The 113,183-nt window shown below is 71.0% G+C and carries 101 protein-coding genes, 3 tRNA genes and 1 pseudogene (1 of these 105 only partly in view); 46 read left to right on the top strand and 59 right to left on the bottom strand.

Annotation, left to right across the window (positions count from 1 at the left end; translation table 11 throughout):
* The 4 genes from ACIP5O_RS01600 to pdhA form a co-directional block, all read right to left on the bottom strand.
* Positions 1-113: the beginning of an NTP transferase domain-containing protein gene (locus ACIP5O_RS01600; RefSeq protein ID WP_401287199.1), read on the bottom strand. 739 nt of this gene lie to the left of the window's left edge; 113 of the gene's 852 nt are visible here — the first part of the coding sequence; its start codon is at positions 111-113; the stop codon falls past the left edge of the window.
* A gap of 252 nt (positions 114-365) precedes the next feature.
* Positions 366-1,751 (bottom strand): dihydrolipoamide acetyltransferase family protein, encoded by a 1,386-nt coding sequence (locus tag ACIP5O_RS01595; RefSeq protein WP_401287196.1) that lies wholly within the window; start codon positions 1,749-1,751, stop codon positions 366-368.
* Complete coding sequence (locus ACIP5O_RS01590; RefSeq protein ID WP_401287194.1) at positions 1,751-2,797, bottom strand: alpha-ketoacid dehydrogenase subunit beta; 1,047 nt, start codon at positions 2,795-2,797, stop codon at positions 1,751-1,753. Before ACIP5O_RS01590 ends, ACIP5O_RS01595 begins: the two co-directional genes overlap by 1 nt.
* Entirely contained in the window at positions 2,797-3,954 is a 1,158-nt protein-coding gene (gene pdhA / locus ACIP5O_RS01585) for a pyruvate dehydrogenase (acetyl-transferring) E1 component subunit alpha (protein ID WP_401288102.1), read from the bottom strand. Before pdhA ends, ACIP5O_RS01590 begins: the two co-directional genes overlap by 1 nt.
* Before the next feature lie 192 nt (positions 3,955-4,146).
* Here pdhA and ACIP5O_RS01580 point away from each other — a divergent pair, with 192 nt between their 5' ends.
* The gene (locus ACIP5O_RS01580; RefSeq protein WP_401288100.1) at positions 4,147-4,656 is read left to right on the top strand and encodes an Lrp/AsnC family transcriptional regulator; all 510 of its coding nucleotides are present in this window, start codon (positions 4,147-4,149) and stop codon (positions 4,654-4,656) included.
* A 165-nt stretch (positions 4,657-4,821) separates the two neighbouring features.
* Here ACIP5O_RS01580 and ACIP5O_RS01575 read toward each other — a convergent pair whose 3' ends face one another.
* Together ACIP5O_RS01575 and ACIP5O_RS01570 are read right to left on the bottom strand one after the other, a co-directional pair.
* Positions 4,822-5,415 carry a TetR/AcrR family transcriptional regulator gene (locus ACIP5O_RS01575; protein ID WP_356539547.1) on the bottom strand — a complete coding sequence of 198 codons (594 nt, stop codon included), beginning with the start codon at positions 5,413-5,415 and terminating at the stop codon, positions 4,822-4,824.
* Complete coding sequence (locus ACIP5O_RS01570) at positions 5,412-7,037, bottom strand: 3-hydroxyacyl-CoA dehydrogenase (RefSeq protein ID WP_401287191.1); 1,626 nt, start codon at positions 7,035-7,037, stop codon at positions 5,412-5,414. Before ACIP5O_RS01570 ends, ACIP5O_RS01575 begins: the two co-directional genes overlap by 4 nt.
* A gap of 124 nt (positions 7,038-7,161) precedes the next feature.
* On the opposite strand from ACIP5O_RS01570, the gene paaN reads away from it, so the two are divergent.
* Positions 7,162-8,859, top strand: coding sequence for a phenylacetic acid degradation protein PaaN (gene paaN, locus ACIP5O_RS01565; RefSeq protein ID WP_401287188.1), 1,698 nt, complete (start codon positions 7,162-7,164; stop codon positions 8,857-8,859).
* A 49-nt stretch (positions 8,860-8,908) separates the two neighbouring features.
* Here the strand turns inward: paaN and ACIP5O_RS01560 are convergent, their stop codons facing one another.
* Genes ACIP5O_RS01560 through ACIP5O_RS01550 form a run of 3 tightly spaced genes read right to left on the bottom strand, consistent with a single transcriptional unit; the run spans position 8,909 to position 11,663 of the window.
* On the bottom strand, positions 8,909-9,604 hold the full coding sequence (locus ACIP5O_RS01560; protein ID WP_356539553.1) for a TrmH family RNA methyltransferase: 696 nt from the start codon (positions 9,602-9,604) through the stop codon (positions 8,909-8,911).
* A complete protein-coding gene (locus tag ACIP5O_RS01555) occupies positions 9,601-10,878 on the bottom strand; it encodes an HTTM domain-containing protein (protein ID WP_401287185.1) in 1,278 nt (425 codons plus the stop codon). Before ACIP5O_RS01555 ends, ACIP5O_RS01560 begins: the two co-directional genes overlap by 4 nt.
* Entirely contained in the window at positions 10,875-11,663 is a 789-nt protein-coding gene (locus ACIP5O_RS01550) for a DUF5819 family protein (RefSeq protein ID WP_401287183.1), read from the bottom strand. The genes ACIP5O_RS01555 and ACIP5O_RS01550 overlap by 4 nt, the downstream gene beginning before the upstream one ends.
* A gap of 114 nt (positions 11,664-11,777) precedes the next feature.
* On the opposite strand from ACIP5O_RS01550, the gene paaA reads away from it, so the two are divergent.
* Genes paaA through ACIP5O_RS01525 form a run of 5 tightly spaced genes read left to right on the top strand, consistent with a single transcriptional unit; the run spans position 11,778 to position 15,425 of the window.
* Positions 11,778-12,809 (top strand): 1,2-phenylacetyl-CoA epoxidase subunit PaaA, encoded by a 1,032-nt coding sequence (gene paaA, locus ACIP5O_RS01545; protein WP_401287180.1) that lies wholly within the window; start codon positions 11,778-11,780, stop codon positions 12,807-12,809.
* Positions 12,806-13,093, top strand: coding sequence for a 1,2-phenylacetyl-CoA epoxidase subunit PaaB (paaB, locus tag ACIP5O_RS01540; protein WP_062753816.1), 288 nt, complete (start codon positions 12,806-12,808; stop codon positions 13,091-13,093). Before paaA ends, paaB begins: the two co-directional genes overlap by 4 nt.
* Entirely contained in the window at positions 13,090-13,845 is a 756-nt protein-coding gene (paaC, locus tag ACIP5O_RS01535; RefSeq protein WP_401287176.1) for a 1,2-phenylacetyl-CoA epoxidase subunit PaaC, read from the top strand. Before paaB ends, paaC begins: the two co-directional genes overlap by 4 nt.
* Positions 13,839-14,336, top strand: coding sequence for a 1,2-phenylacetyl-CoA epoxidase subunit PaaD (paaD, locus tag ACIP5O_RS01530; RefSeq protein WP_356539563.1), 498 nt, complete (start codon positions 13,839-13,841; stop codon positions 14,334-14,336). Before paaC ends, paaD begins: the two co-directional genes overlap by 7 nt.
* Positions 14,337-15,425, top strand: coding sequence for a 2Fe-2S iron-sulfur cluster-binding protein (locus ACIP5O_RS01525; protein WP_401287173.1), 1,089 nt, complete (start codon positions 14,337-14,339; stop codon positions 15,423-15,425).
* Positions 15,426-15,552: 127 nt separating this feature from the next.
* On the opposite strand, the gene ACIP5O_RS01520 is transcribed toward ACIP5O_RS01525, so the two are convergent.
* The 4 genes from ACIP5O_RS01520 to ACIP5O_RS01505 form a co-directional block, all read right to left on the bottom strand.
* Positions 15,553-15,897, bottom strand: a complete 345-nt coding sequence (locus ACIP5O_RS01520) for a rhodanese-like domain-containing protein (protein WP_356539567.1) — start codon at positions 15,895-15,897, stop codon at positions 15,553-15,555.
* 54 nt (positions 15,898-15,951) lie between these two features.
* Positions 15,952-16,794: a hypothetical protein gene (locus ACIP5O_RS01515; protein WP_401287170.1), complete on the bottom strand. Its 843-nt coding sequence runs from the start codon at positions 16,792-16,794 to the stop codon at positions 15,952-15,954.
* A gap of 41 nt (positions 16,795-16,835) precedes the next feature.
* Positions 16,836-18,296 carry a DUF2252 domain-containing protein gene (locus ACIP5O_RS01510; protein WP_401287167.1) on the bottom strand — a complete coding sequence of 487 codons (1,461 nt, stop codon included), beginning with the start codon at positions 18,294-18,296 and terminating at the stop codon, positions 16,836-16,838.
* 152 nt (positions 18,297-18,448) lie between these two features.
* Positions 18,449-19,540: a hypothetical protein gene (locus ACIP5O_RS01505; protein ID WP_401287164.1), complete on the bottom strand. Its 1,092-nt coding sequence runs from the start codon at positions 19,538-19,540 to the stop codon at positions 18,449-18,451.
* A 90-nt stretch (positions 19,541-19,630) separates the two neighbouring features.
* On the opposite strand from ACIP5O_RS01505, the gene ACIP5O_RS01500 reads away from it, so the two are divergent.
* Complete coding sequence (locus tag ACIP5O_RS01500) at positions 19,631-20,098, top strand: MarR family winged helix-turn-helix transcriptional regulator (RefSeq protein ID WP_401287162.1); 468 nt, start codon at positions 19,631-19,633, stop codon at positions 20,096-20,098.
* 55 nt (positions 20,099-20,153) lie between these two features.
* On the opposite strand, the gene ACIP5O_RS01495 is transcribed toward ACIP5O_RS01500, so the two are convergent.
* The 3 genes from ACIP5O_RS01495 to ACIP5O_RS01485 all read right to left on the bottom strand — a co-directional run bounded on the left by ACIP5O_RS01495 (position 20,154) and on the right by ACIP5O_RS01485 (position 22,923).
* A complete protein-coding gene (locus tag ACIP5O_RS01495) occupies positions 20,154-20,813 on the bottom strand; it encodes a response regulator transcription factor (protein ID WP_356539575.1) in 660 nt (219 codons plus the stop codon).
* 36 nt (positions 20,814-20,849) lie between these two features.
* Positions 20,850-22,622 (bottom strand): sensor histidine kinase, encoded by a 1,773-nt coding sequence (locus ACIP5O_RS01490; protein WP_401288098.1) that lies wholly within the window; start codon positions 22,620-22,622, stop codon positions 20,850-20,852.
* A gap of 214 nt (positions 22,623-22,836) precedes the next feature.
* Positions 22,837-22,923, bottom strand: a tRNA-Leu gene (locus tag ACIP5O_RS01485).
* A 486-nt stretch (positions 22,924-23,409) separates the two neighbouring features.
* On the opposite strand from ACIP5O_RS01485, the gene ACIP5O_RS01480 reads away from it, so the two are divergent.
* The 6 genes from ACIP5O_RS01480 to pknB all read left to right on the top strand — a co-directional run bounded on the left by ACIP5O_RS01480 (position 23,410) and on the right by pknB (position 31,624).
* Positions 23,410-24,249 (top strand): FhaA domain-containing protein, encoded by an 840-nt coding sequence (locus ACIP5O_RS01480; RefSeq protein WP_401287159.1) that lies wholly within the window; start codon positions 23,410-23,412, stop codon positions 24,247-24,249.
* A 10-nt stretch (positions 24,250-24,259) separates the two neighbouring features.
* A complete protein-coding gene (locus ACIP5O_RS01475; RefSeq protein ID WP_351969798.1) occupies positions 24,260-24,781 on the top strand; it encodes an FHA domain-containing protein in 522 nt (173 codons plus the stop codon).
* 180 nt (positions 24,782-24,961) lie between these two features.
* A complete protein-coding gene (locus tag ACIP5O_RS01470) occupies positions 24,962-26,452 on the top strand; it encodes a Stp1/IreP family PP2C-type Ser/Thr phosphatase (RefSeq protein ID WP_401287156.1) in 1,491 nt (496 codons plus the stop codon).
* A gap of 27 nt (positions 26,453-26,479) precedes the next feature.
* On the top strand, positions 26,480-27,922 hold the full coding sequence (locus ACIP5O_RS01465) for an FtsW/RodA/SpoVE family cell cycle protein (RefSeq protein WP_356539583.1): 1,443 nt from the start codon (positions 26,480-26,482) through the stop codon (positions 27,920-27,922).
* Entirely contained in the window at positions 27,919-29,385 is a 1,467-nt protein-coding gene (locus tag ACIP5O_RS01460; RefSeq protein ID WP_401287153.1) for a peptidoglycan D,D-transpeptidase FtsI family protein, read from the top strand. The genes ACIP5O_RS01465 and ACIP5O_RS01460 overlap by 4 nt, the downstream gene beginning before the upstream one ends.
* A 178-nt stretch (positions 29,386-29,563) precedes the next feature.
* Positions 29,564-31,624: a Stk1 family PASTA domain-containing Ser/Thr kinase gene (gene pknB, locus ACIP5O_RS01455; RefSeq protein ID WP_401287150.1), complete on the top strand. Its 2,061-nt coding sequence runs from the start codon at positions 29,564-29,566 to the stop codon at positions 31,622-31,624.
* 84 nt (positions 31,625-31,708) lie between these two features.
* Here pknB and ACIP5O_RS01450 read toward each other — a convergent pair whose 3' ends face one another.
* The 5 genes from ACIP5O_RS01450 to ACIP5O_RS01430 form a co-directional block, all read right to left on the bottom strand.
* Positions 31,709-32,386: a class E sortase gene (locus ACIP5O_RS01450; protein ID WP_401287147.1), complete on the bottom strand. Its 678-nt coding sequence runs from the start codon at positions 32,384-32,386 to the stop codon at positions 31,709-31,711.
* Between the two features lie 38 nt (positions 32,387-32,424).
* A complete protein-coding gene (locus tag ACIP5O_RS01445; RefSeq protein ID WP_401287144.1) occupies positions 32,425-33,774 on the bottom strand; it encodes a class E sortase in 1,350 nt (449 codons plus the stop codon).
* A complete protein-coding gene (locus ACIP5O_RS01440) occupies positions 33,771-34,409 on the bottom strand; it encodes an aminodeoxychorismate/anthranilate synthase component II (protein ID WP_401287141.1) in 639 nt (212 codons plus the stop codon). The genes ACIP5O_RS01445 and ACIP5O_RS01440 overlap by 4 nt, the downstream gene beginning before the upstream one ends.
* Complete coding sequence (locus tag ACIP5O_RS01435) at positions 34,406-34,567, bottom strand: hypothetical protein (protein ID WP_185893351.1); 162 nt, start codon at positions 34,565-34,567, stop codon at positions 34,406-34,408. Before ACIP5O_RS01435 ends, ACIP5O_RS01440 begins: the two co-directional genes overlap by 4 nt.
* A gap of 123 nt (positions 34,568-34,690) precedes the next feature.
* Positions 34,691-35,458 (bottom strand): DUF881 domain-containing protein, encoded by a 768-nt coding sequence (locus ACIP5O_RS01430; RefSeq protein WP_401287138.1) that lies wholly within the window; start codon positions 35,456-35,458, stop codon positions 34,691-34,693.
* Between the two features lie 140 nt (positions 35,459-35,598).
* On the opposite strand from ACIP5O_RS01430, the gene crgA reads away from it, so the two are divergent.
* The gene (gene crgA / locus ACIP5O_RS01425) at positions 35,599-35,853 is read left to right on the top strand and encodes a cell division protein CrgA (protein WP_030206706.1); all 255 of its coding nucleotides are present in this window, start codon (positions 35,599-35,601) and stop codon (positions 35,851-35,853) included.
* 314 nt (positions 35,854-36,167) lie between these two features.
* On the opposite strand, the gene ACIP5O_RS01420 is transcribed toward crgA, so the two are convergent.
* Complete coding sequence (locus ACIP5O_RS01420; protein WP_401287135.1) at positions 36,168-37,031, bottom strand: rhomboid family intramembrane serine protease; 864 nt, start codon at positions 37,029-37,031, stop codon at positions 36,168-36,170.
* A gap of 22 nt (positions 37,032-37,053) precedes the next feature.
* Complete coding sequence (locus ACIP5O_RS01415) at positions 37,054-37,581, bottom strand: peptidylprolyl isomerase (RefSeq protein WP_401287132.1); 528 nt, start codon at positions 37,579-37,581, stop codon at positions 37,054-37,056.
* A gap of 172 nt (positions 37,582-37,753) precedes the next feature.
* On the opposite strand from ACIP5O_RS01415, the gene ACIP5O_RS01410 reads away from it, so the two are divergent.
* Positions 37,754-38,476, top strand: a complete 723-nt coding sequence (locus tag ACIP5O_RS01410) for a DUF5324 family protein (protein ID WP_401287129.1) — start codon at positions 37,754-37,756, stop codon at positions 38,474-38,476.
* A gap of 210 nt (positions 38,477-38,686) precedes the next feature.
* Here ACIP5O_RS01410 and ACIP5O_RS01405 read toward each other — a convergent pair whose 3' ends face one another.
* The 3 genes from ACIP5O_RS01405 to ACIP5O_RS01395 all read right to left on the bottom strand — a co-directional run bounded on the left by ACIP5O_RS01405 (position 38,687) and on the right by ACIP5O_RS01395 (position 41,709).
* Positions 38,687-39,061 (bottom strand): DUF6344 domain-containing protein, encoded by a 375-nt coding sequence (locus ACIP5O_RS01405; RefSeq protein WP_401287127.1) that lies wholly within the window; start codon positions 39,059-39,061, stop codon positions 38,687-38,689.
* Positions 39,062-39,206: 145 nt separating this feature from the next.
* A complete protein-coding gene (locus ACIP5O_RS01400) occupies positions 39,207-40,493 on the bottom strand; it encodes an MFS transporter (RefSeq protein WP_401287124.1) in 1,287 nt (428 codons plus the stop codon).
* A 271-nt stretch (positions 40,494-40,764) separates the two neighbouring features.
* Positions 40,765-41,709 (bottom strand): ScbA/BarX family gamma-butyrolactone biosynthesis protein, encoded by a 945-nt coding sequence (locus ACIP5O_RS01395; RefSeq protein ID WP_401287121.1) that lies wholly within the window; start codon positions 41,707-41,709, stop codon positions 40,765-40,767.
* A gap of 132 nt (positions 41,710-41,841) precedes the next feature.
* Here ACIP5O_RS01395 and ACIP5O_RS01390 point away from each other — a divergent pair, with 132 nt between their 5' ends.
* Positions 41,842-42,471, top strand: coding sequence for a ScbR family autoregulator-binding transcription factor (locus tag ACIP5O_RS01390; protein WP_356539608.1), 630 nt, complete (start codon positions 41,842-41,844; stop codon positions 42,469-42,471).
* Between the two features lie 75 nt (positions 42,472-42,546).
* Complete coding sequence (locus ACIP5O_RS01385) at positions 42,547-43,332, top strand: SDR family NAD(P)-dependent oxidoreductase (protein WP_401287117.1); 786 nt, start codon at positions 42,547-42,549, stop codon at positions 43,330-43,332.
* A 24-nt stretch (positions 43,333-43,356) separates the two neighbouring features.
* Here the strand turns inward: ACIP5O_RS01385 and ACIP5O_RS01380 are convergent, their stop codons facing one another.
* Positions 43,357-43,971, bottom strand: coding sequence for a TetR family transcriptional regulator (locus ACIP5O_RS01380; RefSeq protein WP_401287114.1), 615 nt, complete (start codon positions 43,969-43,971; stop codon positions 43,357-43,359).
* Positions 43,972-44,659: 688 nt separating this feature from the next.
* Here ACIP5O_RS01380 and ACIP5O_RS01375 point away from each other — a divergent pair.
* Positions 44,660-45,307, top strand: coding sequence for a response regulator transcription factor (locus tag ACIP5O_RS01375; RefSeq protein ID WP_401287112.1), 648 nt, complete (start codon positions 44,660-44,662; stop codon positions 45,305-45,307).
* A 102-nt stretch (positions 45,308-45,409) separates the two neighbouring features.
* On the opposite strand, the gene ACIP5O_RS01370 is transcribed toward ACIP5O_RS01375, so the two are convergent.
* Positions 45,410-45,736, bottom strand: coding sequence for a metalloregulator ArsR/SmtB family transcription factor (locus ACIP5O_RS01370; protein ID WP_356539616.1), 327 nt, complete (start codon positions 45,734-45,736; stop codon positions 45,410-45,412).
* 216 nt (positions 45,737-45,952) lie between these two features.
* Here ACIP5O_RS01370 and ACIP5O_RS01365 point away from each other — a divergent pair, with 216 nt between their 5' ends.
* The 3 genes from ACIP5O_RS01365 (at position 45,953) to ACIP5O_RS01355 (ending at position 52,846) form a co-directional block, all read left to right on the top strand.
* Complete coding sequence (locus ACIP5O_RS01365) at positions 45,953-47,158, top strand: MFS transporter (RefSeq protein ID WP_401287109.1); 1,206 nt, start codon at positions 45,953-45,955, stop codon at positions 47,156-47,158.
* A 438-nt stretch (positions 47,159-47,596) separates the two neighbouring features.
* A complete protein-coding gene (locus ACIP5O_RS01360; protein WP_401287106.1) occupies positions 47,597-51,322 on the top strand; it encodes an ACP S-malonyltransferase in 3,726 nt (1,241 codons plus the stop codon).
* 57 nt (positions 51,323-51,379) lie between these two features.
* A complete protein-coding gene (locus tag ACIP5O_RS01355) occupies positions 51,380-52,846 on the top strand; it encodes a hypothetical protein (RefSeq protein ID WP_401287103.1) in 1,467 nt (488 codons plus the stop codon).
* Positions 52,847-52,947: 101 nt separating this feature from the next.
* On the opposite strand, the gene ACIP5O_RS01350 is transcribed toward ACIP5O_RS01355, so the two are convergent.
* Positions 52,948-53,020 (bottom strand) — tRNA-Ala (locus ACIP5O_RS01350).
* Positions 53,021-53,149: 129 nt separating this feature from the next.
* Between ACIP5O_RS01350 and ACIP5O_RS01345 the strand changes: the two genes are divergently transcribed.
* Positions 53,150-53,698, top strand: a complete 549-nt coding sequence (locus ACIP5O_RS01345; RefSeq protein WP_399612092.1) for a helix-turn-helix domain-containing protein — start codon at positions 53,150-53,152, stop codon at positions 53,696-53,698.
* A 53-nt stretch (positions 53,699-53,751) separates the two neighbouring features.
* Positions 53,752-55,164, top strand: coding sequence for a serine/threonine-protein kinase (locus ACIP5O_RS01340; RefSeq protein ID WP_401287100.1), 1,413 nt, complete (start codon positions 53,752-53,754; stop codon positions 55,162-55,164).
* A gap of 4 nt (positions 55,165-55,168) precedes the next feature.
* On the opposite strand, the gene ACIP5O_RS01335 is transcribed toward ACIP5O_RS01340, so the two are convergent.
* The 11 genes from ACIP5O_RS01335 to dnaA form a co-directional block, all read right to left on the bottom strand.
* On the bottom strand, positions 55,169-56,482 hold the full coding sequence (locus tag ACIP5O_RS01335) for a hypothetical protein (RefSeq protein ID WP_401287097.1): 1,314 nt from the start codon (positions 56,480-56,482) through the stop codon (positions 55,169-55,171).
* A 160-nt stretch (positions 56,483-56,642) separates the two neighbouring features.
* Entirely contained in the window at positions 56,643-56,777 is a 135-nt protein-coding gene (locus tag ACIP5O_RS01330) for a DLW-39 family protein (RefSeq protein WP_003958712.1), read from the bottom strand.
* A 169-nt stretch (positions 56,778-56,946) separates the two neighbouring features.
* A tRNA-Ile gene (locus ACIP5O_RS01325) sits at positions 56,947-57,020 on the bottom strand.
* Between the two features lie 99 nt (positions 57,021-57,119).
* Complete coding sequence (locus ACIP5O_RS01320; protein WP_356539629.1) at positions 57,120-57,683, bottom strand: DUF3566 domain-containing protein; 564 nt, start codon at positions 57,681-57,683, stop codon at positions 57,120-57,122.
* A 109-nt stretch (positions 57,684-57,792) separates the two neighbouring features.
* Positions 57,793-60,414 (bottom strand): DNA gyrase subunit A, encoded by a 2,622-nt coding sequence (gene gyrA, locus ACIP5O_RS01315; protein WP_401287095.1) that lies wholly within the window; start codon positions 60,412-60,414, stop codon positions 57,793-57,795.
* A 41-nt stretch (positions 60,415-60,455) separates the two neighbouring features.
* Positions 60,456-62,486: a DNA topoisomerase (ATP-hydrolyzing) subunit B gene (gyrB, locus tag ACIP5O_RS01310; RefSeq protein WP_401288096.1), complete on the bottom strand. Its 2,031-nt coding sequence runs from the start codon at positions 62,484-62,486 to the stop codon at positions 60,456-60,458.
* A gap of 496 nt (positions 62,487-62,982) precedes the next feature.
* A complete protein-coding gene (locus tag ACIP5O_RS01305; RefSeq protein WP_401287092.1) occupies positions 62,983-63,552 on the bottom strand; it encodes a DUF721 domain-containing protein in 570 nt (189 codons plus the stop codon).
* On the bottom strand, positions 63,549-64,670 hold the full coding sequence (gene recF / locus ACIP5O_RS01300; protein WP_401287089.1) for a DNA replication/repair protein RecF: 1,122 nt from the start codon (positions 64,668-64,670) through the stop codon (positions 63,549-63,551). Before recF ends, ACIP5O_RS01305 begins: the two co-directional genes overlap by 4 nt.
* Positions 64,671-64,726: 56 nt before the next feature.
* Positions 64,727-65,605: a phosphogluconate dehydrogenase (NAD(+)-dependent, decarboxylating) gene (gnd, locus tag ACIP5O_RS01295; RefSeq protein ID WP_401287086.1), complete on the bottom strand. Its 879-nt coding sequence runs from the start codon at positions 65,603-65,605 to the stop codon at positions 64,727-64,729.
* 202 nt (positions 65,606-65,807) lie between these two features.
* Positions 65,808-66,938, bottom strand: a complete 1,131-nt coding sequence (gene dnaN / locus ACIP5O_RS01290; protein WP_125664301.1) for a DNA polymerase III subunit beta — start codon at positions 66,936-66,938, stop codon at positions 65,808-65,810.
* A gap of 900 nt (positions 66,939-67,838) precedes the next feature.
* A complete protein-coding gene (gene dnaA / locus ACIP5O_RS01285; RefSeq protein WP_401287083.1) occupies positions 67,839-69,623 on the bottom strand; it encodes a chromosomal replication initiator protein DnaA in 1,785 nt (594 codons plus the stop codon).
* A gap of 396 nt (positions 69,624-70,019) precedes the next feature.
* Here dnaA and rpmH point away from each other — a divergent pair, with 396 nt between their 5' ends.
* The 9 genes from rpmH (at position 70,020) to ACIP5O_RS01240 (ending at position 76,695) form a co-directional block, all read left to right on the top strand.
* Positions 70,020-70,157, top strand: a complete 138-nt coding sequence (gene rpmH, locus ACIP5O_RS01280) for a 50S ribosomal protein L34 (RefSeq protein WP_015659252.1) — start codon at positions 70,020-70,022, stop codon at positions 70,155-70,157.
* A gap of 21 nt (positions 70,158-70,178) precedes the next feature.
* Positions 70,179-70,550, top strand: a complete 372-nt coding sequence (rnpA, locus tag ACIP5O_RS01275; RefSeq protein WP_401287080.1) for a ribonuclease P protein component — start codon at positions 70,179-70,181, stop codon at positions 70,548-70,550.
* Entirely contained in the window at positions 70,547-70,873 is a 327-nt protein-coding gene (yidD, locus tag ACIP5O_RS01270) for a membrane protein insertion efficiency factor YidD (protein ID WP_401287077.1), read from the top strand. The genes rnpA and yidD overlap by 4 nt, the downstream gene beginning before the upstream one ends.
* Before the next feature lie 3 nt (positions 70,874-70,876).
* The gene (yidC, locus tag ACIP5O_RS01265; RefSeq protein WP_401287075.1) at positions 70,877-72,211 is read left to right on the top strand and encodes a membrane protein insertase YidC; all 1,335 of its coding nucleotides are present in this window, start codon (positions 70,877-70,879) and stop codon (positions 72,209-72,211) included.
* 30 nt (positions 72,212-72,241) lie between these two features.
* Entirely contained in the window at positions 72,242-72,754 is a 513-nt protein-coding gene (locus ACIP5O_RS01260) for a R3H domain-containing nucleic acid-binding protein (RefSeq protein WP_121829134.1), read from the top strand.
* Positions 72,755-72,851: 97 nt separating this feature from the next.
* A complete protein-coding gene (gene rsmG, locus ACIP5O_RS01255; RefSeq protein ID WP_401287072.1) occupies positions 72,852-73,592 on the top strand; it encodes a 16S rRNA (guanine(527)-N(7))-methyltransferase RsmG in 741 nt (246 codons plus the stop codon).
* 245 nt (positions 73,593-73,837) lie between these two features.
* The gene (locus tag ACIP5O_RS01250; RefSeq protein ID WP_401287070.1) at positions 73,838-74,932 is read left to right on the top strand and encodes a ParA family protein; all 1,095 of its coding nucleotides are present in this window, start codon (positions 73,838-73,840) and stop codon (positions 74,930-74,932) included.
* Positions 74,929-75,909 carry a ParB/RepB/Spo0J family partition protein gene (locus ACIP5O_RS01245; RefSeq protein WP_401287067.1) on the top strand — a complete coding sequence of 327 codons (981 nt, stop codon included), beginning with the start codon at positions 74,929-74,931 and terminating at the stop codon, positions 75,907-75,909. Before ACIP5O_RS01250 ends, ACIP5O_RS01245 begins: the two co-directional genes overlap by 4 nt.
* A 168-nt stretch (positions 75,910-76,077) precedes the next feature.
* Positions 76,078-76,695: a GNAT family N-acetyltransferase gene (locus ACIP5O_RS01240; protein WP_401287064.1), complete on the top strand. Its 618-nt coding sequence runs from the start codon at positions 76,078-76,080 to the stop codon at positions 76,693-76,695.
* An 88-nt stretch (positions 76,696-76,783) separates the two neighbouring features.
* Here the strand turns inward: ACIP5O_RS01240 and trxA are convergent, their stop codons facing one another.
* The 7 genes from trxA to ACIP5O_RS01205 form a co-directional block, all read right to left on the bottom strand.
* The gene (trxA, locus tag ACIP5O_RS01235; protein WP_121829139.1) at positions 76,784-77,116 is read right to left on the bottom strand and encodes a thioredoxin; all 333 of its coding nucleotides are present in this window, start codon (positions 77,114-77,116) and stop codon (positions 76,784-76,786) included.
* A 47-nt stretch (positions 77,117-77,163) separates the two neighbouring features.
* Positions 77,164-78,147: a thioredoxin-disulfide reductase gene (gene trxB, locus ACIP5O_RS01230; RefSeq protein WP_030206776.1), complete on the bottom strand. Its 984-nt coding sequence runs from the start codon at positions 78,145-78,147 to the stop codon at positions 77,164-77,166.
* A 137-nt stretch (positions 78,148-78,284) separates the two neighbouring features.
* Positions 78,285-79,232, bottom strand: coding sequence for a hypothetical protein (locus ACIP5O_RS01225; protein WP_401287059.1), 948 nt, complete (start codon positions 79,230-79,232; stop codon positions 78,285-78,287).
* Positions 79,229-79,936 carry an RNA polymerase sigma factor SigM gene (gene sigM, locus ACIP5O_RS01220; RefSeq protein ID WP_401287057.1) on the bottom strand — a complete coding sequence of 236 codons (708 nt, stop codon included), beginning with the start codon at positions 79,934-79,936 and terminating at the stop codon, positions 79,229-79,231. The genes ACIP5O_RS01225 and sigM overlap by 4 nt, the downstream gene beginning before the upstream one ends.
* A gap of 108 nt (positions 79,937-80,044) precedes the next feature.
* The gene (locus ACIP5O_RS01215) at positions 80,045-81,772 is read right to left on the bottom strand and encodes a protein kinase family protein (RefSeq protein ID WP_401287054.1); all 1,728 of its coding nucleotides are present in this window, start codon (positions 81,770-81,772) and stop codon (positions 80,045-80,047) included.
* Positions 81,773-81,889: 117 nt separating this feature from the next.
* Positions 81,890-84,151 (bottom strand): murein biosynthesis integral membrane protein MurJ, encoded by a 2,262-nt coding sequence (gene murJ / locus ACIP5O_RS01210; protein WP_401287052.1) that lies wholly within the window; start codon positions 84,149-84,151, stop codon positions 81,890-81,892.
* Positions 84,152-84,196: 45 nt separating this feature from the next.
* A complete protein-coding gene (locus tag ACIP5O_RS01205; RefSeq protein ID WP_401287049.1) occupies positions 84,197-86,599 on the bottom strand; it encodes a DUF6049 family protein in 2,403 nt (800 codons plus the stop codon).
* 235 nt (positions 86,600-86,834) lie between these two features.
* Between ACIP5O_RS01205 and ACIP5O_RS01200 the strand changes: the two genes are divergently transcribed.
* Positions 86,835-88,301 (top strand): CCA tRNA nucleotidyltransferase, encoded by a 1,467-nt coding sequence (locus tag ACIP5O_RS01200; protein WP_401287046.1) that lies wholly within the window; start codon positions 86,835-86,837, stop codon positions 88,299-88,301.
* 89 nt (positions 88,302-88,390) lie between these two features.
* On the opposite strand, the gene ACIP5O_RS01195 is transcribed toward ACIP5O_RS01200, so the two are convergent.
* The 3 genes from ACIP5O_RS01195 to ACIP5O_RS01185 form a co-directional block, all read right to left on the bottom strand.
* Positions 88,391-89,650, bottom strand: a complete 1,260-nt coding sequence (locus tag ACIP5O_RS01195) for an MFS transporter (protein ID WP_401287043.1) — start codon at positions 89,648-89,650, stop codon at positions 88,391-88,393.
* Between the two features lie 96 nt (positions 89,651-89,746).
* Complete coding sequence (locus ACIP5O_RS01190; RefSeq protein ID WP_356539670.1) at positions 89,747-90,829, bottom strand: inositol-3-phosphate synthase; 1,083 nt, start codon at positions 90,827-90,829, stop codon at positions 89,747-89,749.
* Positions 90,830-90,878: 49 nt separating this feature from the next.
* Positions 90,879-91,559 (bottom strand): helix-turn-helix transcriptional regulator, encoded by a 681-nt coding sequence (locus ACIP5O_RS01185; protein WP_401287039.1) that lies wholly within the window; start codon positions 91,557-91,559, stop codon positions 90,879-90,881.
* A 367-nt stretch (positions 91,560-91,926) separates the two neighbouring features.
* Here ACIP5O_RS01185 and ACIP5O_RS01180 point away from each other — a divergent pair, with 367 nt between their 5' ends.
* Both ACIP5O_RS01180 and ACIP5O_RS01175 read left to right on the top strand, forming a co-directional pair.
* On the top strand, positions 91,927-94,707 hold the full coding sequence (locus ACIP5O_RS01180; protein ID WP_401287036.1) for a transglycosylase domain-containing protein: 2,781 nt from the start codon (positions 91,927-91,929) through the stop codon (positions 94,705-94,707).
* A gap of 113 nt (positions 94,708-94,820) precedes the next feature.
* The gene (locus ACIP5O_RS01175) at positions 94,821-96,287 is read left to right on the top strand and encodes a glycosyltransferase family 87 protein (RefSeq protein WP_401287033.1); all 1,467 of its coding nucleotides are present in this window, start codon (positions 94,821-94,823) and stop codon (positions 96,285-96,287) included.
* A 57-nt stretch (positions 96,288-96,344) separates the two neighbouring features.
* Here the strand turns inward: ACIP5O_RS01175 and ACIP5O_RS01170 are convergent, their stop codons facing one another.
* From ACIP5O_RS01170 to ACIP5O_RS01160, 3 genes are all read right to left on the bottom strand, one after another.
* Positions 96,345-97,376 carry an alanine racemase gene (locus ACIP5O_RS01170; RefSeq protein WP_356539678.1) on the bottom strand — a complete coding sequence of 344 codons (1,032 nt, stop codon included), beginning with the start codon at positions 97,374-97,376 and terminating at the stop codon, positions 96,345-96,347.
* A 142-nt stretch (positions 97,377-97,518) separates the two neighbouring features.
* Positions 97,519-98,637, bottom strand: a complete 1,119-nt coding sequence (locus ACIP5O_RS01165) for a peptidoglycan bridge formation glycyltransferase FemA/FemB family protein (protein WP_356539680.1) — start codon at positions 98,635-98,637, stop codon at positions 97,519-97,521.
* A 257-nt stretch (positions 98,638-98,894) separates the two neighbouring features.
* Positions 98,895-99,197 carry a hypothetical protein gene (locus ACIP5O_RS01160; RefSeq protein WP_356539682.1) on the bottom strand — a complete coding sequence of 101 codons (303 nt, stop codon included), beginning with the start codon at positions 99,195-99,197 and terminating at the stop codon, positions 98,895-98,897.
* 295 nt (positions 99,198-99,492) lie between these two features.
* On the opposite strand from ACIP5O_RS01160, the gene rpsF reads away from it, so the two are divergent.
* The 4 genes from rpsF (at position 99,493) to rplI (ending at position 101,223) form a co-directional block, all read left to right on the top strand.
* Positions 99,493-99,783, top strand: a complete 291-nt coding sequence (rpsF, locus tag ACIP5O_RS01155; RefSeq protein WP_015034882.1) for a 30S ribosomal protein S6 — start codon at positions 99,493-99,495, stop codon at positions 99,781-99,783.
* 74 nt (positions 99,784-99,857) lie between these two features.
* Positions 99,858-100,451, top strand: a complete 594-nt coding sequence (locus tag ACIP5O_RS01150) for a single-stranded DNA-binding protein (protein WP_401287029.1) — start codon at positions 99,858-99,860, stop codon at positions 100,449-100,451.
* A 70-nt stretch (positions 100,452-100,521) separates the two neighbouring features.
* On the top strand, positions 100,522-100,758 hold the full coding sequence (gene rpsR, locus ACIP5O_RS01145; RefSeq protein WP_005315025.1) for a 30S ribosomal protein S18: 237 nt from the start codon (positions 100,522-100,524) through the stop codon (positions 100,756-100,758).
* An 18-nt stretch (positions 100,759-100,776) separates the two neighbouring features.
* Complete coding sequence (rplI, locus tag ACIP5O_RS01140; protein WP_053640001.1) at positions 100,777-101,223, top strand: 50S ribosomal protein L9; 447 nt, start codon at positions 100,777-100,779, stop codon at positions 101,221-101,223.
* Positions 101,224-101,347: 124 nt separating this feature from the next.
* On the opposite strand, the gene ACIP5O_RS01135 is transcribed toward rplI, so the two are convergent.
* Positions 101,348-102,685: an MATE family efflux transporter gene (locus tag ACIP5O_RS01135; protein WP_401287026.1), complete on the bottom strand. Its 1,338-nt coding sequence runs from the start codon at positions 102,683-102,685 to the stop codon at positions 101,348-101,350.
* 439 nt (positions 102,686-103,124) lie between these two features.
* Between ACIP5O_RS01135 and dnaB the strand changes: the two genes are divergently transcribed.
* From dnaB to ACIP5O_RS01110, 5 genes and pseudogenes are all read left to right on the top strand, one after another.
* Complete coding sequence (dnaB, locus tag ACIP5O_RS01130) at positions 103,125-104,585, top strand: replicative DNA helicase (RefSeq protein WP_063885203.1); 1,461 nt, start codon at positions 103,125-103,127, stop codon at positions 104,583-104,585.
* A 155-nt stretch (positions 104,586-104,740) separates the two neighbouring features.
* A pseudogene (locus ACIP5O_RS01125) lies at positions 104,741-105,163 on the top strand (MerR family transcriptional regulator); the annotation flags it as partial.
* 26 nt (positions 105,164-105,189) lie between these two features.
* Positions 105,190-105,783 (top strand): TetR/AcrR family transcriptional regulator, encoded by a 594-nt coding sequence (locus ACIP5O_RS01120; RefSeq protein WP_401287022.1) that lies wholly within the window; start codon positions 105,190-105,192, stop codon positions 105,781-105,783.
* Positions 105,780-106,628: an alpha/beta fold hydrolase gene (locus tag ACIP5O_RS01115; protein WP_401287019.1), complete on the top strand. Its 849-nt coding sequence runs from the start codon at positions 105,780-105,782 to the stop codon at positions 106,626-106,628. Before ACIP5O_RS01120 ends, ACIP5O_RS01115 begins: the two co-directional genes overlap by 4 nt.
* Before the next feature lie 75 nt (positions 106,629-106,703).
* Complete coding sequence (locus ACIP5O_RS01110) at positions 106,704-108,086, top strand: serine hydrolase domain-containing protein (RefSeq protein ID WP_401287016.1); 1,383 nt, start codon at positions 106,704-106,706, stop codon at positions 108,084-108,086.
* Positions 108,087-108,163: 77 nt separating this feature from the next.
* On the opposite strand, the gene ACIP5O_RS01105 is transcribed toward ACIP5O_RS01110, so the two are convergent.
* From ACIP5O_RS01105 to ACIP5O_RS01095, 3 genes are all read right to left on the bottom strand, one after another.
* Entirely contained in the window at positions 108,164-108,616 is a 453-nt protein-coding gene (locus ACIP5O_RS01105; protein WP_356539695.1) for a GNAT family N-acetyltransferase, read from the bottom strand.
* Positions 108,617-108,653: 37 nt separating this feature from the next.
* Positions 108,654-109,112: a MarR family transcriptional regulator gene (locus ACIP5O_RS01100; protein WP_356539697.1), complete on the bottom strand. Its 459-nt coding sequence runs from the start codon at positions 109,110-109,112 to the stop codon at positions 108,654-108,656.
* Positions 109,113-109,218: 106 nt separating this feature from the next.
* Complete coding sequence (locus ACIP5O_RS01095; RefSeq protein WP_401287012.1) at positions 109,219-110,082, bottom strand: GNAT family N-acetyltransferase; 864 nt, start codon at positions 110,080-110,082, stop codon at positions 109,219-109,221.
* 197 nt (positions 110,083-110,279) lie between these two features.
* On the opposite strand from ACIP5O_RS01095, the gene ACIP5O_RS01090 reads away from it, so the two are divergent.
* The gene (locus ACIP5O_RS01090) at positions 110,280-111,578 is read left to right on the top strand and encodes a globin domain-containing protein (RefSeq protein ID WP_401287009.1); all 1,299 of its coding nucleotides are present in this window, start codon (positions 110,280-110,282) and stop codon (positions 111,576-111,578) included.
* A gap of 55 nt (positions 111,579-111,633) precedes the next feature.
* On the opposite strand, the gene ACIP5O_RS01085 is transcribed toward ACIP5O_RS01090, so the two are convergent.
* Together ACIP5O_RS01085 and ACIP5O_RS01080 are read right to left on the bottom strand one after the other, a co-directional pair.
* Positions 111,634-112,113 (bottom strand): NUDIX domain-containing protein, encoded by a 480-nt coding sequence (locus ACIP5O_RS01085; RefSeq protein ID WP_401287006.1) that lies wholly within the window; start codon positions 112,111-112,113, stop codon positions 111,634-111,636.
* 86 nt (positions 112,114-112,199) lie between these two features.
* Positions 112,200-113,096 (bottom strand): LysR family transcriptional regulator, encoded by an 897-nt coding sequence (locus ACIP5O_RS01080; protein ID WP_401287003.1) that lies wholly within the window; start codon positions 113,094-113,096, stop codon positions 112,200-112,202.
* Between the last annotated feature and the right edge of the window lie 87 nt (positions 113,097-113,183).

Raw genomic sequence — 113,183 nt, 5'->3', positions numbered from 1 at the left:
AGCACCCGGTCGAGGAGGGTCCGGCCCCCGATCCGTACCCCGGGCTTGTCCGTGCCGCCGAGGCGCCGGGCGGCGCCCCCGGCGAGCACGACGGCGTCGTATGCGGTGGTCACCCCAGCAGTATGGGCCGCCGGGGGCCACGGGCGCCCGGCCCGTCCCACGGGGAGGGACGGGCCGGGCGACGGCAAGAGACGGGCCGGGCGACGGCGGGTGCCGCAGACCGTACGGCGACGGGTGGCGCAGGACCTTGCGGTGGCGGGTGGCGCAGGACCTTGCGGCGACGGGTGGCGCAGGACCTTGCGGCGACGGGTCTCGTCGGACCTTGCGGCGACGGGTCTCGTCGGACCGGACGTCAGCAGGGGCCGTCAGACCGTGCGCAGCAGCACCGCCGGCTGTTCGACGCAGTCCGCCACGTACCGCAGGAAGCCGCCCGCCGTGCCGCCGTCGCAGACCCGGTGGTCGAAGGTGAGCGAGAGCTGCACCACCTGACGGATGGCCAGTTCGCCCTGGTGCACCCAGGGTTTGGGGATGATCCGGCCGACGCCGAGCATGGCTGCCTCGGGGTGGTTGATGATCGGCGTGGAGCCGTCGACCCCGAACACCCCGTAGTTGTTGAGGGTGAACGTGCCGCCCGTCAGGTCGGCCGGGGTGAGCGCGGACTGCCGGGCGGCCTCGGTCAGGCGCCCGAACTCCTCCGTCAGCGACTCGGCCGTCCGCCTCCCCGCGTCCTTGACCACGGGGACGACCAGGCCGCGCGGGGTCTGGGCGGCGAACCCGAGGTGCACGTCCGGCAGCCGGACGATCTCCCGTGCGGCGGTGTCGACCGTGGAGTTGAGCTCGGGGAACCGGGCCAGGGCGTGGACGCAGATCCGGGCGAGGAGCGCGAGGAGCGAGATCTTCGGCCCGCCCGCCGCGTTCATCGCCGCCCGGGCGGTCATCAGCCCGGTCGCGTCGGCGTCGACCCAGCAGGTCGCGTCCGGGATCTCCGTACGGCTGCGGGACAGCTTGTCCGCGACCGCTCCGCGGACCCCGCGCAGCGGAACCCGCTCGCCCACCGGCGCGACGGAGGGGGCGGAGGGAACGGACGCCGGCGCGGGCGCCCGGTGGTCCCGGGCCGTCGTGAGGGCCAGTTCCACGTCGGCCCGCAGGATCAGCCCCTCGGGCCCGGACCCGCGCACCTGCCGCAGATCGAGCCCCCCGTCCCTGGCCAGCTTCCGCACGAGCGGCGAGATGACGGGCACGGGGCCCTGGTGCGCGGAAGCGGAAGCGGAAGCGAGAGCAAGAGCGGGAACGGATGCGGGGGCAGTGACCGGAGCCGGAACCGGAACCGGAGCGGGAGCGGCCGTCGGGCTCGTCTGCCGGACCCGGCGGCGCCGGGCGGCGGGCCCTGCGGTGCCGTAGCCGACGAGGACGTTGCCGGAGTACTCGGAGGAGACGGCCGACTCGGCGTCCCCGGTGCCCTTCTCCGGGGCGGCGGGAACGGACGCGGGCTCCGCCTCCCCCGTGCCGCCCACGGCGACCGTCAGGAGCGGTGCGCCGACGGGCAGTTCGGTGCCCTCCTCGCCGTACCGGGCGGTGATGACGCCGCCGTACGGGCAGGGCACCTCGACCATGGCCTTGGCCGTCTCGACCTCGACGACCGGCTGGTCGACGGCGACGACGTCGCCCACGGCGACCAGCCAGCGCACGATCTCGGCCTCGGTGAGTCCCTCGCCGAGGTCGGGGAGCTTGAATTCGAGGACCTGGGCCATCAGTTGTCCGCCTCCCACTGGAGCCGCGCCACCGCGTCCAGGACCCGGTCCACGCCGGGCAGGTGGTGCCGCTCCAGCATCGGCGGCGGGTACGGGATGTCGAAGCCCGCGACCCGCAGCACCGGCGCCTCCAGGTGGTGGAAGCAGCGCTCGGTCACCCGGGCGGCGATCTCCGCGCCGGGGCCGCCGAAGCCGGTCGACTCGTGGACCACGACGGCGCGTCCGGTGCGCCGCACCGAGGCGCAGACGGTCTCGTCGTCGAACGGCACGAGCGAGCGCAGGTCGACGACTTCGAGGTCCCAGCCCTCCGCCTGCGCGGCCTCGGCGGCCTCCAGGCAGACCGGCACCGAGGGTCCGTAGGTGATCAGGGTGGCGCCGGTGCCCCGGCGCCGCACGACGGCCCTGCCGATGGGCTCGACGCGCGCGGGCGCCTCGGGGGACCAGTCGGACTTGGACCAGTAGAGCCGCTTGGGCTCCAGGAAGACCACCGGGTCGTCGGAGGCGATGGCCGCGCGCAGCAGGCCGTAGGCGTCCTCGACGGTGGCCGGGGTGACGACGTGGAGGCCCGGGGTGGCCGTGTAGTAGGCCTCGGAGGAGTCGCTGTGGTGCTCGACGCCGCCGATCCCGCCGCCGTACGGCACCCGGATGACGATCGGCATCGGCATCGCGCCGCGCGTGCGGTTGCGCATGCGCGCCACGTGGGAGATCAGCTGCTCGAACGCCGGGTACGCGAAGGCGTCGAACTGCATCTCCACGACCGGCCGCAGGCCGTACATGGCCATGCCGACGGCCGCGCCGAGGATGCCGGCCTCGGCCAGCGGGGTGTCCGTGCAGCGGTCCTCGCCGAACTCCTCGGCGAGCCCGTCGGTGACCCGGAAGACCCCGCCGAGGGTGCCGACGTCCTCGCCCATCACGTGGACGGTCGGATCCTCGGCCATGGCGTCGCGCATGGCGCGCTGGAGCGCCTGCGCCATCGTGGCGGGCTTGGCCTTCCCGGCCTTCCCGCCGGCCCCGGACGCCTTGGGGCCGGTCGTCGCGGTCTTCATCACGCCTCACCCTCGGCTTCGAGCTCGGCGCGCAGCTGCGCCGCCTGTTCGCGCAGTTGCGTGGTCTGCTCCGCGTACACGTGGGCGAAGAGGTCCATCGGGTCGAGCACCGGGTCGGCGTTCATCCGTTCGCGCAGGTCCGCGGCCATCGTCTCGGCGGCCTCGGCCGCGGCACGCCTGCCGTCCTCGTCGAGCAGGCCGCGTGCGGTGAGTTCCCGTTCGAGGATCAGGACGGGGTCGTGGGCCCGCCAGGTCTCGACCTCGGCGGCCTCGCGGTAGCGGGTGGCGTCGTCGGCGTTGGTGTGGGCGTCGATCCGGTAGGTGACGGCCTCGACGAGGGTCGGCCCGCCGCCGCGCCGCGCGCGGGCCACGGCCTCGGTGAGCACCTGGTGGACGGCGACCACGTCGTTGCCGTCGACGAGCCGGCCCGGCATGCCGTATCCGACGGCCTTGTGGGCGAGGGAGGGGGCGGCGGTCTGCTTGGCGAGCGGCACGGAGATCGCGAAGCCGTTGTTCTGGACGAGGAAGACCACGGGGGCCTGCCAGACGGCCGCGAAGTTCAGCGCCTCGTGGAAGTCGCCCTCGCTGGTGCCGCCGTCGCCGACCATGGCGAGGGCGACCACGTCGTCGCCCTTGAGGCGGGCGGCGTGGGCGAGGCCCACCGCGTGCGGGAGCTGGGTGGCCAGGGGGGTGCAGAGCGGCGCGATCCGGTGCTCGTGCGGGTCGTAGCCGGTGTGCCAGTCGCCGCGGAGCAGGGTCAGGGCCTGCACGGGGTCGAGGCCGCGGGCCACCGCCGCCAGGGTGTCGCGGTACGAGGGGAAGAGCCAGTCCCGGTCCTCCAGGACCGCCGCGGCGGCGATCTCGGACGCCTCCTGGCCGGTGGTGGACGGGTACACGGCGAGCCGGCCCTGTTTGGTGAGGGCGGTCGCCTGGGTGTTGTACCGGCGGCCGCGGACCAGCTCCGCGTAGAGGCGCAGCAGCAGTGCGGGGTCGGCGTCGGCCACGGCGTCCGTGCCGAGCACGCGCAGCGGCTCGGCGTCGGGCAGCAGCGGCGCGGGGTCGGTGCGCGGCCGCCACGCCGGCGGGGTGGTCCGGTGGGCGGGCGCGGCACCGGGCGGCTCTTGGACTGTCGAACTGCGCTGTCGCAACGAGTCCACCTCCTCGTGGGAGCGGGCGTGAAGCCCGAAGGCGGGCGGCGCGAGTGTGGTGCGCCTCACCTACCGATTGTTCGGTCGTGGAGGCATTTTGGCTACAGGCGCCACCAGCCTGTGGACAAACGGTTCTCCACAGCTTGGGATAAGGACAGGTCGTCCACCGGAGAGAGGCGGGGGCACATGGCGGATGAACAAATGGCCGACGAGTGGGAGCAGGTCGTGTCACCGGCCCCCGCGGCGGCGCTCCCGGGCCCGCCCGCGCGCCCGCTGGACGCCGTCGACCGCGACATCCTGCGGATACTCCAGACGGACGGCCGCGCCTCGATCCGGTCCGTGGCCGAACGGGTGCACGTCTCCCGGGCCAACGCCTACGCGCGGATCAACCGGCTCATCGACGACGGGGTGATCCGCGGTTTCAGCGCCCGCGTGAACCACGAGCGGGCGGGCCAGGGCGCCTCCGCCTACATCACGCTCAAGATCGTCCAGAACTCCTGGCGGACCGTGCGCGAACAGCTCCAGGCCCTGCCGGGAGCCGCGCACATCGCGCTGGTCAGCGGCGATTTCGACGTCCTGCTCCTGGTGCACACCCCGGACAACCGGACCCTGCGCGAGCTGGTGCTCACCAAGCTCCAGTCGATCCCGGAGGTGCTCTCGACCCGGACCCTGCTGGTCTTCGAGGAGACGGACCTCGACCCGGACCACTGAGGGGGCCGGGGCGAGGGCCCGGGAACGAGGGCCCAGGGCGGAGGGGCCGGGGCGAGAGGCCTGGAGCAGAGGGCCCGGGACGGGGGTCCGGGGCGGTGGGCCCGGGGCGAGAGTCCGGAGCGGTGGGCCCGGGGCGAGAGTCCGGGGCCGGGTCCGCCGGGGACGTCAGCGGGCCGTCCGCAGCCCGTCGAAGGCCAGGCGGACGACGGTGTCGGCGATCCGCCGCCGCTCCGCCGCCGTGTCCGGGTGCGGCCGGTACCACTCCACCAGCGAGTTGATCATGCCGAAGAGCAGCCGGGTCGCGAGCCGGATGTCCACGTCGGCCCGCAGGTCGCCCTCGGCGACGGCCGCCTTCAGGAGGTCGGCCACCCGGTGGTCGAACTCGCGGCGCCGCTCCATCGCCCACCGCTCGGTGGCCGTGTTGCCGCGCACCCGCAGCAGCAGCGTCACGTACGGCAGCTCCTCGATCAGCACCTCGACGGTGCGGCGCGTGACGTACTCGACCCGCTCGACGGCCCGGCCCCGCCCGGCCCCCTGCTCGTCGAGGACCGCGAACAGGCCGTCGAGCGCCCGGCTGACGGCCCGCCGGAGCAGCTCCTCCTTGCCGGACACGTGGTGGTAGATCGACGACTTGGAGATGCCCGCCGCCTTCGACAGGTGCTCCATCGAGGTGCCGTCGTAACCGCGCTCGTTGAAGACCCGCACCGCGACCGAGAGCAGCGTCTCGGGGGTGTACGTGTCGCGCTTCGCCGTGGTCATCGGGAAACCCGTCCTTCCTCGGCGTACCCCTTGCGGGCGGTGGCCCGGCTCGGCGCGTACCGCCCCGTCGGGTAGCGCTCGTGCAGCGACGCGAGCAGGTCCCGCACGCGCGCGTGTCCCACCTTCTCCGCCCACTCCAGCGGGCCCGCCGGATAGTTCACGCCGAGCCGCATCGCCGTGTCGACGTCCTCGGCGGTGGCGACCCCCCGCTCGACCGCGTCGGCCGCGAGGTCGGCCAGCATCGCGACCGTACGGGCGACGATCATGCCGGGCACGTCGCCGATGACGGAGACCCGCTTGCCGAGGGCCTGGAAGAGGCCGACGGCCTCGGCGAGGGACGCGGCCGAGGTGTGCTCGCCGGTCGAAAGGACGATCCGGGTCGCGCGCGCGTAGTCCAGCGCGAGGTCGAAGCGGACGGTCTCCTCGCCGGGGCGCTCGAAGGAGGCCTCGCCGTCGGCCAGGCCGAGCCGGGCGCCGCCGGGCAGCCGGACGTACCCGTCGCCGCCTTCGCGCCGGACCTCGACCCCCGCCTCCTCGAAGAGCCCCACCAGCGGCTCGGCGGGCCCGAGGTCGCCCAGGACGGTGATCCGCTCCGGCGCCTTCGCCGGCGGGGCCGTGTGCGGCTCGGGCCGCTCGGCGCCCTCCGCGTACGAGAACCAGCCGTGGCCCGTCTTGCGGCCGAGGCGACCCGACTCGACGAGCCGGCGCTGTGCGAGCGACGGGGTGAACTTGGGGTCGTGGTGGAAGGACTCCCAGACGGAGCGGGTGACGGCCTCGTTCACGTCCTGGCCGATGAGGTCGGTCAGCTCGAAGGGGCCCATGCGGAAGCCGCCGCTCTCGCGCAGGGCCGCGTCGATGGTGGCCGGGTCGGCCCCGCCCTCCTCGTGGATCCGCAGCGCCTCGGCGTAGAAGGGGCGCGCGACCCGGTTCACGAGGAAGCCGGGGGTGTCCGTGCAGCGCACCGGCGTCTTGCCCCAGCCCTTCACCGTCTCGTACGCGCGCGTGGCGACGTCCGGGTCGGTGGCGAAGCCGCTGACGACCTCGACGAGCGGGAGCAGCGGCGCCGGGTTGAAGAAGTGCAGTCCGACGAACCGGCCGGGCAGCCGCAGGCCCCCGGCGACGGCGGTGACGGAGAGCGAGGAGGTGTTGGTGGCGAGGACGGTGTCGTCGCCGACGACCTCCTCCAGGTCGGCGAAGAGCCGCCGCTTGACCGCCGGGTCCTCGACGATCGCCTCGACGACGAGGGCCGCGTCCGCGAGCTCGGCGAGCTCCCCGGCCGCGTGCAGCCGTCCGACGGCCGCCTCGCGCGCGCCCGCGTCCAGGCGGCCCTTCTCCACGAGCCGGTCGAGGCGGGCGGTGAGGGCGGCCACGGCCTCCCCGGCCCGGCCGGGGGCGCTGTCGTAGAGGCGCACGGGGTGGCCGGCGACCAGCGCGACCTGGGCGATGCCCTGCCCCATGGTCCCGGTGCCGACGACGGCGACGACGCGGTGCCGCCCGACGGGCCCCACGGTCCCGGCGCCCTCCGTCTCCACCTCCACGGCTGCAACGCGGTCCTGCTCCACGGCGGCGGGCTCCTTGGCGGTCACGTCGTCGCTCCCCCTGACGGTCACGTCGGCACTCATGGGAGTGATCCTCCCCGATGGGTTTTCCACAGGATCGACGGACCCCCTTGTCCCGACCGATCGTTCGGTTACTCTAACTCCGTACGTGTCTCCCTGCCCAGCTCGACGAGGAGTTGGTCCATCCATGGCCACCGCTCAGCCGACCACCGACCGTCTGGCCGAGAAGCACCGGTCCACGCTCGACCAGGCGCTCGACACCATCCGCACCCGCGCCTACTGGTCGCCGCACCCCGAGCACCCGAAGGCCTACGGGGCGGACGGCTCCCTCGACGCGGCGGCCGGCCTCGCCGCGTACCAGTCCCTGTTGAACGGCCGCTTCGAGCTGGACCAGCCCGGCACGGACGGCTGGACCGGCGGCGAGGTCTCGCCGTACGGCCCGGAGCTGGGCGTCGAGTACCCGCACGCGGACGTCGACGTGCTGCTCCCCGCCATGCGCGCGGGGATGGGCGCCTGGCGGGACGCCGGGGCCGAGACGCGCGCCCTGGTCTGCCTGGAGATCCTCGCCCGGATCTCCGCCCGCACCCACGAGCTCGCCCACGCCGTCATGCACACCAGCGGCCAGGCGTTCATGATGGCCTTCCAGGCCGGCGGCCCGCACGCCCAGGACCGCGGCCTGGAGGCCGTGGCGTACGCGTACGCGGAGCAGACCCGCACCCCCGCCGGGCGGGCCGGCTGGTCCAAGCCCCAGGGCAAGCGCGACCCCCTGGAGCTGAGCAAGGAGTTCACCCCGGTCGGCCGGGGCGTCGCCCTGGTGATCGGCTGCAACACCTTCCCCACGTGGAACGGCTACCCGGGCCTGTTCGCCTCCCTCGCCACCGGCAACGCGGTCCTGGTCAAGCCCCACCCGCGCGCGGTCCTGCCGCTGGCGCTCACCGTCCGGATCGCCCGCGAGGTGCTCGCCGAGACGGGCTTCGACCCGAACCTGGTGGCGCTCGCCGTCGAGCGCCCCGGCGAGGGCATCGCCAAGACCCTGGCCCTGCGCCCCGAGGTCCGGATCATCGACTACACCGGCTCGACGGCCTTCGGCGACTGGCTGGAGGACAACGCCCGCCAGGCCCAGGTCTACACCGAGAAGGCCGGGGTCAACACGGTCGTGGTGGACTCCACCGACGACTACCGGGGCATGCTCGGCAACCTGGCCTTCTCGCTGTCCCTCTACAGCGGCCAGATGTGCACCACCCCGCAGAACCTGCTGGTGCCCCGCGACGGCATCACCACCGACCAGGGCCCCAAGGCGTACGACGAGGTCGTGGCCGACCTCGCGGCGGCAGTCGACGGCCTGCTCGGCGACGACGCCCGGGCCAACGGCCTGCTCGGCGCCCTGGTCAACCCGGACGTGAAGGCGCGCCTGGAGGCCGCCGCCGACCTCGGCGAGGTGGCGCTCGCCTCCCGCGAGGTGGCCAACGCGGAGTTCCCGGACGCCGTGGTCCGCACCCCGGTGATCGTGAAGCTGGACGGCTCCAAGCCGGAGGCCCAGGACGCGTACTTCTCGGAGTGCTTCGGCCCGGTCTCCTTCGCCGTCGCGGTGGACTCCACCGCCGACGCCCTGGAGCTGCTGCGGCGCACGGTCCGCGAGAAGGGCGCCATGACGGTCGGCGCGTACACGACCTCGGAGGAGGTCGAGCGCGCGGTGGAGGAGGTCTGCCTGGAGGAGGCGGCCCAGCTCTCGCTGAACCTGACGGGCGGGGTGTACGTGAACCAGACGGCCGCGTTCTCCGACTTCCACGGCTCCGGCGGCAACCCGGCGGCGAACGCCGCCCTGTGCGACGGCGCCTTCGTCGCCAACCGCTTCCGGGTGGTGGAGGTCCGCCGCCAGGCCTGACCTCCCGTGGCGCGGCGGGGCCCCACCGGGCCCTGCCGCTCCAGGACCCCTATGGGGTCTCGATCTCCGCGTACCGCTGGATCCACGCGTGCATGGCGATGGCGGCGGCCGCCCCCGCGTTGATCGACCGGGTGGAGCCGAACTGGGCGATCGAGCAGACCGTCTCCACGTGGGCGCGGGCCTCCTCGGTGAGCCCGGGGCCCTCCTGCCCGAAGAGCAGCACGCAGCGGCGGGGGAGCACGGTCCGCTCCAGCGGCACGGCGCCGGGCAGGTTGTCGATGCCGATGACGGGCAGGCCCTCGGCCGCCGCCCACGAGGTCAGCGACTCGGTGTCCGGGTGGTGGCGGACGTGCTGGTAGCGGTCGGTGACCATGGCGCCGCGCCGGTTCCAGCGCCGCCGGCCCACGATGTGGACCTCCTTGGCCAGGAAGGCGTTGGCGGTCCGCACCACCGAGCCGATGTTGAAGTCGTGGCCCCAGTTCTCCACCGCCACGTGGAAGTCGTGGCGCCGGGTGTCCAGGTCGGCGACGACCGCCTCCCGCGTCCAGTACCGGTAGCGGTCGACGACGTTGCGCCGGTCGCCGCCGGCGAGCAGCTCGGGGTCGTACCGCTCGCCCTCGGGCCACGGCTCGGGGTGCGGCCCGACGCCGACCTCGGGGCCGAACCCCTCGTCGTACTGGACCGGCTCCTGCTCGGCCCCGGCGGTCTCCGGCCCGGTCCCGGGCGTCTCTTCGGTGGTGCTCACCCGACGAGGGTACGGGGGGCGTGCTCCCCGTCCGCACGGCGCTGCTCGGGCAGCGTCCCGTCCGGGGTCCGCCGCAGCAGCCGGTCCCGGATCCGGGTCACGCGCGCGCCCAGGGCCACCAGGAACACCGTCGGCAGGAAGACCGCGTCGGCGGAGATCATCGCCAGCGAGAAGACCGGCAGGCCGAGGAGCAGGGCGATCCCGGCGTGCTCCAGCATCATCGCGACCAGGAGGACGTTCTTGACCTTGCGGTTGAAGAGCGTGAAGGGGAAGGCGACCTGCACGATCACCGTGCCGTAGGTCAGCACCATCACCATGATCCCGCTGGAGGCGAGCAGCTCGGAGAGGGCGGGCCAGGGCGTGAAGTAGTCCAGGTGGAGCGGGTAGAACAGCGCGGTGCCGTCCTGCCAGCGCGAGCCCTGGATCTTGTACCAGCCGGCCGTGGCGTAGATCAGGCAGACCTCCGCCATGAGCACGAGCAGGGTGGCGTTGTGCGCGAGGTCGGCGAGGGCGTCGAGCAGGGTGCGGGGCTCCCCCGGGGCGTACCGGCGGGCCAGCCACCACAGCGCGTTCCCCAGCCAGAGCACCCACAGCAGCACCGGCATCCACCACTCGCCGCTGACGTCGGAGAACCAGGTGGCGGCCACGAGGAAGCCGCCGAGCACGGTCCACAGCAGCGGGCCGGTGAGGTCGCGGCGCGGGGGCTCCCCGGCGCGGGCGGCGCGCTCCTCGCGGGCCGCCCGCCGGGCGTCGAGGGACCACACCCGGGAGCAGCGGGTCAGGACGAGGTAGATCGCGGCGAGGTGGAGGACGTTGTCGCCGCCGTCGCCGACGAAGACGGCGCGGTTCTGCAGCGACAGCACCCCGACCATGAAGACCACGGAGACGGCCCGGGTGCGCCAGCCCACCAGGAGCAGGGCGGCGGAGAGCACCGCGAGTCCGTAGACGACCTCGAACCAGAGCCGGCCGTCCGACCACATGAGCACGGTGAAGGCCCGGTTGTCGGCGATCAGCCGCTCGGCCATCCTCCAGGACCAGGGGCTTTCGAGGCCGTAGAGCTGGTGCCGGTGCGGCAGCTCGCGCAGCAGGAAGAGCAGCCAGGTCAGCGAGAAGCCGATCCGTACGATCGCGCTCTGGTACGGGCCGAGGGGGCGGCCGGTGACGGTCTGGACGGCGCGGGCGAGCCGGCGGTCGAAGGGCTCGCGGGCACGCGCACGCGTGGAGGCGGACACGGGGGCCGGGGCCGGGGTCGGGTTCGGGGTCGGGGTACTCATCGGGCCGCCTCCGTACGGTTCCGGTCGGCACCGGTGTCGGCGGACCGGTCGGCGTCGGTGATCCGCCACCACGGGAAGCCGCGGTAGGAGGGGGAGGACTTCGACTTCTCGGTGCTCCAGTGCGGCGCCGGGACGGGCCGGGTGACGGCGCGGAGCTGGACGCGGCGCACGTCGGAGCCCGCGAGCGCGGGGAGGGCGTCGAGCCGCTGCACCGCGATCCGGCGCATGTACTGCTCCGAGAGGCGGCCGCGCAGCCCGTTGGGGCGGTGCCCGTCGGTGTGCGAGTTGAAGTAGAAGTCCACGGCCCTGCGGAGCTGGTTCTGCTGGGTGTGGCTGGGCATCGGGTTGTGGCGGATCGCCTCGGCGTCCTGGGCCGTGAGGTCGATCCAGCCGGTGGTCCGGCGGACGCCGTCGGCGGCGGTGACCTCGGCGCGGGCCTCGACGGAGACGTTCTGCTGGAGCGGATTGGGCGCGAAGAGCTTCCAGTTCTGCTCGAACTCGGGGTAGATCCAGTCGTCGACGGCCTGACCGTTCTGCTTGGTCAGCGTGTTGGACGGCGCCACGTGCAGGAAGACCATCGCCAGGTGGACGCAGGCGAACACGGCGGTGACGGCGAGCGCGACGGCGACGACGACCTGGTACGGCAGGGAGAGCGCCATGATGCCGGTGCCCGGCCCGGCGGCCCGCGGGGGCGCGGGGTCGGGCAGGGCGGGCGGGGGCTCCTCCGGGGGTGTCCGCCGGTCATCTCTCACCTCGACCGCGTCCTTTTCGACGTACGCGTCCATCCCCCGCCCCGATCCCGATCGGCCCACCTCGGTTATCCACAGGGTTGACACCATACGGGCCGCCGTCTCACCATTGAAGCCAATGAACCGAACGATCGGTCGGTAGGGGATCTGATGACCGCAGTGACGGCAGGAACGGCAGGGACCGCGGGCACGACGGGCGGCGCGGGCACGGTCGACGCGGCGGACGCGGCCGCGGTGGAGACGGCCGCCCACGAGGCCGTGTTCGACGCCGCCGTCGCCGCCGACGAGCGCATCGAGCCGCGCGACTGGATGCCCGAGGCCTACCGCGCCTCGCTCGTCCGGCAGATCGCGCAGCACGCCCACTCCGAGATCATCGGCATGCAGCCCGAGGCGAACTGGATCACCCGCGCGCCCTCGCTGCGCCGCAAGGCGATCCTGATGGCCAAGGTGCAGGACGAGGCCGGCCACGGCCTCTACCTGTACAGCGCGGCGGAGACCCTCGGCACCAGCCGCGACGAGCTGCTCGACAAGCTCCACTCCGGCCGCCAGAAGTACTCCTCGATCTTCAACTACCCCACGCTGACCTGGGCCGACGTCGGCGCGATCGGCTGGCTGGTGGACGGCGCCGCGATCACCAACCAGGTCCCCCTGTGCCGCTGCTCCTACGGCCCGTACGCCCGCGCGATGATCCGGGTCTGCAAGGAGGAGTCCTTCCACCAGCGCCAGGGGTACGAGGCGCTGCTCGCCCTGTCGAACGGCACCGAGGCCCAGCACGCCATGGCGCAAGACGCGGTGAACCGCTGGTGGTGGCCCTCGCTGATGATGTTCGGCCCGCCGGACGACGAGTCGACCCACACGGCCCAGGCGATGGCCTGGAAGATCAAGCGCCACTCCAACGACGAGCTGCGGCAGCGCTTCGTCGACATCGCCGCGCCGCAGGCCGACGCGCTCGGCCTCACCCTCCCCGACCCGGACCTCCGGTGGAACGAGGAGCGCGGGCACTACGACTTCGGGCCGATCGACTGGACCGAGTTCTGGGACGTCCTCAAGGGGAACGGCCCCTGCAACGACCAGCGGCTGAGCAGGCGGCGCCAGGCCCACGAGGACGGCGCCTGGGTCAGGGAAGCGGCGGCGGCCCACGCGAAGAAGCACACCGGTGAGAACGGGGAGGCACAGGCATGACGAGCGACGGTTGGCCGCTGTGGGAGGTGTTCGTGCGCTCGCGCCGCGGACTGTCCCACACCCACGCGGGCAGTCTCCACGCGCCCGACGCGGAGATGGCCCTGCGCAACGCCCGCGACCTGTACACCCGCAGGAGCGAGGGCGTCTCGATCTGGGTCGTGCCCTCCGCGGCGATCACCGCCTCCTCGCCCGACGAGAAGGACCCCTTCTTCGACCCGGCGGCGGACAAGGCCTACCGCCACCCGACCTTCTACGAGATCCCGGAGGGGGTGAAGCACCTGTGAGCACCCCCGACACCCGCGGCACCCGCGAGAGCGCCACCGCCGCCGTGCCCGTCGGCGCGGCCCTCGCCCTCGGTGACGACGCCCTCGTCCTCTCCCACCGCCTGGGGGAGTGGGCCGGCTCCGCCCCCGTCCTGGAGGAGGAGGTCGCCCTGGCCAACATCGCGCTCGACCTGCTCGGCCAGGCCCGCGTCCTGCTCTCCCTCGTCGGCGACGAGGACGAACTGGCCTACCTCCGGGAGGAGCGCTCCTTCCGGAACGTCCAGCTCGTCGAGCAGCCGAACGGCGACTTCGCCCACACCATCGTCCGGCAGCTCTACTTCTCCACCTACCAGCACCTGCTGTACGGGCGGCTGGCCTCCGGCGACGGGCCCTTCGCCGGTCTCGCGGCGAAGGCCGTCAAGGAGGTCGCCTACCACCGGGACCACGCCGAGCAGTGGACGCTGCGCCTCGGCGACGGCACCCCCGAGAGCCACGAGCGGATGAGCCGGGCCTGCGAGGCCCTGTGGCGGTACACCGGCGAGCTGTTCCAGCCGGTCGAGGGGCTCGACGTGGACCACGCGACCCTAGAGAGCGCCTGGCTGGAGTCGGTGACGGACGTCCTCGGCAGGGCCACGCTCGCCGTGCCCGCCGGGCCGCGCACCGGCGCCTGGAGCGCGGGCGCGGGCCGCCAGGGCCTGCACACCGAGCCCTTCGGGCGGATGCTGGCCGAGATGCAGCACCTGCACCGCAGCCACCCGGGGGCGTCGTGGTGACCATGACGGCCCTGGAGGAGGAGCTGAGCCGGGTCGCCGGCTCCGTCCCCGACCCGGAGCTGCCCGTCCTCACCCTGGAGGAGCTGGGGGTGATGCGGGGCGTCCACGTCACCGGCCCCGGCCGGGTCGAGGTCACCCTCACCCCGACGTACACGGGCTGCCCCGCGATCGAGGCCATGTCCTCGGACATCGAGCGCGCCCTCCACGACCACGGGGTCCCGGAGGTCTCCGTCGTCACGGTCCTTACCCCCGCGTGGTCCACCGACGACATCAGCGAGGAGGGGCGGCGCAAGCTCACCGAGTTCGGCATCGCCCCGCCGCGCCCGCAGGGCCCGGCCGGCGGCCCGGTGCCGCTGGCGCTGGCGATCCGCTGCCCGCACTGCGGCTCCACCGACACCGAGCTCCTGAGCCGCTTCTCCTCCACCGCGTGCAAGGCTCTGCGCCGCTGCACCGCCTGCCGCGAACCGTTCGACCACTTCAAGGAGCTGTAGATGGTGTCCTCAGGCGCGGGACGGGCCGGGTTCCATCCGCTCGCGGTGAGCGGGGTCGAGCGGCTCACGGACGACTCCGTGGCCGTCACCTTCGCGGTCCCGCCCGAGCTGCGCGAGACGTACCGGCACCTGCCCGGCCAGCACCTGGCGCTGCGGCGCACCGGCGAGCGGGGCGAGGAGGTCCGGCGCACGTACTCGATCTGCGCCCCCGCCGCCCCGGTCGGCGAGCCCCCCATCCTGCGCGTCGGCATCCGGCTCGTGGACGGCGGCGCGTTCTCGACGTACGCCCTCAAGGAGCTGGCCGTCGGCGACCTCGTCGAGGTCATGGAGCCGACGGGCCGCTTCACGCTCGCCCCGCGTCCCGGCCGCTTCGCCGCGGTCGTCGGCGGCAGCGGCATCACCCCGGTGCTCTCGATGGCGGCCACCCTGCTCGCCCGCGAGCCGGAGGCCCGGTTCTGCCTGGTCCGGAGCGACCGCACCGCCGCGTCCACGATGTTCCTGGACGAGGTGGCCGACCTGAAGGACCGCCACCCCGACCGCTTCCAGCTGGTCACCGTGCTCTCCCGGGAGGAGCAGCAGGCGGGTCTTCCGTCCGGCCGGCTCGACCGCGAGCGGCTCGCCGGGCTGCTTCCCGCGCTGCTGCCCGTCGGCGAGGTCGACGGCTGGTTCCTGTGCGGCCCGTTCGGTCTGGTGCAGGGCGCCGAGCGGGCGCTGCGCGACCTGGGCGTCGACCGGGGCCGGATCCACCAGGAGATCTTCCACGTCGACGACGGCTCCGCGCCCGTGGCGGCCCCGGCGGCCGACGCCCCCGCGCACGCCACCCTGACCGCGACCCTGCACGGCCGGTCCGGCACCTGGCCGGTGGAGCGGGGCGAGACGCTCCTGGACACCGTGCTCCGCGCCCGCGCGGACGCCCCGTACGCCTGCAAGGGCGGGGTGTGCGGCACCTGCCGGGCCTTCGTCGTCGGCGGAGAGGTGCGGATGGACCGCAACTTCGCCCTGGAGCCGGACGAGACGGAGGCCGGTTACGTCCTGGCCTGCCAGTCCCGCCCGACCACCGCCGACGTGGAGCTGGACTTCGACCGCTGACGGGACGGGCCCGGGGCCCGGGAGGAACGGCTCAGGTCCCTCTCCGGCTCCAGGCCCGGGGGCCCTGGGTCAGGGGGCCAGAGGTCAGGGGGCCAGAGGTCAGAGGTCGGAGGTCAGAGGTCAGAGGTCAGAGCACGAACGCCTGGGCGCCGTTCTCCGCCACCATCGGGCGACCGGCGCCGTCCCAGGCGAGCATCCCGCCGTCGACGTTCACCGCGTCGAAGCCCTGCTGGACCAGGTACTGCGTGACCTGCGCCGACCGGCCGCCCACCCGGCACATCACATAGGCCCGGCCGTGCTCGGCCAGGGACTCCGTGACCTCGCCGAAGCGGGCCACGAAGTCGCTCATCGGCACGTGCACCGCGCCCTCGACGTGGCCCGCGGCCCACTCGTCCTCCTCCCTGACGTCCAGCACCAGGGCATCGGCCGGCACGGAAGCCGCGTCCACCGAGGGCAGCGGGGAGACATTCATGGGACAGGCCTTCTCTCGTCAGGACCGCCCGAGGGAGTCGGGCGCACGGAAAACCTACTGCACCAGGCCGGACAGCTCGTTCTCCCGCTCGGAGACCTGCGCGAGCAGCTGCTCCGCGATCTCTTCCAGGAGCCGGTCCGGGTCGTCCGGCGCCATCCGCAGCATCGCGCCGATCGCGCTCTCCTCCAGCTCGCGCGCCATCGCCGACAGCATGTCCTTGCGCTCCGCCAGCCACTCCAGGCGCGCGTACAGCTCCTCGCTCTCGCTGAGCCGCTCCTCGGCCGGCGCCGGTCCGGCCTCCCACTCGGCGGACAGCTCGCGCAGCAGCCCCTCGTCGCCGCGGGCGTAGGCGGCGTTCACCCGGGTGATGAACTCCTCGCGCCGCTTCCGCTCGTCCTCCTCACGGGCCAGGTCGGGATGGGCCTTGCGGGCCAGCTCGCGGTAGAGCCTGCGGGCCTCCTCACCGGGCCGGACCCGCTTCGGCGGCTGGACCGGCCGCTCGGTGAGCATGGCCGCCGCCTCGGGAGAGAGGCCGTCGGTGTCGATCCAGTCGTGGAACAGCTCCTCCACGCCCGGCATCGGCATGACCGCCGCCCGGGCCTCCTGGGCCCGCCGCAGGTCCTCCGGGTCACCGGTGCGCGCCGCCCGGGCCTCGGCGATCAGCGCCTCCAGCTCGTCGAGCCGCGCGTACATCGGGCCGAGCTTCTGGTGGTGCAGCCGGGAGAAGTTCTCCACCTCGACCCGGAAGGTCTCGACGGCGATCTCGAACTCGATCAGCGCCTGTTCGGCCGCCCGCACGGCACGTTCGAGGCGTGCCTCGGGCCGCTCGTCGCCCCCGGTGTCCGCGCCCTGCTCCAGGCCCTGGTCCACGTCGCTGTCCTCGCTCCGGCTCGTCACCCTCCCAGCGTAAGGGGCCGGGGCGCCGGCCCCGCGCGGAGTCAGACGCCGAGCTCGGCCGCCACCCGTCCGGAGCGGACGGCGGAGAGCAGCTCGGCGTGGTCGGCCGTGGTGCGGTCCGCGTACGTGACGGCGAAGGAGGCGACCGCCTCGTCCAGCTCCTCGTTCTTGCCGCAGTAGCCGGATATCAGGCGCGGGTCGGCGCTGTGGGCGTGGGCGCGGGCGAGCAGGGCGCCGGTCATCCGCCCGTAGTCGTCGACCTGGTCGGCGGCGAGCGCGGCGGGATCGACGCTGCCCTTGCGGTTGCGGAACTGCCTCACCTGGAACGGGCGCCCGTCGACCGTGGTCCAGCCGAGCAGGATGTCGCTGACGACCTGCATCCGCTTCTGCCCGAGCACCACGCGCCTCCCCTCGTGGCCCGCGTCCTCCACCGCGAAGCCCGCGGCCGGCAGGTGGGGGAGCAGGACCGAGGGCCGGGCCTCCTTGACCTGGAGCACCAGCGGCTCGCCCCGGTGGTCGAGGAGCAGCACGACGTAGGAGCGGGTGCCGACGCTGCCGGTGCCGACCACCCGGAAGGCCACGTCGTGGACGGCGTACCGCGCGAGGAGCGGCAGCCGGTCCTCGGACACGGTCTCCAGGTAGGCGCCGAGGGAGGCGGCGACCCGGGCCGCCTCGGCGTCCGGGACCCGGCGCAGCACCGGGGGAGCGTCGACGAACCTGCGGCCGCCGCCCTCGGCGTCCGCCACGACCTCGGTCGACCGGGTGGCGAACCGGGCGCTGGTGTTGTTGCGGGCCTTGGCGGAGACCTTCTCCAGGATGCCGAGGAGGTCGTGGGCGTCGGCGTGGGAGACGAGTTCCTCGTCGGCGATCGCGTTCCAGGCGTCGGCGGCGGGGAGGCGGGCGAGCAGGCGCATGGTGCGCCGGTAGGCGCCGACGGCGTCGAAGGCGGCGGCCCGGCAGACCTCCTCGCTCGCGCCGACCTCCCGCCCGGCGAGGACGAGGGAGGTGGCGAGCCGCTTGAGGTCCCACTCCCAGGGGCCGACGACGGTCTCGTCGAAGTCGTTGAGGTCCATGACGAGCCGGCCGCGGGCGTCCCCGTAGAGGCCGAAGTTGGCGGCGTGCGCGTCGCCGCAGATCTGCGCGGCGATCCCGGTGACGGGGGTCCCGACGAGGTCCTGGGCCATCAGTCCGGCGGATCCGCGCAGGAAGGCGAACGGGCTAGCCGCCATCCTGCCGACCCGTATCGGCGTGAGCTCGGGGACCCGGCCGAAGTTCGACTCCTCGACGGCGCGGACGGCGTCCGGACGGTCGGCGACGGGGACCTGTCGGGCGTGCGAGGAGCGGGGGACCCGCTCGCGCAGCTCCTTGCCCCGCTCCTTGGGGAAGGCTCCGGTCCCCGCGGCCGTCCGGCGCGCGAACCCCGGCACGTGCGGGACGCGCTCCACGTCCCGCACTCCGCCCGTACCGCGCTGTTCCGGCACGACAGCCGTGATCACGTCCATGGGACGCCCTCCCCCGATGCGATGTTCGTCCTCGTTCGGCCCTGACGGTACCGCCGTCGCCGATCGGTCGTCTCCCCCTGTGGACGAGCACCTGTGGACAACTCCCCGGGAGCCCTCCGGGCCGGTTACCCGCCGTCGGAGCCGAGCGGTTCTCAGACCGCGACGGCCTCCTCCATCTCCTCCTCGATCTCGGCCTTCTCCCCCTCGACCTCGGCCTTCTCCTCCTCGACAGGCGTCCCGGCGGCCGGCTTCACGACCGCCTTCGCACGCCGCGCCTCCGTGAGACCCGCGACGGCCACGAGGGCGGCTCCGACGAGGAGCCAGAGGGCGAGGACGAGGACGTTCCCGCCGAGGTCGTGGCCGCCGAAGTACACGTGGGCGCGCACGCCCTCGACGAAGCCCGCGCCGTTCCAGAAGGCGTGCAGGGCGCCGAAGAAGCCGGGCTGGAGCTCGGGCCGGTAGATGCCTCCGGAGCTGGTGAAGTTGAGCATGACGAAGAGGACCATCACGCCGAGCGTGGTCCAGCGGCGCAGGAAGGTGTGCAGGCCGACGCCGACGAGGAGGATGCCCGCCGCGTACAGCCAGGACATCGCCCACACCCCGCCGAGACCCTGGTCGACCAGGTGGAAGACCGGCCCGGCGAAGAGGGTGCCGATCAGGCTGACGACGAACGACATGCCGGCGGCGAGGAGGACCCTGATCCGCATCGGCAGGACGGCTCCGGCGCCGCCGATGACGGCGACCGAGGCGTACGCGCCGATGCTGAGGGCGACCAGGAGGAAGAAGACGCCCTGGCCGGTGGGGTCGCCGGAGGCGGTGGGGGCCACGTCGGTGACCTTCAGCGGGGCGTCCTGCGCGGCGGCGACCTTGGTGAACACCTTCTCGACCGCCATGGCGCTGGTGTCGGAGGAACCCGAGGCGACGAGGAGTTCGGGCTTCTCGCCCGGCACGTAGGCACCGAAGCTGTGCTGCTCGCGCAGCGCGATGACGGCCGTCTCCCGGTCGGCGACGGTACGGACGTCGAGGGCGCCCGCCCCCTTGTCCTGGAGCGTCTGGGCGAGGACCTGGGTCGTGGGCCCCGAGCCGACGACGTCGACGCGCAGGTCGTGGGGTTCGGGGGCGTGGAAGGCGCCGAGGTAGGCGAGTCCCATGCCGACGCACATCAGCAGGGGGGTGAGCAGATGCCCGAGGACGTGCTTCAACGCTCCCCTGGTGTTCGGTCCTGCGGACACCGAGACCTCCATGGTTGGCTTTTACAACTAAAGAACCGTTGTACTATACAACTAAAAGGCCGTGGTGGGCGAACAGCGTCCGCACGACGACGAGGGGGCCCCATGACCGGCGGCGCGGAACCACCCCGTGAGACGTCCCTGGACGTCATCCAGCGCGAGCTGACGGCCTTCGCCCGCCGGGCCCGCGCCGCGGCGGCCCGGGTCCACCCCGAGCTCCCGCTCGTCTCGTACACGCTCCTCGCCCACATCGAGGAGCGGCACGGCTGCCGCGCGACCGACCTGGCGGCCCACTACCTGCTGGACAAGTCGACGGTCAGCCGCCAGCTCGCCGGCCTGGAGAAGCTCGGCCTCGTGGAACGCCGACCGGCCCCGGACGACCACCGCGTACAGGTCCTGCACGCCACGGAGGAGGGCACGAAGGCCCTCGCCTCGGCCCGGACGAACCGCAGGGCCGCCTATCAGGAGCGCCTCAAGGACTGGTCGCCCGAGGACCTCGCCCGCTTCGCCGCGTACCTCCTGCGCTACAACGACGCCGGCACGGACGACCTCCCGGACCACCCCTCACCCTGATCCGGCCCGGCCCGGCCCGGTCCCGCGCTTCTCCCCACCGGGGATGCCCCTACAACTACAACCCCGCGTCCCGCGCGAGCAGCGCCGCCTGGACGCGGTTCTCGCAGTCCAGCTTGGCCAGGATCCGGCTCACGTACGTCTTCACCGTGCCCTCGCTCATGTGCAGCCGCTTCCCCGCGTCCGCGTTGGAGAGCCCCTCCCCGAGCAGCGCCAGGACCTCCCGCTCCTTCTCGCTCAGCGCCGCCACCCGTCCCCGGGCCTCCTCGGCCCGGGCCGCCTCCCGGCCCCTGGCGAGCCGCTCCACCACGTGCCGGGTCGCCGCCGGCGACAGGTACGCGTCCCCCGCGGCGGCCGCCCGCACGGCCCCGATCAGCTCCGCGGGCGCCGTGTCCTTGAGCAGGAACCCCGCGCCCCCGTACTCGAGGGCCCGCAGGACGTTCTCCCGCTCGCCGAAGGTCGTCAGGACGACGACCCGGGCCGCGGGCGCCGCCCGCCGCAGCTCCGGCAGCGCCGAGAGCCCGTCGAGGACCGGCATCTGGATGTCGAGCAGCACCACGTCGGCCGCGTGCGCCCGCGCCGCCTCGACCGCCGCCCGCCCGTCGGCCGCCTCCCCGACGACCTGGATCTCCGGGTCCGAGTTGAGGATCATCCGGATCCCGGCCCTGATCAGCGGCTCGTCGTCGGCGATCACGACCCTGATGGGCTGCCCTGCCACAGCTTCTCCCCCACGGCTCCGGTACGAGCGGCCGCGCTACCGCTGCTCGGCCGTGTACGACTTCTTCTCGATCAGCTTGCCGTCCTTGAAGCAGAACCGGAAAACGGGCTCCTCGTTCCAGTCCTCACCCGTCTCCGAGGACAGCAGCACCAGGCACTCGGCCCCTTCCGGCTGCGCGGGCCCCGAACCCCGGAGGCCCACCGTGGCTATCGAGTCGCCCGAGGGCAGCCGGTCGCGGACCTCCTTCTCGCTCGTCCCGATCTTCACCGCCTCGTACTCCGAGGGGTCGATCATCCCCTTCTCCAGGGATCCCACCAGGAAGTAGAGGCCGAAGCCCCCCGCCACCAGGAGCAGGACGAGCGCCGCGAACGCGATCCCGCACCCCAGCGCGACCCCCCTGCCCGTACCCCTGCCCCCACGCATCGCCATCGCCAACTCCCGCTCGGTGAAAGTCCAGTCGGCCGGTCCGACCACGACCGGACGACCATCGCCCACCAGCGGCTTCGTGGTCTGCTGCCGGAAGTCGTCGGCCGCGTCGACCAAAGGCATCGCCTCCGCGACCGGCGCCGCGCCGTACGGCAGCATCCCGGCCACCCGGAACCCGCCGGCGTCGGCCGGTCCCGCGTGACACATGCCGCCCACCAGACGGGCCCGTTCGGCGAGGCCGGTCAGCCCCTGCCCACCGCTCACCACGTCCTCACCGGGCCCGTCCACCGGCTCCTCGTTGACGACCTCGACCACGAAGGCGTCCGGCTCGTAGCGGAGTTCGACGCCGATCGGCGCCCCCGGCGCGTACTTGTAGGCGTTGGTCAGGGCCTCCTGCACGATCCGGTACGCGGCGTGGTCGGCCGCCGGCGCGAGCGGACGCTCCTCCCCCGACCGCCGCAGCCCGACCTCGGTGCCGGCCGCTCGGGCCGCCGCCACCAGTCCCTCGATGCCGGCGATCCCCCGGGCCGCCCGCCCCGTCTCGTCCCCTGCGGGCGCGGGCGCCGCCGCGGGCCCGCCGGCCGGCCCGACGCCGTCGCGGAGTATCCCGACGACCTCCCTCAGCTCGTGCATCGCGGTCACCGAGGCGTTCCGCAGGACGCCGACCACCTCGCGCTGCCGCTCGCTCAGCTCCCGGTCCACCTCCAGGGCCCCCGTGTGCACGGCGATCAGGGCCAGTTGGTGGCCGAGGCTGTCGTGCATGTCCTGGGCGATGCGCTGCCGCTCCCGCAGCCGCGCCTGCCAGACCACCATGGTCCGCTCGCGCAGCAGTTGGGCGTTGCGCTCCTGGAGCGCGTGCAGCAGGGTCCGCCGCTGGGTCCAGTAACGGTGGGCGAGCGCGGGGGCCAGGATGGTCCCCAGGTAGTAGAGGGTCGCCATGAAGACGACGGTGAAGAGCCGCTGCCGGTCCCAGGTGTCCACGAGCGTCCCCCCGACGTCGAGGACGAAGGCGGCGATGAACGCGGCCAGCGCCCGCCCGGCGCTCGCGATGTACCGGCCGGCCGACCAGCCGACCACGAGCAGCAGCGGTCCGAACCCGGCGAAGAAGGGGGAGAGCGCCGCCGTCAGGACGAGCACGCCCGCGGGGAGCCGCCGCCGCAGCAGCGACAGCACGGCGGCACCGGCGGCGACCCCCGCCAGCCGCCACCCCGCGCCGCCCAGCAGTTCCTCGGTCCCGGCGCCGAGCAGCGCCACGACCACGGCGAGCGCCACCTCACCGGTGGTCCTGCGCCCCGACCACTGCCCGGGCACCGCGAACCAGGCCCACCCGGCGGCGAGTGCGGCCCCGATCCCGTACGAACCCCGGTCCCCCGACTTCGACATAGCGTTCACGCCCGCACCCTAGGCACGGGCCCCGGCGCCGGCCTTCCCTCTTTCGTCCCACCCGCTCACGACGAAGGTCGCATCCTGTGGAGTAACTCACACCAGGGCGCCGGACCGGGCGCCGGACCGAACGCCGGACACCGGGAAAAGCAAGAAGGCCGACACCATCTTCATGGTGTCGGCCTTCTCATCGGTACTGCTGGAGCGATGCTCCTGGTGCGCGAGGGGGGAGTTGAACCCCCACGCCCTTTCGGGCACTGGAACCTGAATCCAGCGCGTCTGCCTATTCCGCCACCCGCGCATTGGGTGTGCTCCGGACCCTCTCACTTTTTCGGTGGGAGCGCCTGGCGACATCAGAAGATTAGCACGCCGCAGACCGTGGATTCACATCCGTTGTTTCGGCTCCGCTCGCGGAGACCAAGGTGACCAGGGGGAGGCGGTGACAGGAGGGTGGACGGGGGTAGGGCGGAGCAGAAGAGGACGGACAGGGAAGGGAGCGGGGGGAGGAGAGGGAGGGAGGGAGGGAGGGAGGAGACGGGGAGGGATGGGGAGAGGAGGTCCCGGGGAGAGGGAGGAACGGGGACGGACCGCCCGGACCCCGGACCGAGCCCTCGCTTCCACAGCCGGGTGCGGGACACTGTCCACAGGCCGCCTCTACGATCCGTGGGGGCAACCTGTGAGAGGTGACACTCGTCCACAGGGCAGAGAAGGGGAACCAGCCGATTTCCCGACGCGTGGATACGATCAGTAAGCAGTACCAGGACGACAACGACGGAGGAGGTGCCCCATGGGAGTCCTGAAGCGTTTCGAGCAGCGTCTCGAAGGTCTGGTCAACGGCACCTTCGCCAAGGTCTTCAAGTCCGAGGTCCAGCCTGTCGAGATCGCCGGCGCGCTCCAGCGCGAGTGCGACAACAACGCGCAGATCTGGAACCGCGAGCGGACCGTCGTGCCCAACGACTTCATCGTCGAGCTGAGCACACCGGACTACGAGCGTCTCAGTCCCTACTCCGGCCAGCTCGGCGACGAGCTCGCCGGTCTGGTCAGGGACTACGCCAAGCAGCAGCGGTACACCTTCATGGGGCCGATCAAGGTCCACCTGGAGAAGGCCGAGGACCTCGACACCGGTCTGTACCGCGTCCGCAGCCGCACGCTGGCGTCGAGCACGTCACAGCCGCAGCCGCCCGCGGCCGGACAGCAGGGCCGCGACGGCTACGGGTACCCCCCGGCCGGCGCCCCGCCCATGCCCGCCTCCCCGCCTCCCGGCGCGCCCGGCCACCGGCCGCAGGCCGCCGCCGGCCGTCCCGGCGCCATGCCCGGCCCCGCCACCCACGGCGGAGCGGGCATCCAGGTGCGCCGCTGGATCGAGATCAACGGCACCCGCCACCAGATCTCGCGCCCGACCCTGGTCCTCGGCCGCAGCACCGACGCGGACGTGAGGATCGACGATCCCGGCGTCTCCCGCCGGCACTGCGAGATCCGGACCGGAACGCCCTCGACGATCCAGGATCTCGGATCCACCAACGGCATCGTGGTGGACGGGCAGCACACCACCCGCGCTACGCTCCGCGACGGCTCGCGGATCGTCGTGGGCAGCACCACCATCGTTTACCGGCAAGCCGAAGGGTGAAGCGGGGGCAATGTCAGAGCTGACCCTGACGGTCATGCGGTTGGGTTTCCTGGCCGTTCTGTGGCTGTTCGTCATCGTGGCCGTCCAGGTCATCCGCAGTGACCTCTTCGGTACGCGGGTCACCCAGCGCGGTTCGCGGCGCCAGGAGGCGCGGCCCCAGCAGGCCGCGCGCCAGGCGTCCGCGCCCCCGCAGCAGCGCGGCCAGCAGCAGAGCACGGGCGGCCGCCAGCGCCGCGGCGCCCCGACCAAACTCGTCGTCTCCGAGGGCACCCTCACCGGCACGACCGTCGCCCTCCAGGGCCAGACGATCACGCTGGGCCGGGCGCACGATTCGACGATCGTCCTCGACGACGACTACGCCTCCAGCCGGCACGCCCGGATCTACCCCGACCGGGACGGCCAGTGGATCGTCGAGGACCTCGGGTCCACCAACGGCACGTACCTCGACCGGGCCCGCCTCACCACCGCCACGCCGATTCCGCTGGGCGCGCCGATCCGCATCGGCAAGACCGTCATCGAGCTGCGGAAGTAGTACGACAATGAGTGAGCGGAGCGAGCGAGCCGGGACGGTCCCCGTCGCGGGGCGTGCCGCGCTCCCGGGCGAAGCGGCTGAAGCGTCCGGAGCGACCGAAGCGACCGGAGCGACCGGAGGGTGGGCAGTGTGGGTCGAGACCGGCCGTACCCCGATGCGGCGTCGACAGGGCAGGTGCGCATGAGTCTGTCGCTGCGATTCGCCGCGGGCTCGCACAAGGGCATGATCCGCGAGGGCAACGAGGACTCCGGCTACGCCGGTCCCCGGCTGCTCGCCATCGCCGACGGCATGGGCGGCCAGGCCGCCGGCGAGGTCGCCTCCTCCGAGGTGATCTCCACCCTCGTCACGCTCGACGACGACGTCCCCGGCTCCGACATCCTCACCTCGCTCGGTACGGCGGTGCAGCGCGCCAACGACCAGCTGCGGATGATGGTCGAGGAGGACCCGCAGCTGGAGGGCATGGGCACCACGCTCACTGCCCTCCTGTGGACCGGCCAGCGGCTCGGCCTGGTGCACGTCGGCGACTCGCGCGCCTATCTGCTCCGCGACGGCGTCCTCACCCAGATCACCCAGGACCACACCTGGGTCCAGCGGCTCGTCGACGAGGGCCGGATCACCGAGGAAGAGGCCACCACCCACCCGCAGCGCTCGCTCCTCATGCGCGCGCTCGGCAGCGGCGACCACGTCGAACCCGACCTCTCCATCCGCGAGGTCCGGGCCGGTGACCGCTACCTGATCTGTTCCGACGGCCTGTCCGGCGTGGTCTCGCACCAGACCCTCGAGGACACCCTCGCCAGCTACCAGGGCCCGCAGGAGACCGTGCAGGAGCTGATCCAGCTCGCGCTGCGCGGCGGCGGCCCCGACAACATCACGGTGATCGTCGCCGACGTCCTCGACGTCGACGGCGGCGACACCCTCGCCGGCCACCTCAGCGACACCCCGGTCATCGTGGGCGCGGTCGCCGAGAACCAGGCGCAGCTCAACGACGGCGGGGCCATGCAGACCCCGGCCGGCCGCGCCTCCGGGCTCGGCCGCCACGCCGCCCACCGGCAGCCCCCGGCCGGCGGCTTCGGCCCGCCCGGCAGCGGCGACGGCCGGGACTACGACGGGATGCCCCCGGAGGGCTCCTTCGAGTCGTACACCGACGACGACTTCGTCAAGCCCCGCAAGGGCCGCAAGTGGCTCAAGCGCTGCTTCTTCCTCGCCCTGGTCCTCGCCCTCCTCGGCGGCGGCCTCTACGGCGGCTGGCGCTGGACGCAGACCCAGTACTTCGTGGGGTCCAAGGACCAGCACGTGGCGCTCTACCAGGGCATCAGCCAGGACCTGGCGTGGGTCTCGCTGTCGAAGGTGGAGAAGGACCACCCCGAGATCGAACTCAAGTACCTCCCCGCCTACCAGCGGAAGCAGGTCGAGGAGACGATCGCGGGCGGCAGCCTCGGCAAGGCCGAGACGAAGATCTCCGAGCTGGCCGTGCAGGCCTCCGCCTGCAAGAAGACCGAGCAGCGCCGCGCCGCCGCCGAGAAGGCCGCCGACCAGGCGAGCAAGCCGCCGGTCCAGAAGCCGGACGGCACCGCCACCCCCGACTCCAAGCCCACCACAGCCGCTCCGTCCCCGGGTCCCACCCTCACCGGGGAGGAGCAGAAGCTGGCCTCGAACTGCGGCAAGCAGTAAGCACCCGTAGGGGGGCCTTTCACCACCATGAGCGTTGTCACCAACACGACCACCATCGGCGCGATCGAGGCGCCGAGCCGTCGCAACACCGAGCTGGCGCTGCTCGCGTTCGCCGTCGTCATCCCGGTGTTCGCGTACCTCAACGTCGGCCTGGCCATCGACGGCAAGGTCCCGGCCGGCATGCTCGGGTACGGACTCGGCCTCGCCCTCCTCGCGGGCGTCGCGCACCTGGTGGTCCGCAAGTGGGCCCCGTACGCGGACCCGCTGCTGCTGCCCCTGGCGACCCTGCTGAACGGCATGGGCCTGGTGCTGATCTGGCGACTCGACCAGTCGCCGCGGCTGATCGCCACCTCGATGCGGCTCTACAAGAGCTTCAGCCCGGACGCCCCGAGCCAGATGATGTACTCCGCGATCGGCATCGCCATGTTCGTGGGCGTGCTGCTGCTGCTCAAGGACCACCGGGTCCTCCAGCGCTACACGTACATCTCCATGGTGGTCGCCCTCGTCCTGCTGCTGCTGCCGCTCGTGCCGGGACTCGGCACGGACAGCTTCGGCGCCAAGATCTGGATCCGGGTCGGCGGCTTCTCGATCCAGCCCGGCGAGTTCGCCAAGCTGGTCCTGGCGGTCTTCTTCTCCGGCTACCTGATGGTGAAGCGGGACGCCCTGGCCCTGGCCAGCCGCCGCTTCATGGGGCTCTACCTGCCCCGTGGCCGTGACCTCGGCCCGATCCTGACGATCTGGGCGGTCAGCCTCCTCATCCTGGTCTTCGAGAACGACCTCGGCACCTCGCTGCTGTTCTTCGGCATGTTCGTGATCATGCTGTACGTGGCGACCGAGCGGACCAGCTGGATCGTCATGGGTCTGCTGATGGCGGCGGGCGGCGCGGTCGCCGTCAGCTCCTTCGCCAGCCACGTCCAGTCGCGTGTGGCGGCCTGGCTCGATCCCTTCGAGTGCCTGAAGACGGCACCTGCCGGCAGCAACATGGCGTACGCCTGTGACCAGATGACCCAGGTCCTGATGTCCTTCGGCTCCGGCGGCATCCTCGGCACCGGCCTCGGCCAGGGCAACTCCGACCTCATCGGCTTCGCCGCCAACTCCGACTTCATCTTCGCCACCGTCGGCGAGGAGCTCGGCCTCACCGGCGTGATGGTCTTCCTGCTCCTCTACGGGCTGATCGTCGAGCGCGGCATCCGCACCTCCCTCGCCGCCCGCGACCCCTTCGGCAAGCTGCTCGCGATGGGCCTCTCCGGCGCCTTCGCGCTCCAGATCTTCGTCGTCGCCGGCGGTGTCCTGGGGCTCATCCCGCTCACCGGCATGACCATGCCGTTCCTCGCGTACGGCGGTTCCTCGGTGATCGCCAACTGGGCCCTGATCGGCATCCTGATCCGTATCAGCGACACCGCGCGCCGTCCCGCGCCCGCGCCCGCCCCGTCCCCCGACGCCGAGATGACCCAGGTGGTCCGTCCGTGAACAAGCCGCTGCGACGGGTCGCGATCTTCTGCGGCCTGCTCATCCTCGCCCTGCTCCTGCGGGACAACTGGGTGCAGTTCGTCCGTTCCGACGAGCTGACCACACATGCCAAGAACACGCGCGTCCGCATCGAGCGGTACGCCAACGAGCGCGGCAACATCATCGTCGGCGACAAGCCGATCACCGGCTCCGTGGACTCCAAGGACGAGTACTACAAGTACAAGCGGACCTACGTCGACGGACCCATGTGGGCCCCGGTCACCGGCTACGCCTCGCAGGCCTACGACGCCACCCAGATCGAGAAGATCGAGGACGGCATCCTCACCGGCAACGACGACCAGCTCTTCTTCGACCGCACCCTGGCCATGTTCACCGGCGAGAAGAAGAAGGGCGGCGACGTCGTCACCACCCTGAACGCTGCCGCGCAGAAGGCCGCCTTCGAGGGCCTGGGCAACAACACCGGCGCCGTCGTCGCCATCGAGCCGAAGACCGGCAAGATCCTGGCGATGGCCTCCACCCCCTCGTACGACCCCTCCTCCTTCGCCGGCTACTCCGGCAAGGACGAGAAGGCCTGGGTCGCGCTGGAGAAGGACAAGAACAAGCCGAAGCTGAACCGGGCGCTCCGCGAGATCTACCCGCCCGGCTCCGTCTTCAAGGTCGTCACCGCCGCCGCCGCGCTGGAGAACGGCAAGGTCAGCGACATCAACGCGCCGACCAAGACCCCCGAGGGCTGGAAGATCCCGCTCTCCAACAAGGAGATGGTCAACCACGCCAGCGGCTGCGCGAACGCCAGCCTGAACCGGGCGCTGGAGATCTCCTGCAACTCGGTCTTCGCGAAGCTCGGCGACGACGTCGGCCGCGACAAGATGGTCGAGATGGCCGAGAAGTTCGGTTTCAACGCCGAGCAGTTCACCCCGGTCCGCTCCGCCGCCTCCGTCTACGACAAGAAGGCCGACCGCGGCGGCAACGCGCTCTCCTCCATCGGCCAGTTCAACACCGCGACCACCCCGCTCCAGATGGCGATGGTCACGGCGGCGATCGCCAACGACGGCAAGCTGATGAAGCCGTACATGATCGACCAGCTGCGCGCCCCCAACCTCGACCTGATCAAGCAGAACGAGCCCGAGGAGATGAGCCGCCCGGTCTCGCAGGAGACCGCCCAGAAGCTCCAGCAGATGATGGAGAACGTCGTCACCGAGGGCACCGGCGGCAACGCCGACCTGAAGATGGACGGCGTGAAGGTCGGCGGCAAGACGGGTACGGCCCAGCACGGCGAGAAGAACGCCAAGCGCCCCTACGCCTGGTTCATCTCGTACGCGAAGACCGCCGAGGGCTCCCCGGTCGCGGTCGCCGTCATCGTCGAGGACTCCGAGGGCACCAACCGCGAGGACATCAGCGGTGGCGGTCTGGCCGCCCCGATCGCGAAGGCCGTGATGAAGGCGGTCCTGAAGACCCGGGGCTGACCTTTCCCACCCGGTCCCGGCCCGGCCCCCGTCCGGTGCGGGCCAGGTACCGGTCGGGTATCAGCTACCGGCCCCGGGCGGAACGCCTTCCCGGGGCCGGTAGCGTATGCGCGAACAGCACACACCGCCGGACCACCCATGGGTGCGGTCGGGACAGACGGAGAGGGCTGGATTAGCTATGGAAGAGCCGCGTCGCCTCGGCGGCCGGTACGAGCTGGGCTCGGTGCTCGGCCGTGGTGGCATGGCCGAGGTGTACCTCGCCCAGGACACCCGGCTCGGCCGCACCGTCGCCGTGAAGACGCTGCGGGCCGACCTGGCCCGTGATCCGTCCTTCCAGGCCCGGTTCCGCCGTGAGGCACAGTCCGCCGCCTCGCTGAACCATCCGGCGATCGTCGCGGTCTACGACACCGGCGAGGACTACGTCGACGGGGTCTCCATCCCGTACATCGTGATGGAGTACGTCGACGGGTCGACCCTGCGTGAGCTCCTTCACTCCGGGCGCAAGCTGCTGCCCGAGCGCACCCTGGAGATGACGGTCGGCATCCTCCAGGCGCTGGAGTACTCGCACCGCGCCGGCATCGTGCACCGCGACATCAAGCCGGCGAACGTCATGCTGACGCGCACCGGCCAGGTCAAGGTCATGGACTTCGGCATCGCGCGCGCCATGGGCGACGCGGGCATGACCATGACGCAGACCGCCGCGGTGATCGGCACGGCCCAGTACCTCTCCCCGGAGCAGGCCAAGGGCGAGCAGGTCGACGCCCGCTCCGACCTGTACTCCACCGGCTGCCTGCTGTACGAGCTGCTCACCGTCCGCCCCCCGTTCATCGGCGACTCCCCGGTCGCGGTCGCGTACCAGCACGTCCGCGAGGAGCCGCAGCCGCCGAGCAACTTCGACCCCGAGATCACGCCCGAGATGGACGCCATCGTCCTCAAGGCGCTGGTCAAGGACCCCGATTACCGCTACCAGTCCGCCGACGAGATGCGCGCGGACATCGAGGCCTGCCTCGACGGCCAGCCGGTCGCGGCCGCCGCCGCGATGGGCATGGCGTCCGCGCCCGCGTACGGCGGGGGCTACGGCGGCTACCCGCCGGAGGACCAGCAGACCACGGCCCTGCGCCAGACCGACCCCGGCGGCCAGACCGCCATGCTGCCCCCGATCAACCCGAACGACGGCGGCTACGGCTACGACGACCGTCCGGACCGTCGTCGCGGCGGCGGCCAGAAGAAGTCGAACACCTCGACGATCCTGCTGGCCCTCGCCGGCGTCCTGGTGCTCATCGGCGCGATCTTCATCGGCGTCGCGATCTTCGACAAGAAGGACGCCCCGGAGCCGGTCACGGTGCCGCAGCTGGTCGGCGAGAAGCTGGACGTCGCGACGAAGCACGCCGCCAACGTGAACCTGAAGGTCCAGGAGGCGGGCACCGAGCGCTGCGACCAGCCCACCGGCGCCATCTGCCGCCAGGAGCCGGTCGCGGACGGCGTCACGAAGCTGGAGCCCGACGACACGATCAAGGTGTACGTCTCCGAGGGCGCGCCGCTCGTGGAGGTCCCGGACGTCCAGGAGCAGTCCCAGGAGCGGGCCACGAAGTCCCTGGAGGACAAGGGCTTCAAGGTCAAGGTCGAGGAGGAGGAGTCCGACGCGAACCCCGGCTCCGTCCTGCGCCAGAACCCGGGCGGCGGCACCAAGGCGGAGACGAACTCCGAGGTGACGATCACCATCGCGAAGAAGAAGCTCTCGCAGCTTCCGAACGTGAAGGACCGCGCCTACGAGCAGGCCGTCCAGCAGCTGAACACGGTCGGCTTCACCAACGTGGTCAGGGAGGACGTCGACTCCGACAAGCCCGCGGGCACGGTCGTCGACCAGACCCCGCAGGGCGACTCGAACCAGCCGAAGGACGTCCGGGTCACGCTGAAGGTCTCCAAGGGCCCGCAGCAGACCCAGGTCACGATCCCGGACGGCCTCACGAACCGCCCCTTCAAGGACGTCAAGGCGCAGCTCGAAGGCATGGGCCTGACGGTCGTCCAGAAGGGTTCGGACAAGGAGGACGCGCTGGTGCTGGCCACCAACCCGGCTGCGAACACCCCGGTCAACACCGGAACCACGGTGGAGGTCTTCACCGCGGGCGGCGGAGTGCCCAGCAACCCCGGTGACAACAACAACGGTGACAACAACAACGGTGACAACAACGGAGGCGGCGACGGCGGCAACAACGCCATCGGCGGTTGGTTCGACTGATCGCCCGCCCCGTACGACGGGAGAGCCCCGGCATCCGGAAGATCGGATGCCGGGGCTCTCCCGTCCGTCGTGAGCGGGAGTGGATCAGCGCAGCTCCGCCGGGGGCGTCCGGTCGCGGTCGACCCGTTCCGTGCGCTCCAGTTCGCCCCAGACGACGTACCGGTAGTCCGAGGTGTACATGGGCGTGCAGGTGGTCAGCGTGATGTAGCGGCCCGGCCCGGTCCTGCCGGACTCCTGCGGAACGGGCTGGAGGACGTCCACGTTGTACTTCGTGGTCTCGGGCAGGGTCTTGTAGACCTTGTAGACGTACCAGGTGTCCTTGGACTCGAAGACGATCGCGTCCCCGGTCTTCAACTTGTGGATGTTGTGGAACTTCGCCCCGTGTCCGTCCCGGTGCGCGGCCAGCGTGAAGTTGCCCTGCTTCTCCTGCGGGAGCGCCGCCCTGATCGGGTCGGTGTAGTAGCCGGCCACGCCGTTGTTGAGGACGGAGGGGTCGGTGCCCCGCTTCACCAGGACCTCGTCGTCGCCCATCGCCGGCACGTGCAGGAAGCCGATGCCGTCCCGGGTGTCGAGGGCGCCCGGGGCGTCGTCGGCCCAGTGGTCGCGGACCTGGGCGCCGTCCTGGTCGGCGGCACGGTCGGCGAGGACGTTGGTCCACCACAGCGAGTAGACGACGAAGAGACCGAGCACCAGGCCCGCCGTGATGAGGAGTTCGCCGAGGACACTGATGATCCCGGCGATCCGGTTGCGCGCTCGTGCCACTTAGGTCGTCCTGTCGTCCCGTCCGGAGGTGTGGGGTCTCAGCCTACGAGCGCTTCGGGCTTCCCCTTGCTGCGCGGACGTTCCTCCAGGAGCCTGCCCCATACGATCATGCGGTACGTGCTGGTGAATTCGGGCGTGCACGTGGTCAGCGTGATGTACCGGCCGGGCTCGGTGAAGCCCGACCCCTTCGGGACGGGGTCGATCACGGACACGTTGGAGGGCGAGGTCTGCGGCAGGATGCTCGCCATCTCGTACGTGTAGTACGCGTTCCGGGTCTCGACGACGATCGGGTCGCCGGGCTTCAGCCGGTTGATGTACCGGAAGGGCTCGCCGTGCGTGTTGCGGTGGCCGGCGACCGCGAAGTTGCCCTGTTCGTCGGAGGGCATGGCGGTCTTGAGGCCGCCCCCGGCGTAGTGGCCGACCATGCCCTTGTCGAGGACCTCGGTCTTGTCGATGCCCTCGGCGACGGGGACGACGACGTCCAGCTTGGGGATGTACATGATGGCGAAGCCCTCGCCGGGCTCGAAGACGTCCGGCTCGTCCTCGCCCTTGGCCCAGGTGTCCTCGATCTGCTCCTTGGCCTGGTTCGTCTCCTGGCCGGCGAGGACGTTCGTCCACCAGAGCTGGTAGGTGACGAAGAGCAGCATGACGACGCCGAGGGTGATGAAGAGTTCGCCGACGATCCGGCTGGCGACGACGCCGACGCTGTCCTTGGCCTCGCGGGCGGCCCGCCGGGCCTCGACCCGGGAGAGGGGCGCGGCGGGTTTCGCCGCGGCGGCGGGCGGGGCGCCCCTGCGGCCCCTCCCCCGGCCGCCCTTGGCGGCGGCACGGCGCCGCTCGGCCCGCCCGGGCCCGGGAGCTCGCCCGGAGCCCGTCTCGGGGGGTTCAGGAGGCTCCGAGGGCCCCGGGAGGTCCTCGACGGGCGGCAGGACCGCCGTCTCGTCGGACCGGCGCCCCGGAGCCTGCTCGTCGCCGTACGGCCCGTAGGGGGGCTCGTGGGGGCCCTCGGCGGGCGTGTACGGACCGGTGGGCTCGTACGTCTCGGCGGGGGCGTGCGTCTCGGCTGGGGCGTACGTCTCCGGGGACGCGTACGGATCGGCGGCGGGCGCGTACGGATCGGCGGCGGGCGCGTACGCGCCGGCCTGTGCGTACGGGTCTGCGGCGGGGGCGTACGGCCCGGTGGGCGCGTACGGGTCGGCCGCCGCGCGCGGCTCCGCCTCCGGTACGTACCCGCCTCCCGGTACGTGGCCGTCCCCCGTTCCGTACTCGCCGCCCGATCCGTGCGCACCGCCCGGCGCGTACCCGTCCCCGGGCGCGTGCCCCTTCCGCGGTGTCGGCTCCCGCCTCGGCTCGTGCGTCGCCCGGAACCACGGCGAGCCCTCCGTCACGCGACGGCCTTGCCCACCACCGGCGCGAGGCCCGCCGACCGGTCGACCGCCCCCTTGTCCCCGCACTCCTCCAGCCAGTTGGCGAGCATCAGGTGGCCGTGCTCGGTGAGGACGGACTCGGGGTGGAACTGCACGCCCTCGACCGGGAGTTCGCGGTGGCGCAGGCCCATGATGATGCCGTCCTCGGTCCGCGCGGTGACCTCCAGCTCGGCGGGCAGGGCGGAGGGCTCGGCGGCCAGCGAGTGGTAGCGGGTCGCGGTGAACGGCGAGGGCAGGCCCGTGAAGACGCCCCGGCCCCCGTGCGTGACGAGCGAGGTCTTGCCGTGCAGCAGTTCGGGCGCGCGGTCGACGACGCCGCCGTACGCCACGGCCATCGACTGCATGCCGAGGCAGACGCCGAAGACGGGCACGCCGGTCTCCGCGCAGTGCCGGACCATGTCGACGCAGACCCCGGCCTGCTCGGGGGCGCCGGGGCCGGGCGACAGGAGGACGCCGTCGAAGCCGTCCTGGGCGTGGCTCAGCTCGACCTCGTCGTTGCGGAGGACTTCGCACTCGGCACCGAGCTGGTAGAGGTACTGAACGAGGTTGAAGACGAAGCTGTCGTAGTTGTCGACGACGAGAATTCGCGCGCTCACTGGCCGTCCACCGTCACATCGTTGAACGGAAGCAGTGGCTCCGCCCAGGGGAACACGTACTGGAAGAGGACGTAGACGATCGCGAGGACCAGCACGATCGAGATCAGCGCCCGCACCCCCGCGTTGCCAGGCAGATGCCGCCAGATCCAGCCGTACATGACGTCGACCGCCCCTTCCGTTCGTTACGGGGTCCAGAGTACGGGGCGAGGGGGCCGGGAGGGGGCCGCTGTCCAAAGCCTGTGGACGACGGATCCCGTCCACGGCCGGGGGACGGGATCCGGTCAGCCCACCGGCTTCGCGTAGTGGAGGTCCACCGTGCCCGCGTAGCCGGGGAGGGTCACCGCCCTGTGCTCGTCGACCTTCCAGCCGAGCCCGTACGCCTTGACGTAGAGCTGGTAGTTCCGGATCGCCGGGGAGTCGGTCAGCGCCCGGCTCAGCCGGTCCCGGTCGCCCACGGCGGTGATCTTGTAGGGCGGCGAGTAGACGCGGCCCTGGAGGATCAGGGTGTTGCCGACGCAGCGCACGGCGCTGGTGGAGATCAGCCGCTGGTCCATGACCCGGATGCCCTCGGCGCCGCCCTGCCACAGCGCGTTGACGACGGCCTGGAGGTCCTGCTGGTGGATGACCAGGTCGTTGGCCTGCGGCTCGGGGTAGCCGGGGGCGGCCCGGGCGTCCGGCGGGGCGTCGTTGAGGGTGACGGTGAGGCCGGAGCCGGAGACCTCGGTGGTGCCGGCCGCCGCCTCCAGCGCTTCGAGCTTCTCGTCCTCCGCGCGCGTGGAGCCGTCGTCGCGGGCGGCGAGGGTGTCCACCTGGGAACGGAGGGCGGCGGCGGACTCGTCGAGTCCGGCGTTCTTGTGGCTGCGCTCCTCGATCAGGTCGGAGAGCCTGAGGAGGGAGGCGTCCGTGCGGAGGTTGGTGCCCTTGGCGGTGTTGAAGCTCGTGACGAAGATCAGTCCGGCGAGGGCGAAAACGGCAAGGGTGAGCAGCCGGACGGGGCGCCACCTCGCGGTGCGGCCCGGCCCTTCGGGAGTACCGGCGGAATTGCTCAACGTACCCTGATCCCCTTCGGTGCCGCGGAACCACTACGCTAACGGACGCCTGGGGGACGCAGACGTCCTCCTTCGTCACATCCCGGCGCCAGCCACAGTTCCCTGCGCGGTCACGCAGCGCATCGACAGGAGAGTCCCTCGTGCCGAAGTCACGTATCCGCAAGAAGGCCGACTTCACGCCTCCGCCCGCCAAGCAGGCCACCAACATCAAGCTGACCAACCGCAGCTGGGTGGCGCCGGTGATGCTGGCCCTGTTCGCCATCGGGCTGGTGTGGATCGTGGTCTTCTACGTCACCGACGGCACCATGCCGGTCGAGTCGATCCGCAACTGGAACATCGTGGTGGGCTTCGGCTTCATCGCGGCCGGTTTCGGCGTCTCCACGCAGTGGAAGTAGCGGCGGTCCGACACCCGTGACGGGGCCTTAGCGTCCGCGCCGGGGGCTCGTCAAGCTCTCCCCTGAGTTTATCCACAGCGTTGTGCACAGCACTGGATAACTTACGAAGATCTGTGGATAACTCTCACGTTGTTGACGCCGGTATGATCGCGTCCACTGTCGGCACGCTACGTCGCGCCCCTCACCTCCCGGGGAAATCCCCAGGTCAGAGGTGAGGGGCGCGTTCTTTTCCCACGGAGCAGGCAGAGCCCGCCACACACTGTGGATAACTCTGGGGAAAGCTGCCCCGGAAGCTCATCCACAGCCCTGTGCGCTCAGGCGAGCGCGGCCGAGCGGAGGAGCACGATCCCCAGGTCGAGCAGGAGAACCAGTCCACAGGCTGTGTACTGCACCAGGTTCCGGCGGGCCCGGGGCGCGTGCACCAGCGCGTAGGTCACCAGGGCGCCGCCGACCAGGCCGCCGATGTGGGCCTCCCAGGAGACCCCCGGACGGGTGAAGGTGAACAACAGGGACAGCGCCACGAAGAGGACGACCGGCCGCATGTCGTACCGCCGGCGGCGGGTGAGCACGGCCCAGGCGCCGATCAGGCCGAAGACGACTCCGGAGGCGCCGAGCGAGAACTGGTTCTCCGGGGAGAGCAGATAGGCGAGGGTCGAACCGGAGAGCCCGGAGAGCAGCACCAGGGCCGCGTACCGGATCCGGCCCAGTTCGGGTTCGACGATCCCGCCGATCACCCAGAGTCCCAGCATGTTGAAGAGGAAGTGCGGGATCTCCTGGTGGAGGAAGGCGGAGGTCAGGAGCCGGTACCACTCGCCGTCCGCGACCCCGGCCAGTTCGCCGGACGACAGGCGCGCGTACCCGATGAGCGCCAGGTCGTCGACGAGCCGGTCGCCCACCACCTGGACGGCGAGGAAGAGCGCCAGGTTGACCGCGATGACGATCTTGGTGACGAAACGTTCGTCCTCGGCCGTCCGGCCGCCCGCGAGCGTGCGGGGCCGGTTGGCGTCGGGGGCGTGGCCGGTCCCCGAGCCGCCGCGCACGCAGTCGGGGCACTGGAAGCCGACGGAGGCGGAGACCATGCACTGCGGGCAGATGGGCCTGTCGCAGCGGACACAGCGGATGCCGGTCTCGGTCTCCGGGTGGCGGTAACAGCGCGGCAGACCGGGCTGCGCGTCCATGGGAGGTCCCGTCCCTTCCGGCTCAGCGCTTCTCGATCACCACGGACTCGAGGACCACGTCCCGGAGCGGACGTTCGGTGTGCGGATCGGTCGCGGTCTCCGCGATCGCGTCCACGACCTCGCGGCTCTCCTTGTCCACGACCTCGCCGAAGATCGTGTGCTTGCGGTTGAGCCAGGTCGCGGGGGCGACGGTGACAAAGAACTGCGAGCCGTTGGTCCCGGGGCCGGCGTTGGCCATGGCGAGGAGGTAGGGCCGGTCGAAGAAGAGCTCCGGGTGGAACTCGTCGGCGAAGGAGTAGCCGGGGTCGCCGGTGCCGTCGCCCAGCGGGTCGCCGCCCTGGATCATGAAGTCCTTGATGACCCGGTGGAAGACCGTCCCGTCGTAGAGCGGGTCCTTGGAGACCGCGCCGGTGGCGGGGTGGGTCCACTCGCGCTCGCCGGTCGCGAGCTCGACGAAGTTGCGGACCGTCTTCGGCGCGTGGAACGGCATCAGCCGCACCTCGATGTCGCCCAGGCTCGTCTTGAGGATCGCGTACAACTGCTCGGCCACGGTCGCCTTCCGTCCACATCGGGGCGCGTCGTCCCACGCCTGACTCTGCAGTGAACGATCCTCGCATGCCCCGGATGCCCGCCCCACATGCCGGACCTTGCTCCGACGGGCATGATTCCGAAGAGGATGGAAAGGCGAAAACCTGACATCGCCACCGAGGAGGAGGAATCCCGTGACCCGCATGGACAGCGTGCGCGCCGCCACAGGTTCGGCGAAGGAGAGCGTCCTGCACGCCGCCGACGCGGTGGCTCCCTACGCCGAGACGGCCAGGGACCACGCCACGCACTACGCGCACGAGGCGCGGGAGATCATCGCGCCCAAGCTCTCGAAGGCCGCCAAGCAGGCCCGTACGCAGGCTCGCGTGCAGTACGACTCGTACGTCGCACCGCGGGTACCGCCGCGGGTCGACGCGGCCGCACAACGTGCGGCGGTCAAGACCCGCCGGGCCGCCCGTCAGGCCGCCGACTACACCGCTCCGCGCGTCGAGAGCGCGGTCGCCGCCACCGGTCCGGTCCTGGAGGAGGCCGGTGCGCGTTCCACGGCCGCCTGGGCCGCGCTGCGCGGTCAGGTGACGCCGAAGGACATCCGGAAGATCGTGAGGAAGCACGAGCGCCGGGCCAGGGCCGGGCGCGTCACCAAGGGCCTCGTCGTCCTCGGCGTGCTGGCCGGCGGCGTGTACGCCGCCTGGAAGTGGTGGGACAAGCAGTCCAACCCCGACTGGCTGGTCGAGCCGCCCGCCGCCACCGAGGTGGAGGAGGAGGTCACCGTCCTGACGTCCGTCGACGGCAGTGGGGCCGTTCTCGATCCCGAGGTGGAGGCCAAGGAGGCCGAAGCCGAGGCGGAGGCGGCCGAACTGGACATCGAGGCCGCCGAACGGCGCGACGAGGACCGCTGACCGGACGGGGTCCTTCCACGGGCCCCTGCCGGGAACTCACGAGCCTCTGCCGGGAACTCACGGGCGTCTGCCGGGAACTGTCGGGTGGCGCTCGGTCCCGTCGCGTTCGGACGGACAGGGCCGGGTTCTGTCGGGTGCTGCCGGAGCGGCGCGGGCGCCGGTCCGCCGCGGGTGGGGTGCGGGGAGTGCACGTCGTGGTCTCCCCGTGCCCTACGCCGCCGCGGCGAGCGCGAGTTCCGTCAGGGCGACCGGGTCGCTCTCGACGGCGGCGGGCGCGGACGACCGCCGGCGCGCGGCGGGGGAGGAACCGTGGGCCTCGGCGGCGATGCGCTGCTTGATGGTGGGCGGCAGGGAGCGGTCCCCGGCGATCGGCCACCGGTGGGCCCGTTGCGCCGGTACGGAGGCGGACGCGCGCTCCCCGGCGACGGCGGCGGTCGTGGCGGCGGGAGCGGTCGGCTCCTCCGGCTGCCGCACGGCGGGCTGCTGGGCCGCGGCGGCGGTGCCCGCCAGGCCGACGGAGGCGAGCAGGGCGAAGAGGACGGAGATGAAGGCGGCCCAGAACTGCTTGACCTTGGCGGTGGCCATGACCCCTCACTTTCGTGGCGTTCTCGGATGGTTCATTTCGGGTTGCGCGCTTTACATACCTTCCTCATGATGTGTCCGCACCCCGGAATGGCACGGAGCGACGCCGCCCGCGCGCAGTTCTTCGGATGAACACCACTCGTACGGATCAGCGGGCGGTCTCCGCCCACCGCACGGCGGGCCCGGTCGCCGCCCCCGCGGCCAGGAAGACCCCGCCCAGGAGCAGCCACCCGGGCACCCCCCAACCGATGAGCAGCGTGGTGACGAGCAGGGGCCCGAGGGTGCGGGCGACGGGGACGCCGGTGCCGTAGAAGCCCTGGTACTGGCCGATCCGGTCGGCGGGGGCCAGCGCGAAGCCGATCTGCCACGCGCCCGCGGAGTGCCGCATCTCGGCGAGGACCTGGAGCACGGCCCCGAGGACGAGTACCGCCACCGCGGCCCCCGTCTCCCCCGCCCCGGCCCCGGCCCCGGCGCCACGGCCGGCACCCGGCGACGTTCCCGGCAGCGCTCCCGGCAGCGCTCCCGACAGTGCGAAGACCGCGCACGCGGCGCACATGACCGCCCCCGACCACCGCACCGCCCGCGCCGCCGTGGCGAGGTCCGTCACGGACCGGGCGGCACGGACCTGAAGGAGCATCACCACCCCGGTGTTGAGGACGAAGAGCGCCGACACGGTCCAGCCGGGCGCCGCCGTCCGCTCCACGATCCACAGCGGCAGGGCGAGGCTGAGGAGCGGCATACGCAGCAGCATCAGGGCGTTCAGGAGGGCGAGGAGCGCGTACGGCCGGTCCCGCAGCACCGCGAGCCCCGGCCCGCCGCCCACCGGCCCGGGGGCGGGCGCCACCGCGGGCAGCCGGCCCAGGACCAGCGCGCAGCCCAGGAACGCGACGGCGTCCAGCGCGAACACGGAGAGGTACGCGCTCCGCGTCCCGGCGTGCAGCGCGAGCCCGCCGAGCGCGGCCCCCACGGCGAGTCCGCCGTTGAGGGTGGCCTGGAGCCGGGCGAGCACCCGCGTCCGCGCGGCCGGCGCGACGAGCCCGGCGAGCAGCGCCTGCCGCGCCGCGGCGAGGCCGCTCTGCGCCGTGGCGTACGCGACGGCCGCGCAGAGGAACGGCACGAAGGAGCGCAGGACGAGGAAGGAGGCGACGGACGCGGCGGTGGCCAGGGCGAGCAGGACGGCGGTCCCGCGCGGCCCCCGCCGGTCGGCCAGGTGCCCCAGCGGCACCCCGGCGAGCGACCCGACGGCCCACGCGACCGCGAGCCCGGCGCCGATCTGCGGTGCGGAGAGCCCGACGATCCGCGTGAAGTAGAGCGCCGAGGAGACGTAGAAGGCCCCGTCCCCGACCGCGTTGACGAACTGTGCGACCACCAGCGCGCGGGGCGCGGACACCCCGTCGGCCTTCCCTCGTACGTACGGCCTGGTCTCGTGCGACATGGACACGACGCTAGGGGCGGGTGGCCCAGCCCCTCTGGTCCACTCGCGCCCCTCGCGCCTGGGCCACTCGGGACCTCGGCCACCGAACGCCACGGCCCCCGGGCCCGGGGGAACGCGAAGGACCACCGGACCCGCGCTTCCGCGGGGCGGGGGCCGTCCGGAGCGGAGCCCGGAGGAGCCGGACTGGAACCCGTCGCCTTCCCGGTCCCCGGTCCCGCCCGGCCGCCCTTCCCGTCGTCCCGTGCCGGGAAGGACGCCGACGGGTGGTGTCTCAGCGGGTCCCGGCGGGCGCGAGCGTCACGACGGTGCCGAAGACCCGCCGCTCGCGCTGGTGTGCGTCGATCCGGACGCGCGGACGGCCGTGGAGATCGGGCCCCAGGGGGGCGGTGGTGAGCACACAGGCCGCGTCGAACTCGACGTACCGGTCGAAAGTGGTGTCGAAGCCGACCGGCGTCGCCGGGACGTCCAGACTCGCCTGGGCCGCCTGGCTGGCCGCCTCCAGGAGCACCATGCCGGGTATGTGGTCGTGCGGGTGGTCGTACAGGACGGAGTGGCTGGTGTCGACGCGTATCTGCCAGCGGTCCGCCTCGTCGGTGGGGGACAGGACGACGTCGCGCACGCTGCCGCGTCCCACCCGCTCCGGGGAGACGGCGGGAGTGGGTGCCGAGAACCGCGGGAAAACCGTACGGCTGTCGGCGCGCGAGCCGCGCAGCCGGTCGTAGATGACGCCCGGATGGGCGCTGTAGTGGACCTCGGCGGAACCCACGTACGCGCCGCCCGCCGTGCCCTCGACGTGGGCGACCAGGTGGACCGAGCCCAACCTCCGGCGCTTGATCGCCGAGTGGACGACCCGCAGCCGGACGGTGGTCGGCCGCTGCGTGATCCGCAGCGCGTCGGCGTCCACGTCCGAGCGCAGGTACTCCCAGCCCAGTCGGTGGTCCATGGGGATGCCGTGAGCCGTGTGGCAGGACACCGCGAGCGCCTGGCGTACGCTCTCGGTGAAGAGCAGCGGGCTGTGGGCCTGCGGTGTCGGCGTGTAGAAGGCATGTGCCCGCGGCCACTCGGCGGTGACGATCTGCTCGGCGTCGCACAGGCTCAGGCAGTCGATGACGAAGGCCTCCGACAGGTCGCGCTTCCCGACGGATTCCTTGACGCCGGTCCGCGTACGGCCTTGCCGCGGCACGATCGTCGACGTTTCAGCGATGGTGTGAGACATGAAGCAGTTCCCCCATGGTTGCTCCTGTCCAGCCGCGCCGGGCTGGACACCTGCCGTGACAAGATGAATAAAATAGTGTTCATTGTTTTTTGTCTAGTGGCTTTTTGATCAGCGAGTGAGGACTGCCGGGTTATGGCGAAGCGGGCCGTGAAGCAGGAACGGGCGATACAGACGAGGGAAGCGCTGATCCAGGCGGGGGCCGAGGTCTTCGGCGAGTTCGGCTTCGCGGGTGCCAGCGTCTCGAAGATCGCCGACCGGGCGGGGCTCACACTCGGCGCGATGTACTTCCACTTCAAGTCGAAGGAGGACCTCGCCCGGGAGATCGTCCTCGCCCAGCCCGGGCGGGTCACCCCGCCGCACGAGTCCGAGGGCTTGCAGCGCGCCGTCGACATCACGCTGACCTGGGCGTACGGACTGGCCGACGACGCCGTGCTGTACGCGGGCGCGCGCCTGGTGATGGAGCAGGACCACTTCGTCGCCCCGGAGGGGAACTCGCACCAGCAGTGGGCGGCCCTCCTCGCCTCCGACTTCCGCACCGCACAGGCCAGGCGGGAGATGCGCGGGACGGCCGACACGGAGGCGCTGGCCCGGCTGGTCGTCAACGCCTGCACCGGTGCCCAGATGCACTCCTCCATCGAGTCGGGCCGGGCGGACCTGCCGCGGCGCATCGAGGAGATGTGGCGGATCGTGTTGCCGTCCGTCACGATGCCGAGTGCCTTCGCCCGCCTGGAGTTCGGGCCGGAGCGGGGCGTGAGGGGCTGACCGCGGGCCCTCGGCCGGGGGCCGTGCCGTGCTGGTCGTGATCGGTTCATGACGAACGAGTGATGGGGGACGGGGATGGGATTGTCGGCGGCGCGAGGGTCCGAGGGGCTCGGCGGCAGGACGGTGATGGTCACCGGGGCCTCCAGTGGGATCGGTGCGGCGGCCGCGCGGCTGTTCGCCGCGCAAGGGGCGAACGTCGTCCTCATGGCCCGGCGGGAGGGCCGGCTGCGCGAACTGGCCGCGGACATAGGGGCGGCGGGCGGAACGGCGGTGTCCGTGCCGGGCGACGTGACCGAATCGGCGGACGTCGAGCGGGCCGTGGCCACGGCCGTCGACACGTTCGGCTCACTGGACGCGGCGTTCAACAACGCGGGCTGGGGCATGATGGCCACTCCTCTGCACGAGCTGGCCGACGACGTCTACGACCGGATCATGGACGTCAACGTGCGCGGCGTGTGGAACTGCCTGCGTCACCAGATTCCCGTGCTGCTCTCCCAGGGCAGGGGTGGAGCGGTGGTCAACACCTGCAGTACGGCCGGCCAGTTCGCCACCGGCGCCGTCGCCCCCTATGTGGCCGCCAAGCACGCCGTCCTGGGGCTGACCCGGGCCGCCGCGGCCGAGTACGGCGACCGGGGCATCCGGGTCAACGCGCTGATGGCCGGCAGCACCCGGACCGAACTGATCGAGGACGCGCTGCGGGAGATGCCCGGGCTCGAGGAGGCCGCCGTCGCCCGCGCCGTTCAGAAGCGGCTCGCCGACCCGGAGGAGATCGCCCGCGTCGCCGTCTGGCTCTGCGGCCCCGAATCCTCGTTCATGACGGGAGCCGCCGTGCCGGTGGACGGCGGCTGCAGCGCCGTGTGACCCCGTCCGCCGTACCGGATCCCATCAGTTCGTGGAGTACTCCACCGCCGGAAGGATCGTCTTCCACATCCGGGTGAACCGGTCCGACACACTGCTCGGCCGGACTTCCCGCGCGTCCGTACGCAGCTGTTCGCGCAGGTCCGTCTCCGCGCCGTGCACGAGGTAGACGACGAGCGTCAGGACGAGGGAAGGAGCTGTCTGCCCGATCGAGGGGGTGGCCGGCGCGCAGGGTTCCGTATCCGCCGCCCCGGCCAGCTCCTCCTGGATGGCCTTCGACCACATGGCGGTCCAGTTCGGTGCGGAGTCCTCGCGGTCGCGGTCCAGACGCGCGGCCGCGCGCACGGCGACATGGCCCTCCAGGCAGCGCACCACCGCGGACGCCATGGCGACGGCGGACCGGAGCGGGCCCGCGCCGCGATCGACCTGCTGCAGGGCGTGCCGCGTGTCCGCCATGCCTTGTGCGTGCACCGCGTCGGCCAGCTCGGCCTTCGAGGCGAAGTGGAAGGTCACGGCCCCTATCGAGGTGCCGGCAGCCCTGCTGATGCAGGCCAGCGACGCCGCCGCGTACCCCTTGCGGTCGAACTCCCGGGCGGCGGCGAGGATCAGGGCCTGCCGCGTGCGGGCAGCTCGTTCCTGCATCCCGTTGACCTTTCGTCGTACACGCACACCAGTGTGCGGCGGGGTTCCGAGCGGCTGAACACGTCCTCGCGTGGGGACGGCGGCGCGCTGTCCTTGGAGCGGAACGGTAAAGCCAAGTCCAATTTTCGGCAAAGGTGCGCCATGCCGACGGGCCCCTCCCGGTGGTACGAGTAGCGGCCCCTGCTGCGACGGGAGCGCCCGGGCCGGGTATGCCGGGGTGCCCTCAAAAAAACGTAGCTATCATTATGCTATACGCTCCAGAGGGATCGGGACATCGAGAGGCGGGGGAAGCCTCATGTGACGACTGCGCCGTTCGGGACGACAGGGATGCTTCTGCCCCCTCCCCGGCGGCCGCGAGCGACGGGGCGACGGGCATGCGGCGGCGTTCGTGGCGGGATTCGCCGGACGCGGCGCGGGGCCGCGCGCGATCGGCCCGCGGGCCCGGCGGCCGAGGGACCCGGAGTTCACCGATGCGGGACACCGTCCGCACCCGGCCGTCGCCCCGGACGAGCGCAGACGGACGGCGACACTTCCCCAAAAACAAAAAAGCTACTATTATTCAAATCCAGACGGAGGGGGAGTCATGGCTTTGGGGGGGCACCTTGCGTGGCTTGGTCGGCGGGACGCGGCAGACACCGTGGACCCGCATCCCAGCAAGGTCACCGAGGCACTCAAGGTTCGCGTGCTGGTGGTGGAGGGAGACGGCGCCGCGGCCGAGGCACGGGTGCGTTATCTGCGCCGGCAGGGATACTCCGCGACCAGCGTGACCACCGGAGAGGAAGCACTGCGTGCGCACCGGCACGCGGATCTGATCGTGCTCGACCTCGACCTCCCCGACATCGACGGCCTGGAGGTCTGCAGGGCGATACGGGAGGAGGGCGACAAGCCCATCATCTCCATCACCGCCCGCGACACCGAGCTGGACCGGGTGCTGGCCCTGCAGGCCGGAGCCGACGACTGCGTGCTCATCTCGTGCGGTGTGCGCGAGATGACAGCGCGCATCGAGGCCCTGCTGCGCCGGACCCACGTCCGGTCGGAGCCCACCCGGAGCATCTCCGTCGGCCCGCTCCACATCGACGGCAAGACCCGCGAAGTACGTCTGCACGGCAGGGCGGTGAGCCTTACGGCCAAGGAGTTCGAACTGCTGCACATCCTGGCCTCGGGCTCCGAGAACGTCATATCCCGCAAGGAGTTGATGGACAGGGTGTGGGACACCAGCTGGGCGGACTCCAGCCGCACCATAGACACGCACGTGAGCAGCCTGCGCGCGAAGCTCGGTGCGAGCACCTGGATCATCACCATCCGTGGCGTCGGCTACCGCATGGGGCACGGATGAGCCCCCGCGCGTCGCGCCCGGTGCGGGCGCCCGGCCCCGGGACCCCTCGGTGGGACGCGTCGCCCCGTGGCCCGACCGTCCCGTCGCGGAGCGGCTCCGGGGTCAGGCGATCTTCGACAGGTCGATGCCGCCGATGCCCTGCCTGAGCTGCTCGACGAGCTGGGCGATGCGTTCCTCGTCGCGCCGGTAGTGGGTCCACTTCCCGACGCGCGCGGAGCGGACGAGACCGACGCGTTCGAGTGCGGCCATGTAGGCGGAGACGGTGGACTGTGCCAGTCCCGTCTTGGCCTGGATGTGGCTGACGCAGACGCCGACCTCGTTGACGGGGAAGTGCTCTTCAGGGGCGCGCAGCCACTGCAGCACCTGGAGGCGCACGGGGTTGGCGAGCGCCTTGAGGGGTTCGGTCAGGGCCGTGAGGTCCTCTGTCATGGGTGTGTCGTGTGTCGTCATGGGGCCTTCCCGGACGGGCGCAGGACGGATTCTTGCATCGATGATAGGCGATGCGTCGCGTCGGCACCCCTCGCCCGCCACCGCCCCGCACTCGGCTTGACACTTCATATCGACGTACTGCAATACTTCGATCTATCCACGCTCGGCTCGCGGCACGATCCCGTACCGCACGCCACTGCAACGAAGGGTTTTCTCATGCCTATCGGGCTCATTGCCCTGGCACTCGGAGGCTTCGGTATCGGCCTCACCGAGTTCGGGATCGTAGGCCTGCTGCCCGAGGTGGCAGAGGACTTCGACGTCTCCGAAGCGGTCGCCGGCTACCTGGTCTCCGGCTACGCGCTGAGTGTCGCGATCGGCGCCATCGCGCTGACCGCGGCGATCGCCCGCTTCGACCGCAAGAAGTCGCTGGCCGGCCTCATGGTCCTGTTCATCGTGGGCAACCTGATGTCCGCCCTCGCCCCGACCTACGGCCTGCTCATGGCCGGTCGCGTCGTCGCGGCCCTGTGCCACGGGGCGTTCTTCGGCGTCGGCGCGGTCGTCGCCTCCGACATGGTGGCCGAGAACAAGAAGGCCAGCGCCATCGCGCTCATGTTCGGCGGCCTGACCGCCGCCAACGTGCTCGGCGTGCCGCTGGGCACCTTCGTCGGCCAGCAGTTCGGCTGGCGCTCCACCTTCTGGGCCGTCACGGTCATCGGCGTCATCGCGCTGATCGGCATCCTGGCCCTGGTGCCGCAGCCCACCTCGACCGGGCAGAGCCTGCGGGGCGAGTTCGCCGTGTTCCGCCGCGGTCAGGTCTGGGTCTCCCTCCTGCTCAGCGTCCTCGCCTTCGGCGCCGTGATCGGCGGCTACACCTACATCGCCTTCACGCTCACCGACGTCAGCGGGTTCGCCACCAGCACCGTGCCGTGGCTCCTCGTCCTGTTCGGTGTGGGCACGTTCATCGGCAACTTCGTCGGCGGCAAGGCCGCCGACAAGTCCCTGAACGCCTCCCTGACCGGCATCATGGCCGCCCTCGCCGTCGTCCTCGCGGTCTTCGCCCTCACGGCGGAGAACAAGATCGCCACGATCGTCTCGCTGCTGCTGATGGGCACCATCGGCCTCTCGGCGGCGCCCGGCCTGATGGTCCGGATCATGAGGTACGCGGCGGACGCGCCCACCATGGCCTCGGGCGCCAACGTGGCCGCCTTCAACGTCGGCAACGCGGTCGGCGCCTGGATCGGCGGTCTGACCATCGCCGCCGGATACGGGTTCGTCTCCCCGCTGTGGGTCGGCGCGGGTCTCGGCGTCGCCGCCCTCGCCGTTGCGGCCGGCGGCTCGCTGGGCGGCCGGACCGCGGCTCCCGCGGACAACGCGGCGGGCGCCGCGCCTCAGGCGGACAAGGTCGGAGTCAGCGTCCAGTAAAAGCGTCGCCGTCCGGCAGGGAAATTCCTGTTCGACACATCAGGACCGAGGAGCCTTCGGGCTCCCCGGTCCTGATTTTTTTTGTCCTACCCACAGCGCCGAAAGGGAGCCCGAGGGCGTCACGCCAGCTTTCGGAGAGGCTCTCCCCCATGCTGACCTGGGCTTTTAACACTCCTCTGAAACGCCTTAACGCTTCTCGAAACCTTGTTCGCGCATCTTGAAAAGACATGAACAAGCCTGTATTGGAATCCATTGAATCGAATGGGCCCGTTGGACAGAATTTTCTCGGCGACCCGATGAGAAACACCGGCCGCTTCACCGGAAATTGTTTCCGGAGGAATTCGACCCTTCGCGCCCAAAGGCGGGCGCGTGACGCACCGCGACGGGGCGACGGAGATCATCCGTCGCCGCACAGCCCAACGCGAGAAGGCGATGCACGTGTCCACCTCCATCTCTCCCGTCCAGCCTGCCCGGACCACCGCCCACCGGCCCGCGCCCGTCGAGCGCGTCCTCAGCACCAAGGACCGCGTCCGGGTGGCCGGATTCTTCCCCGGCCTGGGCAGCCGAGCGTCCTACCAGGACCTCGGCCGGTCCCTCCTCGACTCCGGCATACCCGAGATCACCGACATATACCAGGACGCCGCCCGGGCCCTCGGCTTCCCCACCCGGCCCGACCTGCTGCTCGCGGCATCGGCGAACCTTCCGCGGGGGACATTGGAGCGGCAGGGCTTCATCGGGGCGACCCTGCTGGTGCACAGCCTGGCTCTGGACGCCTACCTGCGGGACCGGAGCGAGAGGAACGGGACCCCCCTCGACTTCATCGCCTACACGGGCGAGAGTTTCGGCATCCTGACCGCCGCGGTGGCGAGCGGCTCCCTGTCCGTCTTCGACGGCGTGAAGATCGCCCAGGCGTTCACACCGCTGATGCTGCTGGCCGCCGGCGGGCAGAACACCGACGAGCCGTTCGCCCGGAACCTCGCCTGCTACCTGCCCGACTCCGTCCTGCGGGCGCCCCTGGTGCCGGAGCCGTCCCACGTGGTCGCGGTGAAGGCCCAGAGTCCGGACGCCCTCGCGTCGGTACTGGCCGCGCTGCACGACACGTACCCCGTCGCGGACGTCGAACCGCACAAGGCGTACTCGCCGACGCAGGCCAACGTCTACGTCCGCACCGGAGTCAAAGCCGAGTTCGACCGGTTCCTCGCCGAGCACCCGGACGTGTCCGCGCAGGAGCTGAAGGACCCGACCGTCTTCCTGGCGCACTCCGCCCGGATGCTGCCCGCGCGCCGGGCCCTGGAACGGTTCCTCGACGTCCAGCGGATCCGCTTCGCCGAGCCCCGCGTCCCGGTGGTGTCGAACCACGACACGTCGCTGCTCACCACGGCGGCCGACGTCCGGCTGGGGATCCTGGCCATGACCGACCGGGTCATGGCGTCCCGGGACACCTGCGAGACCCTCGACGGCCTCGACGCGGACATGGTCCTGGAGCTGGGCCTCGGCAACAAGTCGGCCCGGCTCCTGAAGGACAACGACCTCGTCGCCCCCGTCCTGGCCTACACGGGAAGCGACGAGGAGACCGACCGCCTCCTGCACGTCCTCGGCGTGGTGGACGGCCTGATGACCGATCTGGAGAAGCTGTACGCCACCGGGGACCGGCTGGAGCACGGACACTACGACTCCCTTCGGGAACTGTTCCGCCTCGCCGCCGACAGCGACTGCTGGGACGACCACATCTCCCGTACGTTCGGGCGCGTCGTCACCGCGGAGATGCTCTGCCCGGACCGGGAAGGGGCGCCCGCGTTCTACCAGTTGCTCGAGGTCTTCCAGCACACGCGGAACCACCGGGAGCACATCGCCGTCCTCGAGGGCGAACTGATCACCAAGGCACGGCTGAAGAAGCGGATCACCGGCGAGGACCCCGAGCGGCTCGGCAAGGCCTACCTCGAACTCCACGTCGTCGATCGCACCGGCGACGTCCGCGTGACGACCACGGACACCAACCGTCCGGAGGTGGTCGTCTTCCACTTCGACGGACTCGCCGACCTGGACGAAGAGGACCTGGAACGCAGGACCGAGCTGCTCCTCGACACCCAGCCGGCGGCGCTTCAGGCGTACGACCAGATGCTCAAGAGCCTGCGCGGCGGCGGCAACCGCGCCGTCCCCCCGGTGGACCACCGCATCGTCTACCAGTACCTCCTGTTCCACACCCTCGTGCGGCACCGGCCCGCGCTGTTCACCCAGAACGACTACTACCTCGAAGGCAGCGACGCACTGGGCTGGCTGGTCTCCCTGGCCGTCTCCGGCGCGATCTCCCTGGCCGACGCCGTCGCGCTGTCCGCGGCGCGGCTGCGCGACGACGCCGTGGAGCTGGTGCTGAACAGCGTCACCAGTGCCGTGATCCCCGTCGTGTCGCCCGAAGGCGTGCCGGTCCAGTCCAAGAAGGACCTGGAGGACGCCACCCGTGCCGTGCTCCGCGGCAGCACCCTGAACACCGAGGTGCGGCGGATCCACCTCAACGGCAACTGCCAGATCGTCGCTCTCGGTCCGGACCCGGACGGCACTTCCTTCGACGTCGGCCCCCACCACGGGCACGCGATCCGCGTCGCGGAGCCGGCCGAGGTCTGGAAGAAGCGCCTCAACCCCGCACTGGACGAGTTCGAGTACGCCTGCGTCCTCGCCCTGACCGGTGAGAACGAATGCGTCCTGGACAACGCCCAGAGCCGCAAGGTCCTCTCCAGCACCGTCTACGCCTACGTCAACCCCGGCGAAACGATCGTCAATTTCGGCAAGGGGGGCAGCGAGTCCATGACGATCTTCGTCAGGAAGGAGGGCGAGGACCGCGTCACGGTGCGGAAGATCCTGAGCGAGGCCCTGACGACCGCGCGGTGGAACCCGGACGGGGACGGTGTGATGTTGCCGCCGTTCGCGAAGGCCAAGAAGCAGGCCGAGTACCTCCAGGCCCTGCCGGAGCAGGTGCGCGACCACTTCCCCGAGGTCTTCACCGTTCTGGAGCGGGAAGTTCCCGTCCCGTCCCCCCTGCGGGGTGACGGCCGCGCGGCCGACAGGGAGGTCATCTACGAGATGAGCTACGTGGAGGGGGAGGAGGTCAGCCGGTTCGTGGAGAAGCGGGTACCACCGCCGGTGGTCGTCGCACGCCTCTACGAGCAGATCATCCGCGTGCTGAACGAGAACGTGCACAGCGTGCGCCGCGTCCCCGCGCCGGGCGAGACGCTGAACACCTCCTACTTCAAGAAGATCGAGGACCGCCTGGAGCTGTGCCGCCGTACGGCACCGCAGACCTTCGGCCCTCACCTCCTGGACACCGAGCGGATCGTCGTCAACGGCGTCTCCTACCTCAACTCCTCGGCGCTCCTCGAACGGTTCCGGGCGGATCCCGACTTCCTCGAGATCCTCGAACCGGCCTTCCACTCGCTGGTCATGGGCGACACGAACACCGAGAACATCAAGATCACCGACACCGAGCCGCTGCTGCGCGCCCAGAGGCTGATCGAGGCCGCGGCGCCGCAGCAGGAGATCGACGCCGCGCTGGAGGCGATCACTCCCGCCTCACTGGGGATCAAGTTCCTCGACCCCCGGGCCATCGGCTACAAGAGCGACGGCGGCGACACGCGTGACGACGCGATGTACGACAACAAGCCCTGGCACAACTCCATCGGTCACTACGACGAGATCCACTTCGAGCACTTCACGATGAGCGTCGACGTCGGCGAGGGGCGGACCCCGCGTGTCGACATCGCGTTCCTGGAGGACAACCCGTACCAGAAGGCGTACCGGGTACGGGACGTGATCCCCAACGGCGGCGAGGTCGACACCGAGGCCCCCCGGGGGATGGAGGACCACTTCGCCCCCGTGATGACGGCCGCGCTCGGTCTCGACGACCCCGAGTCGGAGTACCTGAGGGACGACCCCTACTGGCTGGTCCGGTTCGTGTTCATGATGGGGCAGCACTTCACCGCCATGCCGCCGTTCCACTTCCAGAAGGAGCTGGACGGCACCCTCATGGACACCTACCAGACCCAGCGCCGTCCGGTGGCGATCTACTGCGAGGGCATCAAGTGGCTGAACTGGGCCCTTCAGATGCTGGAGGGCACCAGGACCGAGATTCTGGGCCTCAAGACGCCCCTGCGCCGCCGCCCGGGCCACTGAGCGCTCCGCCGGAACCCCGCGAGTCTCCCCCGCTCCACCCAACAGAAAGCGCTTCGCATGACCTCCGCTTCGTTCCCCGTTCCGGTGGACGGCCTGTGCCACCTGTCGAACGAGACCCGCATGATCGCCACCCCGTGGAGCCGCATGGTGCGCGGCATCGGCCTGGGTCAGTACCCCGTCGCCTATGACCCCGATGCCGCCGCGCGGATCCGCAGGACGTTCGCCCTGCTCAGCGCCAAGGGCGCCGACAGCAACTCCTACACCAGGTTCTCCCGGCTCCTCGCCGACCTCGTCCTGAGCGTCGCGGACCCCTCCCGCCCGCTGCGCCGCTCCGACGTGGAGCAGGACCTCGGCCCGATCCTGGACACCGTACGGGCGGAGGAGAACCCGTACTTCCGGGTCATGGCCGGCTGCATCCTCATGGACTCCTTCGCCAAACTGGGCCTGGACAAGGGCCTGCTGGTCAACGCCGAGACCGACTTCCCGGCGGAGATCCTCGCCGTGGCCGACTCGATCGCGCCGGACCGGATCAAGGACGAGAACGCCGGACGCCACGGCCACTACGAGAAGCTGTCCGCCTACTCCGCCGTCTTCCTCGCCATGGGCCAGCTCGGCCTGAAGGAGAGGCTGGTGTCCGGCCGGCGCAATTACGTCAGGGAGTCACTGGGCCTGCTGGAGAAGATCCCGGCGCCGTTCTTCCGCGGGCGCGGCGGGGCCGTGCTCCTGTCGGTGATATCCCTGCTCGGATACGAGCGGTTCATCTTCGGCGAGGGCCGGGACCACATCAAGGAGGTTCTCGACCACCTCGACCGCGCGGACGAGCTGAACAGCCCGCCGGCGTTCCCGCAGCCCATGTCGGAGGCCTTCCCGAAGGTCTACCCGCTCCTGACCATGCTCAACGCCATCGCCATGAGCGGACGTGCCGAGGAGTACGTCGCCTACCGCCGGGACCGGCTGGCGGAGGCGAAGGAGCTGATGGGACGCATCACTCCGGTCGAGCGCACCCACATGGGCCTCTACTACATCATCGCCCTGCACAACCTCGGTCGCCTCGACGACCAGGTCCCGGACCTGTCCGGGCTCGTCGAGGACATCGTGGGCGAGTGGGAGCACATCGATCCGGGAGCGAACTACTTCCTCAACGGGATCGCGTACGCCTACGTCATCCAGACGGCCATGCTCACCGGCCGCATGGACCTGATCGGCGACAAGACCGTGGAGCGGCTCGTGGACTGCTTCCCCGACCTGGACCGGACGGACGACGACCGGGTCAACCGCCCCTATCCCTTCGCCTACGCCCTGAACGTGCTGGGGGAGACGGGCCGCTCGCACCTCCTGTTCGAGCCCAGGGACGCCTATGGCGGCGCCACACCCATGAGCTGGGTCATCGGCCGGCTCTCCGAGGGCGGCAGCGAGGAACAGCGCCTGTACATGCTGAACCACGCTCTGCTCGGATACGCCCTTCGCATGCGCGGCCCGGAGCGCACGGAGACCCCCCTGTCCCGGGGCTTCCGGTTCCGCTGAGACCCCACGAAGCCCCGCCGCGCCGTTCGCGCCGACGCGAAAAAGAGAGAGAAAAAGACCCCTCTGACCTCGTTTTCGCAGGTCAGAGGGGTCCGGCGCAGTGGAGCCTAGGGGAGTCGAACCCCTGACATCTGCCATGCAAAGACAGCGCTCTACCAACTGAGCTAAGGCCCCGGAACGAGAACAGCGTACCGGGTCATCCCCCATCTCCGGCAAAAGGATGGGGACTCCCGGTCGGCGACCACGCTCCGTAAGATGCTGACCGAGGTTCGCAGTGGCGAACCGCAGGGATGGGGAGAAGTGATGGACGCAGCGCAGCAGGAAGCCACGGCCAGAGCCAGAGAGCTTCAGCGCAGTTGGTACGGGGAGCCGCTGGGGGCGCTCTTCCGTCGCCTGATCGACGATCTCGGGCTCAATCAGGCCAGGCTCGCGGCCGTGCTTGGGCTCTCCGCGCCCATGCTGTCCCAGCTGATGAGCGGCCAGCGGGCGAAGATCGGCAACCCGGCCGTCGTCCAGCGCGTCCAGGCCCTCCAGGAGCTCGCCGTGCAGGTCGCCGACGGCAGCGTCAGCGCCGCCGAGGCCACGGACCGGATGGAGGAGGTCAAGAAGTCGCAGGGCGGCTCCGTCCTCACCGGCTCCGGCCAGACCGGCACCGCCTCCGGCGCCCCGACCGTGCGCCGGGTCGTCCGCGAGATCCAGTCCCTGCTGCGCTCCGTCGCGGCCGCGGGCGACATCATCGACGCCGCCGACTCGCTCGCCCCGGCCCACCCGGAGCTGGCAGAGTTCCTCCGGGTGTACGGCGCCGGGCGGACCGCCGAGGCGGTCGCCCACTACGAGTCGCACCAGAACTGACGGGTCCGGCGGCCGGCCGGGCCCGCGGAGAGACGGGGAGCGGGCGCAGCACGATGGGTGAGGTCTTCGCCGGGCGGTACGAGCTGATCGACCCGATCGGACGGGGCGGGGCGGGCGCGGTGTGGCGGGCCTGGGACCACCGGCGCCGCCGCTACGTGGCGGCCAAGGTGCTCCTGCAGAGCGACGCCCACACCCTGCTCCGCTTCGTCCGCGAGCAGGCGCTGCGGATCGATCACCCGCACGTCCTCGCCCCGGCCAGCTGGGCCGCCGACGACGACAAGGTCCTCTTCACCATGGACCTGGTGGCCGGCGGCTCCCTGGCCCACGTCATCGGGGACTACGGCCCGCTGCCGCCCCGGTTCGTCTGCGTCCTGCTCGACCAGCTGCTCTCGGGCCTGGCCGCGGTGCACGCCGAGGGGGTCGTCCACCGGGACATCAAGCCGGCCAACATCCTCCTCGACGTCACCGGGACCGGACGGCCGCACCTGCGCCTCTCCGACTTCGGCATCTCCATGCGCAAGGGCGAACCCCGGCTCACGGAGACCGATTACGTCGTGGGGACGCCCGGCTACTTCGCGCCCGAGCAGCTCCTCGGCTCCGAACCGGACTTCACCGCCGACCTGTTCGCCGTCGGCCTGGTCGCGCTCTATCTGCTCCAGGGCCGCAAGCCGGACTCCCAGGCCCTGGTCGAGCACTTCCTCGCGCACGGCACCCCGAGCGCCCCCGAGGGCATGTCCGAGCCCCTGTGGCAGGTGCTCGCGGGGCTGCTCCAGCCCGATCCGCAGGCCCGCTTCCGGACGGCCACGGGGGCGCGCAAGGCGCTGAGCGCCGCCGTCGAGCTGCTGCCCGAACCGGCCGCCGACGAGGAGCCGGTCGAGATCTTCGACCAACTCGGCCCCCTGCCGCCCGGTTTCGGCCCCGAGGGCCCCGAGCGGCCCGCGAAGCCCACGAGCCCTACAGGCACCACAGGCACCACAGGCACCACAGGCACCACGAGTACCGCAGAGCCCGCGTCCCGTACGGCACAGGACGGCCGGGGCCCTGCCGTGAGCGGCCCCGCCACGGCCCCCGTCACGCCCTCCGCCGCGACCGCCTCCCCGCAGGGCGCCCCCGCCCCCGTACCGCCCCGAGAGCCGCCCCCCGCCCCCGTACACCCCGGCCCGCCCCCGCCCCGCCCCTCCGAGACGGGCAGCTTCCACCTGCCACCGCCGGTGGCGCACCCGGCCCCGGCTCCGGCCTCCGTTCCGGGAGCGCCGTACGGACAGGCCTTCGCGAACCCCTACGCCACCCCCCACCCCCTCCACCCGGGCCCCTACGGGCCCCCGCAGCCGGTGACGGCTCCCCCGGCCGCCCCCGCGCCCGCCCCCGTACGCCGGCCGGGACCGCCCCCGAAGGTCGCGGTCCCGGTGCTCCTGCTCGCGCTCGTCTGCCTCGCGGTCGGCTTCTGGGCCCTCACCCAGGTCTGAGGGGTCAGGCCGCCCGCCGCCGCGCCACCAGCGTCCACGCGCCGAGGCCGAGCAGCAGCACCGTCCCGGTGCCGATCCCGGCCGTGGCGACCAGCCGCATGGAGTCGCCGCGCTCCGCCTCCGCGGCCGCCTGCGCCCCGCTGGACCCCTTCTCGGCCGCCTCCCGGTCGTCGGGGGTCACGGCGAACGGGCCGGGGTCCCCGTCGTACCCGGGTCCGGCCTTCGCCGCGTTCAGGACGTTCACCCGCAGCGTCAGCGGCACCGGCCCGTCGCCGTACTCCTCGGCCATCTCCGGGCTGAGCGTGGCCGACAGGTAGTACCAGCCGGCGAACCGCATCCCGCTCGTGGCCTCGTTGTACGAGGTGCGGTTCTCGTGCGCCACCGGCCGCTGCGGGCCGAGCGCCAGCGTCGCCTGCTTCCCGCTGTAGCCGAGGGTCTCGCCGTCGACGTGGCCGAGCGCCGGGTTGTCGAGGGAGAGCACGAGAGCCTGGGAGACGTAGGCGTCGCCCGCGGCGCTGCTGCCCAGTTCGGCGGTGGCGAAGAACTGCTGTCCCCAGTCGAGCGGGACCCGGTAGAAGAGGGTCTGCCCGGGCCGGATGTCGGACCGCCACTCGCCCCGCGTCAGCGAGGCGGCGTCGTGGACGCCCGAGCCGCCCTGCCGGGGCTCCGGGTCGCCCGTCAGGGGCGCGGGCGTGGCGGACGGCCAGGCCTCCGGGATCCCGGTCGGCCCGGCCTTCTTCAGGAGCGGCTCGGACAGGTGCCGGATCTCCAGGTCCCAGTCGGCCGGGTCGGATCCCTCCTTCGTGGTGCGCTCGACGACCACGTAGTAGTTGCCCGGCTCCTGGCAGCTGGAGCTGTCCGGGTTCACGACGCGGCGGGCGTACGCGGCGAGGGGGCGGGCGTACCGGGCCGAGGAGAAGCTCACCCGCTGGGCGCCGCACTCGGTGCCGGAGTCGTCCTGGATGCTGATCTCGATGCCGTCGCCGTGGTCGACCGTGCCGCCGGGCCCGGGGACGGCGACGACGGAGACGTACGTGTTCCGCTCGTTGTCGAGGGCGACCCGGTAGTAGACCTTGCCGTTCTTCCCGAGCGTGTCGCGGTAGGTCCGCCCGGCCTCCAACGGCCGCGCGTCCGAGCTGGAGAGGGCACCCCGGACCGGCCGGGCGGCGGAGTCGAAGGTGTACGGGGGGAGGGCCTCCCCGTCGGCGGCCCGGGCCCGGGCGGGGAATCCCGCCCCTCCGACGACCACTGCGGCGACCGCTCCGGCGGCCACGATCAGGGCCCCCGCCCTCCTGCCGATGCCGGCCCGTTTCCTCACGCGCTCCCCCTCATCGCTTTCCCACCGCTTCTCCACGGCTTTCTCTTCGCTTGAGCAAGCAACATATTCACTCAGGCAAACCACGAACAAGGTGCGGACAGAGCGAAGCCCCGGTCGCGCTCGCGCGCGGCCGGGGCTTCACCCACAGACGTTTTTCGTCTCAGACACCCGAACCTGCGGGCACGGAGTCGGTCGCCTCCGTCCACAGATCCTGCTCGGCGCGATCCGCCTGGATCTGGCGGTACACGAGGAGCCCGCCGATGGCGGCCAGTGCGACCAGGAGAAGCTTCTTCACCGCGCGACCTCGTCTTTCGTTGACGTAGGAGACTTCTGACGCCCACTCTACACATCGACCGATACCGGTCGGTGACCTGTGCGAGGTTCAAACCCACGTCGTCCCGGATTCATCCCGGGAGAGAACGAAATCGACCCGGACGGAAGAACCGTCCGGGCCGATCGATATGTGGGGCTAACAGGATTTGAACCTGTGGCCTCATCCTTATCAGGGATGCGCTCTAACCAACTGAGCTATAGCCCCGCCGCGCTGTGCGGTGTGTGTCCCGCGCGCTGACTCCTGAAGATTAGCGCACGTGGGGGTCAGTCCCAAAATCCGTTCCCGGACCGGCCCCCCACGGGCCTACTCGTCCTCGGCCAGCGTCAGCTCGACACCGCCCACGAAACCGGCGGACAGGTTGTAGATGAACGCGCCGAGCGTCGCCAGGGCGGTCATCAGGACCACGTCGATCACCGCGATCACCGAGGTGAACATCAGCACCCGCGGCAGCGACAGGAACGACTGCAGGTCGAAGCCGTTGGACTCGTTCGAGCCCGTGGCCTCGCTGATCGTCCCGCCGACCGTCGAGAAGACGCCCATGGCGTCCATGACCATCCACAGCACGGCCGCGGCCACGACCGTGCAGACGCCGAGCGCGATGGAGAGCAGGAAGCTCACCTTCATCACCGACCACGGGTCGGCCTTGGCCACCCGCAGGCGCGCCTTGCGCGTCCGGGGCGTCGTGCGCGCGCCCGTACGGGGCCGACGCACGGCCCCGGCCTTACCGCCCGACGTGCCGCCCGTCGTCGGGGCGCCGTACGCCTGCGGCGGGTGGTAGGGCCCGCTCGGCTGCCCGCCGGGGCGCTCGCCGGGCAGCGGCCCGTTGTAGCTCTCGTACGGGGGCTGCTGCCCCCGGGTGTCCGTCACCGCACCCCCCTGGGAGTCCGTGGCGGAACCACGGGCGCCGCTCGCGCCGGCACCTGCAGAAGAAGCTCCGGCGGCCGCAGATCCGGCGCCCGTGGCTCCACTCACGCTCTTACTCCTCGTGCTCCCCTGCCGAGGGCTCCGTGCCCCCGGCTGTCCCGACCTCGACCACCGCGGCCTCGGTCACCTCGACACCGCCCTCGATGTCGTCGGCGTCGTCGGCGTCGTCGACCTCGTCGTCTCCGGCCGCCTCGGCGTTCCGCGCGATGCCGACGACGGCGTCGCGCTTGCCCAGGTTGATCAGCTGGACGCCCATGGTGTCACGGCCGGTCTCCCTGACTTCGTTGACTCGCGTACGAATCACACCGCCGGACAGCGTGATGGCGAGGATCTCGTCCGTCTCCTCGACCACCAGCGCGCCCACGAGCGAGCCGCGGTCCTCCACGATCTTGGCGGCCTTGATGCCGAGGCCGCCGCGGCCCTGGACGCGGTACTCGTCGACGGGGGTGCGCTTCGCGTACCCGCCGTCGGTCGCGGTGAAGACGAACGTACCGGGCCGGACGACATTCATCGAGAGCAGTTCGTCGTCCGCGCGGAAACTCATGCCCTTGACACCCGAAGTGGCGCGTCCCATCGGGCGCAGCGCGTCGTCCGTCGCGGTGAAGCGGATCGACTGCGCCTTCTTGCTGATGAGCAGCAGGTCGTCCTCGGCGGAGACCAGCTCGGCGCCGATCAGCTCGTCGTCCCCGCCGTTGTCCAGCTCGCGCAGGTTGATGGCGATGACGCCGCCGGAGCGGGGCGAGTCGTAGTCCTTGAGCGCGGTCTTCTTCACCAGGCCGGCCTTGGTGGCGAGCACCAGGTAGGGCGCGGCCTCGTAGTCGCGGATCGCCAGGATCTGGGCGATCTGCTCGTCCGGCTGGAAGGCGAGGAGGTTGGCCACGTGCTGGCCGCGGGCGTCCCGGCCGGCGTCCGGCAGCTCGTACGCCTTGACCCGGTAGACCCGGCCCTTGTTGGTGAAGAAGAGCAGCCAGTGGTGGGTGGTGGAGACGAAGAAGTGGTCGACGATGTCGTCCTGCTTCAGCTTCGTGCCCCGCACGCCCTTGCCGCCGCGCTTCTGCGAGCGGTAGTCCTCGGTCTTCGTCCGCTTCACGTAGCCGCCGCGCGTGATGGTGACGACGATGTCCTCCTCGGCGATCAGGTCCTCGATGGACATGTCGCCGTCGAAGGGCACCAGCTTGGAGCGGCGGTCGTCGCCGAAGCGCTCGACGAGCGCGGCCAGCTCCTCGCTGACGATCGTCCGCTGCTTCTCGGGCGAGGCCAGGATCGCGTTGTACTCGTTGATCTTCGTCTGGAGCTCGTCGTGCTCGGCGACGATCTTCTGGCGCTCCAGGGCGGCGAGCCGGCGGAGCTGCATCTCCAGGATCGCGTTGGCCTGGATCTCGTCGATGCTCAGCAGGTCCATCAGGCCGGTGCGGGCGACCTCGACCGTGTCGCTGCGCCGGATCAGCGCGATGACCTCGTCGATCGCGTCGAGGGCCTTGAGCAGGCCGCGCAGGATGTGGGCGCGCTCCTCGGCCTTGCGCAGCCGGAAGCGGGTCCGGCGGACGATGACCTCGATCTGGTGCGTCACCCAGTGGCGGATGAACGCGTCCAGGGAGAGGGTGCGCGGCACGCCGTCGACGAGCGCCAGCATGTTGGCGCCGAAGTTCGACTGGAGGTCGGTGTGCTTGTACAGGTTGTTCAGGACGACCTTGGCGACGGCGTCGCGCTTGAGCACGATGACCAGGCGCTGGCCGGTCCGGGACGAGGTCTCGTCGCGGACGTCGGCGATGCCGCCGATCTTGCCGTCCTTCACCAGGTCGGCGATCTTCTGCGCGAGGTTGTCCGGGTTGGTCTGGTACGGCAGCTCCGTGACCACCAGGCACTGGCGGTTCTGGATCTCCTCGACCTCGACGACCGCGCGCATCGTGATGGAGCCGCGACCGGTGCGGTACGCCTCCTCGATGCCCTTGCGGCCGACGACGAGCGCGCCGGTGGGGAAGTCCGGGCCCTTGATCCGCTCGATGAGCGCGTCGAGCAGCTCCTCGTGGCCGGCCTCGGGGTTGGCCAGGTACCACTGGGCGCCCTCGGCGACCTCGCGCAGGTTGTGCGGCGGGATGTTGGTGGCCATGCCGACGGCGATGCCGGCCGAGCCGTTGACCAGCAGGTTCGGGAACCGGGCCGGCAGGACCGTCGGCTCCTGGTTGCGGCCGTCGTAGTTGTCCTGGAAGTCGACGGTCTCCTCGTCGATGTCCCGGACCATCTCCATCGACAGCGGCGCCATCTTGCACTCGGTGTAGCGCATGGCGGCGGCCGGGTCGTTGCCCGGGGAGCCGAAGTTGCCGTTGGAGTCGACGAGCGGCAGCCGCATCGACCAGGGCTGGGCGAGGCGGACGAGCGCGTCGTAGATCGAGGTGTCGCCGTGCGGGTGGTACGTGCCCATGACGTCACCGACGACGCGGGCGCACTTGTAGAAGCCCTTCTCCGGCCGGTAGCCGCCGTCGTACATCGCGTAGAGCACGCGCCGGTGGACGGGCTTGAGGCCGTCCCGTACGTCGGGCAGCGCGCGGGACACGATGACGGACATCGCGTAGTCGAGGTACGAGCGCTGCATCTCGGTCTCGAGCCCGACGGGCTCGATCCGCAGCACGGGCTCCTGCTCTTCGGTGGTTCCGGAGGTGTTTTCGTCGGCCATTGCTGGTCGTCAGTCCTTTCGTACGGTCAGCTGGGACCGACTCAGATGTCGAGGAAGCGGACGTCCTTGGCGTTCCGCTGGATGAACGAGCGGCGTGCCTCGACGTCCTCGCCCATCAGCACCGAGAACAGGTCGTCGGCCTGGGCCGCGTCGTCCAGGGTCACCTGGCCGAGCACGCGGTGCTCGACGTCCATGGTGGTGACGCGCAGCTCCTCGGCGTTCATCTCGCCGAGGCCCTTGAAGCGCTGGATCGAGTCCTCGCGGATCCGCTTGCCGTTCCGCTTGCCCAGCTCGACGAGGGCGTCCCGCTCGCGGTCCGAGTAGGCGTACTCGAAGTCGTCCCGGCCCCACTTGATCTTGTAGAGCGGCGGGCGGGAGAGGTAGACGTGCCCGGCCTCGACCAGCGGACGCATGAAGCGGAAGAGGAAGGTCAGCAGCAGGGTGTTGATGTGCTGGCCGTCGACGTCGGCGTCCGCCATCAGGATGATCTTGTGATAGCGGAGCTTCTCGATGTCGAAGTCCTCGTGCACACCGGTGCCGAAGGCGGAGATCAGCGCCTGGACCTCGGTGTTCTGCAGGATCTTGTCGATGCGGGCCTTCTCGACGTTCAGGATCTTGCCGCGGATCGGCAGGATGGCCTGGTACATCGGGTTCCGGCCGGACTTGGCCGAACCGCCGGCGGAGTCGCCCTCGACGATGAAGATCTCGCACTTGGTGGGGTCGTTCGACTGGCAGTCGGAGAGCTTGCCCGGCAGGGAGGCCGACTCCAGGAGGCCCTTGCGGCGGGTGAGGTCGCGGGCCTTGCGGGCGGCCACGCGCGCGGTGGCGGCCTGGATGCCCTTGCGGATGATGTCCGCGGCCTCGTTCGGGTTGCGGTCGAACCAGTCCGTCAGGTGCTCGTGGACGACCTTCTGCACGAAGGTCTTCGCCTCGGTGTTGCCGAGCTTGGTCTTGGTCTGGCCCTCGAACTGCGGCTCGCCGATCTTGACCGAGATGATCGCGGTCAGACCCTCGCGGATGTCGTCGCCGGTGAGGTTGTCGTCCTTCTCGCGGAGCAGCTTCTTCTCGCGCGCGTACTTGTTGACGAGCGTCGTCAGCGCGGCGCGGAAGCCCTCCTCGTGGGTGCCGCCCTCGTGGGTGTGGATCGTGTTGGCGAAGGAGTACACGCCCTCGCTGTACGACGAGTTCCACTGCATCGCGATCTCGGCGGAGAGCAGGCGCTCCGTGTCCTCGGCCTCGATGTCGATGACGGTCGGGTTGACCAGCTCGCCCTTGCGCGAGTTGAGGTACTTCACGAAGTCGACGATGCCGCCCTCGTAGTGGTACGTCACCGTGCGCGCGGCCGGCTCGGCGGCGGCCTCGGCGTCCGGGTCGTCGGCGCCGACCGTGGCCTTCGCGGACTCGCGCTCGTCGGTGAGCGAGATCGTCAGGCCCTTGTTGAGGAAGGCCATCTCCTGGAAGCGGCGCGAGAGCGTCTCGAAGGAGTACTCGGTCGTCTCGAAGATGTCCGGGTCGGCCCAGAACGTGACCGAGGTGCCGGTCTCGTCGGTCGCCTCGTGTTGCGCGAGGGGCGCGGTGGGGGCGCCCATCTTGTAGTCCTGCGTCCAGCGGTGGCCGTCGGTCCTGATCTCCACCGAGACCTTGGTGGAGAGGGCGTTGACGACGGAGACGCCGACGCCGTGCAGACCGCCGGAGACCGCGTAGCCGCCGCCCCCGAACTTGCCGCCCGCGTGGAGGACCGTCAGCACGACCTCGACGGCCGGCTTGCCCTCGGACGCGACAATGCCGACGGGGATGCCGCGGCCGTTGTCGACGACGCGGACGCCGCCGTCGGCCAGGATCGTCACGTCGATGGTGTCCGCGTGACCGGCCAGGGCCTCGTCGACCGAGTTGTCGACGACCTCCTGCACCATGTGGTGCAGGCCGCGCTCGCCGGTCGAGCCGATGTACATGCCGGGGCGCTTGCGCACCGCATCCAGGCCCTCCAGGACTTGGATGTTGCTGGCGGTGTACTGGTTGTTCTCGTTGGGGTTGCCGGAATCGGCCACGAAGCGCCCTTTCTGGCACAGCACAGGCCGTACTCCGGGCATACGGGAGCCGGCTGCGTCGTTCGACATTTCCGCGGGGTGGCGGGTTTGCTTCCAGTCTACCGGTACCACTGACACTCATGGGGGTTTGCCGGTACCTGAATGCGCATGTGCCGCCCTGCGCGGGACCGAGACGACTCCCCATATCCGGACAGGGGCTCCAGAGCCCCCTGACGGCCACCCAGCGCTTCGGACGGTAGCGCGGCGTGGGCACCGGGTGGCGAACGTTGTCAACGGGGGATCGGCCGCACCGGGGGGCGTGCGCCCGCCTCTGTCGCGGGGGCACGCTCCGTCGCGTTGCGGGGGCACGTTCCGTCGCGTTGTGGGCGTGCGTTCCGCCGGGGCGTGGGGGTCCCCCCGGACGGAGTCCGGGGGAGGGCGGGCACGACGCCCACGCGCACGGCGCCCTCCCCTGTACCCGCACCACGAGAACGGGGCCCCGAAGGACCCCGCGCAACAACGACCCCGGCCGCCCGGCGCCCTAGCCGTACGTGTCGCCGGGTCCCACCGACCCCGGCGCCCGCAGCGCCCCGTAGCCCCGCCGCGGCGCCCCCGGCCCCAGGACCTTGATCATCCGCACCGTCCCGTGCCCCAGGTCCTCGTTGAGCCGCGCGACGAGCCTCGGCGCGAGGAGCCGCAGCTGCGTGGCCCACGCGGTCGAGTCGCACTGCACGGTCAGCACCCGCGCGTCCGGCTCGTCGTCGAACCGCACCGGCACGCAGTGCTTCGCCAGGTCCTCGCCGACGATCTGCGGCCACCGGCCCATGACCCCGCCGACCGCCGCCGGCGTCTCCCAGCCCCGCTCGGTGATCAGCCGGTTGATCGCGGCGCCGAGCGCCATCGGGTCGCGTCCGTCGGCGCGCGCCCCGGACCGCAGCCCGCCGCCGCGCCGGGCCTGCTTCTTCTGCTGCGCGGCCACGCCCCGCGCCCTCGCCTGCTCCTTGGCGGCGCGCAGCGCGACCCGGGCGAGGTCGACGCCCGAGGGCTCGGGCACCGAGGCCCCGGAAGGCGCGGGACCGTCCACAGCCCGGGGAAGGTTCTCCTCGCTCATACGCGTTCCACCGCCCCGCCGGCCACCGCGTACCGCGCCCCGGCCAGGACGCCCGGCACGTCGTCGTCCACGGCGGCCGTCACCAGGACCTGCTCGCCGTGCGCCACCAGCTCCGCGAGCCGCTCGCGCCGGCGCGCGTCCAGCTCGGCGAAGACGTCGTCGAGGACGAGGACCGGCTCGTTGCCCTCGGCCCGCAGCAGGTCGTACGAGGCCAGCCGCAGCGCGAGCGCGTACGACCAGGACTCGCCGTGGCTCGCGTACCCCTTCGCCGGCAGGTCCCCGAGCTTGAGCAACAGCTCGTCCCGGTGCGGTCCGACGAGCGTGACGCCCCGCTCGATCTCCTGCTTGCGGACCTCGGCGAGGGCGCCGAGCACCTGCTCGTACAGCTCCTCGCGGGTGGTCCCGGCGCCCGGCGCGGAGGGCCGGTACTCCAGGAGGACCGGCCCGCCGCCGGGCGCGAGCTGCTCGTACGCCTTGTCCGCGAGCGGCTGCAGCACGCCGATGAGGTCGAGCCGCTGGGCGAGCAGTTCGGCGCCCGCCCGGGCCAGGTGCTGGTCCCAGACGTCCAGGGTCGACAGGTCCATGCCCCGGCCGCCGTGCCGCCGGGCCATCGCGGCCGACTTCAGGAGCGTGTTGCGCTGCTTGAGCACGCGCTCGTAGTCGGCGCGCACGCCCGCCATGCGCGGCGCGCGCGCCGTGATCAGCTCGTCGAGGAAGCGCCGGCGCTCGCCGGGGTCGCCCTTCACCAGGGCGAGGTCCTCGGGGGCGAACAGCACGGTCCGTACGATGCCCAGGACATCACGCGGTCTGACCTGCGAGGACCTGTTGATGCGGGCACGGTTGGCCCGGCCGGGGTTGAGCTCCAGCTCGATCAGCTGGGAGCGCTCGCCCTGCGTGACAGCGGCCCTGATGACCGCGCGCTCCGCCCCCATGCGGACGAGCGGGGCGTCGGAGGCGACCCGGTGGCTGCCGAGGGTCGCGAGGTAGCCGACGGCCTCGACCAGATTGGTCTTGCCCTGGCCGTTGGCGCCCACGAAAGCGGTGACGCCCGGGTCGAGCGGGACCTCGACCCGGGCGTAGGAACGGAAGTCGGCCAGCGACAGATGCGTGACGTGCATGGTTGGGCGCCGACCTTCCCCGGCTGCTGTGCACCGCCGGGTGCACAGCCTGTGGATTACTTCTTCTTCTCGACCGCGTGGCCGCCGAACTGGTTGCGCAGCGCGGCGATCATCTTCATCTGCGGGGAGTCGTCCTGGCGCGAGGCGAACCGCGCGAACAGGGACGCGGTGATCGCGGGCAGCGGCACGGCGTTGTCGATGGCGGCCTCGACGGTCCACCGGCCCTCGCCGGAGTCCTCCGCGTAGCCCCGCAGCCCGTTCAGGTGCTCGTCCTCGTCCAGGGCGTTGACCGCCAGGTCGAGCAGCCAGGAGCGGATGACCGTGCCCTCCTGCCAGGAGCGGAAGACCTCGCGCACGTCGGTGACGGAGTCGACCTTCTCCAGGAGCTCCCAGCCCTCGGCGTAGGCCTGCATCATCGCGTACTCGATGCCGTTGTGGACCATCTTCGCGAAGTGGCCGGCGCCGACCTTGCCCGCGTGGACCGAGCCGAACTCGCCCTCGGGCTTGAGCGCGTCGAAGACCGGCTGGACCTTCGCGACGTTCTCGGCGTCGCCGCCGTACATCAGGGCGTAGCCGTTCTCCAGGCCCCAGACGCCGCCGGAGACGCCGCAGTCGACGAAGCCGATGCCCTTGGCGGCCAGCTCCTCGGCGTGCTTCTCGTCGTCCGTCCAGCGCGAGTTGCCGCCGTCCACGACGACGTCGCCGGGGGAGAGCAGGTCGGCCAGCTCGTCGACGGTGGACTGGGTCGCGGCACCGGCCGGGACCATGACCCACACGACGCGCGGACCCTTGAGCTTGCCCACAAGCTCTTCGAGGCTGTGGACATCGGCGAGGTCCGGGTTGCGATCGTATCCGATGACGGTGTGGCCTGCGCGGCGAATGCGCTCGCGCATGTTGCCGCCCATCTTGCCGAGACCGACGAGACCGAGCTCCATCAGATGATTCCTTAAGCGTCGTGTGCGGTTCGTACCCGCGTCCGAGCCTACGCCCGGACGCGGGTGCACACCTGTGGGGTCAGCCGCTCAGGCGACGCTCCCACGGAGGCCGTGGAAACAGAGGCTCAGCCGCTGAGGCGCACCGGCATACTGCGGTCTCCCGGGGGACGACCCCCGGACCCCCGGCAGGACCCGCCCGGCCTCAGCCGCTGAGCCGCACCGGCATGATCAGGTACTTGTAGGCCTCGTCCGCCTCGGCGTCCACGGCGGGCCTGCCGCTGAGCAGCGCCGGCTTGGTGGAGGTCGTGAAGGACAGCTGGGCGACCGGGGAGTCGATCGCGCTCAGGCCGTCCAGCAGGAAGGTCGGGTTGAAGGCGATCGAGATGTCGTCGCCCTCCAGCTGCGCGTCGACCCTCTCCACAGCCTGTGCGTCGTCGCTGGAGCCCGCCTCCAGGATCAGCACGCCCTGCTCGAAGCTCAGCCGGACCGGGGTGTTGCGCTCGGCCACCAGGGCCACGCGCTTGACGGCCTCGACGAAGGGGGCGGTCTCGATCACCGCGACCGAGTTGAACTCGGTGGGGAAGAGCGTCCGGTACTTCGGCAGGTCGCCCTCGAGCAGGCGGGTCGTGGTGCGGCGGCCCGCGCCCTCGAAACCGATGAGGCCCTCGCCCTTGCCGGAGCCCGAGAGCGCCAGGGTGACCGTGTCGCCGCTGGTGAGCGCCTTGGCCGTGTCCAGGAGGGTCTTCGCGGGCACCAGGGCGACCGCGGAGGCGTCCGGGGACTCCGGCTTCCACAGGAACTCGCGGACCGCGAAGCGGTAGCGGTCGGTGGAGGCCAGGGTGACGGTGTCGCCCTCGATCTCGATGCGCACGCCGGTGAGGACGGGCAGCGTGTCGTCGCGACCGGCGGCGATGGCCACCTGCGCGGCGGCGGAGGCGAAGACCTCGCCGGGGACGGTGCCCGTCGCGGTGGGCATCTCCGGCAGCGCCGGGTACTCCTCCACAGGCAGGGTGTGGAGGGTGAAGCGGGAGGAGCCGCAGACCACGGTCGCCCGTACACCGTCTGTGGAGATCTCCACGGGACGGTTGGGGAGGGCGCGGCAGATGTCGGCGAGCAGGCGGCCGGAGACGAGGACGGTGCCGTCCTCCTCGACCTCCGCCTCGACCGAGACCCGCGCGGAGACCTCGTAGTCGAAGCTCGAGAAGCTCAGGGCGCCGTCCTCGGCCTTCAGCAGAAGGCCCGCGAGTACGGGCGCCGGCGGACGGGCCGGGAGGCTGCGGGCCACCCAGGCCACCGCCTCCGCGAGTACATCGCGCTCCACCCGGATCTTCACCGGAACCGCCTCCTGCTGTTGCTGGCTCTTCGTCGACTGCGGGAACCAGTCTGACGTACGCCACCGACACTCGTCGCTGCTCGGGGTCAAGTCGGGACGAGGGGCGTTCGGAGCTCCGAGGCCGAGTTGTGCACAGGCCCCGCTTCAAAGCGGATTCCGAGCTAACTCTATGTGGGAGTAGTAGTAGGGCCTGTGGAAACCGTGGATAACCCCGTCCACGCAGGTCAGACCCAGTTTTTTGTCCACCGCGCCTGTGGGTGACACCGGTGGAAAACCGGGGGTCTCTGTGGACACCCGAAAGTTCTGCACACCCCATACACAGGACACAGGGAGTTCTCCCCAGCGCTGTCCCCAGCTTTACCCAGGTTCCCCACAGCCCAATCGTCTCCCTTGGTGTGACGGCTTTCACTCGACGAGGTGAGGAGGGGTGTTTCGTTGCCGAACAGTGGACAGCGCTGTGGAGAAGCTGTGGGCAACCGACCTCGCCCTGTGGGCAGCCGGTGGACAACCTTCGAGACCCCCTGTGGACGAAAGTTCCATCCACAGCCTGTGGATAACGTTTGCCAACAATTCCCCAAGGGTCTGAACTGGGGGGATGCCCTGTCACCAGGCAGCCCTGTGGACAAAATCCGGATAACTTCGCAGTCCCCACCCTGTGGACGGGTGATCATCCCGCAATCTGTGGAGAACCCGCCAGCGGAACGACGCAATCGAACAGAGCCGCCTCGCCGCCGCCTCGCCGCCGCCTCGCCGCCGGCCCGTCCCCGGCCTCTCCCCGGCTCGTCCCCAGCCTGTGAGCAGCCGTCGAAGACCCCGGCGAGGCCTCCGGGAACCCCTACGGGAACGCCTACGGGCGCCCCGGGAGGTGTCCCGGGGCGCCCGTAGGAGGAGACGCCGGCGTCAGCCGTTCTTGATGCGGTTGGTCAGCTCGGTGACCTGGTTGTAGATGGAGCGCCGCTCCGCCATCAGGGCGCGGATCTTCCGGTCCGCGTGCATCACCGTCGTGTGGTCGCGGCCGCCGAACTGCGCGCCGATCTTCGGCAGCGACAGGTCCGTGAGTTCGCGGCACAGGTACATGGCGATCTGGCGGGCCGTCACCAGGACGCGGCTGCGCGAGGATCCGCAGAGGTCCTCCACCGTCAGGCCGAAGTAGTCGGCGGTGGCCGCCATGATCGCCGGAGCGGTGATCTCCGGCGCGCTGTCCTCGCCGCCGGGGATCAGGTCCTTGAGGACGACCTCGGTGAGCCCGAGGTCCACCGGCTGCCGGTTGAGGCTCGCGAAGGCCGTCACCCGGATCAGCGCGCCCTCCAGCTCGCGGATGTTCCGCGAGATCCGCGAGGCGATGAACTCCAGTACCTCCGGCGGGGCGTTGAGCTGCTCCTGCACCGCCTTCTTGCGGAGGATCGCGATGCGCGTCTCCAGCTCCGGCGGCTGCACGTCGGTGGTGAGGCCCCACTCGAAGCGGTTGCGGAGCCGGTCCTCCAGGGTCACCAGCTGACGGGGCGGCCGGTCCGAGGAGAGGACGATCTGCTTGTTCGCGTTGTGCAGGGTGTTGAAGGTGTGGAAGAACTCCTCCTGCGTCGACTCCTTGCTCGCCAGGAACTGGATGTCGTCGACGAGCAGGATGTCCACGTCGCGGTAGCGCTTCCGGAAGGTGTCGCCCTTGCCGTCGCGGATCGAGTTGATGAACTCGTTGGTGAACTCCTCGGAGCTCACGTACCGCACGCGCGTGCCCGGGTAGAGGCTCCGCGCGTAGTGTCCGATCGCGTGCAGCAGGTGGGTCTTGCCGAGCCCCGACTCCCCGTAGATGAAGAGGGGGTTGTACGCCTTCGCGGGCGCCTCGGCCACCGCGACCGCGGCCGCGTGCGCGAACCGGTTCGAGGAACCGATCACGAAGGTGTCGAAGAGGTACCGCGGGTTCAGCCGCGCGTGCTGCTCGCCCGGCGCGCCGGAGCCCTGCCCGGAGGAGCCGGAGGAACCGGACGAGGGGGAGCCGTGGACACCTCCGGGGCCGGGGACCGGGCCGCCGCCCGGCCGGGGGCCGGGGCGCGCCGCGTGGCCCGGCGGGTCGGGCAGCTCGGCGCGCTCGGGCCGCTGCTGCTCGTAGCCGCGGGAGGGCTCGTCGTAGCGCGTCTGCCGGGACTGCTCGGGGCCCGTGTACGGCGCGCGTTCCTGGTAGCCGCCGAGCCGCGGCTGCTGCCAGGAGAGGTCCTCCTGGGTGCGCGGCCAGGAACCGGGGTCGGGCCGCTGCGGCTGCTGGTAGTCCGGATAGGCCGGGCGCGCGTTGGGCAGCCCGTCGTCGGACATCGGCCGGTGGCCGTACCCCTCGTACTTCTCGTACGACTCGGGCCGGTCGCGCTCGTCGTACCGGGGCGGCTGCGGCGCGGTGGGCGCGGGCGGCGCCTGCTCGCCGACGGAGTCGTCGACGGTGATCGCGATCCGGATCGGCCGGCCGCACTCACGGCTGAGGGTCTCGCTGATCAGCGGGGCGAGCCGGCCCTCCAGGACGCGCTTGCCCCACTCGTTGGGCACGGCCAGGAGGGCCGTGTCGGCGACCAGGGCGAGCGGCTGGCAGCGCTCGATCCACTGCTTGTCCTTGGGCTCGATCCCCTGCTGGCCCTCGGCGAGGAGCTGCTCGAGGACCCGCGGCCACACTGCGGCAAGATCGGCAGGTACGTCAGCCACAGGGCACGCTTTCTCGCAGGTCCCACGAAGGTGTGGTTCTCGGGGACGGTGGATCGAAGTCCGGATCACCGGTCCGTCGGGGACAGGTGAGGACAGAACGGAAAAGATTGTGGAGTCCGCCCACGGTAGTCGGGCGAAGTGACGCGGTTCAAGTTGTTGTCCACAGCCTGTGCACAATGGGGGGCGGCGACAGGTCGGTTTGACCGGATGGCGTAGCCGCGCGTACCGTAACCAGGTCGAGTTGTCGATGGCTGCTGCCGCCTGCCTCCGATGGGCAAAGATCACTGTCCGTGATCACGAAGCGGTGCACTCGGGCGTATTGCGAGCTACTCGTGGGCGCACGGTGACAGCCAGGCGATGTCCCGCCACCACCCGAATCATTTCTGGAGCCCCCGAGTGAGCAAGCGCACCTTCCAGCCGAACAACCGTCGTCGCGCGAAGACCCACGGCTTCCGCCTGCGCATGCGCACCCGTGCCGGCCGCGCCATCCTGGCGAACCGCCGTGCCAAGGGTCGCGCGAGCCTGTCCGCCTGATCCACTTAAACAGGTCATGACGTGCTGCCTACCGAGAATCGGCTGAGGCGGCGCGAGGACTTCGCAACCGCGGTACGCCGAGGGCGCCGGGCCGGTCGCCCGCTCCTCGTCGTCCACCTACGCAGCGGTGCAACGGACCCGCACGCGCCTGGGGAGAGCGCTCCCCCGACGCGTGCGGGTTTCGTCGTGAGCAAGGCCGTGGGCGGTGCGGTCGTACGCAACCAGGTGAAGCGTCGTCTGCGTCACCTCGTCCGCGACCGCGTTTCCGCCCTCCCCCCCGGTAGCCTGGTGGTGGTACGAGCGTTGCCCGGAGCCGGCGACGCCGATCACGCACAGCTGGCCCGAGACCTGGACGCCGCTCTTCGGCGGCTCCTGGGAGGGGGCGCGCGATGAAGTACCCGCTGCTGGCTCTCATCAAGCTGTACCAGTGGACGATCAGCCCCCTGCTGGGCCCCGTCTGCCGGTACTACCCGTCGTGTTCCCACTACGGATTCACGGCCATCGACCGGCATGGCGCGATCAAGGGCACGGCCCTGACCGCCTGGCGCATCCTGCGGTGCAATCCGTGGTCGCCCGGCGGCGTGGACCATGTCCCCCCGCGGAAGCGCCCCCGCTGGCACGACATGCTGAGGAACGCGCTGCGCGGGGACACGGGCGGGTCCACCACCGAGACGAGCCCGGCCGCAGAGACCTCGTCCAATGCTCAAGGAGCCTGATTAGTGGACACGATTGCCAGTCTGTTCAGCTTCATCACCTGGCCCGTTTCCTGGGTCATCGTCCAGTTCCACAAGATGTACGGGGCGATCTTCGGCCCCGACACGGGCTGGGCCTGGGGTCTGTCCATCGTGTCCCTGGTGGTGCTGATCCGCATCTGCCTGATCCCGCTCTTCGTGAAGCAGATCAAGTCGACGCGGAACATGCAGGCGCTCCAGCCGAAGATGAAGGCGATCCAGGAGCGCTACAAGAGTGACAAGCAGCGCCAGTCCGAAGAGATGATGAAGCTGTACAAGGAGACGGGCACCAACCCGCTCTCCTCGTGCCTTCCCATCCTGGCGCAGTCGCCGTTCTTCTTCGCCCTGTACCACGTGCTCTCCGCGATCGCCTCGGGCAAGGAGATCGGCAAGATCGACGGCCCGCTCCTGGAGAGCGCCCGTCAGGCCCACATCTTCGGTGCCCCGCTGGCCGCGAAGTTCACCGACAGCGCCGCGAAGGTCGCCGCCCTCGACGCCTCGCTGACCGACGTCCGCATCGTCACCGCGATCATGATCATCATGATGTCGGCCTCGCAGTTCTTCACCCAGCGCCAGCTGATGATGAAGAACGTCGACCTCTCGGTGAAGACCCCGTACATGCAGCAGCAGAAGATGCTCATGTACATCTTCCCGGTGATCTTCGCCGTCATGGGCATCAACTTCCCCGTCGGTGTCCTCGTCTACTGGCTGACCACCAACGTGTGGACCATGGGCCAGCAGATGTACGTGATCAACCAGAACCCGACGCCGGGCAGCAAGGCCCAGGACGCCTACCTCCAGCGCCTGCTCAAGAGCATCACCCAGCACGGTGAGGTCCGCGGCCGCCGCCGGAAGAGCGTCGTCAAGGTCGTCGTCGCCAAGGGCGCCGACCGCAACGAGAACGAGCGCCGCTTCTTCGGAGGCCTCACCAAGGCCGGCTTCGCCGCCCAGGCCGACGGCACCGTGATCAAGAGCGACACCATCGCGGCCGAGGCCGAGAGCGGCGCCGTCGCCAAGCGCCAGCAGCCCAAGCGCCAGACCAAGGCCCAGCGCCAGGCCGCGGCGGTCCAGCCGTCCCTCTCCAAGGACGCCGGGGAAGACACCGAGCCGGCCGCCGAGAAGGCGTCCCCCTCGCTCGAGAAGAAGCCCCAGGGTCCGGCCAAGACCGGTGCCACCGACGTCACCGGTGCGAAGGGCGAGGCCCAGGGCGACAAGCCCGCGCGCCCGAGCCGCGCCAACTCCGGCGGCTCCCGCCAGCAGCAGGGCAAGACCGGCCAGCGCAAGGGCCAGCAGCGGCCCAAGCACCCGTCCTCCAAGAAGTAAGCCTCCCCCGACGCAAGAAGGAGCCCGTCCGTGACGGAAGGCACCACCTCCGCCGCCGCCGAGGGTGGCGACACCCTGACCCGCCTGGAGCAGGAGGGTGAGATCGCGGCCGACTACCTCGAAGGCCTGCTCGACATCGCCGACCTCGACGGTGACATCGACATGGACGTCGAGGCGGACCGGGCAGCGGTCTCGATCATCAGCGACTCCAGCAGCCGCGACCTCCAGAAGCTGGTGGGCCGCGACGGCGAGGTTCTGGAGGCGCTCCAGGAGCTGACCCGCCTCGCCGTGCACCGGGAGACCGGGGACCGCAGCCGTCTGATGCTCGACATCGCCGGCTTCCGGGCCAAGAAGCGCTCCGAGCTCGCCGAGCTGGGCGCCAAGGCCGCGGCCGAGGTGAAGGCCGGCGGCCAGCCGGTCAAGCTGGACCCGATGACGCCCTTCGAGCGCAAGGTCGTGCACGACGCGATCGCCGCCGCCGGTCTGCGCAGCGAGTCCGAGGGCGAGGAGCCGCAGCGCTTCGTCGTCGTGCTCCCGGCCTGACCCCTCACGTAGTCTCGGCCCCGTCTGTTCGCAGGCGGGGCCGATCTTTGTCAGCCTGATAGTTCAGCCACCACCACAGTGCGCTCGCACGGCATGCGTGCGGTACGGAAGGACGGTTCCCGTGACGGAGGCAGCGGAGCTCGCCGAGGCGCCGGAGCAGGCACGGACAGTCTTCGGTGAGTACTTCCCGGAGGCCGTGCGCTATGCCGAGCTCCTCGCGGACGCGGGAGTGAAGCGCGGTCTGATCGGCCCCCGCGAGGTCCCGAGGCTCTGGGAACGCCACCTGCTGAACTGCGCCGTCCTCTCGGAGGTCGTTCCCGAGGGCGTCACCGTCTGCGACGTCGGCTCGGGCGCCGGTCTGCCCGGCATCCCCCTGGCCCTGGTCCGGCCGGACCTGAAGATCACGCTCCTCGAACCGCTGCTGCGCCGGACGAACTTCCTCCAGGAGGTCGTCGAGCTGCTCGGCCTCGACCACGTCACCGTGGTCCGGGGACGCGCGGAGGAGATGCTCGGCAAGATCACGCCCGTGCACGTGGTGACCGCCCGCGCGGTGGCCCCGCTGGACCGGCTGGCCGGCTGGGGCGTTCCCCTGCTGCGCCCGTACGGGGAGATGCTGGCGCTCAAGGGCGACACCGCCCAGGAGGAGATCGACGGCTCCCGCGCCGCGCTCTCCCGGCTCGGTGTGGTGGAGACCTCGGTGCTGCACGTGGGTGAGGGCATCGTCGATCCCCTGTCCACGGTTGTCCGGGTGGAGGTCGGCGAGAGCCCCGGTGGCGTGCGGTTCGCGGCCAAGCGTGCCAAGGCCGCCCGGACGAGCAAGACCCGTCGACGCCGCTGACGCCGTCGGGCGTCGCATACGTCCGATTTCGGAGTGTCGACCGGCTCCGGCGGGGTGGCGCGGGCATGGTGTTTCACGTGAAACATCGCTCGCTGCTGCAGGGGATCATCAGTCGCGGACGCGCGGCCGCCACGCCCCGGGACCGTAGGCCCCGCGTGAATCCACCCGCGAGGGTTATGGAGATGTCCACAGAGGTGGATTCATCCACAGAACCACCGACCTCGCTGGTTCGCGACCCCGAAAGCATGGCAGGCTCTCCTCATCGCGAGCCCGAAGCCGAGGAGAGTGAATCCTTGCGGTCCGACGCCAACATCGCGGGACCGATGACCGATCCGGTCCCCGGTCCCCGAACCGAATCGGTGGGAGACGATGTTTCACGTGAAACATCGCCCTCCATGGAAACGCCGCCCCCCATGGACGACACCCCCATCGGCCGTGCTGCCCAGCTGGCAGTAGAGGCCCTGGGACGTGCCGGTGAGGGGCTTCCCCGCCCGGCCCGGACTCGCGTCATGGTCGTCGCCAACCAGAAGGGCGGCGTGGGCAAGACGACCACGACGGTCAACCTTGCCGCGTCCCTGGCCCTGCACGGCGCCCGCGTCCTGGTCATCGACCTGGACCCGCAGGGCAACGCCTCCACGGCGCTCGGCATCGACCACCACGCCAGCGTGCCCTCGATCTACGACGTCCTGGTGGACAGCCGCCCGCTCTCCGAAGTGGTGCAGCCCGTCATGGACGTGGAAGGCCTCTTCTGCGCCCCCGCCACCATCGATCTCGCCGGTGCGGAGATCGAGCTGGTGTCGCTGGTGGCGCGTGAGAGCCGCCTCCAGCGGGCGATCCAGGCCTATGAGCAGCCGCTGGACTACATCCTGATCGACTGCCCGCCCTCGCTCGGCCTCCTCTCGGTCAACGCCCTGGTGGCGGGGGCCGAGGTGCTGATCCCGATCCAGTGCGAGTACTACGCCCTCGAAGGCCTCGGTCAGCTCCTCAAGAACGTCGATCTGGTCCGTGGGCACCTCAATCCCAAGCTCCACGTCTCGACGATCCTGCTCACCATGTACGACGGCCGGACGAGACTCGCCTCCCAGGTCGCCGAGGAGGTGCGCACCCACTTCGGCGAGGAGGTGCTGCGCACCAGCATCCCCCGGTCCGTCCGCATCTCGGAGGCACCGAGCTACGGCCAGACGGTGATCACGTACGATCCGGGCTCCAGTGGTGCCCTGTCGTACATCGAAGCGGCTCGTGAGATCGCCCTTCGGGGCGTCACCGTGAACTATGACGCCCAGCACGCACGTGTGGGGCACCAGAACCATCAGCGCAGCATGTCGGAGGGAATTCAGTGAGTGAGCGACGTAGGGGATTGGGGCCACGCGGGCTCGGTTCGCTGATCCCGCAGAGCGCTCCGTCTCCCGAGTCGGCGGTGGCATGGGTCGAGGCCGTGAAGACGGCCGAGCCGAAGGCCCCCGCCGGGGCGTACTTCACCGAGATCCCGATCGGCGCCATCGTGCCCAACCGGCACCAGCCGCGACAGATCTTCGACGAGGACGCCCTCGCGGAGCTGGTCACCTCCATCAAGGAGGTCGGTCTGCTCCAGCCCGTGGTCGTGCGCAAGGTCGACGGCGACCGCTATGAGCTCGTCATGGGCGAGCGGCGTCTGCGGGCCTCCACGACGGCGGGGCTCGAGCGGATCCCGGCGATCGTCCGGGAGACCGATGACGAGAAGATGCTCCTGGACGCCCTCCTGGAGAACCTCCACCGGGCGCAGCTGAACGCGATCGAAGAGGCGCACGCCTACGAGCAGCTGCTCAAGGACTTCGGCTGCACCCATGACCAGCTCGCGGACCGGATCGGACGTTCCCGCCCGCAGATCTCCAACACGCTGCGTCTGCTGCGGCTCTCCCCTCCGGTGCAGCGCCGGGTCGCCGCCGGGGTGCTCTCCGCCGGCCACGCGCGGGCTCTGCTCGGCGTGGAGGACGTGGAGGCCCAGGACAAGCTGGCGGCCCGGATCGTCTCCGAGGGCCTCTCGGTGCGTTCCGTCGAGGAGATCGTGAGCCTCATGGGCTCCGAGGAGCCGGCCGACGCGGTCAAGCCGAACAAGCCGCGCGCCGGCGCTCGTGTCTCGCCCGCACTCACGGACCTGGCCACCCGTCTCTCGGACCGCTTCGAGACCCGGGTGAAGGTCGACCTGGGGCAGAAGAAGGGCAAGATCGTCGTCGAGTTTGCCTCCATGGACGACCTGGAGCGGATCCTCTCGACCCTGGCCCCCGGCGAGGGCCGGGTCCTGGACCAGAAGAACGTCGAAGAGGCCGCCCAGGGCTGACCGCCGCACTCTCCTCGCTCCGACGAAGCCCCGAAGGGCGGGCCGCGCTCCGGTTCCACCGGAGCGCGGCCCGCCCTTTGCCTGTGGACGGTGTCCTCCTGATCGCCTGATCGATACGATTTCGAGAGGCACATCCGTACGCGAAGGCGAGGGAAGCGAGGAACAGCCGTGGGGCGTCGGCTCGTACCGCTCACGCTGGACAACCTTCCGGATCTCCCCAAGCGGTGTCGCTCCTGTGTGTTCTGGGAGCTCGACCCGGTCAGCGGTGAGGCCGCCGTGAAGGCGGGGCGTTCGGAGCTGGAGAAGGAGTCCTGGATCTCGGCCGTCCTCCTGGAGTGGGGCTCCTGCGGGCGGGTGGTCTACGTCGACGAGGTACCCGTCGGCTACGTTCTCTACGCTCCCCCGGCCTATGTGCCGCGGTCGACGGCCTTCCCGACGAGCCCCGTGGCGGCGGACGCCGTCCAGTTGATAACGGCATGGATCATGCCGGACTACCAGGGGCAGGGGTTGGGCCGCATGATGGTGCAGACCGTGGCCAAGGACGTGCTGAGGCGGGGCTTCAAGGCGATCGAGGCGTTCGGGGACGCCCGCTGGAAGGAACCGGCCTGTGTGCTGCCGGCCGACCACCTGCTCGCGGTGGGCTTCAAGACCGTCCGGCCGCACCCCGCCTTTCCCCGGATGCGACTGGATCTCAGGACGACGCTCTCCTGGAAGGAGGACGTCGAGATGGCTTTGGACCGCCTGCTCGGAGTCGTTCAGAAGGAGCCCGCCCTACGGCCCCTCTAGTTTCCGGACACGAGAACGGCCCGCCCCGGTGAGGGAGCGGGCCGCTGCTGTTCCGCGTGCATGTTTCACGTGAAACAGCGAAGGAGCATCAGGCCTTGGTCGGCTCGACGAAGCCCTCCAGGTCGCGCAGGATGGCGGCCTTCGGCTTGGCGCCGACGATGGTCTTCACGACCTCGCCACCCTGGTAGACGTTCAGCGTCGGGATGGACATGACGCCGTACTTGGCGGCCGTGCCGGGGTTCTGGTCGATGTTGAGCTTCACGATCTCGATCTCGCCGTGCTCGGCGGCGATCGCCTCGAGCGACGGGGCGATCTGGCGGCACGGGCCGCACCACTCGGCCCAGAAGTCCACCAGAACGGGCTTGTCGCTCTTGAGGACTTCCTCTTCGAAGGTGGCGTCGGTCACAGACTTCAGGGCCACAGCGGCCTCCTTGAACTCGCGGGGTGTGGGTGGGGAGTAGGCAGGGGTCAGACCACGGGGGTCTCGGCCAGCTTCTCGGGCTCGGCCACCTTCTCGGTGTCGGCGAGGGCGGCCAGGAAGCGCTCGGCGTCGAGCGCGGCGGAGCAGCCGGTGCCGGCGGCCGTGATGGCCTGACGGTAGGTGTGGTCGACGACGTCACCGGCACCGAAGACGCCCGGGAGGTTCGTGCGCGTCGACGGGGCGGCGACCTTGAGGTAGCCCTCGTCGTCCAGGTCCAGCTGGCCCTTGAAGAGCTCGGTCCGCGGGTCGTGGCCCACGGCGATGAAGAGGCCGGTGACCGGCAGCTCTCGGGTCACTCCGGTCTTCGTGTCGCGCAGGGTCACACCGCTGAGCTTCTGGTCGCCGTGGATCGTGGTGACCTCGCTGTCCCAGGCGAAGGAGATCTTCGGGTCGGCGAAGGCACGGTCCTGCATGGCCTTCGAGGCGCGCAGGGTGTCGCGGCGGTGGACGATCGTGACGGACTTGGCGAAGCGCGAGAGGAAGGTGGCCTCCTCGATCGCGGTGTCGCCGCCGCCGACGACGGCGATGTCCTGGTCCTTGAAGAAGAACCCGTCGCAGGTGGCGCACCAGGAGACGCCACGGCCGGAGAGGGTGTCCTCGTTGGGAAGGCCGAGCTTGCGGTGCTGGGAGCCCGTGGTGACGATGACGGCCTTGGCGCGGTGCACGGTGCCGGCGGTGTCGGTGACGGTCTTGATCTCACCGGTCAGGTCCACGGCGACGACGTCGTCGGGGACGAGCTCGGCGCCGAAGCGCTCGGCCTGGGCCCGCATGTTGTCCATGAGGTCCGGGCCCATGATGCCGTCACGGAAGCCGGGGAAGTTCTCGACCTCGGTCGTGTTCATCAGGGCGCCACCGGCGGTGACCGCGCCCTCGAAGACCAGAGGCTTCAGCGACGCTCGGGCGGTGTAGAGCGCAGCGGTGTATCCCGCGGGCCCCGAGCCGATGATGATCACGTTACGGACGTCGCTCACGGGTTTCTTCCTCGTCTCTGCAGACTGCCACTGCCTACGGGGCGGTTGTCTCGGTCGCTCACCCCACCCAACGGATCCTAAGGGGCGTGCATTCCCGAGACCGCCGCGCGGCACGTGACCAGGGCGGGAAGAGGGGGTCAGGAGCGGGGGTAGGCCTTGCTGAGGAGCACCTCGGCGGCCTCTCCGCTCTCCGCCCGGCCGGCACAGGAGGCGTCGAGCACATAGGCCTGGACGTGCGTGGTGTCGGCGGGGTCCGTGAGGACGAGCAGATAGGCGGACTTCCCCTGGTACTCGCCCCGCTCGTGGGCCAGCACCGGGTCGGTGCGGCCGGTGCCGGCGAGGACGCAGGCGGGTACGGCATCGTCGCCGCTCCGCCGGGGGGACGTGCTTCCGGTGTCGGAGGACATCGATTCGGGGCCGATGCCCTGGGGAGTCCTCAGCGTTCTGTCCTGGGACAGGAGGTCCTGGACCCGCTCTTCGACCGGTGACCCGGAGAAGGGGGCGGCGGCGACCTTGGTGGAGGCGTCGGCCCTCCTCACGCCGTTCGCCACACCGTCGCCGGCCATGTCGCCCGCCTGGCTGAGGTACAGGCTCGTCCCGAGGATCGCGGCACCGAAGGCGGCGCCGATCGTGGAGAAGAGGGCGATCCGGCGGCGGGGGCGCTTGGTGCGCCCCGGGCCGGTGGCCGCGCGGGGGCGCCCGGAGGGGCGGCCCGATGCCGGAGGGGAAGAAGGGGAAGCTCCCACGGAGGGACGCGATGTTTCACGTGAAACACGGCTGTCGCTGTTGCTGTCGTTGTGTGTGTCGCCGTCCGGGGCGGTGGCGTCGAGGAGTGCTTCGGCGGCGAGGGCGGCGTCGATCCGGCCCGCGATCTCGACGGGCATCCGGGGCGGGCCCGGCAGGGTGCCGAGCAGGCTCCGGATCTCCTCCAGGGAGGACCGCACATCCGCGCAGAGGGGACAGCCGTCCACGTGTCGGCGTACGGCCGCGGAACGGGACGGCGAGAGCAGCCCCTCGGCCAGGTCGGAGATCTCCGAGACGTCCGGGTGCTGTGTGGTGTCAGCCCTGTCGGCCGTGGAAGTCACGTGCGCCCACCTCCGCCCTTCACAGCAGCTGAATCAGTCGGTCCGGTGTCCGTCGGCCCCGGCACCGGTGGGACGGATGTCCCCGGCGTCCGGTTCCTTCCCCCTTCGGCAGCCTCGTTACCCACGGTGTCGGCACGCAGATGAGTGACCATCGGAAGGAGGCGCGCCCGGCCCCGGGCACAGCGGCTCTTCACGGTTCCGGCGGGAACGCCGAGGATACGGGCCGCTTCCGCGACCGGATAACCCTGCATGTCGACGAGGACGAGGGCGGCCCGCTGGTCGGCGGGGATCGAGGCGAGCGCGGCCAGGACCTCGCGGTGGAGGTCCCGGCGCTCCACGGGCGCCTCGGCGGACTCGTGGGGGCCGAGGAGCTGCTCGAAGCGGTCGTCGTCGACGGGCGAGGTCCTGCGGGAGGCGGTCTTGCGGGCCCGGTCGAGGCAGGCGTTCACCGTGATCCGATGGAGCCAGGTCGTGACGGCCGACTGGCCACGGAAGGTGTGGGCGGCCCGGAAGGCCGAGAGCAGGGCGTCCTGGACGGCGTCGGCGGCCTCCTCGCGGTCCCCCAGGGTCCGCAGGGCCACCGCCCACAACCGGTCCCGATGCCGCCGCACCAGTTCACCGAAGGCATCGGGGTCCCCGGCGACGTGACGGGCCAGGAGCTCCTCGTCCGCCGCCTCCCGGGAGGCATCAGCCGCAGGTGCCACGGTTCCCCTCCTCGCTCGGCAGCCGTGCTGGCATTCAATCCGGTCCGTGCCCGGAAGTAAATGAGCGCCGAGCTGGGCTCGGCGCTCATCGGTGGAGATCGACCGGTGTCAGGGGGCGGATCCCTGGAAGGACACGTTCGTGATGCCCTGCTTGTAGCCGGAGCCGGAGAACTGGTCGCCGTCGGAGTACGGCACGGAGGTCATCCAGAGGAGGACGTAGCGCGTCTTGACCGGCTTCTTCGTCGTCGGCTTGGCCGTCAGGTCCGAGCTCTCGGTCGTGGCGATCTTCTTCATGGACTCGGGGGAGCCCGCGGGGGACAGGGAGTCCGCCGCGTACAGAGTGATCTCGGTCTGTGGGCCGCCGTAGCGGAACGCTATGGACGCCGAGGAGACGTTCTGCTCGCTCCCGAGGTCGTAGACGATGCCGACACCCTGCTTGTACGGCGCCAGGACGGGGCCGTCGAGGAAGGTCTTGGTGCGCCAGTACGAAGAGCTGTCGCCGTCGTAGGTGTTGCCCACCCCGTCGGAGTTCTGCGGCAGCCCGTCGGGGGCGAACTCCTGTGCCGACTGGATCGCGAGCGGCCTGGGCGCCACCGGCTTCTGGTCGGTCACGATCGTCGGGGGCGCTTCCGGGGTCTTGGAGGTGTCCTTCGGGCCGATGAGGCGGTCGGCGATCTGCCAGCTGCCCAGGCCCAGGGCGGCGATCAGCAGGGCCGAGACGGTCCACTTCAGCGCGCGGCCGGTGCGGCTCTGGAGCGGGGGCGGTGGGACGACGACCGGCTGGGTGGGCGCCGGGTGCGGCTGCGGACGCCCGTACGTGCCCTGCTGGTACGTCGTGCGCTGGTACTCGGGCGGGGCGGTGAACTCGGGCTCCGGCGGCTTCACGCGGGGCATCGAGGACACGGCCCTGGCCAGCTCGTCCGGGGTGGTGCAGGGCGGCTCCTGGCGCGAGGCGGTGGCCCCGTCGTTGACGAGGGCGCGCATGGCGATCTCGGAGAGTCCCCGGTGGACGCCGGCACGGACCTGGTCGGGAGGAAGCAGCCCGACCCCCTTGGGGAGCCCGGAGAGGCCGTGGGCGTCGTTCTCGTACGGCCACCGCTGGGTGAGCGACGCGTACAGCAGGGCGCCGATGGCCTCGGTGTCGGTGCGCTGCGGACGCTCGGCCGTGATGCCGCGCAGGGCGGCGTTCACGGCGAGGCCGCGGATCCGGTACTGGCCGGTGGAGCTGCGCAGGACCGCGCTCGGGGTGAGGCGGAGGTGGGCGAGGCCCTCGCGGTGGGCGGCGGCCATGGCCTGGGAGACCTGGCTGACGAGCTGGTAGGCGTCGTGGGCCTCCAGCGGGCCGGCCGCGAGCAGCGCGGTCAGCTCGACGGAGTCGGGCAGCCACTCGTGCACGACGTACACGAGGTCGTTCTCCTCGACGGCGTCGAGGACCTGGACGAACCGGGGGTCGCCGAGGAGGGCGGCGGAGCGGGCCGCGGCCAGGACCGAACGCGCCCGGGGGTGGTCGGCGGGCAGCAGATGGACCCCGACGGCGCGCCGGAGCTTCTCGTCGACGGCCCGCCAGCTGCTGAAGCCGTCCAGACGAGTGACGCACTCCTCCAGCCGGTGGCGCCTGGCCAGCTTGTGGCCGCTGTGCAGTTCCGGAGCCGTGAGGGAAGGCTGTTCACCGCTCCGTCGTTCGACCGCCTTGCTCTCCGTGGCCTCGGCGGTCTTCTCCGCCGTCTTCTGTTCTTCCGCCACCCCGTCGGTCGCGGCCGTGCCCGCCTTGGCGGTCAGCGGGTCGTCACCGCTGTTGTCGGCCACGTCGACGGCAGCCGTGCTACGTTCCGCCACCGTCGTTCCTGCCTCCCCATCCGTTGCGCCACATCCAACAACCAAGCCAATTGTGCCCACAGTCGGACGCTATGCACGACACGCGGCCCCCACCGATGGTTGTGCGGAGTCTCCGGTTCAGCGTCCCAGACGGCCGCGGACCATGCCGACCAGGGTGTTCAGTTCCGCGATCCGCATGCGCTTGGCCGCGACGAAGAAGACCCCGAGGAGCACGGCCCCGCCGACGGCCAGGGCGACGAGCGAGCCGAGCGCGCCCTCGCCCAGGAGCTTCAGGAGGCCGAAGCCGACGGCGCCCGCGACGATCGCGGCGGGTACGGAGGCCATGCAGAGCCGGGCGTAGGTCCGCAGCACGTGGGTGCCGTCCAGGTCGCCGCCCAGCCGGTTGCGGAGCCGGCGCCAGGCGACCCCGACACCGACCGCGTAGGCGAGGCCGTAGGAGGCGGCCATGCCGACGACGGCCCACTGGGCGGGCAGGACGACGTAGCAGGCCGCCGAGGCGGCCGCGTTGACGGCGGCGACGATGACCGTGTTGTAGAAGGGCGTCCGGGTGTCCTCGTAGGCGTAGAAGCCGCGGAGCACGACGTACTGGACGGAGTAGGGGATCAGACCGAGGCCGAAGGCCATCAGGATGAAGCCCATGCCCTGGGCGGCCTCGATGCCGCTGGAGGCGTAGAGCAGGGTGCACATCGGGACGCCGAGCGCCAGGAAGGCGAAGGAGACCGGGACGATCGCGACGGCCGAGTTCCGCAGGCCCTGCGAGATGTCGTCGCGGACGGCGCCCGGGTCGTCGTCGTGGGCGGCGCGGGAGATCCGCGGCAGCAGCGCGGCCATGACCGAGACGGTGATGATGGCCTGCGGCATGCCCCAGATCAGCTGGGCGTTGGAGTAGGCGAGGAAGCCCGCGCCGTTCTTCCCGGACTCCTCGCCGGCGGCGGTGGCGAGCTGGGTGACGACCAGGACGCCCGCCTGGTTGGCGAGGACGAAGAGCACGGTCCACTTGGCGAGCTTGACCGTCTTGCCGAGTCCGTGGCCCTTCCAGTCGAAGCGGGGCCGGAAGCGGAAGCCCGTCTCGCGCAGGTACGGGATCATCGCCAGGGCCTGGACGACGAGGCCGAGCAGGGTGCCGATGCCGAGCAGCCGGATGCCCTCGTCCGGAATGGTCTGCACGCCCATCTCGGACTCGGCGGAGGTGCCGTAGACCCAGATGAACAGGCCGAAGGTGACGATCATGACGATGTTGTTGAGGACCGGGGTCCACATCATCGCGCCGAACTTGCCGCGGGCGTTGAGGATCTGCCCCATCACCACGTGCACGCCCATGAAGAAGATCGTGGGCAGGCAGTAGCGGGCGAAGGTCACGGCCACGCTGTTGGCCGCCGCGTCGTCGGCGATGGTGTTCGACATCAGCCGGATCAGCAGCGGCGCGGCGAAGACGGCCAGGGCGACGATCGCGCCGAGCGCCACCATGACCAGGGTGAGCAAACGGTTGGCGAAGGCCTCGCCGCCGTCCTCGTCGTTCTTCATCGCGCGGACGAGCTGGGGGACGAAGACCGAGTTGAGACCGCCGCCGACGGTGAGGATGTAGATCATCGTCGGCAGGGTGTAGGCGATGGTGAAGGTGTCGCCGAGCAGGGCCGCGCCGAGCGCACCGGTGATCACCAGGCTGCGGACGAAGCCGGTCAGCCGGGAGACCAGGGTGCCGGCCGCCATCACCGCGCTCGACTTGAGCAGCCCGGAGGCACGGCCGCCCTTCTTGGGCGCGGGCGCGGGCAGCGGGTCCGGCTCCGGGGTGGGCGGGGGCACCTGGCCGGACGCCTGCTGGTCCCGGTAGAGGTGCGCGAAGGCGTCCGGCTCGGGCGCCTCCTCGCTCGCCCGGGTCACCAGGTCGTCGACGCCGGTGAACTGGACCGTCCGCGCGTCGTCGCCGTACGGCAGGTGGCGCGAGGGGCCGTCGGGCTCCGGCGCCGGGGTCTGCGCCCACACCCGGGGATCGGGGGCGTGCGGGGACGCGGCCGGCTGCTGGTAGAGCGCCTGGGGGTCCTGATAGGTGCCGGGGGGCGGTGGCGGGTGCGCGGCGCGGTCGTAGAGCGCCTCGGTCACCGGGTCCTGCGCGGAGAGGTCCTGCGCCCGGTACGGGTCGTGGGCGAAGGCGTCCTGGACGTAGGGGTCCTGGGCGTACGGGTTCTGCGCGTAGGGGTCGCCCTGCTGGTACGGGTCCTGCGCGTAGGGGCCCTGCCCGTGCGGGTGCTGTGCGGGGTCGCCCTGCCGCGGGTCCTGCGCCGGCGGGTGGCCGGGGCCTGAGGGTGCCGCGGGCGTCCCACCGGACGGCGCGGTGCCGCCCGCGCCCTGGCCGCGGTCACCGTCGTACGGCGCGTTCATGGTTACCCCACCTCATCGTCCCCGGCCGACCGGCCACGACATCGCTCAACGGTCCACTTTCTCACCCGTGGCCGACGGGTCGCCGCTTTCGGACCCGGTGTCCGGTGTCGGGTCACTCGGCTGCTCGGGTCCGCCCGCGCCGCCCTCCCCCGGCTCCGCGCCCGGCCCGTCCGCTCCGGTCCCTTCCAGCTTCCCGGCCTTCTCCGCCTCTTCGGGCGCCTCAGCCTCCGCCTCGGCCTCTTCTGCTTCGGTGGCCTGGGCGGCCAGTCGCTTGCGCTGGGTGTACATCCGCACACCGGCGAGGGCGAGGAGGAGGACACCACCGGCGATCACCAGCATCACCGTGGGAGTGATCTCGGAGACCTTCACGATGAACGACATCGGCTTCCCGTAGGGAGTGCCGTCCTCGGTGTAGAGCTGGGCCGTCACCGGGACCTGGCCGTTGACGGCTGCCGCGGCGTCGAACTTCACCGACTGGTTGTGCCCGGCGCCGACCTTCACGGGCAGCTCGGCGACCCTGTCGCCGTTGATCTTCAGTCGGTTCTTGTTGTTGGAGGTGAGGCGCAGCACCAAGTGGTCCACGCCCTGGACCAGCTTGTTCTGGACGGTCACGGGGATCGTCGCGCTGCGGCCGGAGAGCGTGAGGTCTGACTTGTCGACCAGCTGGATGCTCTTGGTGAGCTCCTGCAGGTAGTCCAGGACGTTGTCCCGGTAGATCGCGGCCGCTCTGGTCCGGTCGCGCCAGGAGGTCGACATCTCGCGGTTGATCGCGGTGCCGAACGGGGTCACGACGCGTTCCGGGAGCGTCAGGACGACCTTGAAGTCGTTCAGTTCGTCCCGGGTGGTCTTCATGTCGCGGAAGGCCTGGACCGGCAGCTCCTGGTCGCGCAGCTTCTTCGGGTACCGCGAGCTGCCGGGCACCGAGGTGGAGGCGTTCGGATCCGGCTTGGCCGCGGCCGCCGCGACGAGGTCGCTCGGCTGGCTCCAGCGCCGGCCGGAGAGGCCGCGCAGGGCGGTCGCCATGGTCTGGGCCTGGGCGACGGTCGGCACCCGCTGGGGGGCGACCACGACGCTCCGCTGCTTCTCCGGCTGCTCCAGGGTGATCGCGAGCGTCTGGGAGAGGAACTCCTGCACGGCGAGCGTGGACCCCTCCGCGCGGACCATGTCCCCTTCGAAGGCGGTGGACAGGAGCGCGTCGCTCACCACGGCCGTGGTGCTGCCGTTGCCCAGGGGGCGGGCCGCCGACGGCGTGTAGGAGAGGTCGTCGCGGACGCTGTCGCTGCGGGCGATCACCTTGTCGGCGCCGGCCGAGGTCGCGACCGACACGATGGCGGGGTCGACGGCCCCGTTGACGGGCCAAGCGAAGTCGGTGGAGGGCTGCACGTGGAGGACGGTCTCGACCGTCACTCCGGCGAGGGCGGTCGCCGACTGGAGGTGCCCCAGGGAGCCGGGGACGTCCTTGCCGTGGTGGGCCAGGGAGGCGAGGTCGGGGTCGGCGAAGGGGAGGGCGACGACCTTGTGGCCCTGCACCGCCTTCTCCAGCGCGCCCAGCCACCGCTCGGCGAGCTCCTTGTTCGTGCCGGGGACGTGCAGGGAGCCTTCCTTGACGCGGTAGCCGTTCGCCATGGCGTCGACGGTGGCGAGGAGGTCCGGGTCGATCACCCAGGTGACCGGCAGGTCCTTGCCCAGCGTGACCATCTGGTCGAGGCGTCCGCCCGGACGCAGCTCGGCCGCCAGGGCGTCGTCCTCGAAGACCGGGGTCTGCTGGTCGTCCGTGGCCGTCTCCGCCGAGACGTGGGACGAGGCGATCAGCGGCCAGAGGTAGCTGATCCGGGTCTTCTTCTCGGTGGCCTCGGGCTGGTACGGCAGGAAGGTCCGCTCGATGCCGAGCACCCGGGGGTAGGGGCGGTCCGAGGTCTGTCCGCTGAGGGAGACGCCGAGCTGGTAGACGCCCGCCTCGTCGAGCCCGAGGTCGGAGACCGGGACGGAGAGGGAGAACTCCGCACTGAGACCGGCACCCAGCTTGGGGATCTTGGCGGTGGGGGCGTCCTGCGCGGGAGCGGGATCGCTGTCGCTCCGGTAGCCCGTGCGCCCCGTCACCTGCTCGATCTCGCTGCGGCTGGTCATCCGGGGGCCGACGCGCAGTTCGACGGACGCGTCGGTGATGGTCCTCTTGCCCCGGTTGGTCACCGTGCCGGTGAGGGTGACGGTGTCGCCCTCGACCGGCGTGTTCGGGGTCAGCGTGTCGAGCGACACGTCGACGGTCTTCGAGCCGGTGGCGTCCTCTGCGGTGGTCGCCGAGGGAGCGGCGACCGCTGAGGAGGTGACCACCGGGGCCTGGAGCAGCCCGGTGAGGAGCGGCGCCCCGACGGCGACGGTGAGTGTGCGCCGCAGCCACCGGCGGGCAGGTGAGGGACCGGTCCCCTTGATGTCTGCCGCCTCGGCCACGCCTTCGCCCGTCCTCGTCGTTGTCTGTGGTGCCAGTGGTATCGGTGGTTCCCGGTTGCTGTGTCCAGGCATGGTAACGAGGCACGCTGGGAGCAAGTGCCGGGGAGTGCTCCGGGTGATCTTCGCCCGGCCCCCGGGGCACGCGGCCGGGCGGCCCCGCGCCCCGGGAACGGGCGGCTGCGCCCCGGGAAAACGGGGACGTCGCGGTGAGCCGGGGCACGTACCCTTTTCTGTTGTGCCGAACGCCAACGAAGACACCCCCACTGCACTGAGTCAGGTGCAACGCCGCGCGGTCAGCGAACTGCTGCGCGTGTCCCCCGCTGCCGACGACCTCGCCCGCCGCTTCCAGGAAGCCGGGTTCAGCCTCGCGCTGGTCGGTGGCTCGGTGCGGGACGCCCTGCTCGGCCGGCTCGGCAACGACCTGGACTTCACCACCGACGCCCGCCCCGAGGACGTGCTGAAGATCGTCCGCCCGTGGGCCGACGCCGTGTGGGAGGTCGGGATCGCCTTCGGGACGGTCGGCTGCCAGAAGGACGCCCGCGTCGGGGACACCGTCCAGCGCTTCCAGATCGAGGTCACCACGTACCGCTCGGAGGCGTACGACCGGACCTCGCGCAAGCCCGAGGTCTCCTACGGCGACTCGATCGAGGAGGACCTCGTCCGGCGTGACTTCACCGTCAACGCCATGGCCGTGGCCCTTCCCGAGAAGGAGTTCGTCGACCCGTACGGCGGCCTGGAGGACCTGGCCGCCCGGGTGCTGCGCACGCCGGGCACGCCGGAGGAGTCCTTCTCCGACGACCCGCTGCGCATGATGCGGGCCGCGCGGTTCGCCGCCCAGTTGGACTTCGAGGTCGCCCCCGAGGTCGTCACGGCCATGAAGGAGATGTCCGGCCGGATCGAGATCGTCTCCGCCGAGCGCATCCGTGAGGAGCTCAACAAGCTCCTCCTCTCGGCACACCCGCGGAAGGGCCTCGGTCTCCTCGTGGACACCGGCCTCGCCGACCACGTGCTGCCCGAGCTGCCGTCGCTGCGACTGGAGAGCGACGAGCACCACCGGCACAAGGACGTCTACGAGCACTCGCTGACCGTGCTCGATCAGGCGATCGACCTGGAGGAGGACGGCCCCGACCTGGTGCTGCGCATCGCGGCCCTGCTGCACGACATCGGCAAGCCGCGGACCCGTCGCTTCGAGAAGGACGGGCGGGTCTCCTTCCACCACCACGAAGTCGTGGGCGCGAAGATGACCAAGAAGCGCATGACCGCGCTCAAGTACTCCAACGAGATGATCAAGGACGTCTCCCGTCTCGTGGAGCTGCACCTCCGCTTCCATGGGTACGGGACCGGCGAGTGGACCGACTCGGCCGTGCGTCGCTACGTGCGGGACGCCGGCCCCCTGCTCTCGCGTCTGCACAAGCTGACCCGCTCGGACTGCACCACCCGCAACAAGCGCAAGGCGGCCGCCCTCTCCCGCGCCTACGACGGCCTGGAGGAGCGCATCGCCCAGCTCCAGGATCAGGAGGAGCTGGACGCGATCCGTCCCGACCTCGACGGCAACCAGATCCAGGAGATCCTGGGCATCGGTCCCGGCCCTGCCATCGGCCAGGCGTACAAGTTCCTCCTTGAACTCCGGCTGGAGAACGGACCGATGGAGCACGACCAGGCCGTCACCGCGCTCAAGGAGTGGTGGGAAGCGCAGGGCTGAGCCGTTCCCGACGGGCGGGCCCCTGTTTCACGTGAAACACCGGCCCGCCCGACGGATGCTCGACGAGGGGTGGTGTTTCACGTGAAACATCACCCCTTCGCACGTTCCCCGCGCAGAGCCACGGCGGTCGATCCGTAGATCATGGCCACCAGGACGATCAGCGGAGCCGAGCGTCCGCCGGGCGGCAGCATGAGGGCCGCGACTCCGGCCGCGCCGACGAAGGCGACGTTGAACAGCACGTCGTAGAGCGAGAAGATCCGGCCCCGGTAGGCGTCGTCCACGGACGTCTGCACCACCGTGTCCGTCGCGATCTTGGCTCCCTGGGTGATGAGCCCGAGGAGGAAGGCGGCGACGAGGAAGGGCACGGGGGCGAAGGTCAGGCCGAGTGCCGGTTCGAGCACGGCGGCCGACGCCGTGCACACGGTCATCCAGCCCAAGGGGCCGAACCGGTGGACCGCCCACGGGGAGAGGACCGCGGCGGCGAAGAAGCCCGCCCCCGACAGGGCGACGGCGAGTCCGAGGAGGGCGAGCCCCTCGGACTCGGTGGAGCTCCAGGTGTAGCGGCAGAGCATGAGCACGGTGACGAGCAGGGCGCCGTAGCAGAACCGTATGAGGCCCACCGCCGTGAGCGCCCGGAGGGCGGGCCGCCGCTCGGTGAGGTGGCGCAGCCCCTCGGCAAGGCCCCGCGCCGTCGAACGCAGGGCCGTGGCGAGGCGCTGGGGCACGAGGTCCGGATCGGGACCGAGGAGCTCCCGGGACATCCGCAGGGAGGCGAGGGCGGCGCAGAGGTAGAGGACGGCGCCGAAGGCCACCACGGCGGCGTCGGAGCCGTCGGCGAGCAGGCGGACGCCGAAGGCGAGACCGCCGCCGACGGTCGCGGCGAGCGTGCCGGCGGTGGGGGAGAGCGAGTTCGCCACGACCAGCCGTTCGTCGTCGACGACGCGCGGGAGCGAGGCCGAGAGCCCCGCGAGGACGAAGCGGTTGACGGCCGTGACGGAGAGCGCGGAGGCGTAGAAGAGCCAGTCGGGCACGGAGGCGAGGACGAGCACCGCGGTCCCGCACGCGAGCAGGGCGCGCAGGAGGTTCCCGTACAGGAAGACCTGGCGGCGCCGCCAGCGGTCGAGGAGCACGCCGGCGAAGGGTCCCACGAGCGAGTACGGGAGCAGGAGCACCGCCATGGCGGAGGCGATCGCGGTGGGGGAGGTCTGTTTCTCGGGGGAGAAGACGACGTACGTGGCCAGGGCCACCTGGTAGACGCCGTCGGCGCACTGGGAGAGCAGCCGGACGGCGAGCAGGCGGCGGAAGTTCGTCAGGCGCAGGAGTACGCGCAGATCACGTACGACGGACATGGCAGCAAGACTCACATACGAGGAGGGCCCCGGGCAGTGCCCGGGGCCCTCCTCGTCAGCCGTGCGGCGTGATCAGCCGTCAGGCGTGCGGCGTGATCAGCGCTCGACCTCGCCCTTGATGAACTTCTCGACGTTGGCGAAGGCCTCGTCGTCGAAGTACTGCACCGGCGGGGACTTCATGAAGTACGAGGACGCGGAGAGGATGGGGCCACCGATGCCCCGGTCCTTGGCGATCTTCGCGGCGCGCAGGGCGTCGATGATGACACCGGCCGAGTTCGGGGAGTCCCACACCTCGAGCTTGTACTCCAGGTTCAGCGGAACGTCACCGAAGGCGCGGCCCTCGAGGCGCACGTACGCCCACTTGCGGTCGTCCAGCCAGGCCACGTAGTCCGACGGGCCGATGTGGACGTTCTTCTCGCCCAGCTCGCGGTCGGGGATCTGCGAGGTGACGGCCTGCGTCTTGGAGATCTTCTTGGACTCCAGGCGCTCGCGCTCCAGCATGTTCTTGAAGTCCATGTTGCCGCCGACGTTGAGCTGCATGGTGCGCTCGAGACGGACACCGCGGTCCTCGAACAGCTTCGCCATCACGCGGTGCGTGATGGTCGCGCCGACCTGCGACTTGATGTCGTCGCCGACGATCGGGACGCCCGCCTCGGTGAACTTGTCCGCCCACTCCTTGGTGCCGGCGATGAAGACCGGGAGGGCGTTGACGAAGGCGACCTTGGCGTCGATGGCGGCCTGCGCGTAGAACTTCGCGGCCTGCTCGGAGCCCACCGGCAGGTAGCAGACGAGGACGTCGACCTGGCGGTCCTTGAGGATCTGGACGACGTCGACCGGCTCCTCGGCGGACTCCTCGATGGTCTGGCGGTAGTACTTGCCGAGACCGTCGAGGGTGTGGCCGCGCTGGACCGTGACGCCCTTGTTCGGGACGTCGCAGATCTTGATGGTGTTGTTCTCGCTGGCGCCGATGGCGTCGGAGAGGTCGAGGCCGACCTTCTTCGCGTCGACGTCGAAGGCGGCGACGAACTCGACGTCACCGACGTGGTAGTCGCCGAACTGGACGTGCATCAGGCCGGGCACCTTGGCCGCCGGGTCGGCGTCCTTGTAGTACTCGACGCCCTGGACCAGCGAGGCGGCGCAGTTGCCCACGCCGACGATGGCTACGCGAACCGAACCCATTCCGGTTGCTCCCTGTGTGATCGTGTGAAGCCCTGCTGTGCGCGGGGTTTCACGTGGTGGTGTCGTCGGACGGATCCGGCCGGGTACTGCCCCCGTGCCGGGGCAGGCCGCCCGTTTCTCCAGAATCGTTGTCGTGCAGAGCGGCGGTTCCGGGGCCGGATCGTCGATCCCGCCCCGCCCGCTCGCTCTCGATGAGCTCGTTCAGCCAGCGCACTTCGCGCTCCACGGACTCCATGCCGTGGCGCTGCAGCTCAAGCGTGTAGTCGTCGAGGCGCTCGCGCGTCCGTGTCAGGGAGGCGCGCATCTTCTCCAGGCGCTCCTCCAGCCGGCTGCGGCGGCCTTCGAGGACGCGCATCCGCACCTCGCGCTCGGTCTGCCCGAAGAAGGCGAAGCGGGCGGCGAAGTGCTCGTCCTCCCAGGAGTCCGGCCCCGTGTGGGAGAGGAGCTCCTCGAAGTGCTCCTTACCTTCCGGGGTCAGCCGGTAGACGATCTTGGTCCGGCGCCCCGCGAGTGACGCGGCGAGGGTGTCCTCGGGAGCGCTGCCCGGTTCCTCGATCAACCAGCCGTTTGCGACCAGCGTCTTGAGGCAGGGGTAGAGCGTTCCGTAGCTGAAGGCGCGGAAGACGCCCAGCGAGGTGTTGAGCCGCTTCCGCAGCTCGTATCCGTGCATCGGCGCCTCGCGCAGCAGACCGAGGACGGCGAATTCGAGGATGCCGGAGCGTCTGCTCATCCGTCGCCTCCTCCGCTTCCGGTGCCCTTATGCCGTGCTGATGTATCGGCTCGATACATCAGCACGATAGAACGGCCGCTCTGCTGCGACAAGTGGACCCGTCGTGACCGGCGTCACATCCTCGATTCACAGCAGTCGACTTGCCTGATTTGGGGTGAAGTCCGGCTCCAGGTGGTTTTTGGCCGTGCGTAGTCTGTGCGGATGCAGACCACCGGGAACCGAGCGATGCCGTGGGGCGTCAGTGCTGCGGGTGACCGGCTGCGGTACGGGGGGGCCTCCGATGGGTCCCGGCCGTGCGCATTTCGGGGGGACCGGAACTCAACTGCCGCTTCCAGGCGTACTCGCCTGCCCGAGGAGTAGTCGTTCGATGAGCGAGCATCGTCGCAAAGCGCCGCAGCAGCAGCCACCGACGGGTGGACGCGCGGCGGCACGGCGCGCTGCCCAGCAGCCGGCGGGCCGCAGGTCGGCCCCGGCCCAGGACGTCGGTACGGGGGCCCCTTCGGCCTCCTACGGGCCTCCTTCCTCTTACGGCGGGGAGGAGCGTCCCTACGGAGGACGCGCGGAGGCCCGCCGTGCCGCCCAGCGCGGCAGCCGCCGCAAGGGAGCCGGCTCCGGTCCCGGCGGTCCCGGCGGCCCCGGCGGTCCCGGCGGATCCGGTGGCGGCCGGCGCGGTGGCGGCGGCGGGGGGCGCGGCCCCGGGGGCGGCCCCGAAGGGCGCGGACCCGGCAAGAAGCGGATCATCGACTACCCGCGCCACAACAAGTACGGCTGGCGCCGCTGGGTCCCCTCGTGGCGGCTCGTGACGGGCACGTTCCTGTTCTTCGCGGCGACCCTGATGGGCGTGTCGGCCTACGCCTACTCGCAGGTGGAGATCCCCAGGGAAGCCGACACCGCGAGGTCGCAGAACAACATCTACTACTGGGCCGACGGCACCCGCATGGTCGCGACGGGCGACGGCGCCAACCGCCAGATCGTCCAGCTCCCGCAGATCTCGAAGCACATGCAGGACGCGGTGGTCTCGGCGGAGAACAAGACCTTCTGGGACGACTCCGGCATCGACCCGATGGGCATCGGGCGCGCCGTGTGGAACATGGCCAAGGGCGGCCAGACCCAGGGCGGTTCGACGATCACCCAGCAGTACGTGAAGAACAACCTCCTCGACGACCAGTCGCAGACCCTCACCCGGAAGTTGAAGGAATTCTTCATCGCCATGAAGGTCGGCAACGAGGTCGACAAGAGGAAGGTCATGGCCGGCTACCTGAACACCGCGTACTACGGGCGCGGTGCCTACGGCATCCAGGCGGCTTCCCGGGCCTACTTCAACACGGACGCCGACAAGCTCAACCCCAGCCAGGCGGCGCTGCTCGCCTCGGTGCTGAAGGGTGCGACGTACTACGACCCGGCCGGCTACCCCGAGATCGACCCCAACGCCACCGCCGAGAAGAACACCGAGCGGGCCACCAAGCGGTGGGGCTGGATCCTCGACGAGATGCAGAAGGACAGGAAGATCACGGCCGAGGAGCGGGCCAAGTACACGACCTTCCCCAAGATCCAGAAGCCCGGTCAGAGTGCCAACCTGACCGGTCAGATCGGCTACCTCGTCAGGACCGCCAAGGCGAACATCAGGACCCAGTTCGACCTCAGCGAGGCGGAGCTGGAGCGCGGCGGCTACCAGATCTACACGACCTTCGACAAGAAGAAGGTGACCGCGCTCGAGAAGTCGGTCCAGAAGGTCATCAAGGAGAACATCGATCCCAAGAAGCGCCCCAAGACGGACACGAACGTCCAGTTCGGTGGCGCCTCCGTCGACACGGACACGGGAGCGATCGTCGCCCTCTACGGAGGCGTCGACTCCACCAAGCACTTCACCAACAATGCCGACGCCACCGGCGCCATGGTCGGATCGACGTTCAAGCCCTTCGTGCTCGCCGCCGCGATGAAGGACGGCGTGCGGGACAGGGAACTGGGCGAGGACCAGGACGCCTCCACCCGCACGATCGTGGACCCGGACAAGAGCCGTTACTCCGGCAAGAACGGGCTGGTGGTCCGGAGGTACAACGGCGAGATCTGGCACAACGAGAAGGGCGAGGAGTGGCGCCAGACCAATGACGGCCAGGAGGACTACGGCAGCATCTCGCTGCGCCGGGCCATGATCAAGTCCGCCAACTCGCCCTACGTGCAGCTCGGCATGGACGTCGGCATCGACAAGGTCCGCGACGCCGCCGTGAAGGCCGGTCTGCTGGAGAGTTCGCTCGTCAAGGGCGAGGTTCCCTCGTTCTCCCTCGGCATCTCCAGCCCGAGCGCCATCCGCATGGCCGGCGCCTACTCGACCTTCGCCAACCAGGGCGAGCAGAACGACCCCTACTCCGTGCAGAAGGTGGTCAAGGACGGCAAGACCGTCCACGAGCACAAGGCGGAGACCGCTCAGGCCTTCAGCGCGGCCATCGCCAGCAACGTCACCGACGTCCTCCGGGACGTTGTGGACGACCCCGAGGGCACCGGCAGGAAGGCCCGCCTCCCCGGGCGCGCCGTGGCCGGCAAGACCGGTACGACCGACGAGAACCGGTCCGCCTGGTTCGTGGGCTACACCGCGCAGCTGGCGACGGCGATCGATATGTACCGCTACGACGACGACGACACCAAGAAGAACCGCAAGTTCGAGAAGATGTACGGCACCGGTGGCCGTGACACGATCCACGGTTCGTCGTTCCCCTCGGAGATCTGGCAGGACTACATGTCCGAGGCCGTCAAGGACGATCCGAAGGTGAAGTTCCCCAAGCCGGGCGAACTGGAAGACGCCAAGGGGGTCTTCGGCGGCGGCGCTTCGAGCCCGACGCCGACGCCGACGGTGACCGAGTCGAAGACGGCCTCGCCGACGCCGACCGAGTCCGTCACCCCGTCGACGACTCCTCCGACCACCCCGTCGACGACTCCCCCGACGCCGTCCAAGACGCCGAAGCCGACCAAGACGACGTGCAGCATCTGGGATCCGGACTGCTACAACCCGGGCGACCCGGGCGGCAACACCGGGGAGCCCACGGGCACGCCGACGAACACCGACGAGCCGGATCCGACCGACACGCCGACGGACGACGGAGGCGGCAGGCCGGGCGGGAACAGGCCCGGCGACGGGTCCTGGGTCCCCTAGCCCCCGCCGAGGTCACTCCTTCGGGGCCGTCGCGGCCGTTCCGTACCTCCCGTACGGAGCCGGCCGCGGCGGCCCCCGCCGTTTTCCCGGGGGCGTACGGCAGGATGTCCCCCATGCCGAGCCTCCAGAAGCCGAGCGCGCCCCGGGAGCGCTCGCAGACGGTCATCCCCACCCACCGGGACGAGGTGGCCGCCGCGGGCAGCGAGCTGATCGGCGGCCCCTACGGCCGCCGGGCGCTGCCCGGCACCGGGAAGCTGTCCCCGGTACGGGTGGTCGCCCTCGTGGCCGTCGGCATGTTCGCCCTGGGCATGGTGCAGAAGCTGCCCTGCTACAACTGGGCCTGGTTCCGGGGGACGACCTCCCAGTACACGCACGCCTGCTATTCGGACATCCCGCACCTGTTCTCCGGGCGGGGCTTCGCGGACGGCCTGGTCCCCTACTTCGACCGGCTGACCGGCGACATACCGTTCCTGGAGTACCCCGTCCTGACCGGGCTCTTCATGGAGGTCGCCTCCTGGCTGACGCCGGGCGGCGGCGACCTGGCGGAGCGCGAGCAGGCGTACTGGCTGGCCAACGCCGGCCTGCTGATGGTCTGCGCGGCCGTCCTGGCGGTCTGCGTGGCCAGGACGCACCGCCGGCGCCCCTGGGACGGCCTCCTGGTCGCCCTGGCGCCCTCGGTGGCGCTCACGGCCACGATCAACTGGGACCTGCTGGCCGTCGCGCTGACCGCCGCCGCCGTCCTGATGTGGGCGCGGAGCCGCCCGGTGGCCTTCGGGATCCTGCTGGGTCTGGCCACGGCCGCCAAGCTCTACCCGGTCCTGCTCCTCCTCCCGCTGCTGCTGCTCTGCTGCCGTGCCGGGAAGTGGCGGGAGTACGGGGCCGCGGTGCTCGGCTTCGCGGGGTCCTGGCTGGTCGTGAACCTGCCGGTGATGCTGCTCGCGCCGGAGGGATGGAAGCAGTTCTACCTCTTCAGCAGGCAGCGGAACGTCGACTTCGGCTCGGTCTGGCTGCTCGTCGGCCAGCGCACGGACACCTCGATCCCGCCGGACCGGGCCAACCTGTACGCGCTGCTGCTGATGGGCATGGCCGTGATCGGCCTCGCGTACCTGGCGTTCACGACCCCCCGCAGGCCCCGCTTCGTCCAGCTGGCCTTCCTGGTCGTCGCCGCGTTCGTCCTCGTCAACAAGGTCTACTCGCCGCAGTACGTGCTGTGGCTGGTCCCGCTGGCGGTCCTCGCCCGGCCGCGCTGGCGCGACTTCCTGATCTGGCAGGCGTGCGAGGTCATGTACTTCCTGGGCGTCTGGATGTACCTGGCGTTCACGACCAGCGGCAACGACAAGCAGGGCCTGCCGGTGGAGGGCTACCAGTTCGCGATCGTGCTGCACCTGCTCGGCACCCTGTACCTGTGCGCGATGGTCGTGCGCGACGTCCTGGCGCCCGGAAAGGATCCGGTACGGCAGGACGGCTCGGACGACCCCTCGGGGGGCGTCCTGGACGGCGCGGAGGACGTCTTCGTGGCGGGCGGCGCGGCGCGTCCGGCCCGGCACGCCGCTTCCGGGGAGCGGGAACTCCGGGGCTGAACGGTCACGGCCGGTCAGGGGACCGGGGCCTGGAGCCCCGGCCCCCGGACCGGACGCTCAGCGCTCGACGATCCGGTCGAACTGCGTCGTGGTGTGGCGCAGGTGCGCCACGAGCTCGTCGCCGACCCGGGGTTCCTGGGCGTCGGCGGGCACGAACAGGATCGACACCTGCATGTGCGGCGGCTCGGCGAACCAGCGCTGCTTCCCCGCCCACACGAACGGCGACAGGTTGCGGTTGACGGTGGCGAGGCCGGCCCGCGCCACGCCCTTGGCGCGCGGCATGACCCCGTGCATCGCCTTGGGGGCCTCCAGGCCCACGCCGTGCGAGGTGCCGCCGGCGACGACGACCAGCCAGCCGTCCGACGCGGCCTTCTGCTGGCGGTAGCCGAACCGGTCGCCCTTGGCGACCCGGGTCACGTCGAGGACCGCGCCCCGGTACTCCGTGGCCTCGTGGTCGCCCAGCCAGAGCCGGGTGCCGATGCGGGCGCGGAAACGTGTCTGCGGGAACTGCTGCTGGAGCCGGGCCTGCTCCTCGGCCCGCAGGTGGCTCACGAACATGGTGTGCAGCGGCAGCCGGGCGTTGCGCAGCCGGTCCATCCAGGAGATGACCTCCTCGACGGCGTCGGTGCCGTCCGGGCGGTCCAGCGGGAGGTGGAGGGCGAAGCCCTCCAGGCGCACGTCCTCGATGGCGGCGTGGAGCTGGTGGAGCTCCTCCTCGCGCACGCCGTGCCGCTTCATCGAGCTCATGCACTCGATCACGACGCGGGCGCCCACCAGGGCGTGGACGCCGTCCACGGAGGAGACGGAGCGCACCACCCGGTCGGGCAGCGGCACCGGCTCCTCGCCCCGGCGGAAGGGGGTGAGGACCAGCAGGTCGCCGCTGAACCAGTCCTTGATCCTCGCGGCCTCGTACGTGGTGCCCACGGCGAGCATGTCGGCGCCGAACCGGGCCGCCTCGTCCGCGAGCCGCTCGTGGCCGAAGCCGTAGCCGTTGCCCTTGCAGACGGGGATGAGACCGGGGAACTGGTCGATGACCGTCTTCTGGTGCGCCCGCCAGCGAGCGGTGTCGACGTACAGGGAGAGCGCCATGGCCGGCCCGGAACCTTTCTGATGGCTGCGGTGTGTCAGGGATGACAGGTGTCTACGGGGACAGCTGTCTACGGGTGACAGGTGTCTACGAGGGTACGGAACCGTGCGCGGCACGTCCTGGGGCCGTGCCGCGCGAACCCGGTCAGCGACGCGACATGTACATGTCGAGCGCCTTGTGCAGCAGCTTGTTGAGCGGGAAGTCCCACTCGCCGACGTACTCGACGGCCTCGCCGCCGGTGCCGACCTTGAACTGGATGAGGCCGAAGAGGTGGTCGGTCTCGTCGAGGGAGTCCGAGATGCCCCGCAGGTCGTAGACGGTCGCGCCCATCGCGTAGGCGTCGCGCAGCATCCGCCACTGCATCGCGTTCGAGGGCCGGACCTCGCGCCCGATGTTGTCGGAGGCGCCGTAGGAGTACCAGACGTGCCCGCCGACGACGAGCATGGTCGCGGCGGAGAGGTTCACCCCGTTGTGGCGGGCGAAGTACAGCCGCATGCGGTTGGGGTCCTCGCTGTTGAGGACGGTCCACATGCGCTGGAAGTACGAGAGCGGACGCGGCCGGAAGTGGTCGCGGACGGCCGTGATCTCGTACAGCCGCTGCCACTCGGCCAGGTCCTCGTAGCCGCCCTGGACGACCTCGACGCCGGCCTTCTCGGCCTTCTTGATGTTGCGGCGCCACAGCTGGTTGAAGCCCTTGAGGACGTCGTCGAGCGAGCGGTTCGCGAGCGGGACCTGGAAGACGTAGCGGGGCTGCACGTCGCCGAAGCCGGCGCCGCCGTCCTCGCCCTGCTGCCAGCCCATCTTCCGCAGCCGGTCCGCGACCTCGAAGGCGCGCGGCTCGATGTGGCTGGCCTCGACGTCCTTGAGGCGCTTGACGTCCGGGTTCTGGATGCCGGACTTGATGGCGGCCGAGTCCCAGCGGCGGATGACGACCGGCGGACCCATCTTCACCGAGAAGGCGCCCTGCTGCTTGAGGTGCGCCAGCATCGGCTGCAGCCAGTCGTCGAGGTTGGGCGCGTACCAGTTGATGACCGGGCCCTCGGGCAGGTAGGCCAGGTAGCGCTTGATCTTCGGGAGCTGGCGGTAGAGGACCAGGCCGGCGCCGACGAGCTCGCCGCTCTTGTCGAACCAGCCGAGGTTCTCCGAGCGCCACTCGGTCTTCACATCGGCCCACGCCGGGACCTGGCAGTGGCTCGCCGAGGGCTGGCTCTGGATGAAACCCAGATGCTGCTCACGGCTGATGGTCCTCAGGGTCAGGCTCATGCGGGGCGCTCCTCGGCAGGTGTGTCCCCATCGGTCAGGGGCTCCGGCTCTCGCGCCGAAGCCTACTGTGACCGGGGAGCGCCCCGTATGTCTGTACGGGCCCTGACGTGCCGCGCACCCCGCCCGACCGGCCCCGAGGACGGACGGCGGCCCCAGGGCCGATCGGGGGGTGCGGGACCGATCAGGGGTGCGAGACCGATCAAGGGGTGCGGGACCGATCGGGGGATGCGGGACCGATCGGGGGCGCGGAGCCCGGGTCAGCCGAAGAGGCCGCCGTGGGCCATGCCGAGGTAGAACCCGACCGCCGACGCGCCGAGACCGACGATCATGAGGAAGCGCTCGCGGGTCGTCGCGGAGATGAACTGGCCGTATCCGCCGGTCAGGATGCCGATCAGACCCGCCCAGGAGCTGAGCAGGTGGAGGTTGTGGAACTGCGCGGTGACGAAGGCGATGGCGCCGAGCACCAGCGTCACACCGACCAGGGCGTCCTGGAGCGGGTGCGGCTTGCCGTCGGTGGCGAAGAGGGAATGGCCGGGGTCGCGTCGCATTGCCTGTGCCATGGGGCACCTCCTGGCGTGCTTGCCGGAAGGCGGCGCATCGTAGCGCCGCCCACATCCGTTGTGTACAGATTGCGTCCCTTCACCAGGGAATTTCAACCGGAAGGGCATGTGCAGGTACGCTGTACGGTCTGCACCGGTGTCTGCCCAGGTCCCTCCCGGGATCCCGGCGGTGCCCCTCACCCGACGCGTTCGGCGAGGGGGACTGTCAGTGGTGGCGGATACCGTTGTTCACGCATCACGACCCTCCTGCCACGGAACGACCGTGGCCGCTGAGTCCAAAGGAGGTGGGTTCCACATGCGTCACTACGAGGTGATGGTCATCCTCGACCCCGATCTCGAGGAGCGCGCTGTCTCCCCGCTGATCGAGAACTTCCTCTCCGTCGTCCGTGAGGGCAACGGAAAGGTCGAGAAGGTCGACACCTGGGGCCGTCGTCGTCTCGCCTACGAGATCAAGAAGAAGCCCGAGGGCATCTACTCGGTCATCGACCTGCAGGCCGAGCCTGCGGTCGTCAAGGAGCTCGACCGCCAGCTCAACCTGAACGAGTCGGTCCTCCGGACCAAGGTCCTCCGTCCCGAGACCCACTGAGCGTCTAGCTCAGAAGTCATCGGGTTCGAGTAGCAACACAGCAGCCAGAAGCAATCCCGCCGAGAGGTTCCCCCATGGCAGGCGAGACCGTCATCACGGTCGTCGGCAATCTTGTCGACGACCCCGAGCTGCGCTTCACCCCGTCCGGTGCGGCGGTCGCGAAGTTCCGTATCGCGTCCACCCCCCGCACCTTCGACCGTCAGACCAACGAGTGGAAGGACGGCGAGAGCCTCTTCCTCACCTGCTCGGTCTGGCGTCAGGCGGCGGAGAACGTCGCCGAGTCGCTCCAGCGAGGCATGCGCGTCGTCGTGCAGGGCCGGCTGAAGCAGCGGTCCTACGAGGACCGTGAGGGCGTCAAGCGCACGGTCTACGAGCTGGACGTCGAGGAAGTCGGCCCCAGCCTCAAGAACGCCACGGCCAAGGTCACCAAGACCACCGGTCGCGGCGGCCAGGGCGGATACGGCGGCGGTGGCGGCGGCCAGCAGGGCGGCGGCGGTGGCAGCTGGGGTGGAAACTCCGGCGGTGCCCAGCAGGGTGGCGGCGGTGCTCCCGCCGACGACCCGTGGGCGACCGGCGCTCCCTCCGGCGGCGGCCAGCAGGCCGGTGGCGGCGGTGGCGGCTGGGGTGGGAACTCCGGCGGCGGCTACTCGGACGAGCCCCCCTTCTAGGGATCCCTTCGGGGGCACGCCCTCGAAGCGGCTCGTACCCCACACTTCTTGATCACACAGGAGAAACACCATGGCGAAGCCGCCTGTGCGCAAGCCTAAGAAGAAGGTCTGCGCGTTCTGCAAGGACAAGACCGCGTACGTGGACTACAAGGACACGAACATGCTGCGGAAGTTCATTTCCGACCGCGGCAAGATCCGTGCCCGCCGCGTCACCGGCAACTGCACGCAGCACCAGCGTGACGTCGCCACGGCCGTCAAGAACAGCCGTGAGATGGCGCTGCTGCCCTACACGTCCACCGCGCGATAAGGAAAGGGTGACCGACTAATGAAGATCATCCTGACCCACGAGGTTTCCGGCCTCGGTGCCGCTGGCGACGTCGTCGACGTCAAGGACGGCTACGCTCGCAACTACCTGGTCCCGCGCGGTTTCGCGATCCGCTGGACCAAGGGTGGCGAGAAGGACGTGGCGCAGATCCGCCGCGCCCGCAAGATCCACGAGATCGCGACCATCGAGCAGGCCAACGAGATCAAGGCCCAGCTCGAGGGCACGAAGGTGCGCCTGGCCGTCCGCTCCGGCGACGCCGGCCGTCTCTTCGGCTCCGTGACCCCGGCCGACATCGCCTCGGCGATTAAGACCGCGGGTGGCCCGGACGTCGACAAGCGTCGCGTCGAGCTCGGTTCGCCGATCAAGACCCTGGGCTCGCACCAGGTGTCTGTGCGTCTGCACCCCGAGGTTGCCGCGAAGCTCGGCGTCGAGGTCGTCGCCGCGTAACGCTGCCTTCGGCAGTCTGCGCTCAGCAGTGAGGAAGGGCCGCACCCCTCGGGGTGCGGCCCTTCCGCCGTATACGTCGGCTTGTGCCGTTTCACGTGAAACATGAAACGGGAAGCGCGGAGGGTCAGCGGGTGGCGCCCGTGACGATCCAGCGGCCCGAGCGGGCGCGGAACCAGAGCGTCAGCATGCGGACCGTCATCATCAGCGTCATCGCCCACCACACGGCCGTGAGCCCGCCGCCGAGGACCGGGACCAGCAGGGCGACCGGGGCGAAGACGGCGAGGGTCAGCAGCATGGCCCGGGCCAGATAGGAGCCGTCCCCCGCGCCCATGAGGACGCCGTCGAGGACGAAGACCACCCCGGCGATCGGCTGGGAGACCGCGACCACGAGCAGGGCCGGGAACAGGGTGTCCCGGACCACGGTGTCGCCGGTGAAGAGCGGGACGAACAGCGGGCGGGCGACGACCAGGAGCACGCCGAGCGCCACTCCGGAGACCACGCCCCACTGGACCATGCGGCGGCAGACCTGCCGGGCGCCCCCGGGGTCGTCCGCGCCGAGGTAGCGGCCGATGATGGCCTGGCCCGCGATGGCGATCGCGTCGAGGGCGAAGGCCATCAGGCTCCACAGGGACAGGATGATCTGGTGGGCGGCGACCTCCGCGTCCCCCAGCCGGGCCGCGACGGCCGTGGCGATCATCAGGACCGCCCGCAGCGAGAGCGTACGGACGAGGAGCGGGACGCCGGCCCGGGCGGAGGCCCGGATGCCGGACGCGTCGGGGCGCAGGGAGGCACCGTGGCGGCGGGCGCCCCGTACGACCACGGTGAGGTACGCGGCGGCCATGCCGCACTGGGCGATGACCGTGCCCCAGGCGGAACCCGCGACGCCGAGCCCGGCCCCGTAGACCAGACCGAGGTTGAGCGCGCCGTTGGCCGCGAAGCCGCCGATCGCCACGTAGAGCGGCGTACGGGTGTCCTGGAGGCCGCGCAGGACGCCGGTGGCGGCCAGGACCACCAGCATGGCGGGGATGCCGAGGCTGGAGATCCGGAGATAGGTGACGGCGTGGGGAGCGGCGGTGTCGGAGGCTCCGAAGACGTCGACGAGCCAGGGCGCGGTGGGCAGGGTCAGGGCGACGACGGCGGCACCGAGGAGGAGCGCGAGCCAGATGCCGTCCATGCCCTGCCGGATGGCGGCCGGGAGGTCGCCCGCGCCCACGCGCCGGGCGACGGCCGCCGTGGTGGCGTAGGCGAGGAAGACGAAGACGCTGACGGCGGTGGAGAGCAGGGCCGCGGCGATCGCGAGGCCCGCGAGCTGAGGGGTGCCGAGGTGGCCGACGATGGCGCTGTCGACCATGAGGAAGAGCGGCTCGGCGACGAGGGCGCCGAAGGCCGGCAGGGCGAGGGAGACGATCTCGCGGTCGTGCTGACGACGGACGGCCTTGGGGGTCGGAGGAGCCTGACTCATGGGAGCAATCTAATCTTCCACAGGTAAGAGATACAAGGCATTGGCAACCCTTACTTGTGGAGGAAGCGGGACTCCGGATGTGGGCCGTTTGTTCTGATCTTGGCCCGGGAGGAAAACTTTTTCTCCCCCACAGCCGGTGGATGGTAAAACCGCAGGTCACGTGGGCGGTGTGGAGAGCGCTATGAGTTTGTCCACAAGGCTGTCCCCCGCTCTGTGCACAGGATCCGGCGAGTTCTCCACAGCATCTGGGCGTTCGCCCACAGGGCCTGTGGATAACTGGATTGGCTGGAGCCCTCCACAGGCCTACCCTGGTCCGTCGCCCGACGTCCCGGAAGCGGTAGCGAAGCCACTCTCTGATCAGGTCCGTGGCGTGAAAGAGTGGCACGGCTAGGTCCGCGGAGCGGACGGAGGAGGTGGCTTGGTGAGCGTTCCCGAGGCCCTGGACGACCCCTGGGCCGACAGCGGACCGAGCGACCGGCTGCCCACCCGTACCCGGGGTGAACGCGGTCGCGGCCGGGGGCGCGACGACCAGCACGAGCGGGGCGGCGAAGGCCCCTGGGACGGCGGACTCTCCGGATTCGAGCGCGTCCCCCCGCAGGACCTCGACGCCGAGCAGTCCGTCCTCGGCGGCATGCTGCTCTCCAAGGACGCCATCGCGGACGTCGTGGAGATCATCAAGGGCAACGACTTCTACAAGCCCGCGCACGAGACCGTGTACGCGGCGATCCTCGACCTCTACGCCAAGGGCGAGCCGGCCGACCCGATCACGGTCGGCGCCGAGCTCACCAAGCGCGGCGAGATCACCCGGGTCGGCGGGGCCTCCTACCTCCACACCCTGGTCCAGTCGGTGCCGACCGCGGCCAACGCCTCGTACTACGCCGAGATCGTCCACGAGCGCGCCGTCCTGCGCCGCCTCGTCGAGGCGGGCACCAAGATCACGCAGATGGGGTACGCGGCGGACGGGGACGTCGACGAGATCGTGAACTCGGCCCAGGCCGAGATCTACGCGGTCACCGAGCAGCGCACCACCGAGGACTACCTGCCGCTCGGCGACATCATGGAGGGGGCGCTCGACGAGATCGAGGCGATCGGCTCCCGCAGCGGCGAGATGACCGGTGTGCCGACCGGCTTCACCGACCTCGACTCGCTGACCAACGGCCTGCACCCCGGTCAGATGATCATCATCGCGGCCCGTCCCGCCATGGGTAAGTCGACGCTCGCCCTGGACTTCGCCCGCGCAGCCTCCATCAAGCACAACCTGCCCAGCGTCATCTTCTCCCTCGAAATGGGCCGCAACGAGATCGCGATGCGCCTGCTCTCGGCCGAGGCCCGGGTCGCGCTCCACCACATGCGCTCCGGCACGATGACCGACGAGGACTGGACGCGCCTGGCCCGCCGGATGCCGGACGTCTCCCAGGCACCCCTCTACATCGACGACTCGCCGAACCTGTCGATGATGGAGATCCGGGCGAAGTGCCGGCGCCTCAAGCAGCGCAACGGCCTCAAGCTCGTCATCATCGACTACCTCCAGCTGATGCAGTCGGGCGGTTCGAAGCGCCAGGAGAGCCGTCAACAGGAGGTCTCGGACATGTCGCGAAACCTCAAGCTCCTCGCCAAGGAGCTGGAACTGCCGGTGATCGCGCTCTCGCAGCTCAACCGTGGCCCCGAGCAGCGCACCGACAAGAAGCCGATGGTCTCCGACCTGCGTGAGTCCGGCTCGATCGAGCAGGACGCCGACATGGTGATCCTGCTGCACCGCGAGGACGCCTACGAGAAGGAGTCCCCGCGCGCGGGCGAGGCGGACATCATCGTCGGCAAGCACCGAAACGGCCCGACGGCCACGATCACCGTCGCCTTCCAGGGCCACTACTCCCGCTTCGTGGACATGGCCCAGACCTGACGGGCCCTCCGGTCCGCCGCCCGACGCGGCCGTGGACCGCTCCTGCCCGGTGGTCGGTCCGGCCTCGGCGTAAGGGCTGAGCACGGTGTCGAAGCAGCCCTCCGGGTCCTCCTCCAGGTAGGTCGACAGGTTCTCCAGGAAGGCGCGCAGCGGGGGCGTCCGTCCGGCTGTTGCGCTACTACGAGGAGCAGGGCCTTCTGGAGTCCCACCGCCTCGACAGCGGCCACCGCCGCTACGGCGCCGACGCGGCCGACGTGGTCCGTCGCATCCGCTCGCTCCTGGACGCCGGTCTGCCGACCCGGGTCATCCGGGGCCTGTTGCCGTGCGTGCGGCGGGACGGCACGGTCGCCGAGTGCAAGGTGGAGACCCCTCAGGAGCACCTCCGGGACCTGGACGGCCGGATCTCCGCGCTGTCGGAGACCCGCACGTCCCTGGCCGGGCTCATCGCCGCCACCCGGGCCCTCGGGCGGGAGCCGTGTGAAACGGACGTCGGCACCGCGCCCGTACGACCTGCCCCTCGCCTCACGCGAGGGGCGATTTTCTTGCTCGCGATCCTAGGGCCCCTAGGTTATAACTAGGGCTCCTAGGAAAATCAGGAGGACGTGTGGCGCGGGCGGGACTGTCGGCGGAGCGAGTGACGGCCGTGGGCGCCGAGTTGGCGGACGAGGTCGGGTTCGAGCGGGTGACCATGGCGCAGGTGGCACGGCGGCTGGGCGTGAAGGACGCGAGCCTCTACACGCACGTGCGCGGCCTCGAGGACCTGCGCGGACGGATCGCGCTCCTCGCGGCGGACGAGAAGACCCTCCGCATCGCCGGGGCGACCGCCGGACGGGCGGGCAAGGACGCGCTGGTCGCCTTCGCCGACGCCTGGCGGGAGTACGCCCACCGGCACCCGGGCCGCTACGCCGCGACCCAGAGCACGGTACGGATCGACCCCGAGCTGGCCGCGGGCGCGCCCGGGCCGCGGCGGGCGGTCGAGCTGACCTACGGAATGCTGCGCGGCTACGGCCTGGCCGAGCCCGATCTGACCGACGCGGTCCGGCTGCTGCGCAGCACCTTCCACGGGTTCGTCGCCCTGGAGGCGGCGGGCGGCTTCGCGCACGAGCGGTCGCCGCAGCAGTCGTGGGTCCGGGCCCTCGACGCCCTGCACACCCTCCTGGAGCACTGGCCCGCCTCCCGAGAAGGAGATCCCTCATGACCGGTCCGACCACCGGAAGCCTGCGCGTGAACGGCGCGACCCTGTACTACGAGGTGCGCGGCCGGGGCCCCCTCCTGCTGCTGATACCCGGAGGAGGAGGCGACACGGCCTCCTTCGACGGCGTCGCCGACGAGCTGGCGGCCTCGTACACGGTCGCGACCTACGATCCGCGCGGCATGTCCCGCAGCGTGCTGGACGACCCGGGCGCCGAGCAGAGCGTCGCCGAGCACGCCGAGGACGCGTTCCGGCTCGTCGAGCTGCTGTCACCGGACGAGCCGGCCCGGGTGTTCGGCGCCAGCTCGGGTGCGATCACCGCCCTGCACCTCCTCACCGCACACCCCGAGCGCTTCGTCCGCGTCGTGGCGCACGAGCCGCCCGTGGTGGAGGTCCTGCCGGACGCGGCCGAGCACCGCGCCCTCGTCGCGCGGGTGGCCGAGACCCTGCGCACCCGGGGGCTCATGCCGGCGATGGGCGTCTTCGCGGCGGGCCTGAGGAAGGCGGGCGAGCCGGCCGTGTCCGGACCCGGGGCCGGCACCGCCCTTCCGCCGCAGGCGGCGGCGCGCAGGGAACGGACGATGGCGAACCTGCCGTACTTCGTCGGGAGCATCGTGCCCCGCTTCATGGCGTACGTCCCCGACGCCGACCGGCTGGAGGCGCTGACGGACCGGCTCCTCCTCGTCGGCGGCCGGGACTCGTACGGCGAACTCCCCTACCACGCGGCCGCGTTCCTGGCCGAGCGTCTGCACACACCGCTCCGGCTCTTCCCCGGCGGACACACCGGTCTGACCACGCACCCCGAGGAATTCGGCGCACTCCTGCGGAAGACCTTGGCCGACCCGAGCTGACTCCAGGGGCGGCCCGGAACGGGAGCCGACGACCGGAACGGGACTGTCAGGGCGCGGATCGCGTTGGATGGGCCCATGACGACATCTTTCGAAGCTCTGCTGCCCGGAACCGAGCGGGCCCTGCTGCACCGGGTCGCGGTGGCCCAGACCGAGGGGCGGACGCCCTCCCTCGTGGGGGTGGTGGTCCGTGACGGGGCGCTGGTGTGGAGCGGTTCGCGCAGCTGCGTGGACGGTCACGCGCCGGACGCCGACACGCAGTTCAGGATCGGCTCGATCACCAAGGTGTTCACCGCCGTCCTGGTGATGCGGCTGCGGGACGAAGGGGCCCTCCGGCTGGACGATCCGCTGGAGCTGCACCTCAAGGGGACGGGCGTCGGCGAGGTGACGGTCGCCCAACTCCTCGGACACAGCGGCGGACTCGCGGCCGAGACGCCCGGTGCGTGGTGGGAACGTTCGTCCGCCGCACTGCGGCCGGAACTCTCCGACGTCCTGGGGGAGCGGCCCTTCCTCCAGGCGCCGGGCCGCCGCCACCATTACTCCAACCCCGGTTACACCCTGCTCGGTTCACTGGTCGAGGAGCTGCGCGGTCGGCCCTGGGAGGAGTCGCTGCGGCGCGAGGTCCTGGAGCCGCTGGGGATGGGCCGTACGACGGTCGATCCGGTGGCGCCGCACGCCGGAGGCTGGGCGGTGCACCCCTGGGCCGATGTCATGCTGCCCGAACCGTCCGAGGACCTCGGTCTGATGGCGCCGGCCGGGCAGCTCTGGTCGACGGCGGCCGACCTCGCCCGGTTCGCCGCGTTCCTCGCGGAAGGCGACGAGCGGGTGCTCGGCGCGGCCTCCGTGGCGGAGATGCGGACCCCGGCCTCCGCGCCCGGTGAGGGCGAATGGGAGGGGAGCTACGGGCTCGGGCTCCAGCTTCTCCGCCGGGACGGCCGGACCCTGGTCGGCCACACCGGTTCCCTGCCGGGCTTCGTCGCCTGCCTGTGGGTGAGCGTGGAGGACGGCCTCGCGGGGATCGTCCTCTCCAACGCCACCTCGGGACCGCCGGTGGGGGCCGTGGCCGCCGATCTCGTACGGATCGTGGCGGAGGCGGAGCCGAGGTTCCCGGAGCCGTGGCGCCCCCTCCCCGAGGCGGAGGTCGACGAGGAACTGCTCTCCCTGACCGGTCCCTGGTACTGGGGCACGTACGCCTACGGGCTGCGGCTCGGCCCCGAGCGCGGTGTGGTGCTCGAACCCCTGCGGGGTCCCGGACGGCGGGCCCGGTTCCGGGCACTGCCCAACGGCGGTTGGATCGGGCTGAACGGTTACTACGAGGGAGAGACGCTCCGGGTCGTGCGGCGTCCCGACGGGAGCGTGAGCCACCTCGACCTCGGCTCCTTCGTCTTCACGCGCGAACCGTACGAGCCGGGAGACGCGGTACCGGGAGGCGTGGACGAGAAGGGGTGGCGCGGCCTCTGAGACCCCGGTCGGCTGTTTCACGTGAAACCGGGCGTTTCACGTGAAACAGCGTGCCGACCCGGAAGGGGGCGGGAGAGTCAGAGGGACTTCTTGAAGCCCACGTGGGAGGCCTCGAAGCCGAGCCGCTCGTAGAAGCGGTGGGCATCGGTGCGGGTGGCGTCGGAGGTCAGCTGGACGAGGCTGCAGCCCTGCCGACGGGACTCCTCGACGGCCCATTCGATGAGCTGCGTCCCGAGGCCGCTGCCGCGCTCGTCCGCGTGGATGCGGACGGCTTCGATGATCGAGCGGATGGCTCCCCGACGGGAGAGACCCGGAATGATCGTCAGCTGAAGGGTGCCGACGACCCTGCCCTCGCGGACGGCCACGACGAGAAGCTGGTGGGGGTCGTTCGCCAGACGCTCGAAGGCGGCGAGGTACGGGGCGAGGTCGTCGGGGGATTCCCGCTGCGCGCCCAGGGGGTCGTCGGCGAGCATCGCGACGACGGCCGGGAGGTCTTCCACGGTGGTCGGACGTATTTCAAGATCGCTCATGGGTCGCAGCGTACGCCCGGCCGTCTCCGCGCCGGATTCAGACGGGGACGCCCACGCCTTCCACGACCCGGACCAGCGGGGCCAGCTCGGGGTTCTTGGCCGCTTCGTCGAGGGCCTCGCGCAGGGCGCTGTCATTGGTGGGGCGGGCCTCTTCGAGGAGCTTCAGGCCCTCCTCGGTCACATCGGTGTAGATGCCGCGCCGATCGGTGGCGCAGAGGTACCGGGTGAGCAGGCCGCGGTCCTCCAGGCGGGTGACGAGCCGGGTGGTGGCGCTCTGGCTGAGTACGACCGCGTCGGCGACCTGCTTCATCTGGAGGTGACCACCGGGGCCGTTGTGCTGGCGGCTGAGGACGTCGAGCAGCGAGTACTCCCGCACGCTCAGACCGTGGCGGGACTCCAGGGCGCGCTCGATGTGGGACTCGATCCTGCCGTGCAGCAGGGAGAGGGCACACCAGCGCTGGGAGAGCGCGGTGAGTGCGGGATCCGTCGCGGTCATGTCTCTCCTCGGTCTCTCCTCGGCGCCGGGGCGGCTCGGATCCAGCGTAAGGGATGAAACGCAATAATGGGCGTCTGCAAGTAAATCCGTTCTCGGACGACCGGGGCTACCCGGCCGCGACCGTGAGGGGAGCGAAGCGGCGGCGCCAGTCGCCCGGGAGATCCGGCACGGAACGGACCATCATTGCGTTCGTGGTGATCGACTCGATGCCGTTCTCCTTCAACCAGCTCAGCAGGGACGTGTGGCGCACGTCGATGTCCGTGCGCAGGGGCCGGTCGGTGGCGGCGGCCAGGGAGGCGATCAGGGCCTTGGCCGTGGCCGGGTCCCGGGCGATCAGCGGTCCGATGACATGGGTGTCCATATTGGGCCAGGCCGCCGCGAAGCCCGTGATCTCGCCGTCCTCCTCCGCGACCCGGAGGTGGTCCGCGAAGGCGGGAAGCCGGGTGATCACATGGGTGCGGTCCAGACCGAAGATCTCCAGGTCCAGGCGGAGGATCGCCTGGAGGTCCTCCGCCGTCGCCGGACGGACCGGGACGGCCGGAGCGGGCGCGGTGAAGCCGAAGCGCCCGCGCACCATCTCCGAACGGGACGTCTGCGTGAAGCCCAGCTGTTCGTAGAGGGGCTGTCCGTTCGCCGTGGCGTACAGGGTGAGCGGGGTGTCCCCGGCCTCCTCCAGAACGTGCCGCATGAGTCGGCGTCCCACCCCTTGGCGTGCGTAGCGCTCGGCGACGAGCACCATGCCGATCGCGGCGAGCTCCGGACCGTACGAGGTGACCACGCACCCGGTGAGCAGTCCTTCGCCCGCGGGGTCGTCGATGCCGTAGCCGGTGCCGGCGGTGAGCAGGAAGCCCCACTTGTGCTCCTCGCGGGGCCATCCCCGGTTCTCGGAGAGGTCGGCGCAGGCGAGGAGGTCGCCGGGGGTGAGGCGCCGGACGGGGAGCTGCGCCAGGGCGGCGGAAGAAATCGGCATGTCTTTCAGGCTGTCCGACGCAGTGATCTTCGTCCACCGCTTTACCGGATCTGATCAGCCTCGGGAGGGTTGATCGTCCCATCGCGTGGCATACGGACGATGTTTCACGTGAAACGGCCCGAATCCGCCGGGAGGAACCCGATCCACCAGAAAAACCCTGGTCCAAAACAACGCAGCTTAGCCAGAAACCCGGCCCTATGGACCGAGAACGCCCCTTTCTGTCCCCGAAGGCGGTCGGACCCCTCATGCTGCGTTCACGGAAGCCCGGCCAGCACGAGGCGAGGCACATGATGGATGCTCCGACCACCACGACGGACGCGAAGGACGCGGACGAGCACGAACCCCCGGCGGTGGACGGGAAGGAACCGCCGATAGCCCGAGGACCCTCCGCCGACGCGGTCCTCGTCCGCCGCACCCTGGAGGAGATCGCCCCGGTCGCCGACCGGGTGACCTCGTACTTCTACGCCCTTCTCTTCGTGCAGAACCCCGGACTGCGCGACATGTTCCCCGTGGCCATGGACGCCCAGCGTGACCGGCTGCTCAAGGCCCTCCTGACGGCGGCCGAGCACCTGGACAACGCCCCGGTCCTCACCGCGTACCTGGAGAACCTCGGCCGGGGGCACCGGAAGTACGGCACCCACCCCGCCCACTACCCGGCCGTCGGCGAGGCCCTCATCGGAGCCCTCACCCGGTACGCGACGAGGACCTGGGACGACGCGACCCAGGCGGCATGGGTGCGCACGTACACGACGATCTCCCAGATCATGATCGACGCGGCGGCGGAGGACGAGCGGTCCGCCCCCGCCTGGTGGCACGCCGAAGTGGTCTCCCACGACCTGCGCACCCCGGACGTCGCCGTCGTCACGCTCCGGCCCGACCAGCCCTACCCCTTTCTCGCCGGGCAGTACACGACGCTGGAGACCCCGTGGTGGCCGCGGATCTGGCGCCACTACTCCTTCGCCTCGGCGCCGCGGCCGGACGGGCTGCTCTCCCTCCACGTCAAGGCCGTCCCGGCCGGCTGGGTGTCCAACGCGCTGGTCCACCGGGCACGCCCCGGGGACGTGCTGCGGCTCGGGCCGCCGGGCGGCTCCATGACGGTCGACCACTCCACGGACACCGGGCTGCTCTGTCTCGGCGGCGGCACGGGGATAGCACCGATCAAGGCCCTGGTCGAGGACGTCGCCGAGCACGGGGACCGACGGCCGGTCGACGTCTTCTACGGGGCGCGCAGCGGTCACGACCTCTACGACATCGACACGATGCTGCGGCTCCAGAAGACCTTCCCGTGGCTCTCCGTCCACCCGGTCACCGGAGCGCAGGGGCACCTCCCCGACGCCGTCTGCCGCTACGGCCCCTGGGGAGAACGCGACGCCTACCTCTCGGGTCCGCTGGGCATGGTCCGGCGCGGGGTGGACGCGCTGCGGGGAGCGGGCGTCCCCTCGGAACGCATCCGCCACGACTTCCTGGCCGAGCTGGCCCCCACGGCTTCCGGTTGACCCGGGTCGGAGCGTCCGGGCCGGGCCGGGCCGGAGCAGGCCGCCCCGCCTCCGGTCAGCCCAGGTCCGGGGCGTGCATCGCGCGGACTCCCTCGATGTTGCCGTCGAGGTAGTGGCGCAGGGAGAGCGGGACGAGGTGCACGGCCGCGATGCCGACCCGGGTGAAGGGCACCCGGACGATCTCGTACTCGCCGACGGGCTCCTCCATCTCGGGTCCGTGCCGCAGGGAGGTGTCCATGGAGCCGAGCCGGCACACGAAGAAGTGCTGGACCTTCACCCCGGAGAGCCCGCCGTCGACGATGTGCTCGACGGTGTCGACGAAGCAGGGCACCACGTCGGTGATCTTGGCGCCGAGTTCTTCGAGCACTTCGCGGTGCAGGGCCTCGACGACGGTGGAGTCGGTGGGCTCCACGCCGCCGCCGGGCGTGACCCAGTAGGGATCCATCCCCGGCTTGGTCCGCTTGATGAGGATGAGGTCGTTCCCGTCGAGCAGGATGGCGCGTGCGGTGCGCTTGATCACGGGCCGTTCGGTCATGTGAAGAAAATGGCCCGTCCGGGCGGGGCTGAAACGCGACGGTCCGACGGGAGGACGGGGAGATCAGGCGGTCCCCGTGGAGGGAGTCACCAGTCCGCGGCGGCGCTCAGCAGCGCCTCGTGCGCCCGGGTGAGGTGCGCGAGCGCGAGCGTCCCCGTCCGTACGACCAGGAAGTAGGTCCGCAGCGGGGGCACCGGGGGATCGAGGAGCGCGACGAGCCGCCCCTGCTCCAGGGCCTCCTCGCACAGGTAGCGCGGCAGGACGGCGAGCCCCGCCCCGGAGGCGGCGGAGTCCCGCACGGCCCGAAGGTCGGGGGCGATCACGGTGGCGGCGGCGGCCGGCCCGGTGTCGAAGACGCTCGCCCAGTAGCGGGAGACGAACGGCAGCGACTCGTGCACCTCGACCACCGGAAGCCGCTCCAGGACCACGGCGCCCTTGCTCAGGAGCACCTCGGGGGAGAGCTGGGCCGCCCAGCGGGGGGCCGCGACCAGGACGTGCTCCTCGTCGCAGAGCGGGGTGGAGACGAGCAGGCCGCCGCGCGGGCGGGCGGTGGTGACGGCGAGGTCGTGGTGGCCGGCGGCGAGCCCGTCGAGGATCTCCTCCGTGGTGACGGGGAAGGAGGTCCGCACGGCGAGGCCCTGGCCGACCAGCGGGGTGAGGGCGGGCAGCACGCGGAGCGCGGTGAACTCCGGGGGGCCGGCGACGTGGAGGGTCCGGATGCCGCTCTCCTCGTCGAGTCCGGTCTCGGTGATCTCGACGAGGGCGTCCAGGTGCGGGGCGGCGCGGTGCGCCAGCTCGTCGCCGATGCTGGTCGGCGTGACGCCGCGCGCCCGCCTGAGGAAGAGGGGCCGCCCCAACTGGCGTTCGAGCGTCCGGATCTGGCTGGTGACCGCGGGCTGCGAGAGGCCCAGGAGGGCCGCGGCCCGGGTGAAGGAGCCGGCCCGGTGCACCGTGACGAACGTCCGTAGTAGGGCAAGATCCATGTCCGCCCCCTCCCGGCCGTGGGGCCGTTCGACTCAGGCGGTCGGCTGACGGCGCCTCAGGACCGTCCAACTATAAATAAGTCGATA

The sequence above is a fragment of the Streptomyces sp. NPDC088915 genome (assembly GCF_044749825.1).
GTDB lineage: Bacteria > Actinomycetota > Actinomycetes > Streptomycetales > Streptomycetaceae > Streptomyces.
This window is presented reverse-complemented; position numbering and strand designations above follow the sequence as displayed.

Bases quoted from the DNA above. Each gene is read 5' to 3' on its own strand.
- ACIP5O_RS01480 (WP_401287159.1), top strand. From the start codon at position 23,410: ATGGGAGTCCTGAAGCGTTTCGAGCAGCGTCTCGAAGGTCTGGTCAAC.
- ACIP5O_RS01180 (WP_401287036.1), top strand. From the start codon at position 91,927: ATGAGCGAGCATCGTCGCAAAGCGCCGCAGCAGCAGCCACCGACGGGT.
- rpsF (WP_015034882.1), top strand. From the start codon at position 99,493: ATGCGTCACTACGAGGTGATGGTCATCCTCGACCCCGATCTCGAGGAG.
- ACIP5O_RS01170 (WP_356539678.1), bottom strand. From the start codon at position 97,376: ATGGCGCTCTCCCTGTACGTCGACACCGCTCGCTGGCGGGCGCACCAG.
- ACIP5O_RS01085 (WP_401287006.1), bottom strand. From the start codon at position 112,113: ATGACCGAACGGCCCGTGATCAAGCGCACCGCACGCGCCATCCTGCTC.
- ACIP5O_RS01555 (WP_401287185.1), bottom strand. From the start codon at position 10,878: ATGAGTACCCCGACCCCGAACCCGACCCCGGCCCCGGCCCCCGTGTCC.
- ACIP5O_RS01160 (WP_356539682.1), bottom strand. From the start codon at position 99,197: ATGGCACAGGCAATGCGACGCGACCCCGGCCATTCCCTCTTCGCCACC.
- ACIP5O_RS01090 (WP_401287009.1), top strand. From the start codon at position 110,280: ATGGACCGAGAACGCCCCTTTCTGTCCCCGAAGGCGGTCGGACCCCTC.
- ACIP5O_RS01520 (WP_356539567.1), bottom strand. From the start codon at position 15,897: ATGAATGTCTCCCCGCTGCCCTCGGTGGACGCGGCTTCCGTGCCGGCC.
- ACIP5O_RS01505 (WP_401287164.1), bottom strand. From the start codon at position 19,540: ATGGAGGTCTCGGTGTCCGCAGGACCGAACACCAGGGGAGCGTTGAAG.
- ACIP5O_RS01470 (WP_401287156.1), top strand. From the start codon at position 24,962: ATGAGTCTGTCGCTGCGATTCGCCGCGGGCTCGCACAAGGGCATGATC.
- ACIP5O_RS01420 (WP_401287135.1), bottom strand. From the start codon at position 37,031: ATGGACGCGCAGCCCGGTCTGCCGCGCTGTTACCGCCACCCGGAGACC.
- ACIP5O_RS01105 (WP_356539695.1), bottom strand. From the start codon at position 108,616: ATGAGCGATCTTGAAATACGTCCGACCACCGTGGAAGACCTCCCGGCC.
- ACIP5O_RS01580 (WP_401288100.1), top strand. From the start codon at position 4,147: ATGGCCGACGAGTGGGAGCAGGTCGTGTCACCGGCCCCCGCGGCGGCG.
- ACIP5O_RS01390 (WP_356539608.1), top strand. From the start codon at position 41,842: ATGGCGAAGCGGGCCGTGAAGCAGGAACGGGCGATACAGACGAGGGAA.
- ACIP5O_RS01385 (WP_401287117.1), top strand. From the start codon at position 42,547: ATGGGATTGTCGGCGGCGCGAGGGTCCGAGGGGCTCGGCGGCAGGACG.
- ACIP5O_RS01135 (WP_401287026.1), bottom strand. From the start codon at position 102,685: ATGAGTCAGGCTCCTCCGACCCCCAAGGCCGTCCGTCGTCAGCACGAC.
- ACIP5O_RS01595 (WP_401287196.1), bottom strand. From the start codon at position 1,751: ATGGCCCAGGTCCTCGAATTCAAGCTCCCCGACCTCGGCGAGGGACTC.
- ACIP5O_RS01400 (WP_401287124.1), bottom strand. From the start codon at position 40,493: ATGTCGCACGAGACCAGGCCGTACGTACGAGGGAAGGCCGACGGGGTG.
- ACIP5O_RS01190 (WP_356539670.1), bottom strand. From the start codon at position 90,829: ATGGGTTCGGTTCGCGTAGCCATCGTCGGCGTGGGCAACTGCGCCGCC.
- ACIP5O_RS01475 (WP_351969798.1), top strand. From the start codon at position 24,260: ATGTCAGAGCTGACCCTGACGGTCATGCGGTTGGGTTTCCTGGCCGTT.
- ACIP5O_RS01395 (WP_401287121.1), bottom strand. From the start codon at position 41,709: ATGTCTCACACCATCGCTGAAACGTCGACGATCGTGCCGCGGCAAGGC.
- ACIP5O_RS01575 (WP_356539547.1), bottom strand. From the start codon at position 5,415: ATGACCACGGCGAAGCGCGACACGTACACCCCCGAGACGCTGCTCTCG.
- paaB (WP_062753816.1), top strand. From the start codon at position 12,806: ATGACGAGCGACGGTTGGCCGCTGTGGGAGGTGTTCGTGCGCTCGCGC.
- recF (WP_401287089.1), bottom strand. From the start codon at position 64,670: ATGCACGTCACGCATCTGTCGCTGGCCGACTTCCGTTCCTACGCCCGG.
- ACIP5O_RS01100 (WP_356539697.1), bottom strand. From the start codon at position 109,112: ATGACCGCGACGGATCCCGCACTCACCGCGCTCTCCCAGCGCTGGTGT.
- ACIP5O_RS01110 (WP_401287016.1), top strand. From the start codon at position 106,704: ATGACGACATCTTTCGAAGCTCTGCTGCCCGGAACCGAGCGGGCCCTG.
- paaA (WP_401287180.1), top strand. From the start codon at position 11,778: ATGACCGCAGTGACGGCAGGAACGGCAGGGACCGCGGGCACGACGGGC.
- ACIP5O_RS01080 (WP_401287003.1), bottom strand. From the start codon at position 113,096: ATGGATCTTGCCCTACTACGGACGTTCGTCACGGTGCACCGGGCCGGC.
- ACIP5O_RS01435 (WP_185893351.1), bottom strand. From the start codon at position 34,567: ATGTACGGCTGGATCTGGCGGCATCTGCCTGGCAACGCGGGGGTGCGG.
- ACIP5O_RS01355 (WP_401287103.1), top strand. From the start codon at position 51,380: ATGACCTCCGCTTCGTTCCCCGTTCCGGTGGACGGCCTGTGCCACCTG.
- yidD (WP_401287077.1), top strand. From the start codon at position 70,547: ATGAAGTACCCGCTGCTGGCTCTCATCAAGCTGTACCAGTGGACGATC.
- murJ (WP_401287052.1), bottom strand. From the start codon at position 84,151: ATGAACGCGCCGTACGACGGTGACCGCGGCCAGGGCGCGGGCGGCACC.
- rpsR (WP_005315025.1), top strand. From the start codon at position 100,522: ATGGCGAAGCCGCCTGTGCGCAAGCCTAAGAAGAAGGTCTGCGCGTTC.
- ACIP5O_RS01250 (WP_401287070.1), top strand. From the start codon at position 73,838: ATGGCAGGCTCTCCTCATCGCGAGCCCGAAGCCGAGGAGAGTGAATCC.
- ACIP5O_RS01510 (WP_401287167.1), bottom strand. From the start codon at position 18,296: ATGGACGTGATCACGGCTGTCGTGCCGGAACAGCGCGGTACGGGCGGA.
- ACIP5O_RS01500 (WP_401287162.1), top strand. From the start codon at position 19,631: ATGACCGGCGGCGCGGAACCACCCCGTGAGACGTCCCTGGACGTCATC.
- ACIP5O_RS01380 (WP_401287114.1), bottom strand. From the start codon at position 43,971: ATGCAGGAACGAGCTGCCCGCACGCGGCAGGCCCTGATCCTCGCCGCC.
- ACIP5O_RS01095 (WP_401287012.1), bottom strand. From the start codon at position 110,082: ATGCCGATTTCTTCCGCCGCCCTGGCGCAGCTCCCCGTCCGGCGCCTC.
- ACIP5O_RS01185 (WP_401287039.1), bottom strand. From the start codon at position 91,559: ATGAGCAGACGCTCCGGCATCCTCGAATTCGCCGTCCTCGGTCTGCTG.
- ACIP5O_RS01365 (WP_401287109.1), top strand. From the start codon at position 45,953: ATGCCTATCGGGCTCATTGCCCTGGCACTCGGAGGCTTCGGTATCGGC.
- paaN (WP_401287188.1), top strand. From the start codon at position 7,162: ATGGCCACCGCTCAGCCGACCACCGACCGTCTGGCCGAGAAGCACCGG.
- gnd (WP_401287086.1), bottom strand. From the start codon at position 65,605: ATGGAGCTCGGTCTCGTCGGTCTCGGCAAGATGGGCGGCAACATGCGC.
- ACIP5O_RS01305 (WP_401287092.1), bottom strand. From the start codon at position 63,552: ATGAGCGAGGAGAACCTTCCCCGGGCTGTGGACGGTCCCGCGCCTTCC.
- ACIP5O_RS01465 (WP_356539583.1), top strand. From the start codon at position 26,480: ATGAGCGTTGTCACCAACACGACCACCATCGGCGCGATCGAGGCGCCG.
- ACIP5O_RS01370 (WP_356539616.1), bottom strand. From the start codon at position 45,736: ATGACAGAGGACCTCACGGCCCTGACCGAACCCCTCAAGGCGCTCGCC.
- ACIP5O_RS01590 (WP_401287194.1), bottom strand. From the start codon at position 2,797: ATGAAGACCGCGACGACCGGCCCCAAGGCGTCCGGGGCCGGCGGGAAG.
- ACIP5O_RS01195 (WP_401287043.1), bottom strand. From the start codon at position 89,650: ATGTCCGTCGTACGTGATCTGCGCGTACTCCTGCGCCTGACGAACTTC.
- ACIP5O_RS01175 (WP_401287033.1), top strand. From the start codon at position 94,821: ATGCCGAGCCTCCAGAAGCCGAGCGCGCCCCGGGAGCGCTCGCAGACG.
- gyrA (WP_401287095.1), bottom strand. From the start codon at position 60,414: ATGGCCGACGAAAACACCTCCGGAACCACCGAAGAGCAGGAGCCCGTG.
- pknB (WP_401287150.1), top strand. From the start codon at position 29,564: ATGGAAGAGCCGCGTCGCCTCGGCGGCCGGTACGAGCTGGGCTCGGTG.
- ACIP5O_RS01340 (WP_401287100.1), top strand. From the start codon at position 53,752: ATGGGTGAGGTCTTCGCCGGGCGGTACGAGCTGATCGACCCGATCGGA.
- ACIP5O_RS01150 (WP_401287029.1), top strand. From the start codon at position 99,858: ATGGCAGGCGAGACCGTCATCACGGTCGTCGGCAATCTTGTCGACGAC.
- ACIP5O_RS01490 (WP_401288098.1), bottom strand. From the start codon at position 22,622: ATGTCGAAGTCGGGGGACCGGGGTTCGTACGGGATCGGGGCCGCACTC.
- ACIP5O_RS01165 (WP_356539680.1), bottom strand. From the start codon at position 98,637: ATGAGCCTGACCCTGAGGACCATCAGCCGTGAGCAGCATCTGGGTTTC.
- rplI (WP_053640001.1), top strand. From the start codon at position 100,777: ATGAAGATCATCCTGACCCACGAGGTTTCCGGCCTCGGTGCCGCTGGC.
- ACIP5O_RS01345 (WP_399612092.1), top strand. From the start codon at position 53,150: ATGGACGCAGCGCAGCAGGAAGCCACGGCCAGAGCCAGAGAGCTTCAG.
- ACIP5O_RS01115 (WP_401287019.1), top strand. From the start codon at position 105,780: ATGACCGGTCCGACCACCGGAAGCCTGCGCGTGAACGGCGCGACCCTG.
- ACIP5O_RS01405 (WP_401287127.1), bottom strand. From the start codon at position 39,061: ATGGCCACCGCCAAGGTCAAGCAGTTCTGGGCCGCCTTCATCTCCGTC.
- ACIP5O_RS01550 (WP_401287183.1), bottom strand. From the start codon at position 11,663: ATGGACGCGTACGTCGAAAAGGACGCGGTCGAGGTGAGAGATGACCGG.
- ACIP5O_RS01525 (WP_401287173.1), top strand. From the start codon at position 14,337: ATGGTGTCCTCAGGCGCGGGACGGGCCGGGTTCCATCCGCTCGCGGTG.
- ACIP5O_RS01570 (WP_401287191.1), bottom strand. From the start codon at position 7,037: ATGAGTGCCGACGTGACCGTCAGGGGGAGCGACGACGTGACCGCCAAG.